Origin of the sequence: uncultured Hymenobacter sp. (assembly GCF_964242765.1) — a bacterium.
GTDB lineage: Bacteria > Bacteroidota > Bacteroidia > Cytophagales > Hymenobacteraceae > Hymenobacter.
The window spans coordinates 1-97,950 of the sequence record NZ_CAXTBM010000016.1 but is presented as its reverse complement, the minus strand read 5'-3'; the positions used below and the strand labels follow the sequence as shown (position 1 = coordinate 97,950).

Here is a 97,950-nt window from a genome sequence, read left to right as displayed (position 1 = left end):
TTTGTATATAATACCTAGGTAGTTACCGGGCAATGCAGCATTAGCGTTATTACCACCTACGAAGTTACCCCCGTTACCCAATACAAAGATGTAGATGATGATGCTAACAACGATTGCCAGCGGAATAACGATGGCGGCAAACGCGGAACCGCCTTTGGCCTCACCTGGTGCGGCGGCAGGAGCGGCAGGCCGCACGTTCTTGTTTGTGGCATTCTTTTGTTCCATTGTTCCGGAGTGTTAAGGGAGTTGGTGGTGAAAGGTAAACTGGTGTTGAAAGGGGTAAATGAACGATAGGAGGACGTTAAGACGGCAGCGGCCCCGCTCACCTGCATGTTATGCAAAAAGCATTAAAACATGGGTCTAATTGTGTGCGGGGCCCGTCCGTAATTCAGTCGATCCTTGGCAAACCTAAGTAAAAACCTGAGTGTCGCCAAATGAAATCAGGGTTTAAACGCCCTAAAACCAATTAAGACTTAAAAAAAGCTACTTTTTGTTTGCCGAAGATTTAGAAATCAAGTTAGATTTTTTTGCCTGTTCCCAATATACATCCATCTGTGCTAAACTTAAGTCCTGAAGTTTGTGCCCGTCTTGGGCAGCCTCTGACTCAAGGTATTGGAATCGATAAATAAACTTTTGATTGGTGCGTTCGAGAGCTTCTTCAGGGTTGATGCCAGCATGGCGGGCAAAGTTGATGAGCGAAAATAATAAGTCGCCAAATTCAGCGGTTGCCCGCTCCTGATTGATTGCAGCTGGGTCGGTATGAGCAAATTCAGCTTCAAACTCTCCCAATTCTTCTTGTACTTTGTTCCAAACTTGATCAGATTTTTCCCAATCAAATCCTGCACCGCGGGCTTTTTCTTGAATGCGCATGGCCTTCACGAGAGCGGGCAGTGAAGTAGGTACGCCGCCAAGTACTGACGTGTTGCCTTTTTCTTTGAGTTTTAATTGCTCCCAGTTACGCTTCACGTCGTCCTCGGTGTCTGCTTGCGCATCACCATAGATGTGCGGATGACGGAAAATAAGCTTTTCGCATTGTGCGTTCAATACATCCGCTACGTCGAAATGGCCCGTCTCCGAAGCAATTTTAGCGTAGAAAACTAAATGTAAAAAGACGTCGCCGAGCTCTTTTTTTACATCATTTAAGTCGTCGCGAATGATGGCGTCGCTTAATTCGTAAGTTTCCTCGATGGTGAGGTGACGCAACGTCTGCAACGTTTGTTTACGGTCCCAGGGACATTCGGCGCGTAAGCGCTCTAGTACGTCGAGTAAGCGACCGAATGCGGCTAGCTGACTTGAACGGCGGTCGGGCGAGTTATATTCCATGTACTCAAAGATACAATTCTGGCTTGCACAGCGCTACCTTGTTGTACTGGTCCGGCGTAAAGTGCGGGCTGTATTTTAACTATTTAGCCAACTCACGATTGCCAACTCCATCGTAGTGAAAGCAGGGGCGTTTGTCTACTTTTGCGCACCTATTTAAAGAATCAGCTTGTGGCACTCATAAAATCAATTTCGGGTATTCGAGGTACTATCGGTGGGGCAGCAGGTGAAGGCCTGACGCCTCTTGACGTAGTAAAATATACTGCTGCCTTTGGAACGTGGGTACTTGATAAAACGCAGAACAACACCATTGTTATTGGGCGCGACGCCCGTATTTCTGGTGAAATGATAAGCAAGTTGGTTTCTGCTACCCTACAGGGGTTGGGTATCAACGTAATTGACCTGGGTCTGAGCACGACGCCCACAGTTGAGATGGCAGTTCCCGCGAAAAGGGCTGGAGGAGGCATTATTATAACGGCTTCACACAATCCCAAACAGTGGAATGCACTCAAATTGCTTGATAGCTCGGGGGAGTTTATTTCAGATGCCAGTGGGCAGCAGGTATTGGCGCTCGGTGACACCGAGGCTTTCACTTTTGCGCCTGTCATGAAGCTCGGGCAATACAGTATCGATGAAACTTTCTTGCAGGAACACATTGATGCGATACTACGACTGCCGTTGGTGGATGCCGAAGCCATTAAGGTGAAGAATTTTCGGGTGGTAGTTGATGCCGTGAATTCGACCGGAGGCTTTGCCGTGCCTATGTTGTTGGGCGCGCTAGGGGTAGAAATTATCGAGAAACTATTCTGTGAGCCCACCGGTGACTTTGCCCATAACCCCGAGCCGCTGCCAGAGAATCGGCGTGAGATTGCCAAGAAGATAGAGAAGGGCTCCTTCGACCTTGGTATTGTGGTAGACCCGGACGTAGATCGGTTAGCCCTGGTAAACGAGGATGGTACCATGTTCGGGGAAGAGTATACGTTGGTAGCCGTGGCTGATTATGTGTTGCAGCAAAACGGTGGCGGCAATACCGTAAGCAACCTAAGCAGTACCCGCGCCCTGCGCGACGTGGCCCAGAAGCATGGTGGCAGTTATGCCGCTGCCGCAGTAGGAGAAGTGAATGTGGTAACCAAAATGAAGGAAACCAACGCCGTTATTGGTGGGGAAGGCAATGGAGGAATCATCTACCCTGAACTACACTACGGCCGCGACTCTTTGGTTGGAATTGCTCTGTTTCTGAGCCACTTAGCTAAAAGTGGTCTTACAATGACGCGCTTACGGGCCAGTTATCCTAACTACTATATTTCGAAAAATAAAATCGAGTTGACGCCGGAAATCAACACCGATAAGGTGTTGGAATTGATGGAGAAACGCTATGCAAAGCAGCCCGTCAATACCATTGATGGCGTGAAGATTGAGTTCGATAAGGAATGGGTACACCTGCGCAAGTCGAATACCGAACCCATCATTCGCATTTATGCCGAGTCGGAATCTAATGCCACGGCTGATCATCTAGCAAATAAAATCATTGCTGACATAAAAGAAATTATCAATACATAAAGTAAAATGGGATTTCAGTAGGAGGTTTGTTGGCAAATGCTACAGATCATTGCCTGAATAGCAAAAGAGCCATTAGGTGAAATTTGACTTCATATTAGGATTCCGGCTGCCCCGCTGGAATCCTTTATTTTTGCACCTAATATCCACTTCTCATCAAGCTGTTGACTCGCATGACCGTGTATTTCGATAACGCCGCTACTACCCCCCTAGACCCCGAAGTGCTGGATGCCATGCTGCCTTTTATGCGCGAGCACTACGGCAATCCTAGCAGCATTCATGGCCATGGGCGGCAGGTGCGCGCCGCTATCGAAAATGCTCGAAAAACGATTGCGCACCTCATCAATGCGGCTCCCGCTGAGATTAGCTTCACTTCGGGAGGCACGGAGGCCGACAACTACGCTGCTTTTGGAAGCATTCGGGCCCTTAAACTCAAGCATGCTATTACATCGCCCCTGGAACATCACGCGGTGTTGCACACTTTGCAGGCCTTGGAAAAGTCCGGCGACATCAAGCTAAGCTATGTGCGCCATGATGAGCAAGGACGCTTCAATTTAGAGCACTTAGAGGAACTATTGGCCGCGCACCCGCGCACCTTTGTTAGTTTGATGCATGCCAACAATGAAATTGGCAACCTGAACGATATCGAGGCCATTGGGAATATCTGCGCTCAACACGACGCGGTGTTTCATACCGACACGGTGCAGACTATGGGCCACTACCGGCACGATGTGCAAAAGTTGAAAAATCACTTTCTGGTTGGTTCTGCGCACAAGTTTCACGGACCGAAAGGAGTTGGTTTTTTGTATCGGCGCTCGGGGCTGCTTGTGGATGCCTTGATCCATGGGGGCTCGCAAGAGCGTAACCAGCGGGCGGGTACTGAAAACGTGTACGGCATTGTGGGGTTGGCCAAGGCCCTGGAAATTGCGTCCCGTGGCATGGCCGAGCATCAACAGCATATCCAAGGCTTGAAAGACCGATTTATTGTCAAGTTGCAAAGTGAAATTGGCGGAGTGGAGTTCAACGGCACTTCAGCGGAAGCCAAGCAAAGCCTGTACACGGTTCTGAACGTGAGCTTGCCCCCTTCCGATATAAACGAAATGCTGCTTTTCAACTTGGATATCAACCGGGTTTCGGTATCGGGTGGCTCAGCGTGTACGAGCGGGGCCAATGCTGGTTCCCACGTGCTAACAGCCTTGGGGTGTGACCCTAATCGGGGCGCAATCCGCTTTTCTATGAGCAAGTACAATACCACGGAAGAAGTGGACTATGCCGTAGAGCAACTAGCAAAAATGTACCGCAAAGTGCCCGCGTAGGGCAAGTGCATTGGTTTTATCTATATCTGCGAAGGCTGATAGCTGGACTTGTTTCTGCGCGCTCTTCAATAAGCAAGCCCTTGACCTTCCTGAGGTTGAGGGCTTGCTTGTTGGTAAGGTTTCTCTTATTCTTCGATGTGTCAGCTAACTCGCTTAAAAATGAGTTGTCGTTGACTCGTCGGAAAAGATAGTCCTTTAATAGAGTGTTGGCTTTAAGGGTATAGCATCACGCACTGTCTAAACGGGAGTTGCAAACCACTTCTAGCATCATCAGCAACAAACATTTGGTTGTTTATTAAAAGTACTTTGAATTACAAAGTATATACTCTTTCTTTCGGTCGGATTTACCTCAATCAGGCCCGATTATGCGTGTCAAACTTATTCTGCCCGCCCTTACTGAGGCTACTAACCCGTACTGGCGCCCCATCAAATATTCCCTGTTTCCGCCACTTGGACTAGCTACACTGGCGGCCTTCCTGCCGGATGATTGGGAAGTTGATTTGCAGGATGAACACGTAGAAGCACTAGCGCTCCACGACACGCCAGACCTAGTTATCATTCAGGTTTATATTACCAATGCCTACCGAGCTTATGCATTGGCCGACATGTACCGGGGGCGGGGCTGCTATGTTTGCCTCGGTGGGCTACACGTAACTAGTCTGCCCGAGGAAGCCGCGCTACATGCCGATAGCCTGTTCCTGGGGCCAGGCGAAGACACGTTTCCGCAGTTTCTGCGGGATTGGCAGCAACATCGGCCGCAGCCTCGCTATGTAGCGCCCACCAACCGGACTCTGGTTGGTACGCCCCCCATCCGCCGCGACTTAATTCGGCGTGAGCTGTATCTGGTGCCTAACTCCATTGTTGTCACGCGGGGCTGCCCGCACCATTGCGACTTCTGCTATAAAGATGCCTTCTTCGAGGGTGGCAATACCTTTTATACGCAGCCCGTGGATGATGCCCTAGCGGAAATAGACCGGCTGCCGGGCCGGCATCTGTATTTCCTCGACGACCACCTGCTGGGGCATCAGCGCTTTGCCGCCTCGCTTTTCCAAGGAATGCGCGGGATGGGGCGCTTGTTTCAAGGCGCTGCCACCGTGGATAGTATTCTGCGCAACAACGGGTTGCTGGAGAAGGCGGCTGCCGCGGGGCTGCGCAGTCTGTTTGTCGGGTTCGAGACGTTAAGCGAAACCAATCTGCGCGCGAGCAACAAGCGCCAAAACTTGGGCCGCGACTATGCCCGGGCCATTGAGCGGTTGCATGGCTTGGGTATCATGATTAATGGCAGCTTCGTGTTTGGGCTGGATGATGACGGGCCGGACGTGTTTCAGCGCACGGTGGAGTGGGCAGTGCGTCAAGGCATCACGACGGCCACCTTTCACATTGCCACACCGTATCCGGGTACCGACTATTTCAAGCGGATGGAAGCGGAAGGCCGGCTGCTGCACCGCCACTGGAACGAATATGATACCCGTACGGTGGTGCACCAGCCCGGTCCGTACCTCACCGCCGAGCAGTTGAAAACTGGCTATGACTGGGCTTACCGCGAGTTCTACTCCTGGGCCAACATCACCCGCGCCAGTCTGGCCCACGATTCTGTGAAGCATCAGATCAAGCACTTTGCTTATGCCGGGGGCTGGAAACGCTTCGAACCGCTCTGGAATTTCATGATCAAAACGCGGCAGTTGAACTCGATGCGGCCATTGCTGGAAGCTATTCTAGCCAAGGTGCAAGGCCAGCGCCCAGTGAACACGCCCACGCCAGCCGACTTTATTCCGTTGCCCATCGTCTCGTAGTTCGTCGGCAAGGTCTGGCAAGTTGCGGCTAATAACTGCCCTCGGCACCACCGCCGCCAGAACTGCCACCGCCAAACTCGAAACCTGCCTCCGCAGGTTGGGGCACGTTGGCAGTCTGGGCGACAACAAGTGATTCTAAATTGAATTTACGCTCATCTTCATCTTCTTCGGCGGCAGTGGTGAGGCCGTGGCGGGGTGCGCGCAAATAATGCGTCACCCATAGCATTGCTGCAATAAGCATTGCGCCAACCAGTGTAGCAGCTATTTCAGGCGGCAGCACAGACCGATAGTGCCGGAGCGTGTACACCGAAAAGGCCATCAGCACCAAACCCACCAGCAGCCAGATCCGGTCGTGCCGCCGCAAGCCAACTACCACATAAACTATCGGAATGCCGGCCGTGAAAAAGTAAAACAGCCACGCAAATGGTATTTGGGTCGATACTACAGCATCACTTAGCAGGGCGTTGCCTTCGCGCACTACCAAGTAGTTGCCGCCGAGGTAGAAGGTTGCTAATGACAGCACTTTCAGCACTTGAAGGCAGGGCTTGTAGTACAGATAGTCGGGGCGTTGGGTGAACTGCTTAATCAAGACGTAAGCTGCTGCTGAAGCCAGCATCACAACAAACGGCAAGACTAGGCGGCCAATAGGAAACTGCAACAAGACGCTAGCCAGCAACAGCAGGTAAGTAAGGTGGGCGGCAGCGGCCACTAGCCGGTCGGCATAGCGGACGGTGGCAGCTAGAAGCACGGGCAGCACTAGCAACAAAGTGGTTACTACATACGGGCTAGTAAGCGAATCAGCGTGGCGGTAGCCCTCGGGCGCTAGTTCATAGACCGTGTATACTACCAGGCATATAGTCCAGCCCAAGGTGTAGTAGAGAAGGGCATTGTCGATGCCTGAATGGTAAAGGCGGGAATCTTTGATAGCAAACTCCAGCAAAAGCAACCCGGCTAACACGCTCAGCACACCCGTTGCAATGACTAGCGCCTCATCGGAGCCATACGAGTCAAACGCATCATGAACAAACAACCCCACAAAGCCAGAGCCCGCCGACAGCCCGATAAGCGTGAAGACAAACAAAGTAATGCGCAGGAATATATTAGGCCTGTAGTAGTCAAGAGGATAGGCGGCTAAGACGAACGTGAGTTGTGCAGCAGAAAGCAAACCCCGTTTCTGCCAACGGGTGGCCGCTGCGCGTATGGCCTCACGATACGCCCAAAGAGGGTTGTAGGCTTTGGAATTCATGATTTGATACGCAAGATTTCCTTGATATTCTTGAAGAGCATAACCACTCCGAAACACGACAGCAGGAAATACAGCGGAATCAGTGACTCTGCCTCATCTAGGTTAGTGGAATCAATCAGTTGGACAAACAGATAGGTGACAACGATGTAGCTGTACACGGCGCCCATGAGTACAAACAGATAGGAGTGGGTGCGCCGGGCGTACCAAATCAGAAAGCCGCATATCACTAATACCAAAGCGGCGGCAGCAAAAGGGGGTAGCCACCCTTGCGGATAAAGATTGAGCAGCGAAGCAGTGGCCGCTAACAGCGCTAGATTGCTGCCCAAAGAGATATACGTGAAGCTAAAATGCCGCTTTTTGTCTAGATACTCAGACAGCAGGCCTACGCACATCAGGGCTAACCCCAAGCCTACCGCCGCTCCGCTTAAGCTGCGAAAATGATTGTCGGTGAAGGCTGATAGTGGCGCTACCGACAAGCCTAACCACGATGCCAAGGCCGTAACAGCCATAGAAAGCACACCCCGGTGGTCGAAAAGATAAGCCAGCCAAAAGAACAGCACCGCGGGCAGAAAGACCGCCAGCCCGTAGCGGGTTCCAAAGAGTTGGTATTGATACTGCACATAGCCTTCCAGACTTAGAAACAATAGGCAGCCGAGCAGCAGCACATAATCGGAGACAAATCCTGCTCGGGGCACCTTGGCCCACGTGAAATTGGTGCGGTAGCGGGCCGCATGGCCGAAGCACGCCGCCGCAAGCAGCGCCATGGCGGCAACTACCACACCGTGCCCGATTTCGTCGATGTGTTGGTAAAGCAGAACGCCTAAGCCACCCGTTAGCAGAACGATACCCAGATACAACAAGGCGCGCACTTCGTAATGCACCGAAAAAGGGCGCGTCTGTTCGTTTTGCCGGATTACGGTGGCTTGCTCGGGTGAAACCAAACCTTGGTCTTGCAACTCGTCGAGAAACTGGGTGGAGTCCATGCATTGAAAGTATATAGCAATGTTAATATAAAACGAAACATACCAACTCTCTTGAATTGCGTATTAAGCCACTGCCTAGTTGCCACTAATGGCTACTGGTTCCGAAGGACGAGTTTGTATGGCCGACATTAATATTCAGCGTAAAAAGTCTTCTCCCAGCCCCTGGCTGCTTATTCTGCTAGCCTTACTAGTGCTAGGTGCAGTAGCTTGGTTTCTGTTGCGAAAGGATGCAAACCAGCAAACTCCTGCCGCGCCACCCGAAACTGCTACGTCTACTACTAGTACTAGTGCTATTGATCCTGCCGCTGGCCTTTCTGCCGCCGACAGCATGATGCTGGAAGCGCCCACCGCCACGCCAGAAGCCTTGGCTGCCACCGCCCAGCGCGACCCCGCCAGCCCCGGTTACGCCCGCAGTGGCTTGCGCGTGCTCAGTGGTGTGCTGGTGGATCTGGCCGACCGCGCCGACCTCCGCGACGCGGCCGTAAGCGAGAAGCGCGACGTGCTAACCAGTGCCACCGCACGCCTCGACGATTCGACGGCCAGTTTGCGTCCCGGCTTCGTGGCCGCCACGGGCCTTATGCAAGCCATGCAGCAAAAGGCGTATCCTGCTCTAGAGCCCGCTGTGGGTGATTTGATGGACCGCGCTGGGCAACTGTCGGGGCGCAGCAACACACCCGGGGACCAGCAGCAGTTGCGCGAGTTTTTTAGCCGGGCCACCGAAGTGGTGCGTACGCTAAATGAGCCCAGCAAATAGTTTTTGATTCGTAGTTAGCAAAGTAAATTCCGTGGAACCTACTCCTGTTCCTTCCGCCCAAGGCATGCACCTGCGTCGCCTGCGCGACCTCACCGAGTTTGAAGTAGCCGATGGCAGCCCCGACGTACGCGGCTGGGCAGTCCGCGGCGGTGATGGCAAGAAATTCGGTGATGTGGTAGAGCTTATTGTGGAAGAAGTTGCGCTGAAAGTCCGTTACCTGGACGTAGAGCTTGATACCAGCCTTCAAGTCAACGAGCACGAGCGCCACATCCTTATTCCGGTTGGCGTAGCGGCCCTCGATGAGGAAGGCGACAACGTATTTGTGCCCTCCCTCACGCTGGATTCTGTACTCGATTACCCGCCCTACGAAGAGTTTCATATTTCTCGCGAGTACGAAGAAGCCATGCTTCGTGCCCTGAAGCTGCCGCTCCCCGAACATGATACTTCCGGCTTCTACGAGCAGCCATCGTTCGATGAGCAAAGCTTCTACCAGAATCGGCGCTCCCCGAAGCTGCTAGATAGCTTCCGCCGTCGCGACCGGCAGCAGTAGGGAGCAAGAAAAAGGAAGATTCCTAGGTTCTAACTGCGCATATTACGCTTGCAGAACCGGGCAATCTTCCTTTCCTCTTTGCTTCGATAAACTAGTTCTGGTGGATCATATCCACCACCGCCTTCACCCAAGTTGGGTGAGTGTTCAGCGAGGGCACTAGTTGCCAATGGTCGCCGCCAGCTTCCTCAAACAGTTCTTTAAACTCTTCGCCCACTTCAATAGTGGTTTCCAAGCAATCAGCTACGAAAGCCGGGCTGAAAGCTAACACGTTCTTGATGCCTTTGGACGGGAGAGGCTTCAGAACTTCATCAGTGTAGGGTTGCAGCCACGGGTCGCGCAGGCGGCTTTGCAAGCGGCTCTGGAATGATACCGTGTACTGGTCTGGCGTGATACCGAGCCCATCGGCCACAAGGCGCGAGGTTTCAAAGCACTGCGCCCGATAGCAATAGCGGTTATTTTTGTTGTAGCTGTTGCAGCAGTTGCTCAGCTTGCAGTAGCCGTTGTGGCTGCCTTTCAATACGTGGCGTTCCGGGATACCATGATAGCTGAACACGATGTGGTCGTAGTTGCGCTTGGCCATTTCCTGCTTGCCCAGGTCCACAATGGTGGCAATAAAGCCCGGGTCGTTGGCGAAAGTGCTGATAAAGGAAATGCTAGGTACCACCCACCATTTGCTTACTAGCTCCATCACCTTCTCCTGCACCGAGCCGGTGCTAGCCGCGGCATACTGCGGAAACAGGGGCAACACGATAATGCGCTCCACGGCGGCCTCACGCAGTTCGTTCAAGGCTTTCTCAATGCTCGGGTTCTGGTAGCGCATCCCGAAAGCCACTAGGTAGTCTTTCCCAAGCTGTTCTTGTACCAGTTTCTGCAAGTCGAGGCCGTGAAAGAGGAGGGGAGAACCCCGGTCGGTCCAGAGCTGCTGATAAATCTTGGCTGATTTGGGAGCACGCAAGGGTACTACCAAGCCTTGAAAGAGTGGGTAGCGGATAGCCGCCGGCATATCCACTACGCGGCCATCCGTCAGAAATTCGTTGAGGTAGCGCCGCACATCACTGGTCTGGGGCGAGTCGGGGGTACCAAGATTTACAAGCAGGACGCCAATGCGGCCTTTAGTGGAAGCGGGCATAAAAAACGATAAGTCGTTGACTGTAGCACGAAGCTTTTGCTTTACATCCAGTTAAGCAATACAAAGGTCGCACAACCAAGGACGTGGTACTACTCCTGTGCTACAGCTTACGACAAATATCCTCGACTCAATGTTTTATTAGCTGCTGGCTCACCCGCCGGAAAGTCGTACCTTTGCAGGCCAATTTCCAGACTCTGAAGTGAATACCGAACCTACTCCCCACCGCGCTGGCTTTGTGAGCATTATCGGCAAGCCCAACGTCGGCAAGTCCACGCTCATGAACGCCCTGATGGGCGAACGGCTCAGCATTGTCACGAGCAAAGCACAAACCACGCGCCACCGCATCTTAGGCATCCTCAACGGGGAGGATTTTCAACTGGTGTACTCCGATACGCCGGGCATCATTCAGCCCAAGTACGAGCTGCACAACGCCATGATGTCGTTCGTGTATTCTTCCCTGGAAGATGCCGATGTAGTGCTGTTCGTCACGGACATCTACGAAAAACACGACGAGGAACCGGTGGTGGAGCGGCTGCGCAAAATGCAGGACACGCCCATTCTGCTGCTCGTCAACAAAATCGACCAGGCCGACCAGGCGGAAGTGGAGGCGAAGGTGGAGTATTGGCAGCAACAGCTTCCCAACGCAACTCGGGTGCTGCCCATTTCGGCGCTGGAAAAGTTTGGTACCGGTGAATTGTTGGACCTGATTCTTGGTTATCTGCCAGTCCATCCCCCGTACTACCCCAAAGACGAGCTAACCGATAAGCCCGAGCGGTTTTTCGCGGCCGAGATGATTCGGGAGAAAATCTTCAAGCTCTACAAAAAAGAGGTGCCCTACAGCTGCGAGGTAGGCATCGAGGAGTTCAAGGAAGACGACGACATCATCCGGATGCGCTCGATTATCTACGTGGAGCGAGCCAGCCAAAAAGGCATCATTATCGGGCAGAAAGGGGCCGCTCTAAAAAAGGTAGGCACTTGGGCGCGGGAGGAAATGGAGAAGTTTTTCCAGAAAAAGGTGTTCCTAGAAATCTATGTCAAAGTAGACGAGAACTGGCGCACCGACCCCAAAGCCTTAAGCCGTTTCGGGTACCAATAGCACAAGTAGAACCTCCTGTTTCGGCTAGCGCAGCATCAGGTTCAATTAATAGAAAGCATTCCGACCTTCTTCAACTTAACTACTCCGGGCACTGCCGAACACGGTCGGGCCGGCGGCTGGAGTCAGACCCAATGAAAAACACAATTGCCATTGTGGGGCGCCCCAATGTGGGCAAATCCACTCTTTTTAACCGCCTCGTCGGCCAGCGCAAGGCCATCATGGACGACGAAAGCGGCGTTACCCGCGACCGGCACTACGGCTACGGCGAATGGATTGGGAAGTACTATACCGTCATCGATACAGGCGGTTACGTTCACAACTCCGATGATATTTTCGAGGGGGAAATCAACAAGCAAGTGAAGTTGGCTATCGACGAGGCAGATGTGGTGCTGTTCATGGTGGATGCCATGGCTGGTGTACATGGCCTCGACGAGGAATTTGCCAATGTGTTGCGCCGCTACCAAGGCAAAAAACCGATTTACATCGTAGCCAATAAAGCCGATACCAACTCCCGGATTCATTCTTCTGGCGAGTTTTACTCGCTAGGAGTAGGCGACGGCGAAATATTCCCGGTTTCCTCGGCCAATGGCTCCGGCACCGGCGACTTGCTCGACGCAGTGGTAAGCCATTTCCAGGAAGAAGGCGTTGAAGATCCTGACCTTGGCATTCCGAAGATTGCTGTAGTAGGCCGCCCCAATGTGGGCAAATCTAGCTTTGTGAACCTGCTACTTGGCACTGAACGCAGCATTGTGACTGACATTGCTGGTACCACGCGTGACTCCATTCAAGCGCGCTACAATGCCTTCGGCAACGAGTTTATTTTGGTGGACACAGCTGGTTTGCGCCGTAAGACGAAGGTGCACGAAGATGTGGAGTTCTACTCGGTGCTGCGCTCTATTCGGGCACTGGAAGAAGCCGATATCTGCGTGGTGATGCTGGATGCTACCCGTGGCATTGAAGCACAGGACGTGAACATCATCGGACTGGCCGATAAAAACCGCAAGGGCATCGTAATTCTGGTGAACAAATGGGACTTGATCGAGGACAAGGAAACGAATACGGCCAAGGAATTCCAGGACAAGATTTACGAGAAGATTGCGCCGATTGCATATCCGCCCATCATCTTCACGTCGGTGCTCACCAAGCAGCGCGTACACAAAGCCATTGAAACGGCCATTGACGTGTACAACAACAAGCGCCGCAAAATCCCGACTTCGCAGCTAAACGAAGTGATGCTGAAAGAAATCGAGAAATATCCGCCACCGGCCACTAAGGGCAAGATGGTGCGCATCAAATACGTCACGCAACTGCCCACGCACAACCCGGTGTTTGCTTTTTTCTGCAACCTGCCGCAGTACGTGAAAGAAAGCTACGTGCGCTACCTCGAAAACCGCTTACGCGAGCATTTCGACTTCTCGGGCGTGCCAATCGGCATCATCTTCCGCAAGAAATAAGCGAGCAGGCAGAAAATTCTTTGCAACTGTCGGGTTACCTCTGGAAAGCTCGTGTATAAAGGTGTGTAGTTGGCTGTTGCTTTTCTGAAAACGGCTGAACTACTCCCTGAATCGACATTTCATTCTCCAAACACTCCCTATCATGAAAAAAGTATTGTTCCTCGCCCTGGCTGCTGCTTCCTTCACCTTCACTTCTTGCGACAGCAAGACTGAAAACGCTGCCGAAACCGGTGCAGAAAACGCAGAGGCTACTGGCGAAGCCAAAGCTGATGCAATGGAAGAGCAAGCTGATGCCGTTCGTGACTCGGCTGATGCCACTGCCGACAAAATGGAAGACGGCGCTGATGCTGCCGACGCTCCTGCTACCACGGCCCCCGCTACCACTCCAGCTCAGTAATTGCTGCTGGTCTTAGACCCGAAAGGGGCTTCCCATCATGGGGAGCCCCTTTTTGTTTTATGTGTGCGAGACAATAATAGCCTCAGCCTAAGCGCCGTTGCAGTAGCCCATCAACCACATCAAATAGCTTGCGCGGGGTGTAGGTCCGCCAGGGAAGCTCGTCGAGCTGGCCGCCGAAATTGACGTAGTTATCGATGTTGTATTGCCGCATTTCGCGGATGACGTGTTCCTGGAAGTTTACGGCCGCTATCCAGCCATCTTCCACATCCTCAAACCATTCCTCGTAGTAGTCGTCTTCGGAGCCATGGAAGTTGAATACATTTTCGCCAATGAGAATGAATTTGCGGACGCCCTCGTGCGTCATCATGTCCACGATGTTGCGCTTGAGGTGCATGATGTCGTTTTCAATAGCATCATTCCACTCCCCAATAAATTCGATAACTGCAATGCCTAGTTCGTAATCAACGAACAAGATTTTCAGAAACAGCGTCTCCGAATCGAGACTGTCCCACTGCGGATGGATATAGTAACCGTAAATGGTGTTTACGTAGCTGTCGAGGCTGTTTTCCGCCTCATATAGTGGAGAGCGGGGATCTTCGGAGGCAGAATACTGCTCCATCCAAGCGTAGTGTGGTTCAATAGTGTGCATGGGAGTCAGAATGTGGCGGAAGCTGAAGTTTCTGCCGTATCAAGAGGCCTTTTGCTGCTGTAACTGCGCTTAAACCGTCAGGGTTTCCTAAGGGCCTTTACAAAATACTATGTGTTGCAGTACACAAGTGGAAGTGCGCGTTATTTTGCTTGCTGGGCGGCCAGCGCGGCCCGCACCGACCCGTGTTGGTGCAGCAACTCGGCTGCTACTTCTTGCTCGATGCCGAGCTCATCCATCAGCATCCGTTCGCCACGGTCAACCAGCTTGGCATTCGTGAGCTGCATGTCCACCATTTTGTTGCCCTTCACGCGACCTAACCGGATGAAGGTAGCGGTAGTGAGCATGTTGAGTGCTAGTTTCTGCGCGGTGCCGGCCTTTAACCTAGTACTACCCGTCACAAACTCAGGGCCTGTGACAATCTCCACTGGAAACTCGGCCACTGCGGCTACTGCCGAATCTGCATTGCACACAATGCAACCTGTAGCTAAACCATGCTGGCGCGCTTGTTCGAGGCCACCAATTACGTAAGGTGTACGGCCCGAAGCAGCAATGCCGACCACCACGTCCCGATCCGTGATGTTGTGGGCTTCTAAGTCGCGCCAAGCTTGCTGTGCATCATCCTCTGCGTTTTCCACGGCCTTGCGGATGGCCGTGTCGCCGCCCGCAATTATTCCGACCACCACGCCGTGCGGCACCCCAAACGTAGGGGGGCACTCCGACGCATCAAGAACCCCGAGCCGTCCACTGGTGCCCGCCCCAATGTAGAACAACCGCCCGCCTTTGCTTAAGTGGGCCACCGTAGCCTCCACCAGCGCCTCTACTTGTGGCAGCGCCTTGGCTACTGCATGCGGCACCGTCTGGTCCACGCTGTTCATGCCGGCTAGCAGCGCTTGGGTGGAAAGCGTTTCGAGGTGATCGAAGTAGGAGGGGCTTTCAGTGGACATTTCAGGAAAGGAATAAAAGAAATAAAGAGAAAAGGTATTAGACAAGCAGGGACGGAAAGATGATAAAGTCAAGGTGAAATTCTACTGACTTCCACCTAACTCATTCGCCCAACGACGGGGAATTTATCGAATACATTGGGGTTGTGCGGAGCATCCTGGTCTAACTCGCGGGTTAAATCTTGACCGGCCCAATGCTCATAGTGGTTGCCCCGCCGCCAGAGTCGGGAACGAGTGACGTCATACACCAGCCCTTTGTACGCCACCCAAATCTCGTCGCGGTCCTGCCCGTTTCGCAGGGCCAGTTGCGCTCTGGTATAGGTAGGCAGTTGCTGGGTAGTAGCTGGTTGGCTTTGCAATTGGTTTATTGCCGCGGCGGCCTGCCCTGCGGGCGAGGTACTACTAAGTTGCGGCGAAACAGGCTTTTCCATTGTCAACTAAAAATTAGTCGATGCAAACTCACCCAAGCAGAGCTTGCGTTAAAAACCAACGGTTGGGCATATCACCTTGGGCAGCATGAATATAATCCTCGTAGCTACAAGGAATAATGCGCTTCACGTTGCTGTTGGCTAAGCTTTCCACTTCCAGCCACCACTTTTCAGTGAACTTCGATTTGTAGAAAACCAGCTTGCCGGGCGTTTCGGCTGTATCGGGCAAGCCCACTGCGTAGCGGATGAAACGCTTGCTTTGAAAGTCGAGTTCGGGGCAACGATGGTAGAAACCTTCCACGAAGTACCAGAGCATGGTGGCTAAAGTAGCGGCGGCCAAGCCATGCACGTCGTGGTCGGGGCGGTAGCCGTAGAGGCCAAACGAGGTGAGTTGGTCGTTGGTGCCTGCGTACCAAGCCAGCTTGGCAGCTTCTTCGTTGGTTAGCCCGAACGGGTTGGCCGGGTAGTAGCCGGGCGCATCGTTCCAGCGGAGTGCGGCTATATCAAAGCTCACAAAATCGGCGTGGCGCAGTAGAGGCTCAGCTTGCCGAATGTCGTCGCGAATTTGACCTAGCCGAAGCCGTTCGAAATGCATCTTCTCCAATGCTGCCAGCACATCGGGGGCCACCAAGTACTGCTGATGGCCTAATTGCGCGAAGCTGAACAAGAAGTTGGGTTCGTGCATCAACATGCGCCGCAAGTGGCTGTCTTCGGCGCGTGAGCCCGCTTCTTGCGCCATATCCACGCGGGCGTCGATGGTAGCAAAACTTACGGTTCGGTCCAGGGTTTCGTAAGCCAAAAACTGCCCATAATCAAGGTCATGAGAGCCTCCTAGCAGAATGGGCACGGTACCATGCTCGAGAAGCGCAGCAATTATTTCACGCAGGCGGTGGTAGGTATCATCCAGCGTCAGGCCTGGCCGCAAATTGCCCAAGTCGGCCAGCCGGATAATACCCGTGCCTCTTTGTAGTTGGTAAAAGCGCTGCCGCACCTCATCAGCTCCCTGCGTAGTAGGGGTTCCGGCGGCGCTTCCGCGCCACTCATCTAGCCCGATGAGGGCTATATCGGCAGTTCGCCAGTCCGGAAATACATCCAAAAAAGGCGTAACGCAACCGGCCAGTGTACTAGGGGAGGAAGCGGAAGAAACTAGCTCTTCGGGGAGCGGGTTGAAAAAAATAGCCAGATTCATCGAGCGCGAACAGTGCGGACTACAGCAAAGCTACACCAAATGCCGCCACGGCCCATGCTTGCAGTGCCTAGCGAAGGGCTTAGGCTAGGCTTTGCGTGAAAAAAAGTTGTTATTTATGGCAGCGGTTCTTAGCTGATAATTTTGCAAATGCACAAGTAAAAGCCGTTCCGTCTCCTGCCTAACCCACCTACTTCCCGCCCCATCTCATGGACATTCGTCGCACCTTCGATATTCTACCTCAGCTTCAGCAGAAATACAATAAGCCGGATTGCTTCGCCTCCAAGATCAACGGTGAGTGGACTCCGCTCAGCACCAACGAAGTTGTTGAGCAAATAAATCTGGTGAGCCTAGGCCTCCATCAGCTCGGAATCGGCAAGAACGATAAGGTAGCCATCATTGCCATGAACCGGCCCGAGTGGATGCTCGCTGATTTTGGTATTTCGCAACTGGGCGCCACCAGCGTGCCAATGTACCCGAGTATTACGGTTGAAGACTATAAATACATCTTTACCGATGCGGGTGTGAAAGCCGTTTTCGTGTCCGACCAGAAGTTGCTCGATAAGGTACGCGAAGCAACGCAAGGGCTAAGTATTCCTGCCGAAAACGTCTTTAGTTTCGATAAGCTACCGGGTGCTCGTCACTTCTCCGAGTTGTTGGACTTGGGTAAAAAGGGCAATCCTGCTGATTTGGAGCTTATTAAAGCAGCAGTAGAGCCCACCGATTTGCTCACGCTCATCTACACCAGTGGCACTACGGGCCAGCCAAAAGGAGTGATGCTGACGCATAACAATATCCTCAGCAACTGTCGCAACGTCCAGCCTTACGTACCCGTCACGGCCGCCGACAAAGCATTAAGCTTCCTGCCGCTCTGCCATATTTTCGAGCGTATGGTTACGCACCTCTATCTTATCAACGGAGTGAGTATTTATTATGCCGAGAGCATGGAGGTTATTGCCGATAATCTGCGGGAGGTAAAGCCACAGATTTTCACCACTGTGCCGCGCTTATTGGAGAAAGTATATGACAAGATTGTGGCCAAAGGCCACGAACTGGAGGGCGTAAAGAAAAACCTGTTTTTTTGGGCGCTGGATTTGGGCCTAAAGTATGACACGCAGAAAGATCAAGGGTTCTTCTATAACACGCAACTAGCACTAGCTAACAAACTCATCTTCAACAAGTGGCGCGAGGCGCTGGGCGGTAATCTGCGCTGCATAGTAAGTGGTGGCGGGGCCTTGCAGCCCCGGCTGGCGCGGGTATTTTGGGCCGCTGGTATTCGGGTGATGGAAGGGTATGGCCTCACCGAAACTTCGCCAGTTATTGCTGTTGGACGCTACGAACCCGAAAACAACATGATTGGCAGTGTAGGACCTATTATCGATAACACCGAGGTGAAAATTGCTCAGGACGGTGAGATTCTAACTAAATCCGAGTCGGTAATGAAGGGCTATTACAATAAGCCAGAACTAACCGCTAAAGAATTCGACGAGGAAGGCTGGTTTCACACCGGTGACATTGGAGAACTAGTAAACGGCCGTTTCCTGAAAATCACGGACCGTAAGAAAGAGATGTTCAAAACCTCCGGCGGTAAGTATATCGCGCCACAGGTGATTGAAAGCAAGCTAAAAGAGTCGCCGCTGGTAGAGCAGTGCATGGTGGTAGGCGACGGGCAAAAATTCCCGTCCGCACTGGTAATTCCCTCCTTCGACGACCTCAAAGCTTGGTGCAAGCGCAACGGCGTAGATTGTGATTGTTCAAACGAAAAATTGGTTGAAAACGAGAAAGTAGTAAAGATGTACGAAGACCTCGTGCATAAGTACAACACCGGATTTGCGCAGTGGGAGCAAGTCAAAAAAATTGTTCTATTGCCCAAACTCTGGACAGTGGAAACTGGTGAAATGACCCCTACGCTCAAGGTAAAGCGCAAAATCATTTCAAATAACAATAAGCACCTGATAGAGAGTCTGTACTATCATCCGGAACATCACTAGCAGCAAGTAGGTAGAAACGGCCCCGCTACCATGCGGGAATGCGGGGCCATTTCCAATAAGAGCCGATGTAATAAAGAGGGGGCAAGCGAAACATTTTTATTGCAACTTAGTATGCAAGCATAACATATTTCTGTATGTTTACCGGACTTCCTCTCTGCTGATGAAACCCGAAGAAACCGTTGATTATAACATAAAAGTAGCTTGGCACGCCATTTCGCGCATGTACAATACGCAGGCTGCTAAGCATGACATTACTACGAGCATTGGTTTCGTCCTGCTAAATATCGATCAAGAGAATGGCACTCCGGCAACTAAGATTGCGCCTTTGTTGGGTCTCGAAACTCGCTCTCTCACGCGCATTCTGCGCTCTATGGAAGAGAAAGGACTGATCTATAAGCAAGCTGACACCCAAGATAAACGCTCGGTTCGCATTTTCCTGACCGAGGAAGGATTGCGGGGTAAGGAAATTTCGCGCCAAACGGTGCGTCATTTCAACTTAAAAGTACGAGAGAAAATCCCGCAAAATCAACTGGATATCATGTTCAAGGTGATAGGACAGATTACCGGTATGATTGAAGGGAAGACACTCTACGAGGATTTTCAACTAAAGCAGTTGCGCTCCGAGTCGTCGTCAACTTAATATTGGTACAACCAGGCTCTTATGCCTGATGCTCAACCACAGGTAGTGGCGTCATGCTTCGATATACTCTGCATGACGAATAGTTTAGCTAAAGCTTTCTTTCCTGGATCTTTCATTTCTCAACCACTCATTCTTCCCACGAATGAATCGTACCATCAAAAAAGTAGCTGTATTGGGCTCCGGTGTGATGGGCTCGCGCATTGCCTGCCACTTCGCTAATATTGGGGTGCAGGTGCTGCTGCTCGACATTGCGCCCAAAGAGTTGCTGCCCGCGGAGGAAGCGAAAGGCCTGAAGCTGGACAACCCAGCCGTGCGCAACCGCACCGTGAATGCAGCGCTACAAGCAGCTATTGCTAGCAACCCCGCGCCTCTTTATCGTAAGGCAGATGCCAGCCGCATCAGAACCGGCAATTTCGACGATAACCTCAAGGACATTGCAAGTTGCGACTGGACCATTGAAGTGGTAGTGGAGCGCCTCGACATCAAGAAAAGCCTGTTCGAACGGGTAGAACAGTTCCGCAAGCCCGGCACGCTCATCACTTCTAATACCAGTGGCATCCCGATTCATATGATGACGGAAGGCCGCTCCGACGATTTCAAGAAGTACTTTTGCGGTACCCACTTCTTCAACCCGCCGCGCTACCTGAAGCTGCTCGAAATCATCCCGACACCGGATACCGATCCGGCCATCGTTGATTTCCTGATGCATTATGGCGACCTGTACTTGGGCAAAACCACGGTACTGGCCAAAGACACGCCCGCCTTTATTGCCAACCGTGTCGGCGTATTTGCCATCATGGACGTGGTGCAGGTGATGAGCCGGCTTGGCCTGACGGTAGAGGAAGTTGACAAGCTTAGCGGCCCGGTTATCGGCCACGCCAAGTCGGCCACTTTTCGCACGTCGGATGTGGTGGGTCTGGATACGATGATCAACGTAGCCAATGGCCTCGCGCAAAACCTGCCCGACGACGAAGCCAAAGAGGTGTTCCAAGTGCCGGATTTCATCAAGAAAATGGCCGAGAACAAGTGGCTCGGCGACAAAACCGGCCAGGGTTTCTACAAGAAAGTGCGCGGCGAAGGCGGCAAGTCGGAAATCCAAGCCCTAGACCTAAACACGCTTGAATACAAGCCGAGCGCCAAGGTGAAGTTTGCCACGCTAGAAAGCACCAAGCCAATTGAGAAACTGGCGGACCGTTTTAAGGTGCTGGTGGCTGGCAAAGACAAGGCTGCCGACTTCTACCGCAAGACCTTCGCGGGCTTATTCGCTTACGTGTCGAACCGGATTCCGGAAATCACCGATTCACTTTACAAGATTGATGATGCCCTGCGTGCTGGTTTCAGTTGGGAAATGGGTCCGTTTGAAACGTGGGACGCGCTAGGCGTGCAAAAAGGCTTAGAGCTAGCCCAAGCAGAAGGCAAAACGGTAGCTCCATGGGTCGAGGAAATGCTGGCCGCTGGCAACGCCACCTTCTACAAGGTGAATGAGCAGGGCGTAAAGCAGTTCTACGACATCGAAACCAAGGCCTATAAGTCTATTCCTGGTCTTGAGAACTTTACCATTCTCGATAACCTGCGCGCTACTGGCAAGGTAGTGTGGAAGAACTCGGGCGCTTCGGTAATCGACCTGGGCGACGGAATTCTGAATGTGGAGTTTCATTCCAAGATGAACGCGCTGGGTTCTGATGTTATTCAGGGCCTGATGAAAGGGGTGGAACTAGCTGAAAAGGACTTCCGCGGCCTAGTTGTTGGCAACGATGCGGTTAACTTCTCGGCCGGCGCTAATCTGGGCCTCGTGTACATGTTTGCGCTGGATCAGGACTTCGACGAGTTGAACCTGATGATTGCGCAGTTCCAGCAAGCCATGATGCGGATGCGGTACAGTAGCATCCCGGTGGTAGGCGCTCCACACGGTCTGGCCTTGGGCGGCGGCTGCGAATTGAACCTGCACTGCGACCGGGTGGTAGCCGCGGCCGAAACCTACATGGGCCTCGTGGAATTTGGCGTAGGCCTGATTCCGGGCGGTGGTGGCACCAAAGAAATGACCTTGCGTACCGCCGCCAAGTACGAAGAAGGCGAGCCTGAGTATAACCTGCTCCGCAACACCTTCATGACCATCAGCACGGCCAAAGTCTCGACTTCTGCGGCCGAAGCCTTCGACTTGGGCTTCCTGCGCCGCGGCGACGAAGTGGTGGTAAATGGCAACCGCGTGATTGCGCAAGCCAAAGCCGCTGCCATTGAGCTAGCCGAAGATGGCTATACGCAACCGACGCAGAAAACCAATATCAAGGTGCAAGGTAAAGGCGCCTTGGGCATGTTCCTGACGGGCGTGCACGCCATGAAGGAAGGCCGCTACATCTCCCACCACGACGTGAAAATCGCCAACAAGCTGGCTTACATCATGTGCGGTGGCGACCTGAGCAGCCCGACCGAAGTTAGCGAGCAATATCTGCTGGACCTGGAGCGCGAGGCCTTCCTGAGCCTCTGCGGCGAGCGGAAGACCTTGGAGCGTATCCAAAGCATCCTGACTACTGGCAAACCCTTGAGAAACTAGAGTTTAAGAACCTAGTTCTTCTCGATTAGGATGAGCTAGGGAGGGCCAAATAAGCAGAACGAAAGCTGTACGCAGTACTGTTCTACTGACAAACAAACTCTCCCTAGCTCGTCCTTCACAGCGAGAGGAACTAGAGCTAATTCGCTCTACTCCCACTACTTTCTTCAAGACTAAAACATGAATGCATATATCGTAGCCGGTTACCGCACAGCAGTAGGCAAAGCTAACCGCGGCGGTTTCCGCTTCACCCGGCCCGACGACCTCGCGGCCGACGTCATCAAGCACTTGGTGGCCTCCGTACCCGCCCTCGACCCCACCCGCATCGACGACGTGATGGTAGGTAACGCCGTGCCGGAAGCCGAGCAAGGCTTGCAAATGGGCCGCTTGATTTCGTTGCTAGCCCTGCCTATGAACGTGTCAGGCCTCATTGTGAATCGCTATTGTGGCTCCGGTGTGGAAACTATTGCTATGGCAGCCAGCAAAATAACTGCTGGAATGGCCGATTGCATTGTGGCTGGTGGCACCGAGAGCATGAGCATGGTGCCAACCGTGGGCTGGAAAACGGTGCCCAACTACAAGCTAGCGCAACAGCACCCCGACTACTATCTCGGTATGGGCTTAACCGCCGAGGCTGTGGCGCAGGATTACAAAGTATCCCGTGAAGACCAAGATCAGTTCTCCTATAACTCCCACCAGAAAGCCATCAAAGCTATTCAGGAAGGTAAGTTCAAGGAGCAGATTGTGCCCATCACGGTAGAAGAAACTTACTTGGATCAGGCTACCGGTAAAAAGAAAAACCGCTCTTACGTAGTGGATACCGATGAAGGCCCGCGGGCGGATACTTCGGTGGAAGCACTAAGCAAGCTGAAGCCTGTATTCGCGGCCAATGGTACCGTGACGGCCGGTAATTCCTCCCAGACTTCCGACGGTGCGGCTTTTGTACTGGTAATGTCGGAGCGAATGGTGAAGGAGTTGAACCTGGAGCCGATTGCCCGGATGATTACCTACGCCACGGAAGGAATTGACCCGCGTATCATGGGTATGGGCCCTATCAAGGCCATTCCGAAGGCGTTGAAACAAGCCGGTATGAAGCTCGACGACCTCGACCTGATTGAGTTGAACGAAGCTTTCGCTTCTCAGTCAATTGCCATTACGCGCGAGTTGAATATCGATGAGAGCAAGCTGAACGTGAACGGCGGTGCTATTGCGTTGGGTCATCCGCTAGGCTGCTCCGGTGCTAAACTCAGTATTCAGTTGTTCCACGAGTTGCGCCAGCGCGGCAAAAAGTACGGCATGGTAACCGCCTGCGTGGGGGGCGGCCAAGGCGTAGCGGGTATTTATGAGCTGCTGAAGTAGCTAATGCAGTTAGCTGTTTGTTGTCGAGCTTAGACAAGCTGAGAGAATAGACAGTTAGTGGTTTATGGAAACAGGAAGCCCCGAACAAACGGGGTTTTCTTTTCGTTAAGTACTCGGCAAGCATAACATATTTTCGTATATTTCGCTACTACAGCCCGCGGAGTATCTCTGGCTATAAATACTCGGCAAGCCGAATACCTTGCCACTCCCCTAGACTTAAATAAAACCTCTCACAACAATTCTCACCTTAGTCATGGAAGTAACCAACAAGCTTGTGAAAGGCGGCGAGTTCATCATCAAAGAAACCGACGCCCAAGATATATTCACGCCCGCCGATTTCTCGGAAGAGCAAAACATGATGCACCAGACGGCTCTGGACTTCGTGGAAAAAGAAGTTCAGCCTCTGCTTGAGCGTCTCGACAACCACGAAGTGGGCCTCATGCGCAACCTAATGGAAAAAGCTGGTCAGCTTGGCCTGTTCGGGGTAAGCATTCCGGAGCAGTACGGTGGACTGGATATGGACTTCACGACTTCCTTGCGCGTGACGGAAGGTGTGGGCGGTGGCCACTCGTTCCCAGTAGCTTTTGCAGCTCATACGGGCATCGCCATGCTGCCCATCCTGTACTTCGGCAACGAAGAGCAGAAAAACAAGTACCTGCCCGGCCTAACCAACGGCGAACTGATGGGTGCTTACTGCCTCACCGAGCCCGGCTCTGGCTCGGATGCCCTAGGTGCCAAAACCAAAGCTATTCCTACTGAAGATGGTGAGCATTATGTGCTCAACGGCCAAAAGATGTGGATTACGAACGGTGGCTTTGCCGACGTATTCATCGTGTTTGCTCAAGTAGACGGTGACAAGTTCACGGGCTTCATTGTGGAGCGCAACACGCCCGGTTTAAGCCTCGGCAACGAAGAGCACAAGATGGGCATCAAGGGTTCTTCGACCCGTCAGGTGTTCCTCTCTGATGTGAAGGTGCCAAAGTCTGCTGTACTCGGTGAGATTGGCAAAGGTCACCTCATTGCGTTCAATATCCTGAACATCGGCCGCATCAAGCTGGCTGCTGCTTGCTTGGGTGCCTGTAAGATGGCGGCTACGCTGAGCGTGAAGTATGCCAACGAGCGGGTGCAGTTCAAACTGCCTATTGCCAAGTTTGGTGCTATCAAGCACAAACTAGCCCAACAGGCTGTTCGGATTTACGCTGTGGAATCGGCTATCTACCGCGCCGGTATGGACATTGCCCGCATGGAGCAGGAACTACTCAGCAAAGGCCAGAGCCACAACGAAGCCTTGCTAGGGGCTGCCCGCGAGTTTGCCGTGGAGTGCGCTATCTTGAAAGTAGAAGGTTCGGAAGTGCTTGATTACGTGGTAGACGAAGGCGTACAAGTATATGGCGGCTACGGCTTCTCGGCCGACTATCCCATGGACCGCGCCTACCGGGATTCGCGCATCAACCGCATCTTCGAGGGCACCAACGAAATCAACCGCATGCTAGCCGTTGACATGATCTTGAAGAAGGCTTTAAAAGGCGAGCTTGACCTAATGGGCCCAGCGCAAGCCGTGCAGCAGGAACTGATGGCTATTCCAGACATGAACCTGGAAGAAGAAACCGGCCTGTTTGCTACCGAGAAGAAGACGATTGCCAAGCTGAAAAAGGCTATCCTGATGATAGCTGGCACGGCTGTGCAGAAGTACATGAACTCGCTGGCGAAAGAGCAGGAAGTGTTGATGAACATTGCCGACATGGCTATCAAGGTCTACACGGCTGAAAGCACTTTGCTCCGCGTGGAGAAAGAGGCTGGTATCAAAGGCGAGGAGGCGCTATCGACGCAGATTGACATTGCCCGCGTGTACCTCTACGACACGGTAGATCAGGTAACTAAATTCGGCAAAGATGCCATTGGTACCATGACAGAGGGCGACGAGCAACGTTTGCTGGCCATGGGCCTGAAGCGCTTCACTAAGGCCGACTTATACAACGCCAAGGAAGCCCGTCGCCGCATTGCCGACGTGCTGATTTCGGCCAACGAGTATGCCTATTAGGTCTCGGTTGCAGACGAGTATTTAGGATTGCGCAGGATATACCGCGTATCTAGGCAGATCAAGCCGCTCCTGGTTTCAGGGGCGGCTTTGTGGTTTTCGGGTGCAACGGATTGTTGTGCTATGCGTTTGCCAAGCACACGTCCACTTCAAACTCCCACAAATTATGGCCAACGAACAGGTTCAGGGCAAAGACTTTTACGAGAGCGTACTGCGGTTTTATGACCACGCTGCCAGTTTCTCGAAGCTAGACCCTGGCATCATCGCCCAAATACGGGCCTGCAACAGCATCTACAAAGTGAACTTCCCGGTGGAGGTAGATGGACATGTGCAGGTATTTGAAGGAATCCGGGTGCAGCACAGTCATCATAAGTTACCGAGCAAGGGCGGAATTCGCTACAGCGTGTATGTGGATGAAGAAGAAGTAATGGCCCTGGCCACGCTCATGACCTTTAAATGCGCCTTGGTGGACGTCCCGTTCGGCGGCGCCAAAGGAGGCGTGAAAATCAACCCCCGCACCAGTTCCGAGCAACTGTTGGAGCGTGTAACGCGCCGCTACGCCAGCGAGCTAATCAAGAAAAACCTGATTGGTCCCGGCATGGATGTGCCCGCACCTGACTACGGTACCGGCAGCCGCGAAATGGCTTGGATTGCCGATACTTACCTCACCTTTAAATACGGTGATACCAATGCCTTAGGCTGCGTAACCGGTAAGCCAGTAGGGCAGGGCGGAATCCGAGGCCGTACGGAGGCCACCGGCCTTGGCGTGTTCTACGGGCTGCGTGAGCTACTGATGGATCAGCCGATGCTAGACAAAACAGGGTTGAGTAGCGGCATCGCCGGCAAGCGCATCATTGTGCAGGGACTAGGCAACGTAGGGTACTACGCCGCCCATTTCTGCCAGGCTGCCGGAGCCATCATCACGGGTATAGCCGAGCGGGAAGGGGGTATCTTCAACCCGAACGGATTGGATGTATCAGCTGTACTCAAGCACCGCCAGGATACCGGCGCTGTTTGTGGTTTCGAAGGAGCGCAAGACGTAGCCGATTCCCTGGACCTGCTCGAATACGAGTGCGACGTGCTTTTGCCCGCTGCTCTAGAAAATCAAATTCACGAAGGCAACGCGGCTAACATCAAAGCCAAAATCATTGCCGAAGGAGCCAACGGCCCAACTACGCAAGCCGCCGAAAAAATCTTGCTGGAGCGCGGTATCGTTATTTTGCCTGACCTCTACCTCAATGCGGGCGGCGTCACGGTGTCCTACTTCGAATGGCTGAAAAACCTGTCCAACGTGCGGTTCGGACGCATGGGCAAACGGGCCGAGGAGGCAGCCATGAAGCGCCTGGTAGAAACTATTGAACGGACTACTGGCAAAACCATCACGCCCCAAGAGCGGGAACTGATAGTGCACGGCGCCGATGAAATCGACCTCGTTCATTCCGGGCTAGAAGACACTATGATTACCGCTTACCACGCTATTCGAAGAGTGATGAGCGAAGTAGAAGGCATTACTGATCTGCGAACGGCAGCCTTTTACAATGCCATCGAGAAGATTGGCGTGAGTTATCAATCGCTAGGCATCTTCCCATAAGGCGCCCTCTTCACTGAATTTGGCGCACAACAAAAAGCCGCTCCCAGTACTGGGAGCGGCTTTTTGATTTCAGCGTAGTTACTACTTAACGTTTTAACGCAACTTCTTACTTTACCACAATCTTGTTCAGCATCAGGGCTGCCGATTTCCTGCTAGGTCGGCTAACACCAATAAGCGTTTTAGCATCAAGCCAAACTGTAAAATCCTTTACGTAGGATGGATTTTGGTCGGCTGCTACATTCAGGCCCAACCCCTTCGGTGCTTGCACCACGCCCGTTTGCAGGTTCACACGCCGTAGGTAAAGGTCTGATTTGCCTTTCAACTTCTCCCAGGTCATAAGCTGCAAGTCGGAGCCGAATACGGCCGCTCGGTAGCCAATGCTGCTAAAGCCTTCCGCGGCCGGTGCCACCTGATCTTTGGCGACAATGCTGTGCCAGCTAGGTGACAGAAACTCGTTGTAGCCAAACAGGTGTAACTCGCGGGTGTGGCCGGGCGAGTCGTCGCCGCCTTCTTCATACTTCTTTTCGCCCACTACCACTAATTGCTTCTCGTCGGTAAGTAGTAAGTCGGTGATGTATACGTCCTCTAAGCGTTTGGCCGTGCCAGCGGTAGCCTTATTGGTTTCAGCCAGGTACTCGGGGGTGAAGTTGAATTCGGGTGCAAACTTCATATCGCCTTCGCCCGAGAAATCGAACTTTACGACCTTCAAACTATGGTAGAGGCCGCTTTCTCGCTCATTGCAGATGGCGGCGGCGTAGAGTAGGTTGTCGGGTTGCAGCGCAAACCTAGAGTCGAACACATTCACCACTTTGCCCCCGAACGTACCGCCCACCGACACCGACATGACCTTAATATCATTGTTGTTGTTGCGGTAGCGCCGGACTGTAAGCTTCTTCATCTCGTCGCTTACAAGCGTCACGTATTGCGCGCCGTCGTTACCAACGTGGACAGTTGTAGAGAAGAATGCGCCTTGGTCGCTGAAATCGTAGGAGCGGTCCTTGAGCTTGGTTAGCTTTTCGTCATACACACTAGCGCTAACAGACTTGATCTGGTTGTTGCGAGTGAGATAACGCCAAGCTACCACCTTGCTGTTATCTGGGGAAAACGCCACGCCAGGGCGCCGGTCACGTAAGCCGGTTTCCGTGAGCTTCTTCAGGGGAGACTTCTGACCATTGCTTAGGTCAATAGTTTGCGCTGAAATGCTTTGGGTAGCGTCACTCATATCATAAATAGCCACCAATGCTTGTCCACCGCTACTAGTGAAGCCTTCCACGGCTTGATCAGCGGTCAAAGGCAAAGCAGTACTCCACTGGCGTTTCAGCTCCGTGTCATATCGCTCAACAGCGTACTCGGTAGCCGATTTATGAGCAAGAATTATGAATCCACCGCTAGCTAGCGGCAGCGTTTTACGAGATACGCGCTGGTTGTATCGGTCGTCGGAGCGTTCGGGAAGATAACTGAAAGGGGCTGACTTTACCTTCTGAGCTGATACCCTAACTGGGTTGAGCAGCAAGGTGAAGGCAATAGTGCCAGCAGCTAGCAGGTAGTTGGAGCGCACGAGCAACATAGATTAAATGAAAAATTTGAAAAGAGGAGAAACTGTACTCTCCAAAGGTACCCAAGCCCGAGATGATACAGGACAGGTCCTGCTATTTGCTATCAGGGCTCCCAACGAACGAGCATTTGTTTACAGATTCATAATGCGGGCTATAGTGGCTTAATGATCGGTATGTATTTCATTTGCAATGATTTTTAGCTGTGTGCTCAGTGGTTGTTAGAGCGCAATAAGGGTTTATATATTGCCAATAAAAATTTATACAAAGTCAAGTTTTGCTTTTTGATATATCTATCCTACGGCCTGGAAATTGCGTTTTACAAATTTTGTTGAATATTCAAAAAATTGTTTTCTCCTAAAATTCGCTTGAAACGCTAGATTTGACCTTAACTTTGTCCCGCAGTGCCGCTATAGCCTAGCTCCCTATTTCCTTATGAAGTCTTTAATTCGATTCACTCTTCTCTTCGCTCTTATTGTTGTTGGTAAGCTGGCAAAACAGCCAGAATCTATACTTGGGACAACAAAAGTAGAACCAACGGTAAATCCTATTGTGGCTAAGCCAGTGTCCTTTCAGCAGCAGTCGGCTATTCCCATTAACAGCCAATTATAAGACGTGACAGCCTTGTTTACCTAATTAGCGGCTGGCTTTTAGCTACTTTGCTTAGGCGACTCATACGAGTTGCCTTTTTTATGTTCTTTTCGCACGGCATCAGCTAATTCGGCTCCAGTTTACAGCCGTGGCAGGAAGACTTTCAATGTGGCGACGGATGTTGGCATTGTCGGGATGGTGGAGACTTGGATCTTCGTTGAGCAGTTGTTGAGCCGCCGCTCTCGATTCAGTTAGTATCCGGCCATCCTTGGCCAAATCGGCAATCAATAAGTCAAGTACCCCGCTTTGTTGCGTGCCCATTAAGTCGCCAGGCCCGCGCAGTTTCAAGTCAATGTCGGCAATTTCGAAGCCGTTATTGGTGCGCACCATCGTTTCAATCCGAGTGCGCGAATCCTTACTCAGCTTGTAGCCCGACATCAGGATGCAGTAGCTCTGGTCGGCGCCGCGGCCTACTCGGCCCCGAAGCTGGTGTAGCTGCGAGAGCCCGAATCGTTCGGTGCTTTCAATCACCATAACGGAGGCGTTGGGCACGTTTACGCCTACCTCAATCACGGTAGTGGCCACCATAATCTGCGTTTCGCGCTTCACGAACCGCTGCATCTCACTGTCCTTCTCGGCTGCGCTCATGCGGCCGTGCACGATGCTGATCTGGAATTCCGGAAAAGCCCGTGCTATACTCTCGTAACCGTCCATGAGGTCCTTGTAGTCGGCCATGGCTTCGCTTTCCTCGATGAGCGGATACACGATATACACTTGCCGGCCAAGGTTGATTTGGTCGCGCAGAAAGCCGAATACTTTGAGACGGTTGGAGTCGAAGCGGTGTACCGTAACAATGGGCTTGCGGCCCGCCGGCAACTCATCAATCACTGATACGTCCAGGTCGCCATAGAGCGTCATGGCCAAGGTGCGCGGAATGGGAGTGGCCGTCATGACGAGCACATGGGGAATGACGTGCGGGTTCTTTTGCCAAAGTTTCGAGCGTTGTGCCACCCCAAAGCGGTGCTGCTCGTCCATGATGGTTAAACCTAGGTTCCGAAACTGCACCACGTCTTCAAGCAGAGCGTGGGTGCCCACCAGCATATGCATCTCGCCAGAGCGCAGTTGCTCGTGCAGCACGCGCCGCTCGGAGGTGCGGGTGCTGCCAGTCAGCTTTCCAATCTTGATGCCGAGCAAATCAGCAAACTGCTTGAGGCCGATGTAGTGCTGATCGGCCAGAATTTCGGTGGGAGCCATGAGGCAGCTTTGGGCACCGTTGTCGGCGGCCATGAGCATGCTGATGAAGGCCACAATGGTCTTACCCGAACCCACGTCGCCCTGCAATAGGCGGTTCATCTGCTTGCCCGTGCAGAAATCCTTGTAAATATCGTGGATAACCCGCTTTTGGGCGCCGGTAAGGTCGAAGGGCAACACGTTCTTGTAGAAGTGCACCAGCGTGGGCACTTCCTTGAAAAGCTGCCCGGCTAGCTCCACTTTGCGCTGGTCGCGCTGGCGCAGTAGCTTGAGCTGCACATAAAACAGCTCCTCGAACTTGAGCCGAAACCGGGCGGCCTGCAATAGCTCTGTGCTCTGTGGGAAGTGGATCTGTTGGATGGCCGTAGCCTTGTCCATCAGCCCATATTGTCGAATCAGGTCCGCTGAAAGTGTTTCGTATACGTGGGGCAGGGCCAGCTTCAACAAATCGGTCACCATGCGCGCAATAGCTTTGCTATCAACGCGGTGATAGTTTTTGAGCTTCTCCGACGTGTTGTAGACGGGTTGCAGATAGCTTTGGTCTGGTTTGGCTTCGGTTACCTCTTCCAGTTCGGGATGCGCCATCTGCGGCCGCCCATTAAACATCGTTGGCTTACCGAATACGATGTACTCCTGGTGGTTCTTGATAACCTTCTCCAGGTAGTTCACGCCCTTAAACCACACTAAATCCAGCTCACCGCTGGCATCGGCTACTTTGGCTACCATCCGTTTCTTGGGGCCTTCTCCGACCACTTCACGGTTGCGCAAAATGCCTTTCACCTGCACGAAAGGGAGTTCATCGTGCAAGTCGCAGACGTTATAGAATTGCGTGCGGTCGAGGTAGCGAAACGGGTAACGCTGAATTAGGTCACCGTACGTAAACAGGTTCAGCTCCTTTTGCAGAAGCTGCGCCCGTTGCAGCCCTACGCCGCGCAAATATTCAATCTTGGTTTGAAAGAAATTACTCAAGGGTAAATGGCAGCATGGCTTACTGGCTAAAAAATTGGTTGTTCAAACAAACGTGGCAACAAGCAATCCTCTAACCATTCAACAATTTGACCTTCTACTGATATTTCAGCGTATTAAGCAGTTGAACAATGTCCTTTTTGACATAGTCAATCACTGGGGCTAGCGAATCGTTGGCGGTGGCCGTGCGGAAATACAAGGCGCCACGAAAGAAGTGCTTGGTGCTATCCGTGGTATAGAATTGCATCTGGCTAGGTACTTCCCCCTGAAGCTCGAACACTGCTATGCGCAGCCCAGTAGGCGTTTTCAAGATGTTCTCGTCAATGGCGGTAGCCTTGACCTCATGCTTGCTGGTGAGCTTGCGGGCATCCTCCAGCATCTTGTTGTACAGTTGCCGGTTGCCTTTCAAGTCAGAGTACGTGATTTGTACACTGGCCTTTAGCGCCGGATAATACACATTAATCCAGTGAGGCTGCGCCAAATAAGAAGAATCTCGCAGCACTTTCGCGTAGCGCGAATACTGAAATGTGTAGGGGTGACCCGGCGCCAGTTGCTGGTAGCGATGCGGCGGCAAGTCAATGCGGTTGTAACCCTTGGGTTTGGGAGTATAGTCGTCGGAACCTGGCGAGGAGCAAGCGGGCACTAGCAGCGTCAAGGTCAATAAAGTAAGCAGAATACGAAAAGCAGGCATTGGCAGCAATGCAAATATGTGTCTCAAAGGTAACGCGAAACCCTGGCCCTACCGCAACAACTACAAGCACAGAAATTCTTCGCCCGGACAAGCTGCTCGCCTTATTTCCTCAATAGTGGAAAGGGAGCTTAAGTGAACTGCCAAGTAGAGGCTCGCTAGTGTAGCATCTTAGACCAAGCCACACTGCTTTAACGCAAAAAGCTCTGGCAAAATGCCAGAGCTTAAAACTGATGCTAAAAAGGAGAATTAGAAAGGCAACTGATCCAGCTCTGGTTCCTGACGGAATGTTTGTGGTGCTTCTACGGCAGCCGTAGTGCCATTGGCCTGCGTCTGTCCATCACCCACTTGCGGACGACCACCGAGCATGGTGATTTCGTCGGCAATGATTTCGGTGATGTAACGGGTCTGATTCTCCTTGTCTTGATACTGACGCGTACGGATTTTACCTTCTATATACACCTGCTGGCCTTTCTTGAGGTACTTCTCGGCCATTTCGGCCAATCCGCGCCATGCCGCTATGTTGTGCCATTCGGTCCGCTCAACGCGGGTACCTTGCTTGTCCTTGTAGTATTCGTTGGTAGCCAGTGTAAAATTGGCTACACTGATTCCACCTTCTAGGTGACGCACCTCAGGATCTTTGCCTAAGTTGCCTACCAAAATTACTTTGTTAATGCCTGCCATTACTTGTGTATGAGAGAGTTAAGGCTTGTATTTGAGTTTAAAGATATTAAAATTCAACCGAATTACCAAATATTTTAGCAATTATTTCCAGCTTTTGTTAAGATAATTAGCAATTACAATGGGCTTGGGTAACCTTTCTGCTTGTGCCATTGTGAAGGCTGCCAATCCTGATGTTTGCAAGGCTGCTGCCGACAACGGTGCGCGCAACCATACGGGGTGAAACTTTGCCTCCACCTTCTGATGACTTAGCACGTGGCGCATGGCCTGAACCGGTTCCTCCGCGCGGTCAGTAGCCATTAAACCACCGAGTGCCTCCACTATATCTAGCAACTCCACGGCCGGCAATTCAGCAGCCGCTTTCTCGGTTAGCGCAAAGTCGTACAGGCCCTCCCAAATGTCCTTTGGGCCGCGTTTCCGCATGTATACTGTATCGGCGTGGCGCAGCACGAGGTAGTGAAAATGGCGCGTACGGCCTGCTTTTGCTTTGCTCTTAACAGGCAGTTCGTTCACCATACCATGCTGGAAAGCATAACACTGGCCCTGTAGCGGACAAAACAGGCAGTCCGGATTGGCGGGTGTGCATTGTATCGCCCCGAACTCCATGATGGCTTGGTTGAACTCGGCGGGAACTGCCGCAGGAATTAGCTGGTCAGCTAGCACTTGAAAAACGCGCCGGCTGGCAGGAGCCGCTATATCCTGCGTGAGGCCAAACACCCGGGCCAGTACCCGGAACACGTTGCCGTCGAGTACTGCCACTTTTTCATCGAAAGCGAAAGAAGCAATAGCTGCCGCCGTGTATTGGCCTACGCCTCTCAATTTTAAGAGTTCGGCATAAGTATCGGGAAAGCGGCCACCGTATTCGTTTGCGACCTGCTGCGCCGTGTGGTGCATGTTGCGGGCGCGGCTATAGTAGCCAAGTCCTTGCCAGTGGCGGAGCACTTCGTCTTCGGGAGCCGCAGCCAACTCTTGCACCGTAGGATAAGTGTTGATATAGGTGAGGTAGTAGGGGAGGCCCTGCTTGACACGGGTTTGTTGCAGAATTACTTCGGACAGCCAGATAGCATACGGGTTGCGGGTATGGCGCCAGGGCAGGTCGCGACGGTGCTGTGGGTACCATTCCAAGAGAGCGGTCGAAAAGTATGGATGAGCAACAGCAGGAGAAGAAGAAGTCAATGTTTTGAGAAAGAATTAGTTGGACGTAAGTAAGGAGATAAATTTCATAGAGGGTACTACTATTGCAAAACCAAAAAAGGGAACTACCTTTGTGGCCCCAATTCGCGAGCAAACAGCCTACCAGGCAAGGGCTTACGTTTGGGATTGGGTAGTAGACCCAGCACATATTTTTCACACCATAGTACACTTACCAGCGTGACTAAAGCAGAAGTAATCGCCGAAATTGCCGACAAGACTGGCATTGAGAAAGCTGACGTTTCGGCTACCGTAGAAGCCTTCTTTAAAGTTGTGAAGGACTCGATGGCTGAGGGCAACAACATCTACGTACGCGGCTTTGGCAGCTTCGTAAACAAGAAACGTGCGAAGAAAGTCGCCCGCAACATCTCAAAAAACACGTCGATTATTATCGACGAACACTTCATCCCGAGCTTCAAGCCGTCGAAGACCTTCATTGGGAAGATCAAAAACAGCAAGAAGATTAAAGCGCTAGCCAACGCTTAAGCGTCATTGTCGTAATATTGCCGGCTGTGCCGCTGGGTGTCCCGTTCAGGAGACCCGGCGGCCTGCTTTTTCCACATGGCCCAACGCACCTTTTCGCATCAGCTTATTCTTCTGGCCCTGGCCATTGCGCTAATAGCAGGCTTGTTTCTGCTGCCAAAAGTGATTGTCAAGCCGAAGGAAGGCAAAGGAGAGCTAGCGCAGGATGCTACCAAAACTGCTACTCGCGACGGGGGTGGACCAAACACCAACGGCTCGAAAGCGGTAGCCTCTTCCGGTGAACAAAAGCAAACGGTGGATGGACCGTCGCTGGAGCAGCCGCATATGACGGTAGCACCCGCTCAGCGTCGTGAACTAAGTGTCCTCTCGGCTAGGTATGCTGCCGAGCGAGACCCTATAGCTAAACTTAGGATAGCTGGGGATCTGGCCGACAAGTACAAAGCAGCGGAGAAGTTTGATAGCGCAGGCTACTTTCTAGAGCAACTAGCGTTAGCCCGGCCAGGAGAGCAAACGTGGAAACGCGCTGCTGATGCTTATTTTGAAGCTTTCAGCTTTGCAACCACGCAGGAACGCCAAAAAACGTTGGGCACTAAGTGTCAAGAGCTTTATGGGAAAGTTTTGAAAAACAATCCCGAAAATCTTGATGCTAAAACCAACTTAGGTATGGCGTTCATGGCCAGCGAAAATCCCGTACAGGGAGTGGTGCTACTGCGCGAAGTGTTGGTAGCCGACCCACGCAATGAGAAGGCCATCTACAATCTGGGCTTGCTCTCAATGCAAAGCAACCAGTATGATAAAGCCGTGGAGCGTTTCCGGGAACTGACCAAGGTCAATCCGGAGAATGTGAACGGACAGTTTTACCTCGGCGTTGCCCTAGCTCAAACCGGAGCGAACGACGACGCTAAGGCTGCCTTTCAAAAGGCAAAAAGTCTGAGCACGGACCCGGGCCTCACGGCCGCGGTGGACGAGCAGCTTCAGAAGCTTCAGTAAACCGCTGGTGGCTGATAGTAGCGTGTTACGGATTGATGAGTGGCTTTTTGTTTTGCCTCTAAATCAGTCTTCTAGCACGCTACCATCAGCCATCGGCAAATAACCATCATCAACCATTTAACCCATCACAACATGCCCTGCGGTAAGAAAAGAAAGCGTCATAAGATTGCCACTCACAAGCGGAAAAAGCGTCTGCGCAAGAACCGTCACAAGAAGAAGTAAGCCTTCGGGGTTTGCTGGCGAGTTTTCTTGCTAGAAAATATCGTCTATCTCTCATTTTGTATCCCCGAGAGTGGCTGTTTATTCGCTTTCCCCGAGGCTTGCAAGGGAAGCCGGTGCTACGTGCACCGGCTTCCCTTTGCCGGTTTGGGGGCCCGCGGGCCATCGATCAGGAGTACCTAACAACCTAATCCATTGAGTAACGAATTAATAATTAATTCTACTCAGGAAGGAGAACGGATTGCCCTGCTCCAGGACAAGCGGCTCATCGAATATCATTTCGACCGCAACGACACCAATTATTCGGTGGGCGACATCTTCCTGGGCACGGTCAAGAAAGTTATGCCCGGTCTGAACGCCGCGTTCATTGACATCGGGTACGAAAAGGATGCGTTTCTGCACTACGGCGACTTGGGAGAGCAATTTCCCTCGCTTAGCAAGTGGGTGCGGGGCGTACAGTCGCAGAAAATTACGGTAGGCGCCCTGAAAGCTTTTGGTCTGGAAGGGCCACTAGATAAAGTAGGGAAGGCGGCCGATATACTCAAGAAGGGCCAGCAGATTGTGGTCCAGATTGTAAAAGAGCCGATATCAACCAAAGGACCACGTCTCTCCACGGATATTTCCATGGCGGGACGCTACTTGGTGTTGGTGCCGTTTTCGAATACCATCAGCGTCTCGAAGAAAATCGTGAGTAAGACGGAGCGGGAACGGCTAAAGCGGCTAATTGCCTCCATCAAGCCCGACAACTTTGGCGTTATTATCCGGACGGTAGCCGAAGGGCGGGAAGTGGCTGAGCTGGACCGCGACATGCAAAGCATGACCAGCAAGTGGGACCAGCTATCTACCGCCTTGCGTACGGCCAAGCCGAACGATAAGGTGTTAGGCGAGTTAGGCCGCACGAGCTCCATGCTGCGTGACATGCTCAACGAGTCGTTTGATGCCATTACGGTGGATACGCCGGCTCGCTACGAGGAAATGCGCGGGTACTTAGAGCAGATTGCGCCGGATAAGATCGGGCTGCTCAAACACTACACCGGAAAAGTGAAGGTGTTTGAGCACCTCGGGATTGAAAAGCAGCTTAAAACGTTGTTTGGCAAAACTGTGACGGTACCAGGCGGTGGCTACTTGGTAATCGAGCACACCGAGGCTTTGCACGTCATTGACGTAAACTCAGGCAACAAGAGCAACCAGGAAAGTGACCAAGAAGCTACAGCTCTCATGGTTAATATGCTGGCTGCTAAAGAAGTGGCGCGGCAGTTGCGGCTGCGCGACATGGGTGGTATCATCGTCGTTGACTTTATTGATATGAAGTCGGCGGAGAGTCGCAAAAAGGTGGAAGATGCGGTGCATAGCATCATGAAGCTGGACAAGGCCCGCTACACCATTCTGCCTATCACCAAGTTCGGGCTACTGCAAATCACGCGGCAACGCGTGCGTCCGGCCGAAAACATTATTACGGGGGAAGCTTGCCCAACTTGTGGCGGCACCGGTAAGATTTCGGCTTCGATTCAGGTGACCGACGAAATCGACAATAGCATTGAGGATTTGTTGGTGACTCAGAATCAGGCGGGAATTACGTTGTACGTGCATCCCTTCCTGCACGCATATTATACCAAGGGTCTGGTATCGAAGCAAATGAAGTGGTATCTGAAGTACTACAAGTGGATTAAAGTAGTGAAAGATACCAGCCTCGGCCTAACCGATTACCGCATTGAGGACGAGCAAGGCGAGGAAATTGAGTTGCATTCTGCTGCTGCTGCTATGGCCCGTCTGCAAGACCGCGAAATTGAAATAACTGACTAACGGAAACGTTCTGCGACGACTCCTCCTGACAGAAGAAAAGCCCGCGTTGCTCGAAGCAACGCGGGCTTTTTCCTATTTTTAAGGTAATACGTTTTAAAACTTAAGACCTAAATCAAGCGCAAATTCGCTGTTCTTAAGCGTCACGTCAGAGAAATTACGTTCGTCCTCGAAGTAGTTATCGATGTTGAGCAGACCCCGATGGTAGCTCAGGCCAGCGAAAACCTTCGTGCTTTGGCCTAGCTGGTATTCGGCCCCAAAGCCTAATAATACGGCCGCGTCGGGAAGAATAACGTAGTCTAGTGCTTTATTTTCCTGGCCAGTGGCGGGGTCAGTGAAACGCTTGTTACCGTCAATCTTGCCGGCAATAGCGCCTCCCAGAGTGCCGCCTAACTGGAAATAAAGTTTTGTATCGGTGGTTACATCGTTGGTAAAAAGCTTTACCGTAACGGGCACTTCTAAATATTGTATCCCAATTTTCTGCTCATAACGCGTAGATCCATCTACGTAGCTGATAGTACCCCCTTTGCCCACCAGTTGCAAGCCGGAACTGAAAGCGTAATTCTGGCCAAAGAAATAATCAACTACGAGCCCCCCCCCAATAGCCACCTTGCTACTTTCATTCACAAAGCCGGATGTTGAAGCTGACTCTGCGCGCAGGTTGGTAATGGAAGGCGAGAGTTTTAGTCCGATTTCAACTTGAGCTGATGCGGCGCCGGCCGAAGCTCCCACAGTTAGTAGTGCTAAAAGCAATTTTTTCATGGACAATCTGAATAAACAGTATGGCTTACTAAAGCGAGGCCGTCTGGCGTTTGGTTTTAGGCTATTTTCGCCTCAAAGATAGAAGTGTGTTCTACAATCCTACTTATATGCGTCCCATTCTTGCTACTCTACTGGGGTTTGTTTTTGTTCTACTTACTGCATGCCGCCGAGACCAAAATGCGTGTGAACTCAACCCAGAAGTAGCTAACGTAAGTGCCCCAGTAGAGTTGGAGCGGTTGGAAAAACCGTTTTTTCAAATCAAAAATGCCACTGATGCCAAGCGCTTTATAACGGAACATCCATTATTTGCCAACCAGTTTTTGCAGCGGCGGCAGTTCCCCGCCGATGATGTGTTGGCCGGTACGCTCACCAAGCTGGCTACCAACGCGGGTTTGCAACAACTCGGCCGCCAAACCGACAGCACCTTTCAGGATTCGGAAAAGCTAAAAAGCAATTTGGAGCGCATGTTTCAGCATATTCGCTACAACTTCAAGGGTTTTCGGGTGCCGCCTGTTAAGACCTTTGTCACAGGCTTAAGCCAGGATATGTTTGTCAATGATAGCCTGATGGTGCTGGGCTTAGACTTTTTTGTGGGCCCAGCTGCCCGGTACCGTCCCAATGTCCCTGACTATATCTTGCGCAGGTACCGGCCCGAGTACGTATTGCCCACTGCCGCGCTGGCTATCAGCAGCAAATACAACAAAAAGGAGCTAACCGATCAGACCATGCTGGCAGATATGATTCAGTTTGGTAAGTCACTCTACTTCGCCGAGCGGGTGCTGCCTTGCACGCCTGATTCCATACTCATTGGCTATACCACTAAAGAGCTAGCCGGCGTGCATTTTAATGAAAGCAAGGTGTGGGCGCATTTTCTGGATAAGAAGCTGCTTTATACCACGGCGCCTTTCGTGATCCAGAAGTATGTGGGGGAGCGGCCCAATATTCCTGAAATCGACAAAACGTGTCCGGGACGGATCGGTGCCTGGGTAGGCTGGCAAATTGTGCGCAAGTACATGGCCAATAACCCAAACGTGACGTTGGCGCAGTTAATGGCCGATAAAAAGGCTCAGCATATTCTCACCGATTCGCGTTATCGGCCCAAGCCGCGCCGTGCTGAGCGGTAAAGATTAAAAATGTAGAGGAATGGAGCAGCAATGTTTCCTTCCTGGGCACACGCTGCTTCATTCCTCTACATTCATGTTTATAATGGTCCTTCAGTGCACATTGCGGTCTTCAGTCAATATCATACCAACCCCGACTGCCCGGCGACGAGTCGGCACTATGCGTTGCTGGCACATATTGCCCGTACGCACCGTGTTACGCTTATTACCACACGCACCTGGGAGCGGCAACGGCTGACGCAAGAGTTTCCATGGCTGCCGGAGGGAGTAGAGATGCACGCCGCCCAGGTGCCTTACCATAACAAGATGGGCGTGCAAAGGCGGGCGTTGGCATTTGGGCAATATGCTGCCTATGCATTGCGTGAAGGAATGCGCATACCTAAACCGGATGTTATTTGGGGAATTAGCACACCCCTAACGGCGGCTTGGGTAGCTGCGCAGGTAGCTCGTTGGCGCCGGGTGCCATGGGTGTTTGAGGTGCAGGATTTATGGCCGGCATTTCCAGTAGCTATGGGGGCTGTGCCCAATAAATGGGCGCAAAAGCAGCTTTTCACTTTGGAAAAAAACTTGTACCAATCGGCTCGTCATATTCTGCCACTGTCGCCGGGTATGACCAGTTACATACGCAACTTGGGAATTTCCGAAGAGAAGTTAACTACTGTACTCAACGGCACCGACCTTGATTTGGCGGCCCGAGCTACTGTTGCTACCGTAGCCGCATTACGTCAGCAGCTTCAATTAGAAGGGCGTCGAGTTATCCTTTATGCAGGTACCTTCGGGCGTGCCAACAATATTCCAATGCTAATAACTGCCGCGGTTACCTTAGCTGCTAGTCGTCCGGAAGTGGTTTGGTTGTTTATGGGCCATGGATACGAGGAGTCTCTGCTGAGAGAAGCTGCCATTACTTACCCGTTTATTCAGCTTGTGCCTTCCCAGCCCCGTCACGCTGTATTCACATGGTTTAAGCTTGCCGATATATCCATAGTGTCGTTCCTGGGAATGCCGGTATTGGATGCAAATTCTCCCGCTAAGCTCTACGACAGCCTAGCAGTAGGCACCCCTGTAGTTGTCACTAATGGTGGTTGGACGCGCGATTTAATACAAGCCAGTGAGTGTGGGTGGTACTCACCAGCCGACAACGCACCTGCTCTGGCGGAACAGTTACGCAAACTGTTTGAGTATCCCGAACAGTTGCAGGCAGCAGGTAGAGCCGGTCAGGAAATGGCTGCCAACACCTTTGATCGGCAGAAAATTGCGGCTACAATGCAACGCATTATAGAGCAAGCTGCCGAATAAATAGTACCTGACTTGCCTGTTGTACTGCTGAAAACTAGTTTTATACTAAGTTATACTAGATGGTGTTTGATTTGTAGTCAATCCAGGTAGTGAGGCAGGTTTTTCAATTGTAGCAACATTAGTAGCGTAATACTTACACCAGCTAGTCAGAGGACAAATAGCACATTTAGGCTGCCGCGCCACACAGATGTAGCGTCCATGCAAAATCAACCAGTGGTGCGCTTTAGGAATCAAAATTTCTGGAATGTGCTTCACCAGAGCTCTCTCTACAGCCAGTGGTGTAGTAGCCGTGCGCGAAACTAGGCCTAGCCGATGCGACACCCGGAATACGTGCGTGTCTACGGCCATAGCCGGTTGGTTGTAGATGACGGACACGACTACGTTGGCTGTTTTGCGTCCTACGCCGGGTAGTCGCTGCAATTCCTCGATACTGCTGGGCACTTCGCCGCCAAACTCTTCGGTTAGCATCTTGCCGAGGCCAGCTAAGTGCTTGGCTTTGTTGTTGGGATATGATACACTCCGAATAAAAGGAAAAATGTCTTCGGCAGTAGCAGCGGCTAGATGAGCTGGGGTTGGAAATTGCTCGACCAATGCGGGCATCACCTGATTTACGCGCTTATCAGTGCACTGTGCACTTAGTACCACGGCTACAATCAGCTCGTAGGGATTGGCGTAACGCAGCTCGGTTTCGGGCTGTGGGAAATTGGTGGTGAAGTATTCTAGAAAGTGGCGGAAACGCTCAGTAGTACGCATGGTAAAGCAACGATGATAGGGCGTATATGCCGAAGAGGTGGATGATTTGCGAAAGGACCCCTTAATCAGCTAAGCATGTAGAATGAAAAACGGAACACCACGAAGTTACCGCATGGCAAGCTTCGTGGTGTTCCGTTTTAAGTTTACTCTGTGTTAACGAGCTTCCTAACTTTCGTTAAGCCGAGCGTAAAAAAGTGCGGGAGTATTGCAAAATAGTCTCGGTGCTTCGCTGTCGCGGCTTACAAGCTAGCGCATCAAGCGCACGCTGTGTCACGAGTAGATCGGCACAGGCAACGGCCAATTCAGGGTCGTGCGCCAAGGCTTGTTCTACCTCATGCTGCTCATCAGCTGGCAATTCGTTGTACACGTACCGGAGCAGTTTCTCGTTGGGTAAGGTTTTGATCATAGAGAGTTGGTTGTACGGCCATCTTCTTCCGAAGGTTGATCAGCGCATAACGCATCCTCCCCAGCGCAGTGTTGATACTAACTCCCGTCGCGTCGGCAATTTCCTGGAAGCTCATATCGCCGTAATGACGCATAACAAGTACTTCCTTCTGGGCCGCTGGCAAGTCCTGTATCAGTTCACGGAGCCGGGCGTAGGTTTCTTCCCGGGTCAGAGCAGCTTCTACACCTTCTTCGGCATGCGAGAGGGTATTGAATGCGTGGCTCGTCGTATCGAGGTTGAGCAGCGGGCTGCGCTTCTCGCGACGGAAAAAATCAATGGCCAGGTTGTGAGCAATTCGGCAGATCCAGGAAGAGAATTTACCCTCTTCGTTGTATCGACCACTTTTCATGGTGTGAATAGCCTTGATAAAGGTATCCTGCAGCAGGTCATCGGCTACGTCTTCATCGCGCACAATCAACATGATTGTGGTGAAGACGCGGGCTTTATGACGTTCGAGCAATTGCGCGAAGGCTTCTTCTTTGCCGGCAATATATAGTGAAATCAGAGCGGAGTCGCTCGGCTGCATGGTTTCCATAAAGGCTACGAATAAGGGAACGTAGAGCTTCAAACCATATTGCGTGATTGCCGGTGAATTTTCTAAAATGAGTAGAGGATGAAGATTTCCTTCTGTACCAAATGTAGAGAACTGCCGGGGCAAACACAATGCCTAACTAGTGTTAGTAGAAAATATTTTTTCATAATATGAAACCTTATTATATAAAATATGAAATCAATTATGTTTTGTTGCATTAGATTAATTCTTTTCAATTAACATCTTGGGTTAACACAAGCGCATATATTAAATTATCCTAATTGTTTGTAACAAGCTAGAAACAGCTGCCTTGCTAAACGATCTATCTGTTAATGTGTAGTATAAGCAATATTTAATGCTTTGCTACTTGTACCTGCTAGACAGTTAAAGTGTATTAGATAGCAGAAATCCTGCTCTAATATGAAGTTTGAATAATTATTGATTTGATGGAAGATTCGCATTTAAGCTTTGTATTAGCAACGCCCAAAAAAGTCAGTAAGCAAGGTTGTGTCAAGGCAACAAAATATATTTTGCTTGTTTAGTCAGTTGCCACTCATTTACTATGTACCTGAACTGCCTGCGCTTGACGGTCAACTGGAAGAGTCTTGTTGGAGTGAGGTAGTGGAACTACTTGATGGCTAAACTCGGAAAGGTGGAACTCATTTTGATGGCTAGCCCTACCTTTAGATCTTTTATTGCTCGTTAGTGTTCCATGCCTACCGCTTCTGCTACTCCGCGCCATGACCCTTACGCGGCCTTGCGCTTACCAGAGTTCCGCCGCTTTATTTCAGCTCGCGCGTGTATGACGCTAGCCACCCAAGTACAAGGAGTAGCTGTGAGTTGGCAGATGTTCAAACTAACGGGTGATCCGCTAGCCTTGGGCCTAATTGGTTTGGCCGAAGCCATTCCTAGTATTGTGGTGTCGCTCTATGCTGGGCACCTTGCCGATTCGGTGCGTCGTAAGAATATTATCGTCGCCATGGTAGCAGTGTTGCTGCTGTGCTCGATAGCACTGTGGCTGTTGGCGAGTCCAATGGGTCTGCCACTATTAACTGCCGGGATTAATTTCCAAGTACCATTAGCTGGCCTTGTCGTATTGAAAGCACTGCCACTCTACGCTGTGATATTTGTTAGTGGCGTAGCAAGAGGATTCTTAGGGCCGGCTGTATTTTCGTTTATGCCGCAGCTCATGCCAGCTCGCGAACATCTTGCCAACGCTATTACTTGGAACAGTACCACTTGGCAGACTGCAGCGGTAGTGGGACCGGCTGTTGGCGGTTTGTTGTTTGCGCACTTTGGAATGTCGGTTGCTTATGGCGTCGATATTATTCTGATGGCTCTTTCGCTGCTTCTGTTTATTAGCATTGCCGGGCGGCCGCTACCTGCGACAGAAGGCGAAAAGCTTAATCTGAAAGAAAGCGTCTTGAGTGGAATGCAATTTATTTTTCAAAACCAACTGGTATTGGCTGCTCTTTCGCTTGATCTTTTTGCCGTGCTGTTTGGCGGAGCAGTAGCCTTACTTCCTGTTTTTGCCGATAAAATTCTGCTAGTAGGTCCCGAGGGGTTAGGCTATCTGCGAGCCGCTCCGGCAATAGGCTCGGTGCTAATGGCTGTATCGTTGACATATTTTCCGCTGCGTCGGCAAGCGGGTCTTAAATTGCTGTGGGCAGTGGCTGGGTTTGGTTTAGCGACTATATTGTTCGCTTTGTCAAGTAGCTTCTGGCTGTCGCTGTTCCTGTTGTTTATGACAGGTGTCTTCGATTCTGTCTCAGTAATCGTGCGCTCGACCCTAATTCATACGTATACGCCAGAATATATGAAGGGCCGAGTGTCGGCTGTTAACAACATATTTATTGGGTCTTCCAATGAAATTGGCGCTTTCGAGTCGGGAGTAGCTGCGCGGTTGTTAGGCGTAGTGCAGTCGGTAGTGTTCGGAGGAGCTATGACGCTGCTGGTAGTAGGCATCACGGCATGGCGAGCAGATAAGCTGCGACGCCTTGACTTAACCCCAGAGCCGGTGAAGGCATAGATTCATTTATACAGTGAACTCATAAGAGCCCCTTTACGCCTACCACAAGGAGGAAGACCCAACTGCCTTGGGGCTTGTGCAGCGAGGCAGTTGGGTCTTCCTCCTTGGTTTAAACTATAGGAAAAGCCTAGCGGCTGGCTTGCGGCTTGGCTGCCCGTACTTCGCGGCTCACCTTGCTGGCTTTGGTCGGAGAAGTTCGTTTTACCGTCACAGGTACTGCACCTGGCTGCGTAGTGCGGGCTGCTATCCATTCGCGCATTACCTCCAGGGCCTTAGGCGAAAAAGTAGGCTGCTGCTCGCCATTTACCAACGCCCATTCTTCCTGCATGGGTTGTAGCCAATGGTTGACACCCGTTATTTTCTGGGTTTTAACGTCTCGACTGTTGCTCAAGCCACGGCGCAACATGGCTAAATTACCGCTAGCCTCAACCTGCAAATCGTTGGTGCCATTAAGAGCTAGTACGGGACACTTTACGCCGGGTAGTTTGCGAGCAGGCTCGAAGTCAATAAAATAGCGGGACCAGGGCGAGGTGAGCTGAATGGCCCGGGCCCGAGCCATATGCGGGTCGAGGTCGGTGTTGCTATTGCGTAGCGTTGCTGCCACCTTGCCGCGGGCCTGAGCATCATTCGGTGTTTGCCGAATGATATCAATCATGTCTACGTGCAGGGCCAGTGCTGCTTTCACTTGCGCAGGATTGGCGCCAATAAGCCGCATAATTTCCAATTGCTGCTGAACCAGCACATGGCGCCCCGGTAGGCCATAGCCCGCCAATGAAACTACAAAAGCAGGTTTGGCTGCATTAGCATCAGCGGCAGCTAGCAATGCTACATTGGCTCCTTCGCCGTGCCCAATAAAACCGACTTGTTCTGGATTAATAAGATTCTGACTCCGTAGAAAGCCCATTGCTGCCTGAGCATCACCTACCATGTCAATGGTGGTGGCGTTGAAATAGCTGCCCTGCGACCTGCCTACACCTCGGTCATCGAAGCGCAGTACCGCGATGCCGCGGCGGGTTAGGTAATCGGCCAAAATGCTGAACATGCGATACTCTTGTTCACCGGCGTCGCGGTTCTGTGGGCCCGAGTCGGAGATGAGAACGACGGCCGGAAAAGGACCTGCTCCGGCGGGTATGGTTAACGTGCCTGCGAGGCGAAGCTTGGCCGCTGCATTAGTGAAATTGACATCATCTTCGCGGTAAGGTGGCGTCAGACGAACTTTGCCAGAGGCCGCAGTGGCGGAGCCAGCCCGTTGCATTTCCAACGCCCCTGAAAGACCAGGTTGCTTCCAGATGCCAGTCAACAAGGTCCCGTCGTTCAAAACTTTACCCTTGAAACTGCTACCCGCTTGCTCGATTTGCAGACTGAGGTCATTGCCTTTCAAGACCACCTCTACGGGCATGCGGTAGATGCGCTGCTGGGGTACGTCGAGGGCGGCATAATAGGTCCCGTTGGTGAGGGGTACAATAGTGACAATAAGCTCGAGCGTACCTCCAGGTACTTTCAATGGACCGCGCCATTGTCCGTTCAAAACTATTGGGTTGGCTGCTAGAGCCGGCAGAGTTAGTAGGATAAGCCAAAAAAGGAAGAAGGCGTGTAAACTTTTCTTCATAAAGTTTTATAAAACAATGCTTGAATCGTTAGTTAGAGGAATATGGAAGCGAAAATTACCAAATTACCTGCACTATGTGGGTAGTTATTTTTACTGAATAATTCAATTGTATTAAATAAGTACAGCAAGAAGCTGAAAGAACATTTACTGGCTTAATAAAAACTTAAAGGATACCTTGGCAAGCGTCGTGCCATGTTATGATTCGTATGCTAAACTTAAGCTTTCAACGGTGCAGCTTCATTGGCTTGCTGCTGATATTGTCGGTGCTTAGGAGCTTCGGCCAAGCAGCTATTCCGCCAATCAATCCTGAACAATGGAAAGCAGAATTGCAGGCTTTCAAACAACAGGATAGTGTTCAGAAGCCACCAGTAGCACCTTTGCTGTTCTATGGCAGTTCTTCCATTCGTATGTGGAAAACACTTGCCTTTGATTTCAAAGGCCAACCTGTTTTGAACCGGGGGTTTGGAGGTTCGCGCTTCCCCGACGCCAATCATTTCTTCGATAAGCTGGTGGTGCGCTACCAGCCGCGCCAGGTGATCCTGTACGAAGGCGATAATGATATTGCGGCCGGTGCAACTCCGGCGCAGGTATACGATTCGTTTCTACAGTTTGAAAAGCTGATGCGGAAAAAATTGCCTGAAACCGCGCTGATTTTTTTGGCCATCAAGCCAAGTTTGGCTCGTTGGAGCTTATATCCCAAGATGCAGGAAGCCAATTCTCTGATCAAGCAATATATTGAAGCGCACCCTCAGCAGCTGCGTTTCGCGGACGTAGGTACGCCTATGCTCGGACCCAACGGCCAGCCGCGCCCCGAGCTATACCTGGAGGATGGCTTGCACATGACTCCGGCAGGCTACGAAATCTGGACGCGGGTAGTGAGGCCGTACTTGGTGAAATAAAACGAGGGCTAAGCTAGGCTGCAACGGCGGCTAGAGGGGCGTTTGGCAAGAATGTGCGCCAACCTCCCGTCTGTCCCGCGTACCTTCGTTGTAGCAAACCGCACCCACTGGAAACCAAACCCCCGGTTGTGGCTGTTACCCCGTCTATGGCCGAAAATTCCGCTTTGCAAATGGCTGCCCCGGCGGCCGACCCGATTGACCAACTCGATGCGCGCGAGTTCATCCTAATAAAGAATGCTCGGGTTCATAACCTAAAAAACCTCAGCGTGGCACTGCCGCGCAATAAGTTCATTGTCGTGACGGGCCTGTCGGGCTCAGGCAAGTCGTCGTTGGCGTTCGACACGCTGTATGCCGAAGGACAGCGGATGTACGTGGAAAGCCTAAGCAGCTACGCCCGTCAGTTTCTGGGCCGCATGGACAAGCCGGATGTTGACTATATCCGGGGTATCTCGCCGGCTATTGCCATCGAACAGAAGGTGAGCATCAAGAACAACCGCTCGACCGTCGGCACCAGCACCGAAATATACGACTATCTGAAACTGCTGTTTGCGCGCGTAGGCCGTACCTATTCGCCGGTTAGTGGCGAGCAGGTGCGCAAAGACAACGTAGCCGACGTAGTGGATTATCTCATGCAGTTGCCCGCCGACACGCGGGTGATGCTGCTGGCCCCGCTGCTGCGCGCCGACGACAACCGGCCAATGAGCAAAGAGCTGGATTTGCTGTTGCAAAAGGGTTATTCTAGGGTAGTGGCCAACGGCACGACTGCCTTCATAGAAGAACTGATTGCCGAAGGCCAGCCTGAGATAGAAGGTGACGTATTCATCATGATAGACCGGGCGGTAATTCATCCGGGCGACGAAGACTTGATGTTCCGCCTTTCCGATTCGGTGCAAACGGCCTTCTTCGAGGGCCACGGTACATGCATCGTGAAGCTGGACGACGAAACCCGCACCTTCTCTGACCGGTTCGAACTGGACGGCGTGGTGTTCGAAGAGCCGAGCGTTAACTTCTTCTCCTTCAACAATCCTTACGGCGCTTGCCAAACCTGCGAAGGGTTCGGTTCGGTGCTCGGCATTGATGAGGACCTTGTAATTCCCGACAAGAGCCTGACCGTGTATGAAGGCGCTATTGCCCCTTGGCGCACCGATAAGCAAAGCGAGTGGCTGAAGCCGCTGCTGAAAAACGGTATTCGCTTCGACTTCCCGATTCACCGGCCCTACAACGAGCTAAGTGAAGCCGAGCGGACCCTGCTCTGGAAAGGCAATAAGTACTTCGACGGCCTCGACGCCTATTTTAAATGGGTGGCTACGCAGACGCACAAAATCCAGTACCGGGTACTGCAAAGCCGCTACCGGGGCCGTACTACTTGCCCCGACTGCCGTGGTACCCGCCTGCGCAAAGACGCGCAATACGTTAAGATTTCCGACCAGAGCATCACCGATTTGGTTTTGCTGCCGGTGAGCCGAGCACTGGAATTTTTCCAGAACATGAACCTGGACGAGCACGACGCCAAAGTGGCCGAGCGGCTGGTAACGGAAATCACCAACCGCCTGGAGTACTTGAACCGCGTAGGCCTCGGCTACCTTACCTTGAACCGGTTGAGCAGCACGCTGTCGGGTGGGGAAAGCCAACGGATTTCGTTGGCTACTTCGCTGGGTTCGGCGCTGGTGGGCTCGATGTATATTCTCGATGAGCCGAGCATTGGTTTGCACCCCAAGGATGCCGAGCAACTGATTGGGGTGTTGCGTTCTTTGCAGCAACTCGGCAACACCGTAATTGTGGTAGAGCACGAAGAGAAGATGATGGAAGTCGCCGACCAGATTCTTGATATTGGCCCCGAGGCCGGTAGCGGCGGCGGTAATTTGATGTTCCAAGGCACCTACGATGAGCTACTAAAGGACACTGATACCTACACGGGTCAGTACTTGAGCGGCCGCTTGGAGGTGCCCGTGCCTAAGGTGCGCCGCACTTGGCGCAATGTGCTGGAGCTAACTGGAGCGCGAGAAAACAACCTAAAGAATGTATCAGTGAAGTTTCCGCTGAACGTGATGACGGTGGTGACGGGCGTATCGGGCTCGGGCAAGTCCACGCTGATTCGGCGGATACTGGCTCCGGCGTTGCTCAAGCAACTCGGTGGCGGTGCTGGCGAGTCGACGGGTAAGTTCGACCGGCTGACTGGCGTGAACGGGCAAGTGACGCACGTGGAATTTGTGGACCAGAACCCGATTGGTAAGAGTAGCCGCTCCAACCCCGTGACCTATGTGAAGGCTTACGACACGATCCGGGCGCTGTTTGCCGACCAGCCACTAGCCAAAGCACGCGGCTTCAAACCTTCTCACTTCAGCTTCAATATTGACGGTGGCCGGTGCGAGGTATGTCAGGGCGAAGGCCAGGTGAAGATTGAAATGCAGTTCATGGCTGATATCTTCCTGACCTGCGAAAGCTGCGGCGGCCGTAAGTTCAAGCAAGACATCCTGGACGTAAAATACCAGGACAAGGGCATTGACGAGGTGCTGGACATGACCATTGCCGACAGCATTACCTTCTTCAAGGGCCAGCCGAAGCTAGTGGAGCGCCTCAAGCCGCTCGACGATGTGGGCCTGGGTTACATCCGGTTGGGTCAGTCGGCTAGCACGCTGAGCGGTGGAGAAGCGCAGCGCGTAAAGCTGGCTTCCTTCTTGACTAAAGGCGCCACGCTACAGCACGACAAGATTCTGTTCATCTTCGATGAGCCAAGTACCGGCCTACACTTTCATGACATCAGCAAGCTGATGATGGCCATGAATGCGCTGGTGGAGCAAGGCAACTCGGTGCTCATCATCGAGCACAATATGGACATCATTAAGTGCGCCGACTGGGTAATCGACCTCGGCCCCGAAGGCGGTATCAACGGCGGCCACTTGCTGTTCGAAGGTACTCCGGAAGAAATGGCGAAGCTCAAAGACTCCAACCACACCGCGCGGTTCCTGGCTGAGAAGCTATAAGCACGCATTGTAGTAGAAAGCAAATGGCCTGACCACGTAAGACTAGTCAGGCCATTTGCTTTACTAGACAATAGGCTTTAGGCAATAGCTACCTGTACTGCGGACCGTTTCGGGCGTTTCGTTTTGTTGCGCCGGCCCCACCAGATAATGGTGCCGGTAATGGGCAAGCTGGCTGATATCAGACTGCCTAGGAAGGCCACTATCTTGCCGGCGAAACCCAGAATCTGGCCGGTGTGCATGTCATAGTTCATGTCGGAAAACTTGGTGCCGGCACTTTTGGTGGCATGAAAACGGGACTCTAGTAGCTGGCCCGAAATGGGGTGGAAAGCATACTCGTCGCGGTTGTAGTAATGGAGCGCCTTCTGGTAGGTCCAGCAAAACGCGGGAATTTTGCCCGTGCCAGTAGGCCCAATGAGTACCATCTCGTTCTTGGGCGAAAGGCGGCGTACGTTACGATACACTACGTCGGATAGTGGCTGGTTGGCCGCCGTAACGGTTTGCAAGGTGTCAAGCTTGGTTGTCATTAGTTCCTGAGGAGCCGGTTTGCCACCATCAACCGCAAACCGAATCGACTCCAGCATCCAGGGGTAAATCATGAACAGGCCGGAGAGAGCCAGCACCAGCCCGATGCTGGCCGCGTAGAAGCCGAGCACGTTGTGCAAATCGTAGTTGACGCGGCGCCAGCGGGCTCCCCACTTGATAGTGAAGCGCTGCTTACGCTCCTGCCTGCGTTTCGGCCACCACAGAACCAAGCCCGTCAGCAGCATCACCACGAAAATGGATATGCTGATGCCCACTACCCATTTGGCTACCGCTTCCGGTAGCAGCAGGTGCATGTGTATCTCCTGGATGATGGTAAAGAAATGCGTCCGTAGGTTTTGCTCCTTCAATACCTGGCCCGTGTACGGGTTCAGGTACACCTGAATGGGCAGGCCGGCGTTGTCAATGAAAAACACAGTAGCCGAACGGTCGGGGGCGAAATAAGTAACCCAGGAAGTTTCGGCGCCCACACCGGGATGGTTCGCCAATGCCGCAGCTTGCAAGCGGGAGGGCAGCACTGGTGCCGTTTTCTGCACTTCCACCTTGCGCCACGGCTCCGTTAGGTCCCGGATGTCATCCTGAAAGGTGAAGATGGCTCCCGTGATGCTCACAATAAACACCACGAGCCCAGACGCTAGTCCGAGCCAGAGGTGCACTTTGCCGACAACTTTCTTGAAAGTCATAATAGAGAAACGCGGAAGGTGAAGAAACCGTGCAAGCGCTGGGAGCGGCGTAACGCAGGGCTAGCTACTCCCGACGCTTAGGTGGCTTAGAACTTGTAACTCACGCTACCAATAATGCTGCGCAGCTTTTGTGGGCTCATGGTAGTGTAGCCGATCCAGTAATGCTCGTTGGTGAAGTTGTCTACTTTGGCCGACACCCGGAACTTAGGCTGGTCGTAGTAGATGCTGGCGTTGAGCACCGTATAGGAAGGCAGGGTAAAGACGCTGGCTGTGGTGTTCACGATTTTGTTGTCGCTGGCGTAGTTGCCGCCGGCACCCAAGCCCAAGCCGCGCAATGCACCTTCCGATAACCGATAACTCAGCCACAGGTTGGCCAAGTAAGGCGACGAAGCCGTGCCAAGCCGCCGACCATTTACGTCTTCGGTAGTGCGAGTAAGTTTGGAGTCGTTGTAGCTAAAGCCAGCTACCAAGTTAAAACCTTGCACTGGGTTGGCAATCAGACTCAACTCTATTCCCTTGCTGAGCTGGGTGCCGTTCTGCGTTTGAGCATTTGGAAGTCTGAAGGGTGTTGTCGCCGAAGAGTCCACAGGAGTAGCCCGCAAAATATCTCTCACGCGAATGTCATAGTAGCTCAGGGTAGCACTAATCCGGCCATCGGCAGCATCCAGCTTTATACCACCTTCCAACTGATTTGCTCTTTCGGGCGTCGCATTTCGCGGCTGGCCTAGCACGTCAATGTAAGAGCCGCGGTTGATGAAGCTGTTTTGGTAGTTGGCAAACAGCGATACTTGGTCTAGTACCGGCTGAAACACCACCCCAAACTTCGGCGAAAGAGTGGTTTGCGAGTAAGCCTTAACGGGCGTGTACAGAATGCCCCCTTTGTTGTCGTAATGGTCGAAGCGCAGGGCGGCCAGTACGCTCAGCTTTTCGGTTAGGTTGAGCACGTCGGAGATGAAGGCGCTGTAGGTGTCCGACTTAGTGGTGACGGGATAAGTAGACTTGGTGGCTTGACTGTTGTAGAACGCCGTTAGGGAATCGCCGTTGAACTGGCTGGCGTAGTTGTAGCCCGGCACGTTCAGCGGCACAACGTCGCCGGCACCGCCGAAGAACTGGATGTCGGAATCAACACGCAGGAAATCCAAGCCTAGTACTACGCGGTTGCGTAGGTTGCCCACTTTAAAATCTCCGTTGAAAAGCTGTTGCGCCTCGAAAACCTGGTTGCTGCTATTATTGGTCGATTGGTCGGCGCGAACCAGATTGTGCGTGCCGGGGCCGGCCGTGGAGTCGAGCGCTACATCGGGCAGGAAGTAGAAGTACGGACCGAAGCCGTTGGAGTAGCTGTGGCTGGAGGTCAGGTTGATGGAGGACGTGAAGCCCGGCGCAATCTGGTAGTTCACCTGTCCGAAGAAGTTCGCACTGCGCGACTTTTGCGTCAGCCCGTTGCCCATGTAGGAGTTGCGGTAGTCAATCGGCGCCTCATCGGCCCGGTCGAAGCCCAACTGTGCTGCGGGGTAGTAGAAGAAAATCAATTGCTTGCCCACGTTGCGGCTTTGGTACAGCTCGGCATCAAGGTTAATAGTCAGGCGGTCAGAGGGGCGAAACGTCAGGCTCGGGGCTACCGCCAAGTTCTTACCGAAGCCTTCATTCTGGAAATTGTCTTCGTAGTTGTAGGCCGTGTTCAGGCGGAAAGCCAGCGCCTTGGGCTTGTTGTTGGCAGCCGTAGGATCTACCAAGTTCACGTCGGCGCTGATGCGGTGGAAACCGTAGCTGCCGCCTGCCACGCTTATCTCGCCTCCGAACGAGTCGGTAGGGCGCTTCGTCACGCGGTTGAGCAAGCCGCCGTACGACGTAAGTGAGCTGCCGTAGAGCGTAGCCGATGGGCCTTTGATTACTTCCAGTCTTTCCAGGTTCACGGCGTCGATGTCGCTGGTTACGTTGCCGGCAATGCCGTTGCGCAACTGACTCGATACCACGAAGCCGCGGCTGTTGTAGAAACTGCCGCCGTCGCCGGCCCGGCCCGTAGCTTCCCACATGCGCTGCACACCCGGCGCGTTGCGGATGGCATCATCCACCGTGAAAACCAGCTGTTCCTTCAGCAACTCCTTGCCAACCGTAGCATAGACTTGCGGATTCTCCAAGTTCTTCAGTGGCATCTTCGACACGTATTCCGACTCCTTGCGCGCAAACTTGTTGATGGCATCTCCCTCAACTACCACCTCGTTTAGCTGCTCTGTGTTTTCAGTAAGCTGAAAATCTTGGGTGCTTGTTTGACCAGCTGCCACCTGCACTGGCCGCTCCTGGGTGGTGAATCCTACGAGACGCACACCCAAGGTATAGGTGCCCGACTGTAGCCCAGTTATGCGGTAGTTGCCATTGTTGTCGGTGTTGGCACCTTTGCTTGTGCCTTTCAGGCCAACGGAAACTCCTACAATAGGTAGGCCTTCAACTGTGGTGATATGGCCTCGCACAACCCCTCTTTGTGCGTAGGCTGATAAAGGAAGGGTAGAGAGTAACGAGACGAGCAAGCAAGTGAGCAGTTGGCTTGCCGAACGTGGACTAGACGATTTCATGCGGTGTTGCGATAGGTTGACAAGCGCAAAACTCGCTAGTAATTTTTATTATTTAGACCTTTTATAAATAATAATTAGACAAATTTTAAATAAGGGCTAGAAGAATGCCCTCTTGTAACTTTGATAGATGCGCTTGGATTATACACAACTGGCCTCACTGGGCGTATTACTAGCCACTAACATTCCAGCTTATGTCTTCCAATTTTACTTCCGCCTATACTATCAATGATTCCGCTTCGAGCCGTATTTGGCGGTGGTTGGCAGCTCTTGCCATACTCGGTAATATTGGCCTCAACTACTACTCCAATGCCTTCCCCTTCAATGGCCAGAGCATGGGTACGGTTTCAGGCAAGTACCCCACTTTGCTAACTCCGGCGGGCTATGCCTTCTCTATTTGGGGCCTGATTTTTCTGACTCTAGCGGTATATGCCGTTTGGCAGCTGTTGCCAACTCAGCGTACCAACTTGCTGCCCGATGCCGTAGCGCAACCTCTTGCAGTGGCCAACATTGCTACAGCATTATGGGTGGTCTTATTTGCTTATGAACGAATGCTGCCGGGCTGGTTGGTGATGCTTGTTATCCTGGGCGCCCTCATTATGGCCTATGGCCGGGCACGGCGACTGGTACTGGCTGATGTTGCTCCCCGTTGGGTTAGTGTGCCTTTTGCTTTGTATCTGGGCTGGATTTCGGTGGCCGCTACTATCGACAGTATTATCGGACTGCGGCAGCTAGGCTGGCAGCCCGACCTAAACCTGGCCATGCTACTGGGACTGGTGCTCTTGGCGGTAGTGGTGGGCCTCGGGCTGCTAATAAGCCGCGAATTCAAAGAAGTGGCTTTTCCGCTGGTGGTGGCCTGGGCCCTGATAGCCATATGGGTGGCGCAACGCCACATATACCCCGAACTAAGCTGGGCCGCCTTGATAGGGGCCGGTGTTGTGGCAGTAGGGGGCTTGGTGCTGGCTTCGGGTCGGGGGCGGCGCATGGTAGAGGTTTAGCTTCGCAAGTCAGAAAAACACCGGTTAGGTTGGGCAGACCCACTAACTTGCGCCCATCTTCTTCCACCTCAATTCGCCCTCCATGCGTAAGAATATTGTTGCCGGCAACTGGAAAATGAACACCACCTATCAGGACGGCCTCGCCCTGGTATCGGAAATCACCAACATGGTGCAAGATGAAGTTACCGGCCCCAACGGGGCGGAAGTGGTTGTCTGCCCGCCATTTCCGTTTCTGGCCGCCATTGGCAAGCAGCTACCCGAAAATAGTTGCTTTCACTTGGGCGCGCAGAATTGCAGCCAGAAGGAAAGCGGCGCCTACACCGGCGAGGTATCCGCCAAAATGTTGCAGTCGGTGGGCTGCGAGTACGTGATTCTCGGGCACTCCGAGCGGCGGCAATATTTCCGCGAGGACGATGAGTTGCTGAGCCAAAAGCTGAAGGCGGCCTTGGCTGCCGGCCTGAAGCCAATTTTCTGCGTCGGTGAGTCGCTGGAAACCCGCGAAGCCGAGGACACCTTCGACTTCATCAGCAAGCAGTTGAAAGACGGTTTGTTCCATCTTTCCAATGAAGAGTTCGACCAAGTGGTTATTGCCTACGAGCCTATCTGGGCCATCGGGACGGGCAAAACGGCCACCAGTGCCCAAGCCCAGGAAGTACACGCCTTCATACGGGAGCAGATAGCCCGCGCATACGACGCGGAAGCGGCCTTGAACACCACCATTCTGTATGGCGGTTCGGCCAACGCGCAGAACGCCCGCGAGTTGTTCAGCCAGCCCGACGTAGATGGCGGTCTAATCGGCGGAGCCTCTCTCAAATCCCGAGACTTCACTGAAATCATCAAGTCCTTTTAACTCAACCGCCAAGCTCCTGCTTCTGCGCATGCTCGCGGAAGCAGGAGCTTGGCGGTTGAGTTAAACTAAATTAGGCCGGATAATTGTCGGATAGTATACTTCCTTCTTTCCTACTATGCTTGCTGAACTCCTTGTGTCTGGCCTATTGTCGCTGAATCCATTTGCAGCACTAGCGCCGCGTGTGCCTTTCGTGGCTGCGGCGCCTGCGGCTTCTTTGGAGCCGTGCCGTATCTACGGCACAATATACCTGGAGCGCGACCCGCGCCGCCGTGGTACGTGTTTTGGCGTGATATACGAAGAGCCAGAGGAGGCCTTTGCCGATGTACTGGTGTTCACAGAAGACAACAAGCTTTTTGCCGACAAAGCAGGCCTCTGGTATTTCACCGAAGCCCGCGACTTTGCCGATTACGTGCTGTTCGTGTCCGACAAGCGGGCATTGGCCGATTTCAGCGTGCATTACACCAAAGTTCGGTCTTTCGCTGGCTGTCGCAAACAGTAATCTAAAACCGCTAAGGAGCTAACAAAGGAGCCTATTCCATTATTGGAATAGGCTCCTTTGTTAGCTCCTTCAACGTCACCTGATATCACTCACACCAGCTAATTTCAACTTGTGCTCTGGCTTGACCTGCATTTTAGTTGAAATCACAAGTTCTCTAACACACCTTACTGTAATACAAGTTTGTGGCCAATCCCTACGATTCCAGCTAGCGTCAGCCAGTACGTGCCGGGTGGTAGCGTGAGGGGTACACGCATGGTGGAACTAGTTAGCAGCTGATGATGCACCAACTGGCCCATAGTATTGAAAACCTGCACCTCATGGTTCAATAAGCGAGTGTCCGTGATGTGCAGCGTACATTGATTGTGGGCAGGGTTGGGGAATACTTGTAACGCGGAAATGGCAAAGCGAGGCTTTGGGGTGCCGGCTACAACAGTGGTAAGGGCCCGGCCGGCATTCACTCGGCCGTGGCCATAGTATTGGTCCCAGTTTGGGGTGTCTTCAGTGGGGGCGCCTACCAGGTCATCGGCTGTTGCTTGCAAAGTAGCTTTCACTTGCGCTGGCATCAGTTGCGGCCTCATGGTAAGCATCAACGATACAAGCCCCGCCACGTAGGGCGTAGCTTGCGAAGTACCGCCCCAATAAGTGTTGTAGTTGGTGTTGGAAAGGTAATGCAAGCCATATATGTAATTGCCAGGCGCTACCACCGAAATATGCGGACCAAAGTTACTGCCGCTTGTCGCGCTCCAGAAAAATGGGTTGGTACGGGTATCATCGGGATTGGTAGAGCCTACTGCCACCAATCCAGTTAGGCCCGCCGGGTAGTATACAGTGCTGTTGTTGTCGTTCATCATACACGCCACTACTGTCACGCCGCGCTGGGTAGCATAGGTTACCGCTTCCTGCATGGCCTGGGAGGTGCTGACTCCCCCTAAGGACATGTTGATTACGCGGGCACCATTGTTTACCGCGTAGTAAATGCCGCTGATCCACCAGGAATAAAAGCCGGAATTTTGGGCATTCAACCCTTTGCATATCATCAGCTTACAGCCCCAGTTAACCCCAGCATAGCCGAGGGTATTGTTGCCGGAAGCACCGAGAATGCCAGCTACATTGGTGCCATGGCCTAAATCATCAGTAGGGTTGTTGTTATTGCTCACGAAATTCCAACCCCTAACATCATCTACGTACCCATTCTGATCATCGTCGATGTTATTGTCTGCTATTTCTTGGCGGTTGCGCCAAATACGGCCATTAAACTCGGGGTGGTCGAGCTTGCAGCCACTGTCGATGATGGCTACTGTTACCGACGAATCGCCACGGGTAATAGCCCAGCCCTCCTCCATTTTTATGTCGGCGCCGGCCTTTGCAGGCGAAAGGGTAAAGCTGCCCGTATTGTTCAGGCCCCATTGGCGAGTGTACAGAGCATCGTTTGGAGAAAAACCTTGCACCCCTCCACCTTGTCCACTCGCGTCCAGCTCAACGTATCGGAACAAACCAGATTTCTGGTAATCGCTGATAGCTTGTTGAATATCAGTGCCCGCGGGTAATTCGATTAAGTAAACGGCCGGCATATCAGCGGGGCGGCCTTGCGTGCTACCAGGGTTCAAGGCACTTACCTGCACGGCGTGATGGCCCTGATTCAGCTGCTTGAATATCTGACTTCTAGCAGACAAGTTGCTGCCCGGCAGCAGCTCTGAGCGCAGGCCGTCGGCCAACCCCACCAGTAGGCGCGGAGCCGGCGCAGACTGCTGAGCAGAGGTTGTCGACCAAATGAAGAACAGCGAGATGAGGATGCGTAAAGTTTTTTTCATAGAGGAATAAGTACAGGTCGGTAAATGTGCCCTTGATAGGGCCTCGGAATATACAACAAAGATAATGTATAGGTAAAATCGATTTTTTTGGGTTTTACTACAAGTTGGAAGGGTTGCACTCTGCCTAATTCGATGCTACCAGCACCGAATGAAGGCTTTTAGGCGTAGCTGTAATTTCCTGCCAACTTTGTCGTCGGGTTTGCCGGATTCTTTGCATCTCTTTTTCTTTACTTATGGATTTTGTTGAAGTGCGCGTAGTGGCCCCGCGCGAACTAGCCGATATACTGGTAGCTGAACTGGCTGAAGTAGGCTATAATACTTTCGAGGACAACGACGAAGGGTTTTGTGCCTACATCGACGAAGACCAGTTTGCGGCCGATGCCGTGGCCGAAATCATGAGCCGCTACGAGGGGCAAGGAGAGCTTGGCTACGAGCACCGCGTGATTACGCGCCAGAACTGGAATGCTGAGTGGGAGAAAAACTTCGAGCCCTTGGTTATTGCCGATAAAGTGTCGGTGCGGGCGCCCTTTCACGAGGCTCGTCCCGACCTCGCCCACGAAATCGTGATTATGCCGCGCATGTCGTTCGGCACCGGCCACCACGACACCACGGCTCTCATGATTACCAACCAACTCGACATCGACCATCAAAGCAAGCGGGTGTTGGATATGGGCTGCGGCACGGGTATTCTGGCCATTATGGCCGTGCACTTGGGCGCCAGCTACGTGCTGGCTGTGGACGTGGAACCATGGACTGCCGAAAACGCCGCCGATAATGCGCAGGAAAATAACGTGCAAGACAAGGTGGAAGCTCGCCTCGGCGACATCACAGCGTTGGAAGGGGAAGAGCCCTTCGATATCATTCTGGCCAACATCAACCGCAATGTGCTGCTAGAAGATATGGGAGCCTATGGGCAGTACTTGAAGCCTAACAGTCCTATTTTGTTCTCGGGCTTTTACGAGGAAGACCTACCGCTCATTCGCGCTGCTGCCGAGTTACACGGCCTGCGCTATGACGGCCACCGCACCCAGAATTATTGGGTGTCGGCAATATTCTACAAGTAAATGGGCAGGCATTGGATGGTAGGAGGCCACCAATACCACTCATTGAAGCTTCCTGCTATCCAACACCTGTCTTGTAAGTCTTTTTAAAGGCACAGAGCCAGCCATTCTTCGTCCGAAAGGCCATAGTCAACTGGATTCTCATGAACCAAAGACCGGTTGTCGAGTTTGGGGAGCACATTCTGGGGTGGCACCAAATAATGGCTGGCTAGGCGGTCGAGGGCGGCGCGGCCCTGGCGCACGATGACCGTACCGCATTCTGGTCGCTCCTGCACTTCGGGGTCGACGAGTAGCAACAAGTCGCGCCACTCGGCCACAGTAGCCGACGACTTTCCTAGGCGTTGGGTGATATCGTCACGTAGATTCTGTACTACGCGCAGCAGCGCGTTCGGGGCAAGGGCGGAAAGCCGGGAAGCAGCGTTATGCATAGCAGTTAGAAAAGAAGGTACACTACAGAGTACGCACACGGCGTTTGGAAAGATACCGTGAAGTGAGACGACAACCGACAAGTAGTAAAGAAATAATATAGCTGTTGCTGAGCTTTTTTCAGATGGGCCTTGTTGCCGGTCTGCCGCCGCTAATTGGCACTCAATTGCGTCGGGTTCAGCCGTTTTGTAGGACGGTAGGCGGTAGGAATAGTGCAAAACCACAAAAATGCATCCTGCTTGCAACCTGACTCCAATAGTATGACGACTATTACCGAAATTGTAGACGACTAATCAGGTCCAGACGGAATTTTCTATGAAGCAAGCTATTCTCAGATGGCTTTGCTTGGTGCTGTTAGGGGTAAGTGCCCCGGTCCTGGCCCAGCAAACTAAGCCGCAACCATCCAAAACGCAGCCAGCCACTCCGGCTGCGACGGCCGCTCCGGCGGTGCCTAAGTTTTCCGGCAAGTTATCTTCTGATCCAACTCAGTTTATACAAGACGTGCAGTTGATGATGGCCACTACCAAAACCGCCGGGGCCATCGGCTCGGGAGTGCGGTTGCAGCAGCTCTGGGCCAGCAACAAGCTAACGGCCACGCAGCAAGGCAAAATTGTGGTTTTGTCGCAGCAGATGCTGGCTTTGGGCTTCAGACCGCGCCCGCACTTCGAGCAGATGTTTATGGGCTTGATTGCCGGAGCTACAGTGCAGAACATGTCGGACCAGCAGATGGACGGACTGTTGGATGTGCTAACCAAAACGGTAGTCAACATTCCGGGGCCGGAAGCCGCCAAGTTCATTGCGGCGACCACGCAATTTCTGCAAAACAAGACTCTGTACAGCTCCCGCTACAGCAAGCTGCGCGTGAGCGGGGGCTCGTTCTCATTTGCTTACAACGAGCAGGATATGCCGAGCATGGCCCCCACGCTTGCGCCGGTAGCTGCACCTGCCCCCACGCCGGAGCCAGCACCCGCCAAACCCGGCGCCAAGCCAGCAGCCAAACCAAAAGCTGCCTCCAAGAAAAGAAGCAGCGACGGCTGGGACACCGCCGACCTCTGGAGCAACGGTGGCAGCAGTGGCTGGGGCGACGCTAACGACGGCTGGAGCACGCCCGCCAAGAAAGCACCTGCCAAAACCGCTTCCAAAGCCGGCACCGCCGCGAAGCCGGCTCCCGAGCCCGAGCCCGTCTTCACGCCCGCTCCTTACTACGATAACTATCTAGCACCCCCAACCCGGGGGCCGGTTTTAGTGCTCAAGGATGCTGATCTGACTATTGCCGCCAATGGTGATTCTGTTGCAATTCGTAAAACGAGCGGTGCCGTAGTACCCCTCACCAATCAGTTTGTGGGGTATGGCGGGCAATATGCTTGGCAAGTGAATGGTAACCCCGCCACTGCCGACCTAACCAGCTACAATTTCGATATTACCCATTCCGAATTCACGGCCGAGCCCGTTAGCTTAACGTACCCGGCCGTACTGGAGACGCCCATAAAAGGCGCCTTGTCCTATAAGAGCGTAAAGAAAAAACCGGGTACCACCGACACGGGCTACCCGCGCTTTATTTCGCTCACCAACGATGCCCGCGTCAAAAATATCGGTGACAATATTCGATACTACGGGGGCTTCTCGCTGGCCGGAAATCGGGCGCTGTCGGCTTCACTCGACGGCTCCTTGTCGCGCATCTTCGTGGACTTGGACGGCAAGCCCAAGTTCCGGGCCTCTAGCCGGGCCTATGTGCTCGGCGACTCGCTCATTACAGCCGAGCGTGCTTCGGTAACCATCTTCGAAGACAAGGTGGATTCACTTACGCACCCCGGGGTGAAACTCAAGTTTTCGAAGAAGCGCCAAGTGCTGCAATTGGCTCGGGAAAACGGCCTCTACAAGTCCACGCCGTTCTTCGACTCTTACCACCAGATGGAAATTACGTCGGAGTTGCTGACGTGGCCCATTAGTACGCCCATCATCGACTTCTCCATTCTTACCGCCAAAAATCAGGTTACGGCTAGTTTCGAGAGCAAGGAGTTTTACACCAACACCCGCTACCAGCAAATCAAAGCCATCAACAAGCTGCACCCCTTGCAGATGATAGTGGGCTACAGCCTGGAAAACAACAATGTGCGGCGCTTTACGGTGCAAGAAGTGGCCACCTTCCGCAAGCTCCAGCCGGCTAACGTCCGGTCGGCGGTGGCAGGCCTCGCCCGCGACGGCTACGTCGATTGGAATCCGCAGACGCAGCAAATAACGCTGCGCCCAAAAGCACTGCACTACGTCAATTCATCGAGAGGCAAGAAAGACTACGACCACATTGCCATTAAGAGCTTGTCGCCGGCCGGCAAAAACGCCACGCTCAACCTCGCTACCAACGATTTGCTGGTGCGGGGCGTGGAACGCTTCAACTTCTCCGACGATTCAATTACGGTGTTTGTGAAGCCCGATTCCAGCGTCATTCGCATTCAGAAAAACCGGAGTATTCTTTTCAACGGTACGGTAGTAGCCTCGGCTTTCGTATTCAAAGGCAAAGAATTCAAGTTCGACTATGATGGCTTCTTCATTGATCTGGCCAAGATTGACTCGATCATTGTGAAGGGCAAAAACTCGAAAGGCTCGGTGATGAAGGCGCGTAAGGAAACCGACTTCACCTTAACCAACAAGAAAAAAGAGTCGTCCGGTAAATTGTACATCAACCATCCCAACAATAAGTCGGGCCGTAAGAAGCTAGGGGCGTACCCCTCGTTTGATGCCAGCACCGGGGCGTACGTTTACTTCGACAAGCCGGAGGTACTTGGGGGGGCGTATGACACCACGGTGTACTTCGACATTCCGCCTTTCAAGCTTGATTCGCTCAACAACAAAAACCGCTCGGCAGTAGGCTTCAAGGGTACGTTCGTGTCAGGTGGTATTCTGCCGGAACTGAAAACCAAGCTGACGTTGCAGGAAGATGGTTCGTTGGGCTTCAACTATGATTTGCCCAAGGAAGGCGTGCCTGTGTATGGCGGCAAGGCCCGGCTCTTCAATAAAGTGAAGATGAGTAACCAGGGTATCCAAGGTATTGGCGACATAAAATATTTGACCAGTACGCTGCAAAGCGACCAGTTCGTTTTCTACCGAGATTCGGTCGTGACGGTGGGTAAGTCGGGCGTGATACAGCCGGGGCCACTCAATGGCGTGGAGTTTGCGAAAGTGAATCTGCCCCTTGGCTACCAAATGAAATGGGCGGTGAAGTCGGACTCGATGTATCTGACCAGCCAGCCTAACGGTCAGCCCATGAAGATGTACGGCGACCAGTATGGTTTCAAGGGCACAGCCACGCTCACGCCCGGTGGCCTCTATGGCGACGGCCGCATGGACGGACCGCAGTCGTTTGTTCGCTCGCCCAAGATTGTGTTCAAACCCACCAGCTATTCGGGCAATAAATCGACGCTCAGCATCAAGTCAGCGGAGGTGAACAAGCCGGCTCTGACGGCTAACAACGTAGCGTTTGCATTCGATGTGAAGGGGGCTAATGCTGTCTTCTCCCGCGAGGAAGGCGACAACAAGTCCAGCATCGACTTGCCGTACTCCGACTACAAAACCACGCTTTCAGGTGGTAAGTGGGACTTCAAGAAAAAGAACGTACAGCTGAAAGTGGCACCCGGCGCCGATTCCACCCGCTCGTATTTCTATTCGACGAAGCCCGAGCAGAACGGCTTGAAGTTCCGCGCAGCCACCGGGGAATACGACTTGGCGCGCTACCGCTTGGTGGCCGGCGGGGTACCCCACATTGCTTCCGCCGACGCTTGGATCGAGCCTGATTCCAGCAAAGTATACATTCTGGCCAATGCGCAGATGCGCGGTTTCAAGAATGCGAACATTGTGATGGATACGCTAGCCAAGTTCCATCAACTCTACAAGGGTGAGGTGCAGGTGCTGTCGCGCAACGCCTTTACCGGCAACGCGCTTCATAGCTACAAGAATGCCGCCGCCGACTCGTTCGCCATCAAGTTTGCCAACTTCCAGATTGACTCGACTGGCACCGGGCTGGTAGCCGGGAAGGCAGCTAAAGGGGGTAAGAGCCTGCTTAAAAAGCGTTCGACCGATGCGCCACTACCGCCAGCTACCTTAGCAGTCGCCAATATCCAGGCCACTGAGAAGTTTCATTTGGCTCCGCGTATTGCCTATCGTGGTGGTATCAACATGAACTCCAAGAAGCGGGGTTTCACTTTCGATGGCCAAGCCCGGTTGGAGTTCAGTAAAAAGCCGAGTTCGGCGGAGTGGTTTGCTGTGCAAGACAGCATCGACCCTAAGGGAGTGCGCATCAAACTATTGGAACCCAAAACCGAAGATGGTCTGCCCATGCTGACCGGTCTATTCATGTCGGATGAGACCAGCAAGGTGTACCCGCTGTTCGTGGCGGGTAAGCCCACGGCCACCGATATGAACTTGTTCACTACCAGCGGCTACCTCACCTTCGATCAGAAAAAAGGTCTGTTCACAATTGCCAACCACGACCTGTCCGATCCTAATATCTACGAGGGCTCGGTGCTGACTTTCAACGATTCCACGGCCACGATGAATTTCCGGGGCAAGTTCAACTTCATCAACTCCAACAAAGACTACGGCATTACGGCGTCGGGCGTCGGGACCGCCAAGCCTGACAGCAGTAAATATGCGCTCGACGCCTTTATGGCTTTCGATATCAACTTGCCCGAGAAAGCCGTGGAAGCCATGGGGACGGATATGGCTACCAATACCAAAGGCGCACCAGAAGCTCTTAACGGTTCGCAGGAAGAGCTCTACAAACTCGGCGAGTTCATAGGTAGCAAGTCGGTGCAGAGCTACGCGGAACGCCGCGGCAAGTACGAGCCCTTGCAGAAAATCTCGCCTAAATTCCTGCACACGGTTGTGCTTAACAAGGTGGATTTGCGCTGGAACGACAAGTTGAATGCCTGGTATTCGGTGGGCAAGATTGGGTTGGTGAGCGTAGGCAAGAGAGACATCAATGCCCTCATCGACGGCCACATCGAGATTCGCAAGGAAGCGGGTGCCGACTTGGTCGAGCTTTATCTGGAGGCGGAGCCGCAAACCTGGTACTACCTCAAGTACTCGGGGTCGGCCTTGCTGGCGAAGGCTCAACACGGTTCCTTCGACGAAATTATCGGCTACAAAGCCAAGGGCGACTACAACACGGCCACGCAATACGGCTTCTATCTCGGCGACGATCAGGAAGTACAGCAGTTCCTGACGCACTTCCGGAAAGACTACCTGAAAGAAGATCCGAAGAAGAAAAAAGCAATTGTTTCTTCGGCCCCGGCTGGTGGCGGTTTCGAGGAAGACATAGATGCTGGCAAGAAGAAAAAGAAGAAAGGCAACGAGCCTGCCTTCGACGCCGATGGTATGCCGGTTGAAGAAGCACCGGTCGATACCAAGAAAAAGAAAAGCAAGAAAGAGGTAGCTGCTGATGGCACTGATCCTTTTGGCGGTGTAGACGCCAATGCGGCTCCGGCGGTAGATACCAGCAAAAAGAAGAAAAAAGAAGAGCCCGTTGCTGAGCCAGCTACCGCCGATAATGCGGCTCCAACGGAGGATACTGGAAAAAAGAAAAAAGACAAAAAAGTTGATGCTGTTGAGCCAGCCGATACGCCACCTGCTGACGTGCCAGTGGACCAGGATGCCGGCAAAAAGAAAAAAGAGAAAAAGAAGAAAGGTGGCGTTGACCCCAATGACCCCTTCGGTGGCTCACGCTAAGTAGCGTCGCTCCGGTATGTCACTACAAAAAGCCCTGATCCATGATCAGGGCTTTTTGTATGCTAGTTTTTCGCGAGTTTCGTGCAACTCCGCCGTATTTTATCGGCGTTACCCGCACAGCACCTAACTGGCCCCGTAGAACTACCAACCCTACCAATTGCTAATGAACATTCCCCTCATCCTCGGCCTCTTGCTCGGTGCGTATCTGCTTGGCTCCATCCCAACTGCCTTGTGGGTTGGGCAGCGTTTCTTCGGCCTCGATATTCGGGAACACGGTTCTGGCAACGCGGGAGCTACCAACACGTTCCGGGTGCTGGGCAAGAAGCCAGGGTCTTTCGTAATGGCCATTGATGTACTGAAAGGCTGGGCGGCTACTTCCCTGGCCACGGTCATGCTGCGACAGGGCGCCATCCAGCCCGACCAGTTGCTATACTTCCAGTTGGCCTGCGGCATACTTGCCATTCTGGGGCATATTTATCCGGTTTTCGCAGGCTTCCGGGGCGGCAAGGGCGTTGCCACAGTGCTCGGCATGATGCTGGCCATTGCACCCGCCACGGTTGGGGTTTGCATCTTGGTGTTTCTGGTGGTGCTGGCCGCTTCGCAGTACGTGTCCTTGTCTTCTATGACGGCGGGTGTGGCCTTTGCCTTGTTGCAGTTACTACCTGCTTTTCGCCCCCAGAACCCGCTGCTGCTGTGGTTCGGCTTCATCTTGGCGGCGCTGCTCGTCTATACGCACCGCGCCAACATCGGGCGGCTGCGTGCCGGCACTGAGAGTCGTGTGCCCTTGCCGTGGGGCAAAAAGTAATTGAGTTACTTTTCCAATTAGCATGTCTGGCGCTATTCAGTAGTCAACGCTTCTGCTGCATCCCTATTACTTTTACCCCCGGATTCCCACCTAACCCCATTGCCGCATGGCTTCCTACCTCGCAAGCAACCAAGAGCGTTTTCTGACTGAGCTAGTGGACTGGCTTCGTATTCCTTCCGTTTCTGCCGATCCTAAATTTCAGCCCGACGTGCGAAAAGCCGCGGAATACCTGCAAACCCGCCTCCAGGAAGTAGGCCTGGAAAACGTGGAGTTGTGCGAAACCGCCGGCAACCCCATCGTGTACGCCGACAAAATCATTGACTCTAGTTTGCCCACAGTGCTCGTGTACGGCCACTACGACGTGCAGCCCGCCGACCCCTACGAACTGTGGCATTCGCCGCCCTTTGAGCCCGTTATTAAGGATGGCAACATTTACGCCCGCGGCGCCTGCGACGATAAAGGCCAGGTGTACATGCACGTCAAGGCATTCGAGGTGATGATGCAGGAGGACGGCGGTGTGCCCTGCAACGTGAAGGTAATGTTCGAGGGCGAAGAAGAAATTGGCTCTAACAACCTCGGCATCTTCGTGAAGGCCAACAAAGAAAAGCTGGCCGCCGACGTCATCCTGATTTCCGATACCGGCATGCTCGCCAACGATACACCGAGCATTGAGGTGGGCTTGCGCGGCCTGAGCTACCACGAGGTGGAAGTAACCGGCCCCAACCGCGACCTGCACTCCGGCCTCTACGGTGGCGCGGTGCCCAACCCCATCAACGTGCTCTGCCAGATGATTGCCAGCCTGCACGACTCAACCAACCGCATCACCATTCCCGGTTTCTACGACAACGTAGTTGAACTTAGCGCCGAAGAGCGCGCCGAAATGGCCAAAGCTCCGCACTCCGACGAGGAGTTCAAGCAGAGCATTGGCCTGAAGGACATCTACGGCGAAAAGGGCTACAGCACCATGGAGCGCACCAGCATCCGGCCCACACTCGACGTGAACGGCATCTGGGGCGGCTACACCGGGGAGGGCGCCAAAACCGTTATTGCTTCCAAGGCCTACGCCAAGATTTCCATGCGCTTGGTGCCCCACCAAACTTCCGACGAAATCACGGCGCTATTTCAGCAACATTTCGAAAGTATCGCCCCGAGTGGGGTAACGGTGAAAGTGATGCCCCACCACGGCGGCGAGCCTGTCGTGACGCCAACCGACTCTGTAGCCTACAAAGCGGCCGCCGACGCCATGGAAACCACCTTCGGCAAGCGCCCCATTCCAACGCGCGGTGGCGGTTCTATTCCCATCGTGGCCATGTTCAAAACCGAACTCGGCCTCGATACCGTGCTGCTCGGCTTCGGCCTAGATTCCGATGCCATCCACTCGCCCAACGAGCATTACGGCGTGTTCAACTTCTTGAAAGGCATCGAAACCATTCCGCATTTCTACCGCAACTACGCCGCAGCCATGAAGAAATAGACACTGCTTCTCTAGCACAAAGGCCCAGCCTCCATACCAGAAGCTGGGCCTTTGTTATATGAGATATGGCTGTTAGCGTCCGTTGAACGAATAGGTCAAATAGAGTTGAAAGGTGCTGTTGCGGATGTTGTTTTGCACCGTCACGTTGCCAGTCGTTACCGCTTTGGGGATATTGGTGAACCCGCCATTGTAGCGCAACCCGATGCCCAAGCCGCTTTTGCGCTGGTAACCCAGCCCGAATAAGTAGCCAAAATCGACGGTGTTATACCCGCTCTTGGTATCCACGCTGACATTGCCCGTTTTGTTTTTGGCGGCTAGCAGAAATCCGACTTGCGGACCTGCTTCGAAAAACAAACCATCGGCATTAACGTGGAAAGCTAACGGCACATCCAGGTAGCTTAAGCGAGTCGTCAGATCAGAAGAAGACGACTTCGCACCTTTCTGAGAATAGATTATCTCCGGCTGAAAGGCAAAAAGATCAGTAAACCCGATATTGGCAAAACCACCTCCATGAAAGCCGAAAAGACTTTTATCGTCCGTGGCCTGCTTACCGGCAAAAGACGAGAGTGTGCCGCCCGCTTTCAGACCTAGAGATACATCACTTTGAGCCTGTACCGCACCAACTGAGTTAACCAGCAATAAGAGGGAGAAAAATAGTTTCTTCATATGGAGTGCTAAGGAAAAATCGATGCAACAAACGCACGAAGCTATAACGAAAACCTGTGACGCCTTCCTTATAGTCACCAAGAAGCCTCTTTTCAATCGTGAAAAGAAGCTTCTTGGTGACTAGCAATTAGTACTACTAGTTCGGAATCAGGTAGCCGAGGGAGAGTTGCAGAGCCGAATGACGAGCGTTTTTCAAGTCACCGTTAAAGTAGGTTTCATTGCTGCTTTTCACCAAGTCGCTCAGGGCACCCGTGTATCGTAAGTTCAAACTCACGCCGTTGTCGGCTTGGTAGCCAATGCCGGCCACATAACCTAGTTCGCTGCGGTTGAAGCCGCTTACGTCTTTCTTGTTCTGGGCTTCCGAGACGGTAGGCGTACCGTTGGGCTGACGGGTCCGGGTGACTTTGGTTTCGTCGTTGGCACTGAGCAGATACGAATATTGCGGCCCCGCTTCTGCCACGAAGCCGCCCGCGTTGATCTTGAAAAGCACGGGCACATCCAAGTAGTTGTAGTTGACTTTGCCTTCCCGTTTTTCCGTGTAGCCTACGCCCAACAGGGTGCTGGTGTACTCGGTGGGCTTATTTTCGAAGCTTTTCTGCGAGTAAAGTATCTCGGGTTGGATAGAGAAAAAGCCGTCGCCGGTAACGTCGGCATTCAATATCACGCCGCCTAGGAAACCAACTTTGTTGTTGTAAGTGGTTTCATGCTGAATATTGCCGGCTAGGTTAGAGTAGTTAGCGCCCGCCCGCAAACCCAACCGTACGCCTTGCGCCCGCACGGCCGAAACAGAGGCTAGAGTTAATAAAGCAGCCAGTACGAAGAAAGTCTTTTTCATGAGTGCGAAGAGAAATAAGTGAGAACAGAGAAGCACAGGACTCGCCGAAATCTAAAAGTGTGCCAACCCGATTGTTGAGCTTATGCGCAGACACAAAAAAGCCCCATCTGCTCTACAGATGAGGCTTTTAAAGAAATTAACCCACTTACGTGCCAGGCAATTAGCAGCCAGCCGTAGTCATGAATTTACTTGGTTGGAATCAGGTAGCCTAACTGCAAAGTGAAGGCGTTGTTGAATACCTTGATATCATTGCTCGTGTTTTTGGTGTCTATAAGCGAGTTGAAACCGCGTGCATAGCGTAAACCCAGGCTAATGCCGCCTTCAGTCATATAACCAACGCCAGCCACGCCGCTAATATCGAACTGAGCCAGATCCGACTTATTGGCATCCTTTTGAGAAATTCCGGTGTAATCTAAAAAGTCTGTCTCTTCGTTGGTTTTATTTTTGGTGTTATCAGCATACTTAGTGGTGGTCTGAGTCTTGTTCTTTGAGCCGAATAAATAGCTTACCTGTGGTCCTAGTTCGAAGAACAATCCTCCAGCGTTGATTTTGGCTAGCAATGGTACGTCGATATAATGCAGTACGCGCTTTTGCTCTTGCTCAACTTTGATTGCGCCGGGATACGCTGCTAAAGTTGCTCCATCATTAGATTCACTTGCAATCTCGTAACCTTTACGGTTGTAGAGCAATTCAGGGGCAAAAGAAAAGAAACCATCGCTGCTAAGTGGCACAGAGAAGCTTAAGCCAGCATTATAGCCTATTTTATAGTCACCAAGGTCAGTGCTGTAACCGGCACCAGTAAGCTGACTTACGTCGTCACCAGAAACATTGGAATAGGTCCCACCGACTTTAACGCCGAGGCGGAAACCGCCCGCATCTTGGGCATGAGCAAAAGAGGCAGAAACAACCGCTGCCACGGTGAGTGCAAGAAATTTTTTCATAAAAAATTAAGGGTGGAGGTGGCTAACACAATTCAGCAGCACGAACCTGAGCCAGAAGGCCCCGGTGGGCCGCTTTCAAGCATGCATACCGCAAAACCTCCTTGTTATGTTACATATAATTGAAAAAATAATCTTATGTCGAGCTACAAAGCAGACTGTTAGAGCAATCCGTATTTTTGTGCTCTACTATATTCTTATGATGCGTGGTTTCGGGGTTTTCAGATATATAGTTATTGGTATAGCCTTTCTGCTTGAAACTCCTGTCCGGGCGCAGGCACCTGAAGCAAAGCTGCCTCCCGGACCCCTTATAATAGGTGCTTATGGGCAAGGGAGTTTCATTATTGCTCACACCCCAACAGTTGAACATCTAGCCGTATCGCATCCCACCGGATTAGAGCTAAACCTACAACGCCAAACCAATGGCTCCGAACCCTGGCATGCGTGGTACCGTTATCCGCGCATTGGGGCGGCACTGGTATACTATAATTACCACAATCCGGTGCTGGACCGTTCGTATGCGGCCACCGTTTACCTCAGTAAAAGCCTGTTCCGAACGCCTCGGCAAGAGTTGAATTTCAGGCTGGGCACGGGATTGGCCTACTTTGCCAATCCCTTCGACCTCGAAACCAACCACAAGAACTCCATTGTCAGCTCCCGCTTGAATGCCACCATGCAGATGCGGTTCGAGTACGATGTGTCTGTGGCGGAGCATGTAGGTTTGCTGGTAGGTTTGGGGCTCAACCACTATTCTAATGGAGCTACCACCAAGCCTAACTTCGGTATCAATCTGCCCACGGTATACTTAGGTGTGAACTACCATCAGCAGCGGCCATTTATGCCAGCCGCAACGGCGACTGGGGATAGGCCTGCGGATATTGGCCGCGACTTTTTCAACCTAAGCACCAGTATCGGTTTCAAGCAGCGCAGTCCGGTGGATATGCACAAGTATTTGGTGCAATCTGTATCGGTGCTGGCAGGACGGCGCATAAGCCGTAAAAGCAATGTGCTAGTTGGGGTGGAAGGCTTCTATGACCGTAGCCTCATCCCGCAACTTCGCGATACCGCCCGCACCTCCGATAATTTGCCCGACGTGAAGAAAGCCAGCGTTGTGCTAGGACATGAGTTGCTGTTTGGCCGGCTGGCGTTCGTTACGCACTTGGGCTTCTACTTCTACAATCCTTACAAGTCCAATACTTTCTACTACGAGCGGCTAGGCCTGAAATACCACTTTACCAACCGAATCTTCGGCGCCGTTGATTTGAAAGTGCACCGTGGCGCCGCCGATGTAATCGAGTTTAAAGCCGGCATGAAGCTCAACCGCGAAAGCAACTAGTGCTAAAGCGTACTTAGCCAATCAAGCTTTGGTTGATACGCTTCACCAAGCCCGGCCCTTCATAAATAAACCCGCTATAAAGCTGCACCAATGCCGCGCCAGCTGCCAGCTTTTCGCGCGCATCATCGGCCGAATGAATGCCGCCTACCCCGATAATAGGCTGCGCGCCATCAGAGTGCTGATGCAGGTAGCGAATCACCTCCGTCGCCCGACGGCGTAGCGGCTGGCCACTCAGGCCGCCTGCCCCCAACTCTGCCACTTGATTGGCGTCGGTGCGCAGCCCGGTACGGCTGATGGTGGTATTGGTGGCCACTAGGCCACTAAGCTGGGTTTCACGCGCAATCAGCAAGATGTCGTCGAGTTGGGTATCTGTCAGGTCTGGAGCAATTTTGAGTAGCAGCGGCCGGGGCGTCGGGAGTGAGGCATTGCGCTCTTGTATCACTTGTAGCAGTTGGATAAGAGGCTTTCGCTCTTGGAGTTGCCGCAAGTTCGGCGTATTCGGCGACGACACGTTGACTACAAAATAGTCCACTACCTCATGCAGTGCTTCCACGCAGGCCACATAGTCTTGGGCCGCTAGCTCGTTAGGCGTGTCCTTGTTCTTGCCGATGTTGCCCCCAATGATGAGCTGTGAGTTGCGTCGCACGCGCAAGCGGGCAGCCGCGGCAGCCGCCTTACGTTGTTGAAGCCCATTCGGTTTACCAAGGCTTCGTCTTGCGGCAACCGGAACAGGCGCGGCTGTGGGTTACCGGGTTGGGGCCGCGGCGTCACGGTACCTATCTCTACAAAGCCAAAGCCCAGGGCCGCCAACTCGTCCGTTAAGTCTGCTTTTTGTCGAAGCCGGCAGCCAATCCTACAGGATTTTAAACCGCAATCCGAACACCTCCCGCTTTAACGTTGGGTTTTGAAAATCGTAGAGTTGGCGCAGCAACGCGGCTGTGCCAGGCAAGCGGTGCGCCCGTTTAAGGTTGTCGAAAACCAAATGGTGGGCCCGTTCGGCGTCAAGCTGAAAGAACAAGGGGTTGAGAAAGGCTTTGTACATGACATGCCACAAAAAATCCGAAGCACAAAGCTCTTACTTATTTAGTATTAGAGCACAGCAGCGCAAGTTGTGCCTTGCAAAGTAAAAAATGCAACGGTAGATAACTGATATAGAGCAGGATCAGTCATTGGACGGCAGTTTGTCTTGTCTAATAAGCTGTCAAGGTTTGGAGATGACAAAGCGGTTGCGTACTTTTGCCATCCCATCCAGAAAATGGCTTTTTGGTATGCGGAAACCGATTCTGTAGCTCAGCTGGTAGAGCAATACACTTTTAATGTATGGGTCCTGGGTTCGAATCCCAGCGGGATCACCAAAACCTTTCTTGCAAGCTGCAAGGAGGGTTTTTTGTTGTTTTGTTGTTGGCTTCGAGATGACATCAGCCAGCCCAACCTTCCCGGTCGAGGCTGCGGTACTGAATAGCCTCGGCTAAATGTTCGATATGAATTTCTTCGGTGCCCGCTAAGTCGGCAATGGTGCGCGCCACTTTCAGAATACGGTCGTAAGCACGGGCCGACAGACCCAGGCGCTCCATTGCCGTTTTAAGCAGTGTGCGGCCAGCTGCATTGATTTCACAGATATCTTTCACCATTTGCGGAGGCATCATAGCGTTGGAAAAAATATCCGGAAATTTGGCGAACCGTGCTGTTTGCACCGCCCGAGCCTTTTCCACGCGCAATTGAATATCGTGACTCGTCTCCGACTTGCGCGTTTCGGTCATTTGGTCGAAGGTGACGGGCGTTACCTCCACATGTAAGTCAATCCGGTCGAGTAGGGGGCCACTTACCTTGTTGAGGTAGCGCTGCACCACGCCGGGGCCGCACACGCATTCCTTCTCGGGGTGGTTGTAATAACCGCAGGGGCAAGGGTTCATGCTGGCAATAAGCATGAAGTTGGCAGGAAAGTCGATGCTGACCTTGGCCCGCGAAATAGATACGCGGCGCTCCTCCAGCGGCTGCCGCATCACCTCCAGCACGGTGCGCTTGAATTCTGGCAATTCATCCAGGAACAGCACGCCATTATGCGCCAGCGAGATTTCACCAGGCTGCGGATTGCTGCCGCCGCCCACCAGTGCCACATCCGATATAGTATGGTGCGGAGCCCGAAAAGGTCGCGTGCCTAGCAGAGAGGCATTGGCACCGAGCTTGCCCGCCACTGAGTGAATCTTGGTGGTTTCCAACGCTTCCAACATATTCAGGGCGGGCAGAATGGTTGGTAGGCGCTTGGCCAACATAGTTTTGCCTGCGCCTGGTGGACCGATCATTATTACGTTATGGCCGCCAGCCGCAGCTATTTCCAGGGCCCGTTTGATGTTTTCTTGCCCTTGCACATCGGCGAAGTCGGCAGCATATAGGTTGGCTTCCTGCTGGAAAATATCGCGCGTATCCAGCACCAGCGGCTCGATGGCGAGGCGGCCTTCGAAGAAGTCGATGGCCTCTTGCATGGTTTCAACCGGAATGATGTCGAGGTTGTTGACAATAGCGGCTTCCCGGGCATTTTCTTTGGGTAGAATAAAGCCTTTGAAACCTTCCTTGCGGGCTTGAATAGCAATTGGCAATACGCCCCGAATTGGCCGCAGGGCACCATCTAGGGCCAACTCGCCCATGATGATGTATTCGGGAAGGCGTTCAGTGCTGAGTTGCTGTGAGCCGTGCAGAATGCCCAGCGCAATTGGCAGGTCATAACTGGAGCCTTCCTTACGGATGTCGGCGGGGGCCATATTCACGACCACCTTGGTGCGTGGCATCCGGTAGCCCCGAAACTTCAAGGCTGCTTCAATCCGCTGCTGGCTCTCCTTGATAGCATTGTCGGGCAGGCCAACTACATAGAAATTAGTGCCCTGCGAAACAACTACTTCAATGGTAATAGTATAAGCATTAACGCCCTGTACGGCCGAGCCGAAGGTCTTGGTAAGCATATAATCGATAAGAAAATAGAATTGAAATCAACGAAGATAAAGGAAATACCGGACGAGCTACAGCAGTGTCAATCGTTCAACAAAGGAGAGCTAAACTCGAATTTAACTGGTTGTCCTATGGCCACTGCTTAGAGGGCAGGACGGTTGGGAAGCCTGCGTTGTTACCGACTACGGTGGCATAGACCGCCGCCAAATAGATCTGCTAGAATACTTGGTTACTTGGCAGCCAACTGCTCGATGAGCATAATAAGGATGTGAATAGCTTTGATATGAATCTCTTGTATTCGGTCGGCGTAGCCAGTGTGTGGCGCCCGAATTTCTATATCGCACAAAGCGGCTAGTTGCCCGCCGTCTTTACCTGTTAGGCCCACTACTTGCATGCCAGTGGCTCTGGCTGCTTCGGCGGCGCGCAATATGTTTGGGGAGTTGCCGCTGGTACTGATGGCTAGTAGCACGTCGCCGGGGCGGCCGATGGCTTCCACGTAGCGGCTGAACACATAATCGTAGCCATAGTCGTTGGCGACACAACTCATATGCGACGCTTCGGTAAGCGCAATAGCGCCGAGGGCCGGCCGGTCGTGGCGGTAGCGGCCGCTTAGTTCCTCGGCAAAGTGCTGGGCGTCGCAAAGGCTGCCCCCGTTGCCGCAGCTTAGGAGCTTGCCTCCCTGTTGCAGACTGTGGGCCATGAGACGAGCAGCTTGCTCGATGGCTGTAAGATTGGCCGCATCGGTCACGAAACGGTCAAGCACGGTTTGGGCTTCGATAAGCTCAGCCCGAATAAGGTCAGTTAGAGAAGTAGCATCGGTCACGACGCGAAGATACAGGAGCTACGCCAGTGGACCACTGTCACGGTCGGAGGTGAGAGGCCGGACGGACGGCGCGGGCGGCGTATAGCCTTCAGGATGCACAGTAGTACCAGGCCGGGCGGCGCCTACGCCGGCGCTCGTGCTACGCTGCTCGAGCTGCTGGTCGTACAGGCGGGCTTTCAGCTCATTGATTTTGCCTTCGCGCGAGGCAACGTCCCGCCGTAACAGCACGCTATCCAAGTTTTCAGTGATAAGCTGCAAGGTTAGTAGCGCTGCTCCGATCAGGAACAGGGCATAATAAAACGTGGAGGCATCGTTGCCTGCTGTCACAGCCATCAAGCCGTCGCGCGAACCAGGACTCAGCAATAGCAGCAGTACCAGCAGCAAGTACACCATGACGAGAACATTAACCAGACGTTTTAAAGCGAGCATAGGAAGGCGATGCTAAAGTGAAAAATCAACTGGCCCGTCGTACGCAAAAACGCGGCGGTCGGGTTAAATATAGGCTTTCGCAGATTGGAATTCCTTGCTTGGGTGGCGCTCTTCACTTTTAATGGATGGTGATTAAGGCCGTTGGACGGCCGTTAGGCTTTGTAAAGAATCTAGCCGCTGACGAACTGCTTTCAGCTTTTGCAACTCAATCTGAAATAAATCTTTGGTCGGTTGCTGTCCGAGCGAATCGAGCAGGCGCCGGGTGGCCGTAGTGTCTTGTTGGTCGAGCAAGGCATCTGCCCTTTGCAAGGCATTGTCGTAGGCGTGACTGGCCGCTATTTTCTGTTGCAAACTAATAGCAGCTTGTTGTTGAGGAGCATTTCGCGAATGACTGTATGTGCGCCACAGCCACTTGCCAGCTTGCAAAACTAGTAGCAGCACAATGAGGGTGGCTACATGGCGCATGGTACTGGTGGGAACTGCCATAGGTCCTGGAGAATAAGCTTAGCGCGCTACAGCTAGTCATAAAAATTGGTAGCGCAAAACCAACTGCAATCAATGTTGTAGTGCTTGCGGCCTCGGCGGCGCGCGGTTACTCTTCCGACTTTAGATGGTTGCCTTTTAAGCTTGCGAGTACTGTTTGGTTGACAGAGCGTTGCTACTTACACCAGTGCCGCATTGGTTGCTTGGAGTTGGCTTAGGCGCTGGTAGAGGCCACCAGGTTGGCGAAGTAACTCGTCGTGGGTGCCGCGTTCCGCAATCCGACCTTGGTGTAGCACAATAATCTCGTCGGCGTGCTGCACGGTGCTGAGGCGGTGGGCAATTACCAGCGACGTACGGTGCTGCATCAAACGAGTCAGGGCTTCCTGCACCAGCTTTTCGCTTTCAGTGTCGAGAGCCGAAGTAGCTTCGTCGAGAATAAGAATGGGAGGGTTGCGTAGAATAGCCCGCGCAATACTAAGGCGCTGCCGCTGTCCGCCCGAAAGCCGCCCGCCCCGGTCGCCGATGATGGTGTGGTAGCCTTCGGGAGTGGCTATGATGAAGTCGTGGGCGTTGGCAATGCGGGCGGCCTCCACTATTTCCGCTTCGGTGGCCTCGGTGTTGAAGCGGATGTTGTTGTAAATAGTGTCGTTGAACAGGATGCTTTCCTGGGTCACGATGCCCATTTGCTCGCGCACCGAATGAATGGTGCAGTCGCGCACGTCGTAGCCATCAATAAGAATCTGGCCGCTGGTAGCGTCGTAGAAACGCGGCAGCAGGTCGGCTAGCGTGCTTTTGCCCGAACCCGATGGCCCCACTAGTGCTACTGTTTTGCCTTTTTCAATAACCAGGTTGATGTCTTGCAGCACGGGCGCATCGCCGTACGCAAATTGCAGGTTGCGCAACTCTATTTGGTGCTTGAAAGGCGGCAGTACCTGCGCATTCGGCTTGTCGCGGATGGTTGGCTCGGTATCGATAATGCGCAATACCCGCTCACCAGCCACCAGTCCGCGCTGAATATTACCGAACGACGACGATAGGGCTTTGGCGGGCGTAAGCACCTGCGAAAACAGAATCACATAGCCAATAAACGTTTCGCCCGTCAAACTCGATTGGCCACCCAAGATCAACAGGCCCCCGAAATAAAGCAGCCCCGCCACCACCGTGACGCCCGCAAACTCGGAAAACGGCGAGGCTAAGTCGCGGGTATTATCAATGGCACGAGACGTGCGGGCGTACAAGTCGTTTTGCTGCGCGAACTTGTCTTTGATGTAATCCTGCGCATTGAAAGCTTTGATAACCCGGATGCCTCCCAGCGTTTCGTCAATTACGGAGAGCATGGAGCCGAGTGTGCTCTGGCTTTGCTGCGCTTGGCGGCGCAGGCGCTTGGAAATACCGGCTATTAGTCCGCCCGATATTGGCAGCAGCACCAATGTGAAGAGCGTGAGCGGCACCGAGATGTAAAACAGCAGGGCGAAATACGCTATAATGTTCAGCGGCTCCCGGATAACGGCCGTCATGGTGTTCACCACCGACGTTTCCACTTCCTGCACATCCGACGTGAAGTGCGACATCAAGTCCCCTTTCCGCTCGCTCCCAAAAAAGCTCAGGGGCAAGCCAATAATGCGTTGATACAGATGATGCCGCAAGTTCTGGATGACCCGTGCCCGCACTTTGGCCAACAGCCGCATGCTCAGGTACCGAAACACATTGCTTAGCAGCACCGACACCACCACCACTCCACACACGAAAGCCAGCGCGCCCATTTTGCCCTGGGTGGCCAGCACATCGGCGAAGAAGTAGTTAAAGCTATCCTTCACCCAATCGAAGCTAGGGCGAAAAGCGGGCAGGTGGTCGGGCGCCTGCAACGGAATCTTGTCGGTCTTATCGAATAGGACGCTCAGCAACGGGATGATGAGCGTGAAATTGGCCAGTCCAAAAAAAATGTTCAGCAGCGTGTACAGTAAGTATTGCGGCAGAAAATTGGTCAGCGGCCGGGCGTAATGCAGAATGCGCAGGTAGGTCTTCATCGGAAGCAGCAAAGGTAACGCATCTGCAAAGCTTGGTAACTGAGCAACACCAGGCTGGTAAGCAGGCTATTCGGCTTTGAAGACGGCCACCACTTCAATTTGCCCTGTAATGTGGTTATTGAACTCGGCGAGTTCTTCGGCTGGCACCCACAATTCTTCGTGCTCCCGGTTGCCTACGTTCTGCACCGGAAACAAGGCAGCGTAGTCGGCATCCACGGCAAAACGCAGCACATAGCCCACGCCATAATACGGCACGTTCCAGTCGCGCGCTATCTGAGCGGCGTACTCCTCGTTTAGCACTGGGTAGAAAATGGGCTGCTCTGGTAGGCGCGGTGGAAATTCCAGCCAGCCGGAAGCGGCTATCAAGTCCAATTCCTGCTGATTAACTGGCCGGTAAAGCAACAAATTAGCAGGCTCGTGACGCATATATGCTTGGCGGAGTAACTAGAAGAAATACTTATACCTGCTGATCTGGTACTTGCTTGCAAGACCTTGTTGCACAAACAAGACCTTACAGACTAAGTCGTCGAGCAGCGAGTATGCTCTTGGCAAGCGAGCGGCAGATTAGCGACAATCAACGATTAAAATTCGTGTAGCCGCTGCGCGATGTTCCAGCGCAAAGCCACCGACGGAAACACCGTATTTTGGGTGGCAGCATCAATAAAGGATTGGCGACGCACAATCAGCTTAGCGTCCAGCCACAGATTGTGCCGCGGCTGATAGGTGGCTGTAAGGTCGGTGTGTAGGAGGCGAGTTCGGTTGCCTTGGCTGATGGTGTTGCCGTATTCCTGCACCCGCGGATCGTAGGGAAGTAGCACGTTGCCACCGTAGTTGATTACAGAACCATCGTCGTAGGTGCGGTCCAGGCCTTGCACAGTGTAGAATACCTTGCTCACCAGCTGCAAGCGCGGAATTGGCTGGTAGCTTAGTATGCCAAGCAACTCGTACAGGTTGGCACCCATGGGGTGGGCGAGGGGCTGCTGGTAGTGCTGGTAGTTGGTGTAGCTGTCTTCGTGCTGATACGTGAACGGGCGGATGTAATTGAACTCCCCTTGCACATCAAGCGTGCGAATACCCGCTACATCCACATACTTAGCGCCCAGCTGCAAAGCTTGCTTGTTGGCCCACCAACCGTTGCCCGCCCGTATTTCGCTCAGCTTGAACTCGTCCAGCATGAACTGCCCATAAAGCTGCACCGTGTTCTTGATATTCCACTTGAAATCCAGACCCAGCACCGTATTGTCAGCCGATCCTACCTGCTGCTCAACTGCCCGATAGAAAATAAGTGGATTCAGGTATTGCAACTCAAAGCCGCGTCGTTGGCTGCCTGGGATATTTCGCCCTGAACTGTCACGTCTGAAATTGCGCCCCCCTAAGATGGTGCTCTCAAACACACCCACGTTGAATGTAGGCGTCACATCGAAACTGAGATGGTGTAGCGCCATGTATTTCTTCCGATAGAGGGTGTCTATCGGGCTGCCGTTTTCGTCGTAGCTGCGGCCGGCAATCATTTCCGTAAACAGATTCTGGTAATTGAGCTTCCAGATGCGCGTGTTCAGTTTGAGAAAGAAATACGGCGCGCTGTAGTCGGAGAGGATAAGGGAGCGGTAGCCGTTGCCAATAAAGTTACGGTCGTGGCCTAGCTGGACGCTGACATGCTTGGTGGCCGCATACGTGATATAACCGCGCGCCGTGAAGAAGTCGTATTGGCTGCCTCCCTCCACTCTAAAAGACTTCCAGTAGCCCTCGTGCGGCACTATACTATCGCGGCGGATGCGCTGTTGCACGTAAAATGGTACACCTTGTTGGTTGTCGGCCAGGAAGGTGTAGAAGCCGAGCCGCTCGTCAATTGTACCTTCCACCTGCACGCCCCGGGTATTCACGTAACGCAACCCATCCGTTTCCGAATCCTTGCCCGCCGAAAGCCCAAGTACCGGATTCACGCGCAGCGTGAAATCAGGAATAGACAGGCTATAAAGGTCGGACTGGCGCTGATAAAAGTGTTTCAGCACGGGCCGGCGGCTTTGATTGGCAGCATCAGCCCGGTTGGAGTGATTCCAGTTGTCGCGCAGCAGATATTCGGCGTTGAAGCGGTCCTGCACCGACAAATTAGCGCTATCCGCCAGCATCCGCTCGGCCAAGCGCACCACGGCCGAGCGGGTATAAGGGCGCACCGACGTATGCAGGTTGTTGCCCGTCGAGTCGCCACCGTATTTGATGGCATACCGGTCGATAAGCCGGTACACATCCGCATCGAGCGAGACAGTATTGGGCGCCGTTGGAATGTCGGCCGTTGGAACTTGCGGTGGCGGTACTGGTCCATCAAACTGCACCGACATACTTTGCCCCGTTACTTGACCGATGAGTAAGGCGTGAAACGTTAAAACGAGAAGATATTTTTTCATAAAATCAAGACTGCCTCCTAACGATTAGCGAGCAATTCAACAAACCTACGCACTTGCCGCAAGACTAGGACGCAGCAACGCGGCTCGGTAGCTGTTCCGTATATATAGTGCGCTTTCGGCTGCGGTTCTTGTGGTGTCCTGAGAGGGCGCCACTGGCTACCTTTGCCGCGTGCCACCTCGTTTGCTTCGCTATTCTGAACTCGACCTTGCTGCCTGGGACGCCTGTGTGGCGGAGGCCCGTGAAGTGGTGCCTTATGCTTGCTCGTGGTGGCTGCAAGCGACGACCGGTCGTTGGGAGGCCTCGGTAGAGGTTGAGGCGGGTACTGGCCGGTACTTGTCGGTGCTGCCGCTGCCCACTAAGTGGCGCCTCCGTGGGCGGGAGGTGTATCAGCCGGCTTTCACGCAGCAGCTCGGCTTATTGACGCTGCCCGAAAGTCAGTTTTCCGATGTACTGCTGCACCTGCGCCAGCTACCAAAGCGCTACGCCCACTTCTACACCCAACTCAACGACCAGACTCCGCTACCGTCGGCGTTGTTGCCCCTGACCGGCCAAACTCGCACCACCTACCACTTGCCGCTTCACCCGGAATATGCTGCGCTACACGCTGGTTATACTGCCGATTACCGCCGCCGCCTGCGCCAAAACAACGAGCTACCCCTTCCACTTACCGTTTCGCCAGCTTCTTCCGTAGACGAAATGCTCGTATTGTTCAAGCAGTACACGGGGGAAGTAGCTGGCCTGAAAAATCGACACTACCAACAACTCCGGGCCTTGTTTGCAGCACTACAGCACCACAACCAGGCACTGCCGCTGGAAGTGCGGGCCCCCGAAACCGGCGAATTGCTGGCGGCGGCCTTGTTTGTGAGGTTTCGCACGCGGCTTATCTATTTGTTTGCGGCTGCCTCGCCGGCCGGTAAGAAAGTTGCGGCTCCGTTGTTGCTGCTCGATTATGTGATTCAACGCCACGCGGGCACTCCTAGCCTCGTACTCGATTTCGAGGGCGGCATGATAAAATCAATTGCCCGTTTTTTCGCCAACTTCGGGGCTACGCCCGTACCCTACGCGGCCCTTTCTTTCACCCAACGCCCCTGGTATCTGCAATGGATCCGCTAATCCCCACCACTCCCGACCTGCCCGCCGCTGAGCCCGCTCCCCGGGTGCATGTTGTGTGCGCCGAGCCCTCTATCGCCAATCATTTTCTAGCCGAGCTGCGCGACGTGGAAGTGCAACGTGATTCACTGCGTTTCCGCCGCAACTTGCAGCGCCTCGGCGAGATAATGGCCTACCGCATCAGTTCCCAGCTCAGCTACACCGACCAAACGGTGAAAACGCCGCTCGGTCAGTGCAGCAGCAAGCAACTCCACGATTTTCCGGTGCTGGCTACCGTGCTCCGTGCTGGCCTGCCGTTTCACCAGGGCTTCCTCAACTATTTCGATCAGTCGCCAAGCGCTTTTGTGGCCGCTTACCGTATCGAGGGTACTGCCCAAGTGCAGGTGCAGGTCGATTATTTGTCGGCACCGCGGCTTGATGAGCGGGTGCTGATTTTGGCCGACCCCATGCTGGCTTCCGGTAAGTCGTTGGTGCAAACCTACCGGGCTATGCTGCGTTTCGGTACGCCCCGACAGGTGCATATTGCCGCCGTCATTGCCAGTCCAGAAGGCGTCGCCTACGTCACCCGCGAAATCCCCGAAGCCACGCTTTGGGTGGCCGCCATCGACGAAAAGCTTAACGCCCAAGCCTACATCGTGCCTGGCCTCGGCGACGCCGGCGATTTATCGTACGGCAGCAAGCTGTAACGACAGGTGTAAAAGGCTGTGTTGTTGGGAGTAGCAGGTATCAGAACTTGTACGTTTCACGTTATATCTCCTCGCTGTTACTTTTTCAGTCTGAACCAATAGCATGCTTTGGTTCTTTGTAATTTCGAGTTCGGCTACGGCGACCTTTTTCTTCATCATCTGCTGTTCACCTCGTGTTACCTCATCTCTTCAAATACGCTTCCGTTTTCTTGCTGGGGATGGTCAAATTTGTGGCCGCCCCAGTGGCGGGCATTGCTGCCGGGCTATCGTTTCCCCTCATTTGGGGGCTGTCGGTGGCGGGTATGATGACTACGGTGGTGCTTGTGTCGGGAGTAGGAAAGATGTGGGCCTTGCACCTACGCCGCAAACGCGAAGAAAAAGGTAAGCCGCTCTTCAGCCGCAAGAGCCGCCGCATTGTGGGCATCTTTCGTCGTTTCGGCATGGCTGGTATTGCCTTTCTGACTCCCATTCTATTCAGTCCCATTGGGGGTACCGTCATTGCCACCCAATTGCACGTACCCCGTTGGCGCATCCTGTTTCATATGTTGTGGAGCGCTGTGCTATGGGGGGCTGCCTTCACAATGCTAGCCATTCGCTTCAGCCACCTAGCTATATTTCAGCATTAACCTGTAGTATTAATTTCCCGGATTACATAGATCAAGTACACTCGATAACTCGAAACCAATTGCGTGAAAACGAAAGCGGCGTGCTTTAGAGCACGCCGCTTTCGTTTTCACGCAATTCAATTTAAGAGGTTCGGTTGCTCGGTGACTAACTTACGCTTGCCTTTCGAGCGGGCAATGGCGGCTTTCACCGCTTTTACGGCCGGCTTGGAGGCGGTGCCTTTTGAAGGACGGGCCTTATTTCCTTTCTGACTACGGTTAGGACCTTCCACGTAGGTTCGACCGGTCCGCTTGTCGATGGTGACGCCAGGCTTCACGTACTCTTTCCGCTCGTGGAAAGCACCTTGGAAGTTGGGGTCTTCACGTCGGCGACGTTCGTCCTGCTCGCGGTTCATACTTTGTTGCTCATCGAAAGGCGTTTCGGCCACTTCCACCTCGGCTGGGAAAGGCACAAGCGGAATGGGCTGCTTGATAAGCTCTTCGATGTGGGCTATGTGGTGCATTTCGGCTTCGTTGGCGAAGGTGATGGCCGCACCTGTATGCTGTGCTCGTCCCGTGCGCCCGATACGGTGCACATAATCGTCATAAATCAGGGGCACATCAAAGTTGATGACGTGGCTCACTTCCGGTACGTCGATGCCACGAGCTGCTACATCAGTAGCCACCAAAAAACGGACTTCCCCCGCCTTAAACGCTTCCATGGCGTTGATGCGCGCGTTCTGGCCTTTGTTGCCATGAATGGCGCGTACCTCGCCTGCTATCCTGCGACCCAAGAAATGGGCTACATTTTCGGCGTGCACCTTGCTGCGCGTAAAAATCATGACCCGGTTGAAAGTAGCTTGGTCGCGGAGCAAATACCCAAGTAGATTAATTTTAGTAACCAGGTTTGGTACCTGGTACAAGCTCTGGACCACATTCTGAGCTGACGTGGCCGAAGGCGTTACCTCAACGCGCATCGGAAATTCCAAGAACTCTTCACTTAGTACGGTTACTTTTTCCGCCATCGTGGCCGAGAACAATGCATTCTGCCGCTTACTCGGAATGACTTCCAGAATCTTCCGAATCTGAGGCATAAAGCCCATGTCCATCATTTTGTCGGCCTCATCAAGGACCAGCGTTTTCAGCTCCTTCAATACCAAGTCGCCGCGCAAGTACAGCTCAAGCAGGCGGCCTGGCGTAGCAATCAGAATATCTATTCCTTTAGCAATGGTCTCAATCTGCGTTTTGGGACCCAAGCCGCCATAAATGGCAAAAATGCGAAGGTCGGTGTACGTTGCGAGGCGCTTGAGGTGCGTTTCAATTTGCATGGCTAGCTCACGGGTGGGAGCTAGAATGAGACCCCTAGGATTAAGGCCTTGGGCATACTTTACCTTCATCAGGAGTGGCAACCCGAAAGCAGCCGTTTTGCCCGTACCCGTTTGCGCGATACCTAGCACGTCGTGGCCAGCCAGCAGCAACGGAATAGTTTGCACCTGCACGGGGGTAGGCTCGGTGAAACCAGCTTCGGCCACGGCCGTGAGTAATTGCTTGTTGAGCTTGAAATCGGCGAAAGAAATCGCCTGCGGCGTATCGGACATGACAAAGAAGGAGTTACGAAGCGCAAAGGTACGGAACACCACCCCAACCCGTAAGCGAAAGCCAAAGTGAAGCCTGCACCCGGTAGCGGTAAAGTTTGCGCGTTTGTTTAATGAGCAAGAACACAGTCAGGATAAAAAAGTGCTCGTTAAACTTGCGAATTCATCTGTATGCGCTACTTTTGTTGCTCAATACCCCACATGGTAGATATAGCTCAGCTGGTTAGAGCGTCGGATTGTGATTCCGAAGGTCGTGGGTTCGAGCCCCATTATTTACCCACTAAGAAAGCCTCAGGCATTATGCTTGAGGCTTTTTTCTTTAGCACCTAGCTGCTCTTTACCAATTAGTTAGCTGCCATTGTGGCTCGTTACGGCGTAGGCAATTCAACAAAATCGGGCGTAGTACGGAAGGATTTGGATATTTGTGGCGTTGCAAGACAAATTCCCTATTTGAATCACTTTTACTTCTTCTGATATGAGCTTGGTCGTAATCGGCTCCGTAGCCTTCGATGCCCTGGAAACGCCTTTTGGCAAAACCGACAAAATTATTGGTGGTGCTGCTACTTACATCTCTCTTTCGGCCAGCTACTCGCTGAAGCCGGTAAAGCTGGTAGCCGTAGTCGGCGACGACTTTCCGCAGTCTGATATCCTGCTCCTCGAAGAGCACGGCGTTGACACGGAAGGCCTGCAAATTAAAGAAGGAGAAAAGTCGTTTTTCTGGTCGGGCAAGTATTCCAACGATTTGAACTCGCGCGAAACGCTGGTCACGGAACTCAATGTGCTGGCTAATTTCGACCCTGTTCTTCCGGATAGCTACCAGGATTGCAAGTATCTGATGCTTGGTAACTTGGCGCCTCAGGTGCAACGTCTCGTGATTCAGCGCCTTGTCAACCGTCCCAAGCTCATCGTCATGGATACGATGAATTTCTGGATGGATGTCGCGTTAGACGAGTTAAAAACGACCATTGAAATGGTAGACGTGCTTAGCATCAACGACGAAGAGGCGCGCCAGCTTTCGGGGCAGCACTCGTTGGTGAAGGCCGCCAAAATCATCATGGAAATGGGTCCCAAAACCGTTATCATCAAGAAAGGTGAGCATGGTGCGTTGCTGTTCTGCAAAAACAAGGTGTTTTTCGCCCCAGCTCTGCCCCTAGAAGAAGTGTTCGACCCAACTGGTGCCGGCGATACTTTTGCTGGTGGCTTTATCGGTTACCTCGCCGCCACCGACGATATCAGCTTCGAGAACATGAAGCGTGCGGTTGTGCACGGTTCGGCCATGGCTTCATTTTGCGTAGAGCGGTTCGGTACGGAGCGCCTACTGAACTTGACGGCGCAGGAAATAGAAGCGAGAGAGCAAAAGTTCGCCGACTTGGTGGCCGTAATGCCAGTTGTGGCCACGGCTACTCAGAACGCCTAGAACGTACAAGCAAAGGCAGACTTCACCGAGCAAGCCGCCGGAAGCTAAGGACGTCTGCGCCTTAGTTTTCGGCGGCTTGCTTCGTAAAGTCTGTTTCGTTTTCACAACCCTGGTACGAGCAAGTAGGTAAAAGAAAGGAAAATGCTTCACCCTTAGCTTCCACTGCCATGTCTAAGCATAAAAAAGAGAATCCCGCTTCGAATCAGAAAGTTAGTTCGCCTATGGGGCCTGATGCGCTGAACGGTATGCCCACTTCCGTTGACCCGGACAGCCGGGCGGAATCTAGCGGCACGCAGGTGCAGAACCTGAATCAGAACCACATCACTGAAACTGGCAACGAAACCAAGAACAACACGCCAGGCGGCAATTCTAATGAGGTGCGGTCAGCGCGAACCAACAAGCCTCGCAACAACCCGAACCCAAGCCAGCAAAACCAGAAATAATATCAAGCGCACAAAAAAGACCCTGCTGATCTTCAGCAGGGTCTTTTTTGTGCATTGTAAATGCGTTGATTGAAGCGCCCAGTGATTAGGGCAGCACGGTCAGGCGTACGACGCGCGTGTCTACATCGTCGTTATCGAAAAAGTCTTGCTCGAAGAGAATAGTTCGGTTGTCGAGCCAGCGAGGTTGTGTGCAGCCCCACTCGGTTTGTCGCTCCCACAGCAGGCGGAGGTTGCCGTTGTCTACGGCCCATAATTGAAGGCCATTGGGCTCGTAGCGCGCTAATACATCAGAGTTTCCGCACACAAAATGGCGTCCGTCGGGTGCCACAGCCGGAGGGCTCCAAACACGGGTACGCCGGCCTGTATGCTGGTTGACCAAGAGATAATACCCGCCTTCGTAGAGCCGCACTGCCACGAGCCACTGCTTGATAGCAGGTACGGAAGCTACATACTCGTAGGCCACACTGCTGGCTTCGTTTTCAGAAGACTGGTTGACGAGCCGAAGTGGTTTAGTATGAGTTGGCCGCAGCCAGAGCGTGTGCTTTCTGCGCTGTACCATTGGTCCAGCATCACGCAGTCGCAGGCGTTCTTCGGCTTCGAAATCGAATGTGGCTTCCTCTTCCGCGGAGGTTGGAACGGGGGGTAGCTTTAAGGTTTGAGGTAGTTTCTCGTACACCCCCCGAGATGCCTGATAAATAGTCAGTACGCGCCCCGGCACTTGTACCAGCGTGTCGAGGTGGCTGAGGCGGTAGATACGCGGCGGCTTGGGGCGCGGTAATGGGGCAACTAAGGGTGTGGTGGGCACACCTGGTTGCGCCCGCTCAGCGGGGCCTCGGAAAGAACAAGATAATAGAAGCATCGCCAGAGGCAGCACTACTATCACCGCACGAAGCCGGAACATGGGAGAGAATGAAAAACTGAACGTCGCACTTAAAATTCTTGCTTCAACCAGTTCCGGAAGCTGGCCTGCTGCTCGGGAGTAGCTTCGGGCAGCTTTTCAATAGTGACTTTCTGCCAATACCGCTGTCCATCCTGCCCACTCAGTGGCACCGTTAACAACCGATTCTGACGAAATAAGCTGACTTCGTACTGTTGGTCTTCTCTGGTGGAAAGCAAGCTGTGCAGGTTCATCTCTACTCGCCGTCCGTTCACGGCCACTATCTCGTCGTCGATGGTAAGTGCCGCTGCAGCGGGCGAGCCAGGCACAATGTCGCTTACTTCGGTGCGCTCGTTTCTCACCACCGTCCGAAAGCCAAATACCGCTTCCGGCGTTGCCGCGTTTTCCTGAATTCGGAGCGTGCACCCCACAAAACTCAAGGCTTTGTCGAGCGGTTCTTCCAGCGGCGCAGTACCATAAATAAACTTATCGAAGTACGCTTGCATATTGCGCCCGGCCACTTCCTTCACAATCCGGATGTAATCTTGCTCGGTGTAGCCAATCCCGGTCTGTCCGAATTCCTCCCACAATCGGCGCATCACCTCATCAAGGCCACGAGCGTGGTTGGAAAGGCGGCGGAGCGTGAGGTCGAGCAACAGCGCCACCAAGGCGCCCTTGTGATACACTGATACTTTGCGGTCGGGCACGCCGGCTTTGTAGCCATCGAGCCAGAGGTCCATGCTGGCATCGGCCAGAGAAAGGTTGAACCGGCCGTAGTCGTCGTAGTGCTTGCGCAACACCGTGTTTAGTTCGGTGAAGTACTGCTCAGCCGTGCGCACCCCGGCGCGGGCCAGCAAGTACTCTCCATAGTAAGTCGTGATGCCTTCGGCAATGAAGCAGGTGCGGAAGTAGTTTTCTTTAGAGTAGTCGTAGGGCTGCATTTCAGCTGGCCGAATGCTCTTGATGTTCCAGGCATGAAACAGTTCGTGGCAGCTAATGCCCAGTAACTCCTTGTACAAGCCTTCCGTCATTAGCAGTTCGGCGGGTCCTAGCGTAATAACAGTGGAGTTGAGGTGCTCCACGCCGTGGTAGTGCTTGTAAGGAAGTAGTTGGTTGAGAAAATGATAATCTTGGGCCGGAAACGAGCCAAATAAGGCGAGCTGCTCGGCACTAAAAGCCCGAAAATCGGCTACCAAGCGCGCCCAATCCACGGGGCATTCTCCTTGAATCCAGATGTAGAAGGGCAGGCCCTGCACCTCGTAGTTGCGGTATTGCAAGGTAGGGCTAGCAATGAGGGGCGAATCGGCCAAGTGGTCGAAGTTCTGCGCTTGGAGCGTATTCGGGCCGGTTTGGGGAAGGCCACAGGCCAATTGCCAACCATCAGGAAGCTGTAGTTGCACCTGACATGGCTCCTGTTGCCGCCCTTCAATGTACATGAAGCCTTGTACCGGGTTCAGGTATAGCTGCGTTTCGTCTAGCCAAGAACCGCCAGCATCCATTTGATGCGCATAGAAGTTATAATGCACTTGTACCGTTCGGCCCGCTGCGCTGGTTACTTCCCAACGGTCTTTGGTAAGCTTGCGAGTAGGTAGTACTTCCTGCGAGGTAGCATCGGTTACTTCAACGCGTTGAATCTTCTGGGCAAAATTCTGGAGCTCGTAGCGTCCGGGTCGCCAGGCTGGCAACTGCAATTCCAGCGTTTCGGGGCCTTGTTTCGGGACCTCGAAAGTCATTTGTAACTGCACGTAAAAGGTAAGCGGGTTCTCGAACGAAACGTAATAATGAATCATAGAAACGCGGAGCGGATAGGCAGAAAACCTGCTGTAAAGCTACGGCTATCCGGTTGAAAAATGCGGATAAAACGTGGTCTTTGATACGGGTAAAGTGGGAGGTTGGACTAGAGTAAGCAACCGAAAATCTAAGAGTTGCTGACAACGGGGAACATAAAAAACGTCACAACACCTTTGTCTTTTCAAAGTCAAGCTTGTACCTTTGCCGGCCTTACTTGTCACTGAGTCATCTAACTATACCATGAAACGTACCTTCCAGCCTTCGCAGCGCAAACGCCGCAACAAGCATGGCTTCCGCTCCCGCATGGAAACCGCCAACGGCCGCAACGTGTTGGCCCGCCGCCGTGCCAAAGGCCGCAAGCGCCTGACCGTATCCGACGAAGGCCGTCATAAGCGCTAAGCGCCTGTGAGTAACCTGTTGCCGTCTGGCGTTCCTCCTTCAGGGGAGAAGCCAGAGGATAGGGTTCGTTCCTACTCGTTTTCGAAAGAAGAACACTTGTGCCGCAAGAAGCTCATTGATGAGCTTTTCGGCCGGGGTTCTTCTTTTGGTTTATATCCCCTTCGGTTGGTGTGGCTGCCCGCCGAAGTGCCTACTGCCGCGCCCCCGCAGGTACTGGTTAGCGTGAGCAAGCGCAACTTCAAGCGCGCCGTTGACCGGAACAATTTAAAGCGCCTTATGCGCGAGGCCTATCGCCTCAACAAGCACCACCTCACGGAAGCGAACGGTGGGCACCCTATTGGGCTACTTGCAATTATCTATACCGGCAAAGAAAAAAAGCCTTTCGCGCTGGTTGAAAAAAAATTAATTTCAGGGCTGGAGCGTTTACTAACCGAACCCTTCGTTGCACCCGCAACAAAGGACCGAAAAAAGCGTCCATGAATTAGTTGCGGCTTCAGTGACTTCCGCGGCACCATCTCTTCTTGCCCTTAAGCTTCTCTTCTGAAGTGGTTAGTGGTGAGCTTCATACCAGCCTTCATCTATGCGTAAAAAGTCTATTGTGGCCGGGTTGCTTCTTGGGGGAGCCACACTGGTATCTGTCGCCGCCGCTTCGGCCGACAACGAGCGATATTTCGAAATTGCTAAGAACCTCGACATTTTCGCTACCCTCTTCAAGGAAGTGAACACTTATTACGTGGACGAGGTGCCACCAGCTAAATTGGTGAAGACTGGTATCGACGCCATGCTCAAGTCGCTCGATCCATATACCAACTATATCCCGGAAGATGATATCGAGGATTTCCGCACCCTTACTACTGGCCAGTATGGCGGTATTGGGGCAGTGGTCATCAAGCGCGGTGGCAAAACCGTTGTGCAAGCGGCTTACGAAGGCTATCCGGCACAGAAAGCTGGTTTACTGCCCGGCGACGAAATCATCACTATCAACGGCGTCAACGTTGAGAAAAAGAATAGCCCCGACATTAGCAAGCTACTGAAAGGGCAGGCTAATTCGCTTGTAAAGCTAATGGTGACCCGCTACGGGCAGGATGCACCTGTTGAAATCAACATCACCCGCGACAAGATTCAGGTTGACAACGTGCCCTATTATGGCATGCTGACCAACGACATCGGCTACTTTCAACTCGCCGGCTTCACCGTAGATGCGGGCAAAGAGGTGCGCATGGCCCTTACTAAGCTTAAGGAGCAAGGTGCCAAGAAAATCGTGTTTGACATTCGCGACAATCCCGGCGGCTTGCTCAACGAATCGGTCAATATCTCCAACCTGTTTGTCGATAAAGGCCTTGATATCGTGAGCACCAAGGGCAAGGTGACGGAGTGGAACAAAACCTACAAAGCGCTCGACGTACCCTTCGACACGCAGATTCCTGTTGCCATTATCACCTCCAACCGCTCGGCCTCGGCTTCTGAAATCGTATCGGGCGTACTGCAAGACTACGACCGGGCCGTGGTGATAGGGGAGAGAACCTTTGGCAAAGGGTTGGTACAGGCTACTCGGCCGCTTAGCTACAACTCGCAGTTAAAAGTTACGACCGCCAAGTACTACATTCCAAGCGGCCGTTGCATTCAAGAAATCGACTACGCCCACCGCGCCGACGATGGTACGTTAGGCAAAGTGCCGGATTCCTTGCGCACGGCCTTCAAAACCCAAGCTGGCCGCACGGTATATGACGGCGGCGGAGTAGCACCCGATGTAGAAGTGCAGGACCGCGAAATTGCCGACATCACCCGGGTACTCTTGCAAAAGAGTTACCTCTTCGATTATGCTACTCGCTACCGTGCTGAGCATCCTACTATTGCTTCTGCTCGACAGTTCAATCTTGCGGATGCCGATTATCAGAAATTCGTTGATTTCCTGAAAGGTAAAGACATCAGCTACAGTACCGACGCCGAAAAGTCATTGGCTGACCTCACTAAAAAAGTGAAGGAGGAAAAGCATTATGACGACGTGAAAACTGAGCTGGAAGCTATGCGCCGCAAAGTGTCTACCAACAAAAGCAACGACTTGACGCGCTTCAAACCTGAAATCAAGGATTTGCTGGAGCAGGAGATTGTGTCGCGCTACTATTTTCAGAAAGGCCAAATCGAAGCTACCTTCGATGATGACCCTAACATCCTAATGGCGATGAGCGTGCTCAACGACCCGAATCGGTATGCTGCCTTGTTGCGCCCAAGCGGGCGTGCTGCTAGCAGTACGAAAGGTGCAGCCACAGGAAAGTAGCAGCTAATAGATATACCTAGAAAAAGCAGATTCAGAAATGAGTCTGCTTTTTTATTGCATCCATGTGCCAATTGAAGTTCTTGAAAAGAAGTTTCAAGTATTTCTGATCTAAAGGCAAGGCAGTATGTGAAGCCATATCTTTGTCTTATGTCCATCCTCATTCTGTCCCTCGAAACTTCGTCTCCTGTTTGCTCTGTCGCCCTGCACCGGCTAACAGACGGTAGCTTAGTCGGCCAGACAGAACTGAGGTTGGAAAAGTCGCACTCCTCGCACTTGAGCGTGCTAGTAAGTCAATTATTAGAAAATAGCCAGCACACCTTGCAAGATGTAGCAGCCGTGGCCGTATCCGATGGTCCTGGCTCTTACACGGGGCTTCGCATTGGGGCTGCTGCGGCCAAAGGTTTGTGCTACGCGTTGGATATTCCGTTGGTAGCTGTAAGTACGTTGCAAGCGCTGACCCGGCAGGTAGCCGCTGTTACAGCCTCGGCCGAAGAAATTCTGTTTTGCCCTATGCTGGACGCTCGTCGTATGGAGGTGTACGCGGCACTCTACATGCACAATGGACAAGAAGTGATAGCTCCTATGCCACTACTGCTGGATTCTGATACGCTGGCCGAACAATTAGCCCACCATCGTTTGTTATGCTTTGGCAATGGCGCTGCAAAGTTTCGGCCGCTTGTTGCCGACAACTCCAACGCTAGCTTCCTAGCTGGCATCGAACCTTCGGCTGTAGCGGTCGGGGCACTGGCGGTCGAAGCGTATCGGCGCGGCGATTTTCGGGACGTGGCGTATTACGAGCCGTTTTATCTGAAAGAAGTATACACCACGACGCCGAAAGCAAAATAGCGCCTAGCTTTCGTTTAGTGAGCTACATCTTTGACAGTCTCCTATCTCATTTACTAAGTGGCCAGCTAGTAGTTGGCGTTACATCATGGAGGAAATCATCAACCGCGTTGCGACCAGCGCCCTGACTTCATTGAATCTGGAAGAGTTCATTCACCCCGGCGAGCGGGTAGTGTACGACATCAAGGAAAATCTTTTTCACGGCTTGATGCTGCGTGAAAAAGATTTTCGAGAGTTCATTAAAACCCATGATTGGAACCAATACGACGGTAAAAACGTCGCTATCATTTGCTCGGCCGACGCTATTGTGCCCACTTGGGCGTATATGTTGCTAGCTAGTAAGCTCCAAGGGCATGCGCATCGCTACGTATTCGGCAATCTGGAAGCACTGGAGCAGGAACTGTTCCACGAGGCTATTGCCAGCATCAACGCCGAAGAGTACCGCGACGCAAAAGTGGTAGTAAAGGGCTGCGGCGAAAAGCCAGTGCCGACCTACGCTTACGTGGCTATCATGCAGAAGCTGTTGCCCGTAACATCTAGTGTTATGTACGGAGAGCCATGCAGTACAGTACCACTTTACAAGCGCCCTAAAGTGGTTTAGCTTGTTTTTGAAGCGTTCCTGCTTTTGTCGTGTTACACAATTGCACCAGTAGTAAGCCCCTGCGCCTTCACAAGCGTCAGGGGCTTGTTGCTTCTTAAGTTACTGAACACCGAAGAAGCTCGTAATGCCTTTCTACAAACCCAGTCAAGGCAACTTCGCATCTTTAGCTCCGCAATTACCTCTTCATGCCGCAGCCATCCGCCGACACCTATAAAATCAGTCGTACAACCGGTGTTGCTATCGTCGTTGCCAACATGGTAGGCACGGGAGTATTTACCAGTCTCGGTTTCCAAGTCATTGACATTCAAAGCGGTTTCGCGCTGTTGATGCTGTGGGCTGTTGGTGGGCTTATTGCTTTATGTGGTGCGTTGAGTTACGGTGAGCTTGCCGCGGCTATGCCTCGCTCGGGCGGCGAGTATCATTTTCTGTCTCGTATCTATCATCCGGCCGTAGGGTTTTTGTCGGGCTGGGTATCCGCTACGGTGGGCTTTGCCGCTCCTACGGCCTTGGCCGCTATGGCGCTTGGCAAGTATGCCAAAAGTGTGTGGCCTGCCTTGCAGCCCGAATGGTTATCGGTGGGCGTAGTTTTGGCTTTCACGGCCGTTCATGCCATGAGCCGACAACTGGGTAGCCGCTTACAGGTAGCCGTTACAGCCATCAAAGTAGTGGTGCTGGTAGCTTTTATCGGGGCGGGGCTGCTGGCCGCTACTCCGCAATCTATACCTTTCATACCCACCGCAGTTAGCTGGCAAGAACTGTTGAGCCCTGCCTTCGCTGTTTCGTTGGTGTATGTCTCTTATGCTTACTCGGGCTGGAATGCGGCTGTATATCTTACCGGCGAAGTAGCCGATCCGCAACGAAACCTGCCGCGTATTCTGCTTATTGGTACTGCTGCTGTACTCCTATTATATATAGGACTGAATTTTGTGTTTCTATATTCCACTCCTCTAGATAAGCTGAAAGGCCAAGTGGAAGTAGGCTTCGTGGCTGCTACACAGATTTTCGGGCCTATAGGCGGGCAGCTAATGGGCGGCATTATTGCTGTATTGCTGTTATCCACTATCAGTTCCATGATTTTTGCGGGTCCTCGCGTTGTGCAGGTAATGGGTGAGGACCTTCCCTCGCTTAGTGGACTCGCTAAACTTAGTGCAAGAGGTATTCCGGTACGAGCTACTTTGTTTCAAACAGCTCTCACATTACTCTTCATTATTACTTCCACATTCGAGCAGGTATTGCTCTATGCTGGGTTTGTACTCAGCTTGTTCACGTTTCTGACGGTGCTCGGCTTGTTTGTTTTGCGTGTGCGCCAGCCAGAACTACTGCGCCCTTACCGGGCTTGGGGCTATCCGCTTACGCCGTTGCTGTTCCTGCTGCTCAATGGCTGGACGCTCTGGTTCATCGTCCACGACAAGCCTATGGAATCGTTGTATGGTTTGCTAACTGTATTCGTAGGGCTGCTTGTCTACTTTGTGAGCCTGCGCCGTCAGCCTGTAGCATAAGTCTCGGTCTTGCACCTGCTTGTTTGCCGAAAAGCAGAGACTAGGTGGTGAAACAAACACTAATTTAAGTGCTTGCCACAATTCAAAGCAAAGCCAGAAACGAGCAGTTACTTCTGTAAGTCTCAAGAGAGCTTGCATAATGCAGCCGCGTATGAGGCACGACTAGAAGGCGTCGTCTCAACTAGTATTCAGTAACTTTCGCCCTTCATCAATATCGTGCCTGATGCGTTTTCTGGTTTACCGATTCACTTTATCGGCCGTTTCACTTCTTTTGGCGGCTTGTGCTGAACAAAAGAAACCACAAACCAAACAGTCCCATTCCACAAGGCCTGCACCGTCTGCCGACACTGTTGCCGCCGTGCCCTCACCCAAGCCGCCGCGCCCCGATACCACCTATGTGCAAGACGTAGCGGCCTATCTTGCCGGGCAGCCTGTTAGTAGCCGGAGCACCTTGCGGCCCCTGACGGAGCAACCTGCCTGGCAGGCTTTTGCGGTCGACGCCGATAAAAGCTGGATGCAATACCACGCCACCCGAACCAACAAAATCGAGAGTTGGGCGGCCACTGAACTGGATTCCGTGCGCGCCAGCAGTTCCACTATTTTCTACCCCTTCAGCGGCCCCGATCTGCTGAATGCCGTGACTATGTTTCCCGACAGCAAAACCTACGTGTTGCTGGGTCTGGAGCCGGTCGGTTCGGTGCCGCGTCGGAATACGCTGGAAAATCCCAAGCTCTTTCCAGCTTTAAAAGCTTCGCTATGGTCGGTGCTAAACTTCAGCTTCTTCCGCACCAACGACATGGCTGTTGAGTTGAACGCAGAGAAATTAGTTAACTCACGCAAACTAGTAGGTCCCGGATCCAATCAGTATGTGCAGTCAAACTCAGAGGAATCAAATGATTCACTACTTGAGTCGCGTGGCGGTGGCAGTACAGCGGCGAAGGCCGAAATACCCGTAAGGCTCGATGGAGTTTTGCCCGTAATGATGCTTTTCGCCACCCGTACTGGCCATCAAGTACAGAATGTGCGCTATGTGCAGCTCGATACAAAAGGTGAACTCACTGATGCAGATAGCACTGTTATTCAAAGACCCGGCCCGAAAGTTATTCCCGGATTTGAGTTAACAATGCTCAGCAAAGCAGGTACGGAGCAGAAAGTGTATTACTTCTCCGCTGATATCAGTGACTGGAAAATGGGCTCTAATAAAGACGCCGTTATTCAGTACGCTGAGAGCCTCGGCGAGCTAACTACCTATGTGAAGTCAGCTACCTACCTCATGCATAAGGCTTATTTCAGCAAAGTCCGCAACCTTATTTTAGACCACAGCAACTACATTTTGCAGGATGATTCTGGTATTGCCTTAAAATATTTTCCTCCGGCGGACTGGCAGCTAACCTATTATGGTACTTACAAGCGGCCTATCAACCTTTTCGCCAAGCACTATCAGCCTGCTATGGCCACTGCCTATGCCGACACCATTAACCGTCCGCGTCCTCTGCCTTTCGGTACCGGCTACAATTGGCGTCAAAACGATTCCAATTTGTTGCTAGCCCGTCGGCAAAAGTTTCTCTAGTTTCCTCGCTGCCTATGAAAGAGCCGTAGCTGATACCTACGGCTCTTTTGTGCTACAGCACCTTTTATATCATTAACGTGTAACGCAAATTCGTCTGGGTTACAAAGACGTATACGAATCGAAGCGCTCTGTGCAAGGCCCTTGCTTTTTGCGAAGAAGGGGAGAAGCACTTTGATATCACACAGTGTCATCTAGTTGCAGATTAATAGAATGTTGCTCCGTTATTTATCTGGCCTCTCTATTGGTATACTATCAATTCCGTTTCTGTTCTCAATTGATAGTCATGGACAGCTTTCCGCCTCATCTCAGGGCCACAGTCAAACTACTCGTATCCCCAATAGTCCCCTTCTTGATAGCCTACTACGCTCCGACAGTCGCTTAGCACCTGTTATCAACCGTGCCGCAGATTACGAGTTGCAAATAATCTACACGCAAATCAACCGCGACGCTCAAAATCAGCCGCATTTCGTCCAACACAACTTTCGACTCGACGCGAAGCAGTATTTCAACCCCGCCAGCTTGGTGAAGCTGCCAATTGCTGCCTTAGCTCTAGAGAAATTGAATCAGCTGCACCAGCCTGGTCTTACGAGGCGCAGCCCTATGGTTACCCGCACGGCTTTCCGCTGCCAAACTGCCGCTCCCTACAATCCTGCTGCCGATTCCGACCGAATAAATACTGTTGGCAATTACATCAAACGGATGCTTCTAGTCAGTGACAATGACGCCTACAACCGTTTGTATGAATTTCTTGGGCAGCGTCCGCTCAATGAGCGGCTCGCTGAATTAGGCTACCCTGACATGCGCATCACTCGTCGCTTTGCCTCCTGCGACACTGCTGCCAACCGTCACACAAACCCAATTGATTTCCTAGGATCTTCAGGCCAGACCATATATCAGCAACCAGCAGTTGTCAATCCAACTCCCTTCAAACCTCCATTAGGTCGTATTACCAAAGGGCGAGCTTATCAAGCTGGTCGTAGGGTCATTCTTCGACCTTATGATTTCACTACGGCCAATTACCTTCCACTGCAAGACATCACAGATATCTTGAAGTCCATACTGTTTCCGGAAGTCATTTCTGCCACTCAACGCTTCAACCTAACTCCTAACGACTACGCCTTTGTCCGTTATTATCTCTTTCATACTCCTCATAGCTCTGGTTACCAGCCTTACAGTGCCAAGCAGTTTTTCGATGCTTATAAAAAGTACCTCTATTACGGTCGCTCTCCCCAAGTGTCCCTTGACTCCACTCTGCGTATCTACAATGTAGTAGGTATGTCCCACGGCTACCTGGCCGACGTTGCCTATTTCATCAGTCTTACCCAGCATACCGAGTTTTTGTTGAGTGCAGTGCTCTACGTAAATAAAGATGGAATCATCAACGATGGTGTTTATGAATACAACAGTATTGGTCTTCCTTTCCTTGCGCGATTAGGCTATCTGATCCAGCAATACGAGACCAATCATAGGCTGTTAAAGGCGTCCACTGCAATTGAGCCTACCTCACCAGAAAAGAGGTAAAATAGTTTGTCTCTGCGTGAACTTATCTACTCACATATGTAGTTTGTCAACAGCGTAGCGATATACTGTGTGAAGTTTCTTAGAAGAAAGCTAGCCCTTAGTTAAAAGTTATTTCTATTGGCCATTGTACGGAAGAATAAAGTCTAGTAGCTTTGCACTCCCAATCCAAATAGCGGATCAAAAATAGCTTTGTTTCAAAGGTCTTGTTTAGATCTACAGAACATCTTTTAAAAATTCACATATATGTTCATTTACAATGATGAACTATATGTTTTTGAAAAGTTGTTAAACTGAAAAGAATCACGTTACCTTTGTGCCCCCAACTTAAACGGAGTTTTAGGGCCGACAAGAAAAGTGTATTGAGAGCTTGCAAACAAAGCAAATTACCTGTTACCTTTGTAGCCCGCATTAAAAGAGAGAAGCGTATCACATGAAAGTGATAAAGCTTTTTAAGTTTAATGTAGGAACTCTTAATACGTTTATTTTGTATTCTGCTCACTATGACGCAAAATAAAACCAAGTAAAATTTTCGCAATTTTCCTTGCATTGTGCGAAACGAGTAGTATCTTTGCACCCCGCTAGAGAGGA

The 97,950-nt window shown here is 52.6% G+C and carries 78 protein-coding genes, 2 tRNA genes and 2 pseudogenes; 46 read left to right on the top strand and 36 right to left on the bottom strand.

The features are described 5' to 3' along the window. Positions 1-225, bottom strand: a pseudogene (locus ACFE7X_RS09215) (MotA/TolQ/ExbB proton channel family protein); the annotation flags it as partial. Between the two features lie 258 nt (positions 226-483). Beyond that, entirely contained in the window at positions 484-1,323 is an 840-nt protein-coding gene (gene mazG, locus ACFE7X_RS09210; RefSeq protein WP_375435381.1) for a nucleoside triphosphate pyrophosphohydrolase, read from the bottom strand. A 168-nt stretch (positions 1,324-1,491) separates the two neighbouring features. Between mazG and glmM the strand changes: the two genes are divergently transcribed. The 3 genes from glmM to ACFE7X_RS09195 all read left to right on the top strand — a co-directional run bounded on the left by glmM (position 1,492) and on the right by ACFE7X_RS09195 (position 5,986). Next, positions 1,492-2,880 (top strand): phosphoglucosamine mutase, encoded by a 1,389-nt coding sequence (glmM, locus tag ACFE7X_RS09205; protein ID WP_375435380.1) that lies wholly within the window; start codon positions 1,492-1,494, stop codon positions 2,878-2,880. A gap of 170 nt (positions 2,881-3,050) precedes the next feature. Further along, positions 3,051-4,193 carry a cysteine desulfurase family protein gene (locus ACFE7X_RS09200; RefSeq protein WP_375435383.1) on the top strand — a complete coding sequence of 381 codons (1,143 nt, stop codon included), beginning with the start codon at positions 3,051-3,053 and terminating at the stop codon, positions 4,191-4,193. A 365-nt stretch (positions 4,194-4,558) separates the two neighbouring features. Further along, positions 4,559-5,986, top strand: a complete 1,428-nt coding sequence (locus tag ACFE7X_RS09195) for a B12-binding domain-containing radical SAM protein (protein WP_375435379.1) — start codon at positions 4,559-4,561, stop codon at positions 5,984-5,986. A 28-nt stretch (positions 5,987-6,014) separates the two neighbouring features. On the opposite strand, the gene ACFE7X_RS09190 is transcribed toward ACFE7X_RS09195, so the two are convergent. Both ACFE7X_RS09190 and ACFE7X_RS09185 read right to left on the bottom strand, forming a co-directional pair. Then, positions 6,015-7,232 carry a hypothetical protein gene (locus tag ACFE7X_RS09190; protein WP_375435378.1) on the bottom strand — a complete coding sequence of 406 codons (1,218 nt, stop codon included), beginning with the start codon at positions 7,230-7,232 and terminating at the stop codon, positions 6,015-6,017. Then, positions 7,229-8,215 carry a DUF2157 domain-containing protein gene (locus ACFE7X_RS09185; RefSeq protein WP_375435377.1) on the bottom strand — a complete coding sequence of 329 codons (987 nt, stop codon included), beginning with the start codon at positions 8,213-8,215 and terminating at the stop codon, positions 7,229-7,231. The genes ACFE7X_RS09190 and ACFE7X_RS09185 overlap by 4 nt, the downstream gene beginning before the upstream one ends. 88 nt (positions 8,216-8,303) lie before the next feature. Here ACFE7X_RS09185 and ACFE7X_RS09180 point away from each other — a divergent pair, with 88 nt between their 5' ends. Beyond that, a complete protein-coding gene (locus ACFE7X_RS09180) occupies positions 8,304-8,969 on the top strand; it encodes a hypothetical protein (protein WP_375435376.1) in 666 nt (221 codons plus the stop codon). A gap of 64 nt (positions 8,970-9,033) precedes the next feature. Then, positions 9,034-9,519 (top strand): PRC-barrel domain-containing protein, encoded by a 486-nt coding sequence (locus tag ACFE7X_RS09175; RefSeq protein ID WP_375435375.1) that lies wholly within the window; start codon positions 9,034-9,036, stop codon positions 9,517-9,519. 91 nt (positions 9,520-9,610) lie between these two features. On the opposite strand, the gene hemH is transcribed toward ACFE7X_RS09175, so the two are convergent. Continuing rightward, complete coding sequence (gene hemH / locus ACFE7X_RS09170; RefSeq protein ID WP_375435374.1) at positions 9,611-10,648, bottom strand: ferrochelatase; 1,038 nt, start codon at positions 10,646-10,648, stop codon at positions 9,611-9,613. Positions 10,649-10,847: 199 nt separating this feature from the next. Here hemH and era point away from each other — a divergent pair, with 199 nt between their 5' ends. The 3 genes from era (at position 10,848) to ACFE7X_RS09155 (ending at position 13,595) form a co-directional block, all read left to right on the top strand. Then, positions 10,848-11,744 (top strand): GTPase Era, encoded by an 897-nt coding sequence (gene era, locus ACFE7X_RS09165; RefSeq protein WP_375435373.1) that lies wholly within the window; start codon positions 10,848-10,850, stop codon positions 11,742-11,744. 131 nt (positions 11,745-11,875) lie between these two features. After that, positions 11,876-13,198: a ribosome biogenesis GTPase Der gene (der, locus tag ACFE7X_RS09160; RefSeq protein WP_375435372.1), complete on the top strand. Its 1,323-nt coding sequence runs from the start codon at positions 11,876-11,878 to the stop codon at positions 13,196-13,198. Positions 13,199-13,340: 142 nt separating this feature from the next. Further along, on the top strand, positions 13,341-13,595 hold the full coding sequence (locus ACFE7X_RS09155; RefSeq protein ID WP_375435371.1) for a hypothetical protein: 255 nt from the start codon (positions 13,341-13,343) through the stop codon (positions 13,593-13,595). An 82-nt stretch (positions 13,596-13,677) separates the two neighbouring features. On the opposite strand, the gene ACFE7X_RS09150 is transcribed toward ACFE7X_RS09155, so the two are convergent. The 4 genes from ACFE7X_RS09150 to ACFE7X_RS09135 form a co-directional block, all read right to left on the bottom strand. Further along, positions 13,678-14,244, bottom strand: a complete 567-nt coding sequence (locus tag ACFE7X_RS09150) for a hypothetical protein (RefSeq protein ID WP_375435370.1) — start codon at positions 14,242-14,244, stop codon at positions 13,678-13,680. A 140-nt stretch (positions 14,245-14,384) separates the two neighbouring features. Further along, complete coding sequence (gene murQ, locus ACFE7X_RS09145; RefSeq protein ID WP_375435369.1) at positions 14,385-15,188, bottom strand: N-acetylmuramic acid 6-phosphate etherase; 804 nt, start codon at positions 15,186-15,188, stop codon at positions 14,385-14,387. A gap of 95 nt (positions 15,189-15,283) precedes the next feature. Further along, complete coding sequence (locus ACFE7X_RS09140; RefSeq protein ID WP_375435382.1) at positions 15,284-15,514, bottom strand: cytochrome b5 domain-containing protein; 231 nt, start codon at positions 15,512-15,514, stop codon at positions 15,284-15,286. A gap of 130 nt (positions 15,515-15,644) precedes the next feature. Beyond that, positions 15,645-16,802: a formimidoylglutamase gene (locus tag ACFE7X_RS09135; RefSeq protein ID WP_375435368.1), complete on the bottom strand. Its 1,158-nt coding sequence runs from the start codon at positions 16,800-16,802 to the stop codon at positions 15,645-15,647. Between the two features lie 206 nt (positions 16,803-17,008). Between ACFE7X_RS09135 and ACFE7X_RS09130 the strand changes: the two genes are divergently transcribed. The 6 genes from ACFE7X_RS09130 (at position 17,009) to ACFE7X_RS09105 (ending at position 26,966) form a co-directional block, all read left to right on the top strand. Then, the gene (locus ACFE7X_RS09130; protein WP_375435367.1) at positions 17,009-18,790 is read left to right on the top strand and encodes an AMP-dependent synthetase/ligase; all 1,782 of its coding nucleotides are present in this window, start codon (positions 17,009-17,011) and stop codon (positions 18,788-18,790) included. 160 nt (positions 18,791-18,950) lie between these two features. After that, on the top strand, positions 18,951-19,430 hold the full coding sequence (locus ACFE7X_RS09125) for a MarR family winged helix-turn-helix transcriptional regulator (protein ID WP_375435366.1): 480 nt from the start codon (positions 18,951-18,953) through the stop codon (positions 19,428-19,430). A 142-nt stretch (positions 19,431-19,572) separates the two neighbouring features. Further along, positions 19,573-21,981: a 3-hydroxyacyl-CoA dehydrogenase/enoyl-CoA hydratase family protein gene (locus ACFE7X_RS09120; protein WP_375435365.1), complete on the top strand. Its 2,409-nt coding sequence runs from the start codon at positions 19,573-19,575 to the stop codon at positions 21,979-21,981. A 177-nt stretch (positions 21,982-22,158) separates the two neighbouring features. Further along, positions 22,159-23,337, top strand: coding sequence for an acetyl-CoA C-acyltransferase (locus ACFE7X_RS09115; protein ID WP_375435364.1), 1,179 nt, complete (start codon positions 22,159-22,161; stop codon positions 23,335-23,337). Between the two features lie 253 nt (positions 23,338-23,590). Then, on the top strand, positions 23,591-25,378 hold the full coding sequence (locus tag ACFE7X_RS09110; RefSeq protein ID WP_375435363.1) for an acyl-CoA dehydrogenase family protein: 1,788 nt from the start codon (positions 23,591-23,593) through the stop codon (positions 25,376-25,378). 163 nt (positions 25,379-25,541) lie between these two features. After that, the gene (locus ACFE7X_RS09105; protein ID WP_375435362.1) at positions 25,542-26,966 is read left to right on the top strand and encodes a Glu/Leu/Phe/Val dehydrogenase; all 1,425 of its coding nucleotides are present in this window, start codon (positions 25,542-25,544) and stop codon (positions 26,964-26,966) included. 106 nt (positions 26,967-27,072) lie between these two features. Here ACFE7X_RS09105 and ACFE7X_RS09100 read toward each other — a convergent pair whose 3' ends face one another. Then, a complete protein-coding gene (locus ACFE7X_RS09100; RefSeq protein WP_375435361.1) occupies positions 27,073-28,533 on the bottom strand; it encodes a hypothetical protein in 1,461 nt (486 codons plus the stop codon). Between the two features lie 421 nt (positions 28,534-28,954). Here ACFE7X_RS09100 and ACFE7X_RS09095 point away from each other — a divergent pair, with 421 nt between their 5' ends. After that, entirely contained in the window at positions 28,955-29,131 is a 177-nt protein-coding gene (locus tag ACFE7X_RS09095) for a hypothetical protein (RefSeq protein ID WP_375435360.1), read from the top strand. A gap of 99 nt (positions 29,132-29,230) precedes the next feature. Here ACFE7X_RS09095 and recG read toward each other — a convergent pair whose 3' ends face one another. The 4 genes from recG to mutY form a co-directional block, all read right to left on the bottom strand. Further along, positions 29,231-31,330, bottom strand: coding sequence for an ATP-dependent DNA helicase RecG (gene recG / locus ACFE7X_RS09090; RefSeq protein ID WP_375435359.1), 2,100 nt, complete (start codon positions 31,328-31,330; stop codon positions 29,231-29,233). 94 nt (positions 31,331-31,424) lie between these two features. Further along, positions 31,425-32,018: a gliding motility lipoprotein GldD gene (gldD, locus tag ACFE7X_RS09085; protein ID WP_375435358.1), complete on the bottom strand. Its 594-nt coding sequence runs from the start codon at positions 32,016-32,018 to the stop codon at positions 31,425-31,427. A 246-nt stretch (positions 32,019-32,264) separates the two neighbouring features. Next, entirely contained in the window at positions 32,265-32,699 is a 435-nt protein-coding gene (locus ACFE7X_RS09080) for a single-stranded DNA-binding protein (protein WP_375435357.1), read from the bottom strand. 81 nt (positions 32,700-32,780) lie between these two features. Beyond that, positions 32,781-33,821 carry an A/G-specific adenine glycosylase gene (mutY, locus tag ACFE7X_RS09075; RefSeq protein ID WP_375435356.1) on the bottom strand — a complete coding sequence of 347 codons (1,041 nt, stop codon included), beginning with the start codon at positions 33,819-33,821 and terminating at the stop codon, positions 32,781-32,783. Between the two features lie 195 nt (positions 33,822-34,016). Between mutY and ACFE7X_RS09070 the strand changes: the two genes are divergently transcribed. From ACFE7X_RS09070 to ACFE7X_RS09060, 3 genes are all read left to right on the top strand, one after another. Then, positions 34,017-34,373: an HU family DNA-binding protein gene (locus ACFE7X_RS09070; RefSeq protein WP_277234808.1), complete on the top strand. Its 357-nt coding sequence runs from the start codon at positions 34,017-34,019 to the stop codon at positions 34,371-34,373. A 75-nt stretch (positions 34,374-34,448) separates the two neighbouring features. Next, positions 34,449-35,360: a tetratricopeptide repeat protein gene (locus ACFE7X_RS09065; RefSeq protein ID WP_375435355.1), complete on the top strand. Its 912-nt coding sequence runs from the start codon at positions 34,449-34,451 to the stop codon at positions 35,358-35,360. Positions 35,361-35,774: 414 nt separating this feature from the next. Continuing rightward, positions 35,775-37,382: a ribonuclease E/G gene (locus tag ACFE7X_RS09060; RefSeq protein WP_375435354.1), complete on the top strand. Its 1,608-nt coding sequence runs from the start codon at positions 35,775-35,777 to the stop codon at positions 37,380-37,382. Between the two features lie 93 nt (positions 37,383-37,475). Here ACFE7X_RS09060 and ACFE7X_RS09055 read toward each other — a convergent pair whose 3' ends face one another. Continuing rightward, positions 37,476-38,141, bottom strand: a complete 666-nt coding sequence (locus ACFE7X_RS09055; RefSeq protein ID WP_375435353.1) for a porin family protein — start codon at positions 38,139-38,141, stop codon at positions 37,476-37,478. A 107-nt stretch (positions 38,142-38,248) separates the two neighbouring features. Here ACFE7X_RS09055 and gldB point away from each other — a divergent pair, with 107 nt between their 5' ends. Then, entirely contained in the window at positions 38,249-39,265 is a 1,017-nt protein-coding gene (gene gldB, locus ACFE7X_RS09050) for a gliding motility lipoprotein GldB (RefSeq protein WP_375435352.1), read from the top strand. Positions 39,266-39,358: 93 nt separating this feature from the next. Then, positions 39,359-40,558 (top strand): glycosyltransferase family 4 protein, encoded by a 1,200-nt coding sequence (locus ACFE7X_RS09045; protein ID WP_375435351.1) that lies wholly within the window; start codon positions 39,359-39,361, stop codon positions 40,556-40,558. 45 nt (positions 40,559-40,603) lie between these two features. Here ACFE7X_RS09045 and nth read toward each other — a convergent pair whose 3' ends face one another. Further along, positions 40,604-41,311, bottom strand: coding sequence for an endonuclease III (gene nth / locus ACFE7X_RS09040; RefSeq protein WP_375435350.1), 708 nt, complete (start codon positions 41,309-41,311; stop codon positions 40,604-40,606). 344 nt (positions 41,312-41,655) lie between these two features. Then, positions 41,656-42,291 carry an RNA polymerase sigma factor gene (locus ACFE7X_RS09035; RefSeq protein WP_375435349.1) on the bottom strand — a complete coding sequence of 212 codons (636 nt, stop codon included), beginning with the start codon at positions 42,289-42,291 and terminating at the stop codon, positions 41,656-41,658. Positions 42,292-43,000: 709 nt separating this feature from the next. Between ACFE7X_RS09035 and ACFE7X_RS09030 the strand changes: the two genes are divergently transcribed. Then, complete coding sequence (locus ACFE7X_RS09030) at positions 43,001-44,317, top strand: MFS transporter (protein ID WP_375435348.1); 1,317 nt, start codon at positions 43,001-43,003, stop codon at positions 44,315-44,317. A 127-nt stretch (positions 44,318-44,444) separates the two neighbouring features. Here the strand turns inward: ACFE7X_RS09030 and ACFE7X_RS09025 are convergent, their stop codons facing one another. Then, positions 44,445-45,845, bottom strand: coding sequence for an alpha/beta hydrolase family protein (locus ACFE7X_RS09025; protein ID WP_375435347.1), 1,401 nt, complete (start codon positions 45,843-45,845; stop codon positions 44,445-44,447). A 488-nt stretch (positions 45,846-46,333) separates the two neighbouring features. Here ACFE7X_RS09025 and ACFE7X_RS09020 point away from each other — a divergent pair, with 488 nt between their 5' ends. Together ACFE7X_RS09020 and uvrA are read left to right on the top strand one after the other, a co-directional pair. Next, positions 46,334-46,825, top strand: a complete 492-nt coding sequence (locus ACFE7X_RS09020; protein WP_375435346.1) for a GDSL-type esterase/lipase family protein — start codon at positions 46,334-46,336, stop codon at positions 46,823-46,825. 146 nt (positions 46,826-46,971) lie between these two features. Further along, the gene (gene uvrA / locus ACFE7X_RS09015; RefSeq protein ID WP_375435345.1) at positions 46,972-49,809 is read left to right on the top strand and encodes an excinuclease ABC subunit UvrA; all 2,838 of its coding nucleotides are present in this window, start codon (positions 46,972-46,974) and stop codon (positions 49,807-49,809) included. A 77-nt stretch (positions 49,810-49,886) separates the two neighbouring features. On the opposite strand, the gene ACFE7X_RS09010 is transcribed toward uvrA, so the two are convergent. Further along, entirely contained in the window at positions 49,887-51,032 is a 1,146-nt protein-coding gene (locus ACFE7X_RS09010; RefSeq protein ID WP_375435344.1) for a PepSY-associated TM helix domain-containing protein, read from the bottom strand. A gap of 86 nt (positions 51,033-51,118) precedes the next feature. Then, positions 51,119-53,500, bottom strand: a complete 2,382-nt coding sequence (locus ACFE7X_RS09005; protein ID WP_375435343.1) for a TonB-dependent receptor domain-containing protein — start codon at positions 53,498-53,500, stop codon at positions 51,119-51,121. Between the two features lie 293 nt (positions 53,501-53,793). On the opposite strand from ACFE7X_RS09005, the gene ACFE7X_RS09000 reads away from it, so the two are divergent. From ACFE7X_RS09000 to ACFE7X_RS08990, 3 genes are all read left to right on the top strand, one after another. Further along, complete coding sequence (locus ACFE7X_RS09000) at positions 53,794-54,597, top strand: hypothetical protein (RefSeq protein ID WP_375435342.1); 804 nt, start codon at positions 53,794-53,796, stop codon at positions 54,595-54,597. A gap of 82 nt (positions 54,598-54,679) precedes the next feature. Beyond that, positions 54,680-55,447, top strand: coding sequence for a triose-phosphate isomerase (gene tpiA / locus ACFE7X_RS08995; RefSeq protein ID WP_375435341.1), 768 nt, complete (start codon positions 54,680-54,682; stop codon positions 55,445-55,447). Between the two features lie 115 nt (positions 55,448-55,562). Further along, positions 55,563-55,946, top strand: a complete 384-nt coding sequence (locus tag ACFE7X_RS08990; RefSeq protein ID WP_375435340.1) for a DUF6150 family protein — start codon at positions 55,563-55,565, stop codon at positions 55,944-55,946. 164 nt (positions 55,947-56,110) lie between these two features. On the opposite strand, the gene ACFE7X_RS08985 is transcribed toward ACFE7X_RS08990, so the two are convergent. After that, a complete protein-coding gene (locus ACFE7X_RS08985) occupies positions 56,111-57,757 on the bottom strand; it encodes a S8 family serine peptidase (RefSeq protein ID WP_375435339.1) in 1,647 nt (548 codons plus the stop codon). Positions 57,758-57,990: 233 nt separating this feature from the next. Between ACFE7X_RS08985 and prmA the strand changes: the two genes are divergently transcribed. Then, entirely contained in the window at positions 57,991-58,821 is an 831-nt protein-coding gene (gene prmA / locus ACFE7X_RS08980; RefSeq protein ID WP_375435338.1) for a 50S ribosomal protein L11 methyltransferase, read from the top strand. A gap of 83 nt (positions 58,822-58,904) precedes the next feature. Here prmA and ACFE7X_RS08975 read toward each other — a convergent pair whose 3' ends face one another. Further along, complete coding sequence (locus tag ACFE7X_RS08975; protein ID WP_375435337.1) at positions 58,905-59,246, bottom strand: hypothetical protein; 342 nt, start codon at positions 59,244-59,246, stop codon at positions 58,905-58,907. A gap of 313 nt (positions 59,247-59,559) precedes the next feature. On the opposite strand from ACFE7X_RS08975, the gene ACFE7X_RS08970 reads away from it, so the two are divergent. From ACFE7X_RS08970 to ACFE7X_RS08960, 3 genes are all read left to right on the top strand, one after another. Continuing rightward, a complete protein-coding gene (locus ACFE7X_RS08970; protein WP_375435336.1) occupies positions 59,560-64,965 on the top strand; it encodes a hypothetical protein in 5,406 nt (1,801 codons plus the stop codon). Positions 64,966-65,128: 163 nt separating this feature from the next. Further along, the gene (gene plsY / locus ACFE7X_RS08965) at positions 65,129-65,770 is read left to right on the top strand and encodes a glycerol-3-phosphate 1-O-acyltransferase PlsY (protein ID WP_375435335.1); all 642 of its coding nucleotides are present in this window, start codon (positions 65,129-65,131) and stop codon (positions 65,768-65,770) included. A gap of 106 nt (positions 65,771-65,876) precedes the next feature. Further along, complete coding sequence (locus tag ACFE7X_RS08960) at positions 65,877-67,244, top strand: dipeptidase (RefSeq protein ID WP_375435334.1); 1,368 nt, start codon at positions 65,877-65,879, stop codon at positions 67,242-67,244. Positions 67,245-67,316: 72 nt separating this feature from the next. Here ACFE7X_RS08960 and ACFE7X_RS08955 read toward each other — a convergent pair whose 3' ends face one another. From ACFE7X_RS08955 to ACFE7X_RS08945, 3 genes are all read right to left on the bottom strand, one after another. Then, positions 67,317-67,910 carry a porin family protein gene (locus ACFE7X_RS08955; protein WP_375435333.1) on the bottom strand — a complete coding sequence of 198 codons (594 nt, stop codon included), beginning with the start codon at positions 67,908-67,910 and terminating at the stop codon, positions 67,317-67,319. A 136-nt stretch (positions 67,911-68,046) separates the two neighbouring features. Then, entirely contained in the window at positions 68,047-68,745 is a 699-nt protein-coding gene (locus ACFE7X_RS08950; protein WP_375435332.1) for a porin family protein, read from the bottom strand. A gap of 185 nt (positions 68,746-68,930) precedes the next feature. Further along, on the bottom strand, positions 68,931-69,686 hold the full coding sequence (locus ACFE7X_RS08945; protein WP_375435331.1) for a porin family protein: 756 nt from the start codon (positions 69,684-69,686) through the stop codon (positions 68,931-68,933). A 196-nt stretch (positions 69,687-69,882) separates the two neighbouring features. Between ACFE7X_RS08945 and ACFE7X_RS08940 the strand changes: the two genes are divergently transcribed. Then, entirely contained in the window at positions 69,883-71,019 is a 1,137-nt protein-coding gene (locus tag ACFE7X_RS08940) for an acyloxyacyl hydrolase (protein WP_375435330.1), read from the top strand. 13 nt (positions 71,020-71,032) lie between these two features. Here the strand turns inward: ACFE7X_RS08940 and ACFE7X_RS08935 are convergent. Beyond that, a pseudogene (locus ACFE7X_RS08935) lies at positions 71,033-72,061 on the bottom strand (quinone-dependent dihydroorotate dehydrogenase). Positions 72,062-72,298: 237 nt separating this feature from the next. Here ACFE7X_RS08935 and ACFE7X_RS08930 point away from each other — a divergent pair. Beyond that, positions 72,299-72,374: transfer RNA gene (locus tag ACFE7X_RS08930), tRNA-Lys, on the top strand. A 63-nt stretch (positions 72,375-72,437) separates the two neighbouring features. On the opposite strand, the gene ACFE7X_RS08925 is transcribed toward ACFE7X_RS08930, so the two are convergent. From ACFE7X_RS08925 to ACFE7X_RS08895, 7 genes are all read right to left on the bottom strand, one after another. Further along, entirely contained in the window at positions 72,438-73,976 is a 1,539-nt protein-coding gene (locus tag ACFE7X_RS08925) for a YifB family Mg chelatase-like AAA ATPase (protein ID WP_375435329.1), read from the bottom strand. Positions 73,977-74,191: 215 nt separating this feature from the next. After that, on the bottom strand, positions 74,192-74,785 hold the full coding sequence (gene lpcA / locus ACFE7X_RS08920; protein ID WP_375435328.1) for a D-sedoheptulose 7-phosphate isomerase: 594 nt from the start codon (positions 74,783-74,785) through the stop codon (positions 74,192-74,194). 18 nt (positions 74,786-74,803) lie between these two features. Next, entirely contained in the window at positions 74,804-75,214 is a 411-nt protein-coding gene (locus ACFE7X_RS08915) for a hypothetical protein (protein ID WP_375435327.1), read from the bottom strand. Positions 75,215-75,346: 132 nt separating this feature from the next. After that, on the bottom strand, positions 75,347-75,700 hold the full coding sequence (locus tag ACFE7X_RS08910; protein WP_375435326.1) for a hypothetical protein: 354 nt from the start codon (positions 75,698-75,700) through the stop codon (positions 75,347-75,349). Positions 75,701-75,876: 176 nt separating this feature from the next. Next, positions 75,877-77,724, bottom strand: coding sequence for an ABC transporter ATP-binding protein (locus ACFE7X_RS08905; protein ID WP_375435325.1), 1,848 nt, complete (start codon positions 77,722-77,724; stop codon positions 75,877-75,879). 66 nt (positions 77,725-77,790) lie between these two features. Then, positions 77,791-78,150, bottom strand: coding sequence for a hypothetical protein (locus tag ACFE7X_RS08900; protein WP_375435324.1), 360 nt, complete (start codon positions 78,148-78,150; stop codon positions 77,791-77,793). 155 nt (positions 78,151-78,305) lie between these two features. Further along, positions 78,306-80,129, bottom strand: coding sequence for a capsule assembly Wzi family protein (locus ACFE7X_RS08895; RefSeq protein ID WP_375435323.1), 1,824 nt, complete (start codon positions 80,127-80,129; stop codon positions 78,306-78,308). A 169-nt stretch (positions 80,130-80,298) separates the two neighbouring features. Here ACFE7X_RS08895 and ACFE7X_RS08890 point away from each other — a divergent pair, with 169 nt between their 5' ends. The 3 genes from ACFE7X_RS08890 (at position 80,299) to ACFE7X_RS08880 (ending at position 82,552) form a co-directional block, all read left to right on the top strand. Next, positions 80,299-81,243 carry a GNAT family N-acetyltransferase gene (locus ACFE7X_RS08890; protein WP_375435322.1) on the top strand — a complete coding sequence of 315 codons (945 nt, stop codon included), beginning with the start codon at positions 80,299-80,301 and terminating at the stop codon, positions 81,241-81,243. After that, the gene (gene upp / locus ACFE7X_RS08885) at positions 81,231-81,926 is read left to right on the top strand and encodes a uracil phosphoribosyltransferase (protein WP_375435321.1); all 696 of its coding nucleotides are present in this window, start codon (positions 81,231-81,233) and stop codon (positions 81,924-81,926) included. Before ACFE7X_RS08890 ends, upp begins: the two co-directional genes overlap by 13 nt. 173 nt (positions 81,927-82,099) lie before the next feature. Then, positions 82,100-82,552 (top strand): hypothetical protein, encoded by a 453-nt coding sequence (locus ACFE7X_RS08880; protein WP_375435320.1) that lies wholly within the window; start codon positions 82,100-82,102, stop codon positions 82,550-82,552. Between the two features lie 116 nt (positions 82,553-82,668). On the opposite strand, the gene ACFE7X_RS08875 is transcribed toward ACFE7X_RS08880, so the two are convergent. After that, a complete protein-coding gene (locus tag ACFE7X_RS08875; RefSeq protein WP_375435319.1) occupies positions 82,669-84,126 on the bottom strand; it encodes a DEAD/DEAH box helicase in 1,458 nt (485 codons plus the stop codon). Between the two features lie 201 nt (positions 84,127-84,327). Between ACFE7X_RS08875 and ACFE7X_RS08870 the strand changes: the two genes are divergently transcribed. From ACFE7X_RS08870 to ACFE7X_RS08860, 3 genes are all read left to right on the top strand, one after another. Next, positions 84,328-84,401, top strand: a tRNA-His gene (locus ACFE7X_RS08870). 197 nt (positions 84,402-84,598) lie between these two features. Further along, on the top strand, positions 84,599-85,540 hold the full coding sequence (locus ACFE7X_RS08865) for a PfkB family carbohydrate kinase (protein WP_375435318.1): 942 nt from the start codon (positions 84,599-84,601) through the stop codon (positions 85,538-85,540). 167 nt (positions 85,541-85,707) lie between these two features. After that, a complete protein-coding gene (locus ACFE7X_RS08860; RefSeq protein ID WP_375435317.1) occupies positions 85,708-85,983 on the top strand; it encodes a hypothetical protein in 276 nt (91 codons plus the stop codon). 85 nt (positions 85,984-86,068) lie between these two features. On the opposite strand, the gene ACFE7X_RS08855 is transcribed toward ACFE7X_RS08860, so the two are convergent. Together ACFE7X_RS08855 and ACFE7X_RS08850 are read right to left on the bottom strand one after the other, a co-directional pair. Beyond that, complete coding sequence (locus tag ACFE7X_RS08855; RefSeq protein WP_375435316.1) at positions 86,069-86,884, bottom strand: hypothetical protein; 816 nt, start codon at positions 86,882-86,884, stop codon at positions 86,069-86,071. Between the two features lie 29 nt (positions 86,885-86,913). Continuing rightward, the gene (locus ACFE7X_RS08850; RefSeq protein ID WP_375435315.1) at positions 86,914-88,650 is read right to left on the bottom strand and encodes a M61 family metallopeptidase; all 1,737 of its coding nucleotides are present in this window, start codon (positions 88,648-88,650) and stop codon (positions 86,914-86,916) included. A gap of 241 nt (positions 88,651-88,891) precedes the next feature. On the opposite strand from ACFE7X_RS08850, the gene rpmH reads away from it, so the two are divergent. From rpmH to ACFE7X_RS08810, 8 genes are all read left to right on the top strand, one after another. Further along, positions 88,892-89,050: a 50S ribosomal protein L34 gene (gene rpmH / locus ACFE7X_RS08845; protein ID WP_086596110.1), complete on the top strand. Its 159-nt coding sequence runs from the start codon at positions 88,892-88,894 to the stop codon at positions 89,048-89,050. A 6-nt stretch (positions 89,051-89,056) separates the two neighbouring features. Next, complete coding sequence (locus ACFE7X_RS08840) at positions 89,057-89,530, top strand: ribonuclease P protein component (protein ID WP_375435314.1); 474 nt, start codon at positions 89,057-89,059, stop codon at positions 89,528-89,530. A gap of 100 nt (positions 89,531-89,630) precedes the next feature. After that, positions 89,631-91,328 (top strand): S41 family peptidase, encoded by a 1,698-nt coding sequence (locus ACFE7X_RS08835; protein WP_375435313.1) that lies wholly within the window; start codon positions 89,631-89,633, stop codon positions 91,326-91,328. A 147-nt stretch (positions 91,329-91,475) separates the two neighbouring features. Beyond that, entirely contained in the window at positions 91,476-92,174 is a 699-nt protein-coding gene (gene tsaB, locus ACFE7X_RS08830) for a tRNA (adenosine(37)-N6)-threonylcarbamoyltransferase complex dimerization subunit type 1 TsaB (RefSeq protein WP_375435312.1), read from the top strand. 85 nt (positions 92,175-92,259) lie between these two features. Further along, positions 92,260-92,772 (top strand): DUF2480 family protein, encoded by a 513-nt coding sequence (locus ACFE7X_RS08825; protein WP_375435311.1) that lies wholly within the window; start codon positions 92,260-92,262, stop codon positions 92,770-92,772. Positions 92,773-92,957: 185 nt separating this feature from the next. Then, positions 92,958-94,271, top strand: a complete 1,314-nt coding sequence (locus ACFE7X_RS08820) for an APC family permease (RefSeq protein ID WP_375435310.1) — start codon at positions 92,958-92,960, stop codon at positions 94,269-94,271. 358 nt (positions 94,272-94,629) lie between these two features. Further along, on the top strand, positions 94,630-95,841 hold the full coding sequence (locus tag ACFE7X_RS08815; RefSeq protein ID WP_375435309.1) for a hypothetical protein: 1,212 nt from the start codon (positions 94,630-94,632) through the stop codon (positions 95,839-95,841). 210 nt (positions 95,842-96,051) lie between these two features. Next, complete coding sequence (locus tag ACFE7X_RS08810) at positions 96,052-97,362, top strand: serine hydrolase (RefSeq protein WP_375435308.1); 1,311 nt, start codon at positions 96,052-96,054, stop codon at positions 97,360-97,362. Positions 97,363-97,950: the final 588 nt, after the last annotated feature.

Excerpts from the sequence above, each read along its gene's own strand:
- ACFE7X_RS08905 (WP_375435325.1), bottom strand. The coding sequence starts at position 77,724 with ATGAAGACCTACCTGCGCATTCTGCATTACGCCCGGCCGCTGACCAAT.
- murQ (WP_375435369.1), bottom strand. The coding sequence starts at position 15,188 with ATGTCCACTGAAAGCCCCTCCTACTTCGATCACCTCGAAACGCTTTCC.
- ACFE7X_RS09180 (WP_375435376.1), top strand. The coding sequence starts at position 8,304 with ATGGCTACTGGTTCCGAAGGACGAGTTTGTATGGCCGACATTAATATT.
- ACFE7X_RS08865 (WP_375435318.1), top strand. The coding sequence starts at position 84,599 with ATGAGCTTGGTCGTAATCGGCTCCGTAGCCTTCGATGCCCTGGAAACG.
- tpiA (WP_375435341.1), top strand. The coding sequence starts at position 54,680 with ATGCGTAAGAATATTGTTGCCGGCAACTGGAAAATGAACACCACCTAT.
- ACFE7X_RS08855 (WP_375435316.1), bottom strand. The coding sequence starts at position 86,884 with ATGTTCCGGCTTCGTGCGGTGATAGTAGTGCTGCCTCTGGCGATGCTT.
- ACFE7X_RS09095 (WP_375435360.1), top strand. The coding sequence starts at position 28,955 with ATGAAGTCTTTAATTCGATTCACTCTTCTCTTCGCTCTTATTGTTGTT.
- ACFE7X_RS08985 (WP_375435339.1), bottom strand. The coding sequence starts at position 57,757 with ATGAAAAAAACTTTACGCATCCTCATCTCGCTGTTCTTCATTTGGTCG.
- ACFE7X_RS09030 (WP_375435348.1), top strand. The coding sequence starts at position 43,001 with ATGCCTACCGCTTCTGCTACTCCGCGCCATGACCCTTACGCGGCCTTG.
- nth (WP_375435350.1), bottom strand. The coding sequence starts at position 41,311 with ATGCGTACTACTGAGCGTTTCCGCCACTTTCTAGAATACTTCACCACC.
- ACFE7X_RS09135 (WP_375435368.1), bottom strand. The coding sequence starts at position 16,802 with ATGAATCTGGCTATTTTTTTCAACCCGCTCCCCGAAGAGCTAGTTTCT.
- ACFE7X_RS08860 (WP_375435317.1), top strand. The coding sequence starts at position 85,708 with ATGTCTAAGCATAAAAAAGAGAATCCCGCTTCGAATCAGAAAGTTAGT.
- gldD (WP_375435358.1), bottom strand. The coding sequence starts at position 32,018 with ATGCCTGCTTTTCGTATTCTGCTTACTTTATTGACCTTGACGCTGCTA.
- ACFE7X_RS08990 (WP_375435340.1), top strand. The coding sequence starts at position 55,563 with ATGCTTGCTGAACTCCTTGTGTCTGGCCTATTGTCGCTGAATCCATTT.
- ACFE7X_RS09010 (WP_375435344.1), bottom strand. The coding sequence starts at position 51,032 with ATGACTTTCAAGAAAGTTGTCGGCAAAGTGCACCTCTGGCTCGGACTA.
- uvrA (WP_375435345.1), top strand. The coding sequence starts at position 46,972 with ATGGCCGAAAATTCCGCTTTGCAAATGGCTGCCCCGGCGGCCGACCCG.
- upp (WP_375435321.1), top strand. The coding sequence starts at position 81,231 with ATGGATCCGCTAATCCCCACCACTCCCGACCTGCCCGCCGCTGAGCCC.
- ACFE7X_RS09200 (WP_375435383.1), top strand. The coding sequence starts at position 3,051 with ATGACCGTGTATTTCGATAACGCCGCTACTACCCCCCTAGACCCCGAA.
- ACFE7X_RS09020 (WP_375435346.1), top strand. The coding sequence starts at position 46,334 with ATGTGGAAAACACTTGCCTTTGATTTCAAAGGCCAACCTGTTTTGAAC.
- hemH (WP_375435374.1), bottom strand. The coding sequence starts at position 10,648 with ATGCCCGCTTCCACTAAAGGCCGCATTGGCGTCCTGCTTGTAAATCTT.
- ACFE7X_RS09195 (WP_375435379.1), top strand. The coding sequence starts at position 4,559 with ATGCGTGTCAAACTTATTCTGCCCGCCCTTACTGAGGCTACTAACCCG.
- ACFE7X_RS08820 (WP_375435310.1), top strand. The coding sequence starts at position 92,958 with ATGCCGCAGCCATCCGCCGACACCTATAAAATCAGTCGTACAACCGGT.
- gldB (WP_375435352.1), top strand. The coding sequence starts at position 38,249 with ATGCGTCCCATTCTTGCTACTCTACTGGGGTTTGTTTTTGTTCTACTT.
- ACFE7X_RS08910 (WP_375435326.1), bottom strand. The coding sequence starts at position 75,700 with ATGGCAGTTCCCACCAGTACCATGCGCCATGTAGCCACCCTCATTGTG.
- ACFE7X_RS09125 (WP_375435366.1), top strand. The coding sequence starts at position 18,951 with ATGAAACCCGAAGAAACCGTTGATTATAACATAAAAGTAGCTTGGCAC.
- ACFE7X_RS08900 (WP_375435324.1), bottom strand. The coding sequence starts at position 78,150 with ATGCGTCACGAGCCTGCTAATTTGTTGCTTTACCGGCCAGTTAATCAG.
- ACFE7X_RS09130 (WP_375435367.1), top strand. The coding sequence starts at position 17,009 with ATGGACATTCGTCGCACCTTCGATATTCTACCTCAGCTTCAGCAGAAA.
- ACFE7X_RS08960 (WP_375435334.1), top strand. The coding sequence starts at position 65,877 with ATGGCTTCCTACCTCGCAAGCAACCAAGAGCGTTTTCTGACTGAGCTA.
- ACFE7X_RS09155 (WP_375435371.1), top strand. The coding sequence starts at position 13,341 with ATGAAAAAAGTATTGTTCCTCGCCCTGGCTGCTGCTTCCTTCACCTTC.
- ACFE7X_RS08825 (WP_375435311.1), top strand. The coding sequence starts at position 92,260 with ATGGAGGAAATCATCAACCGCGTTGCGACCAGCGCCCTGACTTCATTG.
- ACFE7X_RS09100 (WP_375435361.1), bottom strand. The coding sequence starts at position 28,533 with ATGTTGCTCGTGCGCTCCAACTACCTGCTAGCTGCTGGCACTATTGCC.
- ACFE7X_RS08970 (WP_375435336.1), top strand. The coding sequence starts at position 59,560 with ATGAAGCAAGCTATTCTCAGATGGCTTTGCTTGGTGCTGTTAGGGGTA.
- ACFE7X_RS08850 (WP_375435315.1), bottom strand. The coding sequence starts at position 88,650 with ATGATTCATTATTACGTTTCGTTCGAGAACCCGCTTACCTTTTACGTG.
- rpmH (WP_086596110.1), top strand. The coding sequence starts at position 88,892 with ATGAAACGTACCTTCCAGCCTTCGCAGCGCAAACGCCGCAACAAGCAT.
- ACFE7X_RS09035 (WP_375435349.1), bottom strand. The coding sequence starts at position 42,291 with ATGGAAACCATGCAGCCGAGCGACTCCGCTCTGATTTCACTATATATT.
- ACFE7X_RS08975 (WP_375435337.1), bottom strand. The coding sequence starts at position 59,246 with ATGCATAACGCTGCTTCCCGGCTTTCCGCCCTTGCCCCGAACGCGCTG.
- plsY (WP_375435335.1), top strand. The coding sequence starts at position 65,129 with ATGAACATTCCCCTCATCCTCGGCCTCTTGCTCGGTGCGTATCTGCTT.
- ACFE7X_RS08940 (WP_375435330.1), top strand. The coding sequence starts at position 69,883 with ATGATGCGTGGTTTCGGGGTTTTCAGATATATAGTTATTGGTATAGCC.
- ACFE7X_RS09175 (WP_375435375.1), top strand. The coding sequence starts at position 9,034 with ATGCACCTGCGTCGCCTGCGCGACCTCACCGAGTTTGAAGTAGCCGAT.
- ACFE7X_RS09105 (WP_375435362.1), top strand. The coding sequence starts at position 25,542 with ATGGCCAACGAACAGGTTCAGGGCAAAGACTTTTACGAGAGCGTACTG.
- mazG (WP_375435381.1), bottom strand. The coding sequence starts at position 1,323 with ATGGAATATAACTCGCCCGACCGCCGTTCAAGTCAGCTAGCCGCATTC.
- ACFE7X_RS08895 (WP_375435323.1), bottom strand. The coding sequence starts at position 80,129 with ATGAAAAAATATCTTCTCGTTTTAACGTTTCACGCCTTACTCATCGGT.
- ACFE7X_RS09080 (WP_375435357.1), bottom strand. The coding sequence starts at position 32,699 with ATGGCAGGCATTAACAAAGTAATTTTGGTAGGCAACTTAGGCAAAGAT.
- der (WP_375435372.1), top strand. The coding sequence starts at position 11,876 with ATGAAAAACACAATTGCCATTGTGGGGCGCCCCAATGTGGGCAAATCC.
- ACFE7X_RS09055 (WP_375435353.1), bottom strand. The coding sequence starts at position 38,141 with ATGAAAAAATTGCTTTTAGCACTACTAACTGTGGGAGCTTCGGCCGGC.
- ACFE7X_RS09120 (WP_375435365.1), top strand. The coding sequence starts at position 19,573 with ATGAATCGTACCATCAAAAAAGTAGCTGTATTGGGCTCCGGTGTGATG.
- ACFE7X_RS08955 (WP_375435333.1), bottom strand. The coding sequence starts at position 67,910 with ATGAAGAAACTATTTTTCTCCCTCTTATTGCTGGTTAACTCAGTTGGT.
- ACFE7X_RS08950 (WP_375435332.1), bottom strand. The coding sequence starts at position 68,745 with ATGAAAAAGACTTTCTTCGTACTGGCTGCTTTATTAACTCTAGCCTCT.
- ACFE7X_RS09000 (WP_375435342.1), top strand. The coding sequence starts at position 53,794 with ATGTCTTCCAATTTTACTTCCGCCTATACTATCAATGATTCCGCTTCG.
- ACFE7X_RS09110 (WP_375435363.1), top strand. The coding sequence starts at position 23,591 with ATGGAAGTAACCAACAAGCTTGTGAAAGGCGGCGAGTTCATCATCAAA.
- ACFE7X_RS08925 (WP_375435329.1), bottom strand. The coding sequence starts at position 73,976 with ATGCTTACCAAGACCTTCGGCTCGGCCGTACAGGGCGTTAATGCTTAT.
- ACFE7X_RS09065 (WP_375435355.1), top strand. The coding sequence starts at position 34,449 with ATGGCCCAACGCACCTTTTCGCATCAGCTTATTCTTCTGGCCCTGGCC.
- ACFE7X_RS08945 (WP_375435331.1), bottom strand. The coding sequence starts at position 69,686 with ATGAAAAAATTTCTTGCACTCACCGTGGCAGCGGTTGTTTCTGCCTCT.
- ACFE7X_RS08810 (WP_375435308.1), top strand. The coding sequence starts at position 96,052 with ATGTTGCTCCGTTATTTATCTGGCCTCTCTATTGGTATACTATCAATT.
- ACFE7X_RS09190 (WP_375435378.1), bottom strand. The coding sequence starts at position 7,232 with ATGAATTCCAAAGCCTACAACCCTCTTTGGGCGTATCGTGAGGCCATA.
- ACFE7X_RS08835 (WP_375435313.1), top strand. The coding sequence starts at position 89,631 with ATGCGTAAAAAGTCTATTGTGGCCGGGTTGCTTCTTGGGGGAGCCACA.
- ACFE7X_RS09150 (WP_375435370.1), bottom strand. The coding sequence starts at position 14,244 with ATGCACACTATTGAACCACACTACGCTTGGATGGAGCAGTATTCTGCC.
- tsaB (WP_375435312.1), top strand. The coding sequence starts at position 91,476 with ATGTCCATCCTCATTCTGTCCCTCGAAACTTCGTCTCCTGTTTGCTCT.
- ACFE7X_RS09185 (WP_375435377.1), bottom strand. The coding sequence starts at position 8,215 with ATGGACTCCACCCAGTTTCTCGACGAGTTGCAAGACCAAGGTTTGGTT.
- prmA (WP_375435338.1), top strand. The coding sequence starts at position 57,991 with ATGGATTTTGTTGAAGTGCGCGTAGTGGCCCCGCGCGAACTAGCCGAT.
- ACFE7X_RS08915 (WP_375435327.1), bottom strand. The coding sequence starts at position 75,214 with ATGCTCGCTTTAAAACGTCTGGTTAATGTTCTCGTCATGGTGTACTTG.
- ACFE7X_RS08875 (WP_375435319.1), bottom strand. The coding sequence starts at position 84,126 with ATGTCCGATACGCCGCAGGCGATTTCTTTCGCCGATTTCAAGCTCAAC.
- ACFE7X_RS09115 (WP_375435364.1), top strand. The coding sequence starts at position 22,159 with ATGAATGCATATATCGTAGCCGGTTACCGCACAGCAGTAGGCAAAGCT.